Source organism: Dyella silvae (assembly GCF_026421305.1).
GTDB lineage: Bacteria > Pseudomonadota > Gammaproteobacteria > Xanthomonadales > Rhodanobacteraceae > Dyella > Dyella silvae.
This window is the reverse complement of sequence record NZ_JAPJBQ010000009.1, coordinates 1-114,638: the sequence shown is the minus strand read 5'-3', so window position 1 is coordinate 114,638 and position 114,638 is coordinate 1. Positions and strand designations below refer to the sequence as shown.

At 63.7% G+C, this 114,638-nt stretch carries 98 protein-coding genes (1 of these 98 running past the window's edge); 64 read left to right on the top strand and 34 right to left on the bottom strand.

Translation table 11 applies throughout. The annotated features are described in order from the left end of the window. Positions 1–790: the 3' portion of an alpha/beta hydrolase gene (locus OQE56_RS18075; RefSeq protein ID WP_267226171.1), read on the top strand. The gene continues 62 nt to the left of window position 1, outside the view; the window shows 790 of its 852 coding nt (coding positions 63–852); the start codon falls outside the window, past its left edge; its stop codon occupies positions 788–790. Positions 791–814: 24 nt separating this feature from the next. Here OQE56_RS18075 and OQE56_RS18070 read toward each other — a convergent pair whose 3' ends face one another. Next, positions 815–1,717, bottom strand: a complete 903-nt coding sequence (locus OQE56_RS18070) for a cation diffusion facilitator family transporter (protein ID WP_267226168.1) — start codon at positions 1,715–1,717, stop codon at positions 815–817. A gap of 196 nt (positions 1,718–1,913) precedes the next feature. On the opposite strand from OQE56_RS18070, the gene OQE56_RS18065 reads away from it, so the two are divergent. The 4 genes from OQE56_RS18065 to glk (OQE56_RS18050) all read left to right on the top strand — a co-directional run bounded on the left by OQE56_RS18065 (position 1,914) and on the right by glk (OQE56_RS18050) (position 6,942). Continuing rightward, the gene (locus OQE56_RS18065; RefSeq protein WP_267226166.1) at positions 1,914–2,624 is read left to right on the top strand and encodes a gluconate 2-dehydrogenase subunit 3 family protein; all 711 of its coding nucleotides are present in this window, start codon (positions 1,914–1,916) and stop codon (positions 2,622–2,624) included. Beyond that, the gene (locus tag OQE56_RS18060) at positions 2,621–4,399 is read left to right on the top strand and encodes a GMC family oxidoreductase (protein ID WP_267226163.1); all 1,779 of its coding nucleotides are present in this window, start codon (positions 2,621–2,623) and stop codon (positions 4,397–4,399) included. Before OQE56_RS18065 ends, OQE56_RS18060 begins: the two co-directional genes overlap by 4 nt. Beyond that, entirely contained in the window at positions 4,396–5,772 is a 1,377-nt protein-coding gene (locus OQE56_RS18055; protein ID WP_267226161.1) for a c-type cytochrome, read from the top strand. The genes OQE56_RS18060 and OQE56_RS18055 overlap by 4 nt, the downstream gene beginning before the upstream one ends. A gap of 150 nt (positions 5,773–5,922) precedes the next feature. Next, positions 5,923–6,942 (top strand): glucokinase, encoded by a 1,020-nt coding sequence (glk, locus tag OQE56_RS18050; RefSeq protein ID WP_267226158.1) that lies wholly within the window; start codon positions 5,923–5,925, stop codon positions 6,940–6,942. A gap of 26 nt (positions 6,943–6,968) precedes the next feature. On the opposite strand, the gene OQE56_RS18045 is transcribed toward glk (OQE56_RS18050), so the two are convergent. Beyond that, positions 6,969–7,280 carry a hypothetical protein gene (locus OQE56_RS18045; RefSeq protein ID WP_267226156.1) on the bottom strand — a complete coding sequence of 104 codons (312 nt, stop codon included), beginning with the start codon at positions 7,278–7,280 and terminating at the stop codon, positions 6,969–6,971. A gap of 192 nt (positions 7,281–7,472) precedes the next feature. On the opposite strand from OQE56_RS18045, the gene OQE56_RS18040 reads away from it, so the two are divergent. Together OQE56_RS18040 and OQE56_RS18035 are read left to right on the top strand one after the other, a co-directional pair. Next, positions 7,473–8,156, top strand: coding sequence for an HAD family hydrolase (locus OQE56_RS18040; RefSeq protein WP_267226155.1), 684 nt, complete (start codon positions 7,473–7,475; stop codon positions 8,154–8,156). A 171-nt stretch (positions 8,157–8,327) separates the two neighbouring features. Next, positions 8,328–8,651, top strand: a complete 324-nt coding sequence (locus OQE56_RS18035) for a hypothetical protein (protein ID WP_267226154.1) — start codon at positions 8,328–8,330, stop codon at positions 8,649–8,651. A gap of 450 nt (positions 8,652–9,101) precedes the next feature. On the opposite strand, the gene OQE56_RS18030 is transcribed toward OQE56_RS18035, so the two are convergent. The 3 genes from OQE56_RS18030 to secB all read right to left on the bottom strand — a co-directional run bounded on the left by OQE56_RS18030 (position 9,102) and on the right by secB (position 13,778). After that, a complete protein-coding gene (locus OQE56_RS18030; RefSeq protein WP_267226152.1) occupies positions 9,102–12,128 on the bottom strand; it encodes a DEAD/DEAH box helicase in 3,027 nt (1,008 codons plus the stop codon). Positions 12,129–12,242: 114 nt separating this feature from the next. Further along, a complete protein-coding gene (locus tag OQE56_RS18025) occupies positions 12,243–13,268 on the bottom strand; it encodes an NAD(P)H-dependent glycerol-3-phosphate dehydrogenase (RefSeq protein WP_267226150.1) in 1,026 nt (341 codons plus the stop codon). Between the two features lie 18 nt (positions 13,269–13,286). Further along, positions 13,287–13,778, bottom strand: a complete 492-nt coding sequence (secB, locus tag OQE56_RS18020) for a protein-export chaperone SecB (RefSeq protein ID WP_267226148.1) — start codon at positions 13,776–13,778, stop codon at positions 13,287–13,289. A gap of 318 nt (positions 13,779–14,096) precedes the next feature. On the opposite strand from secB, the gene rpmB reads away from it, so the two are divergent. Continuing rightward, positions 14,097–14,333 (top strand): 50S ribosomal protein L28, encoded by a 237-nt coding sequence (gene rpmB / locus OQE56_RS18015; protein WP_102301867.1) that lies wholly within the window; start codon positions 14,097–14,099, stop codon positions 14,331–14,333. 10 nt (positions 14,334–14,343) lie between these two features. Beyond that, positions 14,344–14,511, top strand: a complete 168-nt coding sequence (gene rpmG / locus OQE56_RS18010; RefSeq protein WP_008211962.1) for a 50S ribosomal protein L33 — start codon at positions 14,344–14,346, stop codon at positions 14,509–14,511. Positions 14,512–15,348: 837 nt separating this feature from the next. On the opposite strand, the gene OQE56_RS18005 is transcribed toward rpmG, so the two are convergent. Further along, positions 15,349–16,542: a DesA family fatty acid desaturase gene (locus OQE56_RS18005; RefSeq protein WP_267226139.1), complete on the bottom strand. Its 1,194-nt coding sequence runs from the start codon at positions 16,540–16,542 to the stop codon at positions 15,349–15,351. Between the two features lie 177 nt (positions 16,543–16,719). Between OQE56_RS18005 and OQE56_RS18000 the strand changes: the two genes are divergently transcribed. The 6 genes from OQE56_RS18000 (at position 16,720) to mutM (ending at position 22,514) form a co-directional block, all read left to right on the top strand. Next, the gene (locus OQE56_RS18000) at positions 16,720–17,475 is read left to right on the top strand and encodes an ABC transporter ATP-binding protein (protein ID WP_267226137.1); all 756 of its coding nucleotides are present in this window, start codon (positions 16,720–16,722) and stop codon (positions 17,473–17,475) included. Continuing rightward, on the top strand, positions 17,472–18,266 hold the full coding sequence (locus tag OQE56_RS17995; protein WP_267226135.1) for an ABC transporter permease: 795 nt from the start codon (positions 17,472–17,474) through the stop codon (positions 18,264–18,266). The genes OQE56_RS18000 and OQE56_RS17995 overlap by 4 nt, the downstream gene beginning before the upstream one ends. After that, a complete protein-coding gene (locus OQE56_RS17990; RefSeq protein WP_267226134.1) occupies positions 18,266–19,624 on the top strand; it encodes a GldG family protein in 1,359 nt (452 codons plus the stop codon). Before OQE56_RS17995 ends, OQE56_RS17990 begins: the two co-directional genes overlap by 1 nt. Next, complete coding sequence (locus OQE56_RS17985) at positions 19,621–20,112, top strand: hypothetical protein (RefSeq protein ID WP_267226132.1); 492 nt, start codon at positions 19,621–19,623, stop codon at positions 20,110–20,112. The genes OQE56_RS17990 and OQE56_RS17985 overlap by 4 nt, the downstream gene beginning before the upstream one ends. Positions 20,113–20,186: 74 nt before the next feature. Then, positions 20,187–21,596, top strand: a complete 1,410-nt coding sequence (gene gndA / locus OQE56_RS17980; RefSeq protein ID WP_267226130.1) for an NADP-dependent phosphogluconate dehydrogenase — start codon at positions 20,187–20,189, stop codon at positions 21,594–21,596. Positions 21,597–21,686: 90 nt separating this feature from the next. Then, positions 21,687–22,514: a bifunctional DNA-formamidopyrimidine glycosylase/DNA-(apurinic or apyrimidinic site) lyase gene (gene mutM, locus OQE56_RS17975; RefSeq protein ID WP_267226129.1), complete on the top strand. Its 828-nt coding sequence runs from the start codon at positions 21,687–21,689 to the stop codon at positions 22,512–22,514. 507 nt (positions 22,515–23,021) lie between these two features. On the opposite strand, the gene OQE56_RS17970 is transcribed toward mutM, so the two are convergent. The 3 genes from OQE56_RS17970 to OQE56_RS17960 form a co-directional block, all read right to left on the bottom strand. Continuing rightward, the gene (locus OQE56_RS17970; protein ID WP_267226127.1) at positions 23,022–23,780 is read right to left on the bottom strand and encodes a hypothetical protein; all 759 of its coding nucleotides are present in this window, start codon (positions 23,778–23,780) and stop codon (positions 23,022–23,024) included. 28 nt (positions 23,781–23,808) lie between these two features. Further along, complete coding sequence (locus OQE56_RS17965; protein ID WP_267226125.1) at positions 23,809–24,441, bottom strand: thymidine kinase; 633 nt, start codon at positions 24,439–24,441, stop codon at positions 23,809–23,811. A 73-nt stretch (positions 24,442–24,514) separates the two neighbouring features. Next, positions 24,515–25,354, bottom strand: coding sequence for an SEL1-like repeat protein (locus OQE56_RS17960; RefSeq protein ID WP_267226124.1), 840 nt, complete (start codon positions 25,352–25,354; stop codon positions 24,515–24,517). A gap of 164 nt (positions 25,355–25,518) precedes the next feature. Between OQE56_RS17960 and OQE56_RS17955 the strand changes: the two genes are divergently transcribed. Further along, entirely contained in the window at positions 25,519–27,501 is a 1,983-nt protein-coding gene (locus tag OQE56_RS17955; protein WP_267226122.1) for a UvrD-helicase domain-containing protein, read from the top strand. Between the two features lie 73 nt (positions 27,502–27,574). Here OQE56_RS17955 and OQE56_RS17950 read toward each other — a convergent pair whose 3' ends face one another. After that, positions 27,575–30,424 (bottom strand): TonB-dependent receptor domain-containing protein, encoded by a 2,850-nt coding sequence (locus OQE56_RS17950; protein ID WP_267226121.1) that lies wholly within the window; start codon positions 30,422–30,424, stop codon positions 27,575–27,577. A gap of 395 nt (positions 30,425–30,819) precedes the next feature. After that, complete coding sequence (locus OQE56_RS17945) at positions 30,820–31,848, bottom strand: AI-2E family transporter (RefSeq protein WP_267226119.1); 1,029 nt, start codon at positions 31,846–31,848, stop codon at positions 30,820–30,822. Positions 31,849–32,005: 157 nt separating this feature from the next. On the opposite strand from OQE56_RS17945, the gene OQE56_RS17940 reads away from it, so the two are divergent. The 6 genes from OQE56_RS17940 (at position 32,006) to OQE56_RS17915 (ending at position 40,645) form a co-directional block, all read left to right on the top strand. Then, complete coding sequence (locus tag OQE56_RS17940; RefSeq protein ID WP_267226118.1) at positions 32,006–32,896, top strand: 5'-nucleotidase, lipoprotein e(P4) family; 891 nt, start codon at positions 32,006–32,008, stop codon at positions 32,894–32,896. Between the two features lie 317 nt (positions 32,897–33,213). Continuing rightward, a complete protein-coding gene (locus tag OQE56_RS17935; protein WP_267226116.1) occupies positions 33,214–34,227 on the top strand; it encodes a hypothetical protein in 1,014 nt (337 codons plus the stop codon). 43 nt (positions 34,228–34,270) lie between these two features. After that, positions 34,271–36,895 (top strand): glycerol-3-phosphate 1-O-acyltransferase PlsB, encoded by a 2,625-nt coding sequence (gene plsB / locus OQE56_RS17930; RefSeq protein WP_425601643.1) that lies wholly within the window; start codon positions 34,271–34,273, stop codon positions 36,893–36,895. 99 nt (positions 36,896–36,994) lie between these two features. Then, positions 36,995–38,353 (top strand): metal-dependent hydrolase family protein, encoded by a 1,359-nt coding sequence (locus tag OQE56_RS17925; protein WP_267226112.1) that lies wholly within the window; start codon positions 36,995–36,997, stop codon positions 38,351–38,353. Between the two features lie 801 nt (positions 38,354–39,154). Continuing rightward, positions 39,155–39,913: a bifunctional demethylmenaquinone methyltransferase/2-methoxy-6-polyprenyl-1,4-benzoquinol methylase UbiE gene (ubiE, locus tag OQE56_RS17920; protein WP_267226111.1), complete on the top strand. Its 759-nt coding sequence runs from the start codon at positions 39,155–39,157 to the stop codon at positions 39,911–39,913. 69 nt (positions 39,914–39,982) lie between these two features. Further along, the gene (locus OQE56_RS17915; RefSeq protein WP_267226109.1) at positions 39,983–40,645 is read left to right on the top strand and encodes a Pr6Pr family membrane protein; all 663 of its coding nucleotides are present in this window, start codon (positions 39,983–39,985) and stop codon (positions 40,643–40,645) included. Between the two features lie 42 nt (positions 40,646–40,687). Here OQE56_RS17915 and OQE56_RS17910 read toward each other — a convergent pair whose 3' ends face one another. The 5 genes from OQE56_RS17910 to OQE56_RS17890 all read right to left on the bottom strand — a co-directional run bounded on the left by OQE56_RS17910 (position 40,688) and on the right by OQE56_RS17890 (position 45,494). After that, on the bottom strand, positions 40,688–41,995 hold the full coding sequence (locus OQE56_RS17910) for a M60 family metallopeptidase (protein ID WP_267226107.1): 1,308 nt from the start codon (positions 41,993–41,995) through the stop codon (positions 40,688–40,690). A gap of 158 nt (positions 41,996–42,153) precedes the next feature. Continuing rightward, positions 42,154–43,056: a DUF481 domain-containing protein gene (locus OQE56_RS17905; RefSeq protein ID WP_267226106.1), complete on the bottom strand. Its 903-nt coding sequence runs from the start codon at positions 43,054–43,056 to the stop codon at positions 42,154–42,156. A 508-nt stretch (positions 43,057–43,564) separates the two neighbouring features. Next, positions 43,565–44,245 carry a glutathione S-transferase family protein gene (locus tag OQE56_RS17900; protein ID WP_267226104.1) on the bottom strand — a complete coding sequence of 227 codons (681 nt, stop codon included), beginning with the start codon at positions 44,243–44,245 and terminating at the stop codon, positions 43,565–43,567. 24 nt (positions 44,246–44,269) lie between these two features. Next, positions 44,270–44,566 carry a cupin domain-containing protein gene (locus OQE56_RS17895; RefSeq protein WP_267226103.1) on the bottom strand — a complete coding sequence of 99 codons (297 nt, stop codon included), beginning with the start codon at positions 44,564–44,566 and terminating at the stop codon, positions 44,270–44,272. A 4-nt stretch (positions 44,567–44,570) separates the two neighbouring features. Then, positions 44,571–45,494, bottom strand: coding sequence for a DMT family transporter (locus OQE56_RS17890; protein WP_267226101.1), 924 nt, complete (start codon positions 45,492–45,494; stop codon positions 44,571–44,573). A 110-nt stretch (positions 45,495–45,604) separates the two neighbouring features. Here OQE56_RS17890 and OQE56_RS17885 point away from each other — a divergent pair, with 110 nt between their 5' ends. Then, positions 45,605–46,114 (top strand): Lrp/AsnC family transcriptional regulator, encoded by a 510-nt coding sequence (locus tag OQE56_RS17885; RefSeq protein WP_267226099.1) that lies wholly within the window; start codon positions 45,605–45,607, stop codon positions 46,112–46,114. A gap of 341 nt (positions 46,115–46,455) precedes the next feature. Continuing rightward, positions 46,456–47,853 carry a sensor domain-containing protein gene (locus OQE56_RS17880; protein ID WP_267226097.1) on the top strand — a complete coding sequence of 466 codons (1,398 nt, stop codon included), beginning with the start codon at positions 46,456–46,458 and terminating at the stop codon, positions 47,851–47,853. A 97-nt stretch (positions 47,854–47,950) separates the two neighbouring features. On the opposite strand, the gene OQE56_RS17875 is transcribed toward OQE56_RS17880, so the two are convergent. The 4 genes from OQE56_RS17875 to glk (OQE56_RS17860) form a co-directional block, all read right to left on the bottom strand. Further along, entirely contained in the window at positions 47,951–50,248 is a 2,298-nt protein-coding gene (locus OQE56_RS17875; protein WP_267226095.1) for a family 20 glycosylhydrolase, read from the bottom strand. 21 nt (positions 50,249–50,269) lie between these two features. After that, positions 50,270–52,105: a glycoside hydrolase family 9 protein gene (locus OQE56_RS17870; RefSeq protein WP_267226093.1), complete on the bottom strand. Its 1,836-nt coding sequence runs from the start codon at positions 52,103–52,105 to the stop codon at positions 50,270–50,272. A 188-nt stretch (positions 52,106–52,293) separates the two neighbouring features. Next, a complete protein-coding gene (locus tag OQE56_RS17865; protein ID WP_267226092.1) occupies positions 52,294–55,107 on the bottom strand; it encodes a TonB-dependent receptor in 2,814 nt (937 codons plus the stop codon). 239 nt (positions 55,108–55,346) lie between these two features. Continuing rightward, the gene (gene glk / locus OQE56_RS17860; RefSeq protein ID WP_267226090.1) at positions 55,347–56,384 is read right to left on the bottom strand and encodes a glucokinase; all 1,038 of its coding nucleotides are present in this window, start codon (positions 56,382–56,384) and stop codon (positions 55,347–55,349) included. 667 nt (positions 56,385–57,051) lie between these two features. On the opposite strand from glk (OQE56_RS17860), the gene pxpB reads away from it, so the two are divergent. The 6 genes from pxpB (at position 57,052) to pcp (ending at position 61,942) form a co-directional block, all read left to right on the top strand. After that, positions 57,052–57,756: a 5-oxoprolinase subunit PxpB gene (gene pxpB, locus OQE56_RS17855; protein ID WP_267226088.1), complete on the top strand. Its 705-nt coding sequence runs from the start codon at positions 57,052–57,054 to the stop codon at positions 57,754–57,756. Continuing rightward, positions 57,753–58,736, top strand: a complete 984-nt coding sequence (locus OQE56_RS17850; RefSeq protein ID WP_267226086.1) for a 5-oxoprolinase subunit C family protein — start codon at positions 57,753–57,755, stop codon at positions 58,734–58,736. The genes pxpB and OQE56_RS17850 overlap by 4 nt, the downstream gene beginning before the upstream one ends. An 84-nt stretch (positions 58,737–58,820) precedes the next feature. Beyond that, positions 58,821–59,597, top strand: coding sequence for a LamB/YcsF family protein (locus tag OQE56_RS17845; protein WP_267226085.1), 777 nt, complete (start codon positions 58,821–58,823; stop codon positions 59,595–59,597). Then, positions 59,594–60,289: a DUF969 domain-containing protein gene (locus OQE56_RS17840; RefSeq protein WP_267226083.1), complete on the top strand. Its 696-nt coding sequence runs from the start codon at positions 59,594–59,596 to the stop codon at positions 60,287–60,289. Before OQE56_RS17845 ends, OQE56_RS17840 begins: the two co-directional genes overlap by 4 nt. Positions 60,290–60,291: 2 nt before the next feature. After that, positions 60,292–61,260, top strand: coding sequence for a 5-oxoproline transporter, DUF979 family subunit (locus OQE56_RS17835; protein WP_267226081.1), 969 nt, complete (start codon positions 60,292–60,294; stop codon positions 61,258–61,260). A 28-nt stretch (positions 61,261–61,288) separates the two neighbouring features. After that, a complete protein-coding gene (gene pcp, locus OQE56_RS17830; protein ID WP_267226079.1) occupies positions 61,289–61,942 on the top strand; it encodes a pyroglutamyl-peptidase I in 654 nt (217 codons plus the stop codon). A gap of 88 nt (positions 61,943–62,030) precedes the next feature. On the opposite strand, the gene OQE56_RS17825 is transcribed toward pcp, so the two are convergent. Continuing rightward, positions 62,031–64,805, bottom strand: a complete 2,775-nt coding sequence (locus OQE56_RS17825) for a TonB-dependent receptor (protein WP_267226077.1) — start codon at positions 64,803–64,805, stop codon at positions 62,031–62,033. Positions 64,806–64,902: 97 nt separating this feature from the next. Next, positions 64,903–65,967 carry a glucokinase gene (glk, locus tag OQE56_RS17820; RefSeq protein ID WP_267226075.1) on the bottom strand — a complete coding sequence of 355 codons (1,065 nt, stop codon included), beginning with the start codon at positions 65,965–65,967 and terminating at the stop codon, positions 64,903–64,905. Between the two features lie 419 nt (positions 65,968–66,386). Between glk (OQE56_RS17820) and OQE56_RS17815 the strand changes: the two genes are divergently transcribed. The 4 genes from OQE56_RS17815 to nagA all read left to right on the top strand — a co-directional run bounded on the left by OQE56_RS17815 (position 66,387) and on the right by nagA (position 71,045). Beyond that, positions 66,387–67,673, top strand: coding sequence for a sugar MFS transporter (locus OQE56_RS17815; RefSeq protein WP_267226073.1), 1,287 nt, complete (start codon positions 66,387–66,389; stop codon positions 67,671–67,673). 70 nt (positions 67,674–67,743) lie between these two features. Next, on the top strand, positions 67,744–68,796 hold the full coding sequence (locus OQE56_RS17810; RefSeq protein WP_267226072.1) for a LacI family DNA-binding transcriptional regulator: 1,053 nt from the start codon (positions 67,744–67,746) through the stop codon (positions 68,794–68,796). Positions 68,797–68,856: 60 nt separating this feature from the next. After that, on the top strand, positions 68,857–69,891 hold the full coding sequence (locus OQE56_RS17805) for an SIS domain-containing protein (RefSeq protein ID WP_267226070.1): 1,035 nt from the start codon (positions 68,857–68,859) through the stop codon (positions 69,889–69,891). After that, complete coding sequence (nagA, locus tag OQE56_RS17800; RefSeq protein WP_267226068.1) at positions 69,891–71,045, top strand: N-acetylglucosamine-6-phosphate deacetylase; 1,155 nt, start codon at positions 69,891–69,893, stop codon at positions 71,043–71,045. Before OQE56_RS17805 ends, nagA begins: the two co-directional genes overlap by 1 nt. Before the next feature lie 57 nt (positions 71,046–71,102). On the opposite strand, the gene OQE56_RS17795 is transcribed toward nagA, so the two are convergent. Continuing rightward, positions 71,103–72,746: an LTA synthase family protein gene (locus tag OQE56_RS17795; protein ID WP_267226067.1), complete on the bottom strand. Its 1,644-nt coding sequence runs from the start codon at positions 72,744–72,746 to the stop codon at positions 71,103–71,105. 256 nt (positions 72,747–73,002) lie between these two features. On the opposite strand from OQE56_RS17795, the gene OQE56_RS17790 reads away from it, so the two are divergent. The 6 genes from OQE56_RS17790 (at position 73,003) to thrC (ending at position 79,069) form a co-directional block, all read left to right on the top strand. Next, the gene (locus tag OQE56_RS17790; RefSeq protein ID WP_267226066.1) at positions 73,003–74,988 is read left to right on the top strand and encodes a bifunctional 2',3'-cyclic-nucleotide 2'-phosphodiesterase/3'-nucleotidase; all 1,986 of its coding nucleotides are present in this window, start codon (positions 73,003–73,005) and stop codon (positions 74,986–74,988) included. A 74-nt stretch (positions 74,989–75,062) separates the two neighbouring features. Next, positions 75,063–75,314, top strand: a complete 252-nt coding sequence (locus tag OQE56_RS17785) for a hypothetical protein (protein WP_267226064.1) — start codon at positions 75,063–75,065, stop codon at positions 75,312–75,314. Positions 75,315–75,392: 78 nt separating this feature from the next. Further along, on the top strand, positions 75,393–75,545 hold the full coding sequence (locus OQE56_RS17780) for a hypothetical protein (RefSeq protein WP_267226063.1): 153 nt from the start codon (positions 75,393–75,395) through the stop codon (positions 75,543–75,545). Between the two features lie 148 nt (positions 75,546–75,693). Then, on the top strand, positions 75,694–76,791 hold the full coding sequence (locus OQE56_RS17775) for a homoserine dehydrogenase family protein (RefSeq protein ID WP_267226260.1): 1,098 nt from the start codon (positions 75,694–75,696) through the stop codon (positions 76,789–76,791). Continuing rightward, positions 76,788–77,762, top strand: coding sequence for a homoserine kinase (locus tag OQE56_RS17770; RefSeq protein WP_267226062.1), 975 nt, complete (start codon positions 76,788–76,790; stop codon positions 77,760–77,762). The genes OQE56_RS17775 and OQE56_RS17770 overlap by 4 nt, the downstream gene beginning before the upstream one ends. Then, positions 77,759–79,069, top strand: coding sequence for a threonine synthase (gene thrC, locus OQE56_RS17765; RefSeq protein WP_267226061.1), 1,311 nt, complete (start codon positions 77,759–77,761; stop codon positions 79,067–79,069). The genes OQE56_RS17770 and thrC overlap by 4 nt, the downstream gene beginning before the upstream one ends. 88 nt (positions 79,070–79,157) lie before the next feature. Here the strand turns inward: thrC and OQE56_RS17760 are convergent, their stop codons facing one another. Further along, positions 79,158–79,730 (bottom strand): hydrolase, encoded by a 573-nt coding sequence (locus OQE56_RS17760; RefSeq protein ID WP_267226060.1) that lies wholly within the window; start codon positions 79,728–79,730, stop codon positions 79,158–79,160. A 165-nt stretch (positions 79,731–79,895) separates the two neighbouring features. On the opposite strand from OQE56_RS17760, the gene OQE56_RS17755 reads away from it, so the two are divergent. The 11 genes from OQE56_RS17755 to ilvA all read left to right on the top strand — a co-directional run bounded on the left by OQE56_RS17755 (position 79,896) and on the right by ilvA (position 93,694). Continuing rightward, positions 79,896–80,513, top strand: a complete 618-nt coding sequence (locus tag OQE56_RS17755) for a TetR/AcrR family transcriptional regulator (RefSeq protein WP_267226058.1) — start codon at positions 79,896–79,898, stop codon at positions 80,511–80,513. A gap of 387 nt (positions 80,514–80,900) precedes the next feature. Beyond that, on the top strand, positions 80,901–82,493 hold the full coding sequence (locus tag OQE56_RS17750) for a 2-isopropylmalate synthase (protein WP_267226056.1): 1,593 nt from the start codon (positions 80,901–80,903) through the stop codon (positions 82,491–82,493). Positions 82,494–82,511: 18 nt separating this feature from the next. After that, a complete protein-coding gene (locus tag OQE56_RS17745; protein WP_267226055.1) occupies positions 82,512–83,450 on the top strand; it encodes a branched-chain amino acid transaminase in 939 nt (312 codons plus the stop codon). Beyond that, positions 83,450–84,859, top strand: coding sequence for a 3-isopropylmalate dehydratase large subunit (gene leuC, locus OQE56_RS17740; RefSeq protein WP_267226053.1), 1,410 nt, complete (start codon positions 83,450–83,452; stop codon positions 84,857–84,859). The genes OQE56_RS17745 and leuC overlap by 1 nt, the downstream gene beginning before the upstream one ends. A gap of 199 nt (positions 84,860–85,058) precedes the next feature. Then, the gene (leuD, locus tag OQE56_RS17735) at positions 85,059–85,643 is read left to right on the top strand and encodes a 3-isopropylmalate dehydratase small subunit (RefSeq protein ID WP_267226051.1); all 585 of its coding nucleotides are present in this window, start codon (positions 85,059–85,061) and stop codon (positions 85,641–85,643) included. Continuing rightward, entirely contained in the window at positions 85,640–86,737 is a 1,098-nt protein-coding gene (leuB, locus tag OQE56_RS17730; protein ID WP_267226049.1) for a 3-isopropylmalate dehydrogenase, read from the top strand. Before leuD ends, leuB begins: the two co-directional genes overlap by 4 nt. A gap of 192 nt (positions 86,738–86,929) precedes the next feature. Next, entirely contained in the window at positions 86,930–88,651 is a 1,722-nt protein-coding gene (ilvD, locus tag OQE56_RS17725; protein WP_267226048.1) for a dihydroxy-acid dehydratase, read from the top strand. Continuing rightward, the gene (gene ilvC / locus OQE56_RS17720) at positions 88,648–89,667 is read left to right on the top strand and encodes a ketol-acid reductoisomerase (protein WP_267226047.1); all 1,020 of its coding nucleotides are present in this window, start codon (positions 88,648–88,650) and stop codon (positions 89,665–89,667) included. Before ilvD ends, ilvC begins: the two co-directional genes overlap by 4 nt. A gap of 248 nt (positions 89,668–89,915) precedes the next feature. Continuing rightward, on the top strand, positions 89,916–91,781 hold the full coding sequence (gene ilvB, locus OQE56_RS17715; RefSeq protein ID WP_267226258.1) for a biosynthetic-type acetolactate synthase large subunit: 1,866 nt from the start codon (positions 89,916–89,918) through the stop codon (positions 91,779–91,781). 105 nt (positions 91,782–91,886) lie between these two features. Then, the gene (ilvN, locus tag OQE56_RS17710; RefSeq protein WP_267226046.1) at positions 91,887–92,132 is read left to right on the top strand and encodes an acetolactate synthase small subunit; all 246 of its coding nucleotides are present in this window, start codon (positions 91,887–91,889) and stop codon (positions 92,130–92,132) included. Beyond that, positions 92,129–93,694: a threonine ammonia-lyase, biosynthetic gene (gene ilvA / locus OQE56_RS17705; protein WP_267226044.1), complete on the top strand. Its 1,566-nt coding sequence runs from the start codon at positions 92,129–92,131 to the stop codon at positions 93,692–93,694. The genes ilvN and ilvA overlap by 4 nt, the downstream gene beginning before the upstream one ends. Positions 93,695–93,723: 29 nt before the next feature. Here ilvA and OQE56_RS17700 read toward each other — a convergent pair whose 3' ends face one another. After that, the gene (locus tag OQE56_RS17700; RefSeq protein ID WP_267226043.1) at positions 93,724–94,080 is read right to left on the bottom strand and encodes a VOC family protein; all 357 of its coding nucleotides are present in this window, start codon (positions 94,078–94,080) and stop codon (positions 93,724–93,726) included. 336 nt (positions 94,081–94,416) lie between these two features. On the opposite strand from OQE56_RS17700, the gene ubiA reads away from it, so the two are divergent. The 4 genes from ubiA (at position 94,417) to OQE56_RS17680 (ending at position 97,836) form a co-directional block, all read left to right on the top strand. Beyond that, positions 94,417–95,436: a 4-hydroxybenzoate octaprenyltransferase gene (gene ubiA, locus OQE56_RS17695; RefSeq protein WP_267226038.1), complete on the top strand. Its 1,020-nt coding sequence runs from the start codon at positions 94,417–94,419 to the stop codon at positions 95,434–95,436. Positions 95,437–95,642: 206 nt separating this feature from the next. Continuing rightward, a complete protein-coding gene (locus OQE56_RS17690) occupies positions 95,643–96,071 on the top strand; it encodes a YciI family protein (RefSeq protein ID WP_267226037.1) in 429 nt (142 codons plus the stop codon). 18 nt (positions 96,072–96,089) lie between these two features. Next, a complete protein-coding gene (locus OQE56_RS17685; RefSeq protein WP_267226036.1) occupies positions 96,090–96,512 on the top strand; it encodes a VOC family protein in 423 nt (140 codons plus the stop codon). Between the two features lie 55 nt (positions 96,513–96,567). After that, positions 96,568–97,836 carry an RNA polymerase sigma factor gene (locus OQE56_RS17680; protein WP_267226035.1) on the top strand — a complete coding sequence of 423 codons (1,269 nt, stop codon included), beginning with the start codon at positions 96,568–96,570 and terminating at the stop codon, positions 97,834–97,836. A 209-nt stretch (positions 97,837–98,045) separates the two neighbouring features. Here OQE56_RS17680 and OQE56_RS17675 read toward each other — a convergent pair whose 3' ends face one another. After that, positions 98,046–98,465: a hypothetical protein gene (locus OQE56_RS17675; RefSeq protein ID WP_267226033.1), complete on the bottom strand. Its 420-nt coding sequence runs from the start codon at positions 98,463–98,465 to the stop codon at positions 98,046–98,048. 209 nt (positions 98,466–98,674) lie between these two features. On the opposite strand from OQE56_RS17675, the gene OQE56_RS17670 reads away from it, so the two are divergent. After that, positions 98,675–99,541, top strand: coding sequence for a DoxX family protein (locus OQE56_RS17670; RefSeq protein ID WP_267226032.1), 867 nt, complete (start codon positions 98,675–98,677; stop codon positions 99,539–99,541). Here the strand turns inward: OQE56_RS17670 and OQE56_RS17665 are convergent. From OQE56_RS17665 to OQE56_RS17655, 3 genes are all read right to left on the bottom strand, one after another. Continuing rightward, on the bottom strand, positions 99,514–99,867 hold the full coding sequence (locus OQE56_RS17665; protein WP_267226030.1) for a carboxymuconolactone decarboxylase family protein: 354 nt from the start codon (positions 99,865–99,867) through the stop codon (positions 99,514–99,516). The two genes, OQE56_RS17670 and OQE56_RS17665, sit on opposite strands and share 28 nt — an antisense overlap. Positions 99,868–99,980: 113 nt before the next feature. Continuing rightward, positions 99,981–100,703: a ComF family protein gene (locus tag OQE56_RS17660; RefSeq protein ID WP_267226028.1), complete on the bottom strand. Its 723-nt coding sequence runs from the start codon at positions 100,701–100,703 to the stop codon at positions 99,981–99,983. A 15-nt stretch (positions 100,704–100,718) separates the two neighbouring features. After that, a complete protein-coding gene (locus tag OQE56_RS17655) occupies positions 100,719–100,925 on the bottom strand; it encodes a hypothetical protein (protein WP_267226026.1) in 207 nt (68 codons plus the stop codon). A 143-nt stretch (positions 100,926–101,068) separates the two neighbouring features. On the opposite strand from OQE56_RS17655, the gene bioB reads away from it, so the two are divergent. From bioB to bioC, 5 genes are read left to right on the top strand one after another with little or no spacing between them, the layout of a single operon-like run. Then, positions 101,069–102,109: a biotin synthase BioB gene (gene bioB / locus OQE56_RS17650; protein ID WP_267226024.1), complete on the top strand. Its 1,041-nt coding sequence runs from the start codon at positions 101,069–101,071 to the stop codon at positions 102,107–102,109. A 14-nt stretch (positions 102,110–102,123) separates the two neighbouring features. Next, positions 102,124–103,305: an 8-amino-7-oxononanoate synthase gene (gene bioF / locus OQE56_RS17645; RefSeq protein WP_267226022.1), complete on the top strand. Its 1,182-nt coding sequence runs from the start codon at positions 102,124–102,126 to the stop codon at positions 103,303–103,305. An 8-nt stretch (positions 103,306–103,313) separates the two neighbouring features. Next, a complete protein-coding gene (locus tag OQE56_RS17640) occupies positions 103,314–104,204 on the top strand; it encodes a sulfurtransferase (RefSeq protein ID WP_345781168.1) in 891 nt (296 codons plus the stop codon). Continuing rightward, complete coding sequence (gene bioH / locus OQE56_RS17635) at positions 104,201–104,971, top strand: pimeloyl-ACP methyl ester esterase BioH (protein ID WP_267226018.1); 771 nt, start codon at positions 104,201–104,203, stop codon at positions 104,969–104,971. The genes OQE56_RS17640 and bioH overlap by 4 nt, the downstream gene beginning before the upstream one ends. Further along, positions 104,968–105,849, top strand: coding sequence for a malonyl-ACP O-methyltransferase BioC (gene bioC, locus OQE56_RS17630; RefSeq protein ID WP_267226017.1), 882 nt, complete (start codon positions 104,968–104,970; stop codon positions 105,847–105,849). Before bioH ends, bioC begins: the two co-directional genes overlap by 4 nt. 15 nt (positions 105,850–105,864) lie before the next feature. Here the strand turns inward: bioC and OQE56_RS17625 are convergent, their stop codons facing one another. Next, a complete protein-coding gene (locus OQE56_RS17625) occupies positions 105,865–106,068 on the bottom strand; it encodes a hypothetical protein (RefSeq protein WP_267226015.1) in 204 nt (67 codons plus the stop codon). 109 nt (positions 106,069–106,177) lie between these two features. Between OQE56_RS17625 and OQE56_RS17620 the strand changes: the two genes are divergently transcribed. Then, the gene (locus OQE56_RS17620) at positions 106,178–107,098 is read left to right on the top strand and encodes a LysR substrate-binding domain-containing protein (protein ID WP_267226014.1); all 921 of its coding nucleotides are present in this window, start codon (positions 106,178–106,180) and stop codon (positions 107,096–107,098) included. Here the strand turns inward: OQE56_RS17620 and OQE56_RS17615 are convergent, their stop codons facing one another. After that, positions 107,099–107,671, bottom strand: a complete 573-nt coding sequence (locus OQE56_RS17615; RefSeq protein ID WP_267226012.1) for a DNA-3-methyladenine glycosylase I — start codon at positions 107,669–107,671, stop codon at positions 107,099–107,101. A gap of 189 nt (positions 107,672–107,860) precedes the next feature. On the opposite strand from OQE56_RS17615, the gene OQE56_RS17610 reads away from it, so the two are divergent. Beyond that, complete coding sequence (locus tag OQE56_RS17610) at positions 107,861–108,742, top strand: DMT family transporter (protein WP_267226010.1); 882 nt, start codon at positions 107,861–107,863, stop codon at positions 108,740–108,742. Between the two features lie 47 nt (positions 108,743–108,789). On the opposite strand, the gene OQE56_RS17605 is transcribed toward OQE56_RS17610, so the two are convergent. Both OQE56_RS17605 and OQE56_RS17600 read right to left on the bottom strand, forming a co-directional pair. Then, complete coding sequence (locus OQE56_RS17605) at positions 108,790–109,755, bottom strand: pyridoxal-phosphate dependent enzyme (protein ID WP_267226008.1); 966 nt, start codon at positions 109,753–109,755, stop codon at positions 108,790–108,792. Further along, positions 109,752–110,756 (bottom strand): aldose 1-epimerase, encoded by a 1,005-nt coding sequence (locus OQE56_RS17600; RefSeq protein ID WP_267226006.1) that lies wholly within the window; start codon positions 110,754–110,756, stop codon positions 109,752–109,754. The genes OQE56_RS17605 and OQE56_RS17600 overlap by 4 nt, the downstream gene beginning before the upstream one ends. A 66-nt stretch (positions 110,757–110,822) precedes the next feature. On the opposite strand from OQE56_RS17600, the gene pepN reads away from it, so the two are divergent. After that, entirely contained in the window at positions 110,823–113,480 is a 2,658-nt protein-coding gene (pepN, locus tag OQE56_RS17595; protein WP_267226004.1) for an aminopeptidase N, read from the top strand. Positions 113,481–113,637: 157 nt separating this feature from the next. Here pepN and OQE56_RS17590 read toward each other — a convergent pair whose 3' ends face one another. Then, entirely contained in the window at positions 113,638–113,901 is a 264-nt protein-coding gene (locus OQE56_RS17590; RefSeq protein ID WP_267226002.1) for a hypothetical protein, read from the bottom strand. Positions 113,902–114,638 lie beyond the last annotated feature (737 nt).

The window sequence follows — 114,638 nt, the reverse complement described above, 5'->3', positions numbered from 1 at the left end:
GCCTTTGTTCGTGCGCGACTGGCCCAGTGCTCGCGCGCACGACGCGGTGCTGATCGTGCATGGCCTGGGCGAACACAGCGGCCGCTACCAGCGACTGGCCACGTGGTTCCATACGCGCGGCTACGCCGTGCGCAGCTATGACCAGCGCGGGCACGGCAAGACCCCGGGCACGCGCGGTGGCATGTCCCATCCCGACGACCTGCTGGAAGACCTCGCCACGGTCTACAACGACTACGCCGACGCCCTGCCCCGGCGGCCGCTGCTGCTCGGCCACAGCATGGGCGGCCTGGTGGCGGCCCGCTGCGTGCTCGACCGCCGCATCCAGCCGCCCGCGATGGTGCTTTCCTCGCCGGCGCTGCGTACCTGGGAGCCCGCGTGGCGGCAAAAGCTGGCTGCCACGGTGGCGAAGCTGTTGCCGAATGTGCCGCTGCCCAACAGACTGGCGTTCGACAAGCTTTCGCACGATCCGCAGGTGGAGACGGCTTACCGCGCCGATCCGTTGCGACATGGCTGGGTAACGCCGCGCATGGCGGAATTCATTTTCCGCGCAGGCGATGCCTGTGTCCGCGACGCCTCCAAGCTGAAGATTCCCACGCTGCTATTGGTGGCGGGCGCGGACAAGTTGGTGAATCCGGCGGGCAGCCGCGAGTTTGCCGAAGGCAGCTGGGCAGGCAAGTACCTCACGACGCGCTATTTCGATTCGCTTTACCACGAGCTTTTCAACGAAGCCGAGCCTTCGCGCAGTCAGGTGCTGAAGCAGCTCGCGGATTGGTTGCAGAAGCTGGGGTGAGCAGGCGGCCACCCTGCGATCGATTTACATCCACTCGCGTTTGCTGGTGAACACGATGGTGAGCCACTCGGCGCGAATATCGCTACCGATGCGCCGTGCAATCTCACTGCGCACCTCATCCACCTCATGCATGCTACCGAGTGGCTGGCTGGGCACGACGAGGATGTGGATGTCGATGAAGCGCATGCGGCCGATCTTGGCGACGTAGCTGGCGAACTCCAGATATCCGCATTCTTGAACCAGCTCGCGCATCACCTCGCGTACGCGTTGATCGAGCGCGTCGGGTGCGAGTTGCAGCACTTCGCGCAACGCGCCCCACAAGCTGCTCAGCGGCAACGGCAATAGCGCCAGAATCAGCAACAGCAGTACGGAAGAGTCGACGTAACGGGTCCAGTGGTCCAGCGGCCCGCCTTCGATGACGGCCGCCAGCGCGAATCCCGCCAGTACGGCAATGCTGATGCAGCCACCGATGATCCAGCCCCGTGCATCGAGTTGCAGCAATACGGAATTCAATGCCTTTGACTCGCGCAGCATGTATCGCGCCATGAGCAAGCTCACCACACCCATGATGGCTGCCCACGCCGCACCAAAGCCAAAGGCAAGTTCATGGCCGCCGGTCAGCAGATCGTGCAACGCGGTGACGCCGCCGTAGCTGCAGATAGCGGTGAGCACGGTGGCGTTGAATACCACCATCAAAGGCTCGAGGTGCCAGTAGCCGAACTGAAAGCGGCGGCTGCCTTCGCTGGTCACCAGATGCGACACCAGGAGCGAGCCGGCGGTGAGCACGACATCCACCAGTGAATAGAAACCATCGAAGGCGATCGCCTGCGAGCGCATCAACAAACCCACAGCAACACACGCAGCGCCCACCAGAAAGGTCGCGACGATGGAGAGGCGCAACTGGCGTTGTTCGCGGGAGTTGTCCATGCCTGAGCCCCGATGGCAAGTCGGGGGCATTATGCCTGTGGGAGATCACCCTGTGGGCGGCAAGACCATCGCGTAGCGCGGGCCGTTTCGGGCGGCGTTTTCAACATGACAGTGGCGCCCCGACGCCTTCACGCTTTGCATCCACCACCCGCGCCAGCATGCGGTAGCGCACGACACTTTGGCCGTGGGGAACGCCATGTCCAACAAGCCTTCGTCGCCATCACGGCGCGACTTTTTGCGGCAGTCCCTGGTTGCCGTTCCCGCAGTGAGCCTGCTCGGGACCTCTGCCATTGCGCAGACGCAGAACGTCCCGGCAACCGCGAACGCCATCTATGCGCCACGCTATTTCACAGCACCGGAGTGGGCGTTTCTGCAGGCGGCGGTCGATCGGCTGATTCCTTCCAACGAAGACGGACCGGGCGCGCTGGAAGCAGGTGTGCCCGAGTTCATCGATCGCGAAATGGAAGCGGCTTACGGCCACGGCGGGTACTGGTATATGCAGGGGCCGTTCGTACCGGACACCCCTCCCACACTCGGCTACCAGCTGCGCTTTACGCCACGCGAGCTTTACCGCACCGCCATTGCTGCGGTGGACGACTGGTGCCAGAAACAACACCAGAAGAAGTTCGCCGCGCTATCGCCGGAAGAACGCGACGGCGTGCTGCACCAGTTGGAGAAGGGCGAAATCCAGCTTGAGCAGTTGCCCGCCGCGGCATTCTTCAACCAGCTGTGGACCAATACCAAGGAAGGCTACCTGGCCGACCCGATGTATGGCGGCAACAAGCACATGGGCAGCTGGAAAATGATCGGCTTTCCGGGGGCGCGTGCCGACTACGCGGATTGGATCGAGCAGCCCGGCAAGGCTTATCCGTTCGGCCCGGTGTCGATCCGGGGAGACAAGGCATGACGACCACCAAGAAGCCGGTCGATGTGGTGATCGTCGGGTTTGGCTGGACAGGCGCCATCATGGCGATGGAGCTTTCGCAGACGGGTCTGAACATTCTGGCGCTGGAACGTGGCGCTTATCAGGACACGTCACCCGACTGGTCTTACCCCAACATCGCCGACGAGCTGGCTTATGGCATTCGCGGCAAGCTGTTTCAGCCGCTGGCGCGCGAAACAGTAACGGTACGTCATGCGATCAACGACACCGCCGTGCCTTACCGTCAGTACGGCTCATTTCTGTTTGGCAACAACGTGGGCGGCGCGGGCACGCACTGGAATGGCCAGCATTACCGTCCGTCGCCGGAAGACCTGGAGTTTCACACGCATATCAGCAAGCGCTACGGCGAGCAGTTCATGCCGCAGGATATGCAGATTCAGGATTACGGTGTCGCGTACGACGAGCTGGAGCCGTTTCTCGAGCAGTTTGAATACACCTGTGGCACCTCCGGCCGCGCCGGCAACCTCAGCGGCGAGATCAGGCAAGGCGGCAACCCGTTCGAGGGCCCGCGCAAGAAGGATTACCCGAACCCACCGCTGAGCGACACGTACGGCGCCCAGTTGTTTGCAGACGCCGCGCGCGCGGTGGGCTATCACCCGTTTCCGCAGCCGTCATCGAATGCTTCGCGGCCCTACACCAATCCCTACGGCGCGCGATTGGGCCCGTGCAACTTCTGCGGGTATTGCGAACGCTTCGGCTGCTTCATGTATGCCAAGGCGTCGCCACAAACCACGATTCTTCCGGTGCTGATGCGCAAGTCCAACTTTGCGCTGCGCACCAACAGTCACGTCATCAAGATCAATCTCGACTCCTCAGGCAAGCGCGCCACGGGCGTGACATATATCGATGCCCAAGGCCAGCAGATCGAACAGCCGGCGGATCTGGTGATTGTTTCCGCGTTCCAGATGCACAACGTGCGGCTGATGTTGCTGTCGGGTATCGGCAAACCGTACGACCCGGCCACCGGCAAGGGCGTTATCGGCAAGAACTACGCCTATCAGATGATGAGCAGCATCGGTGTCTTCTTCGATCAGGACGTCACCATCAACCCGTTCATCGGTGCGGGCGCGGGTGGCTTTCAGATTGTCGACGATTTCAACTCCGATCACTTTGATCACACCACGCACGGCTTTGTCGGTGGCGCTTACATTTACGCCGGGCAGACGGGTGGCAGGCCATTGCAGCAGCTGATCGTGCCGCCGGGAACGCCGAGCTGGGGCGCGGGCTGGAAGAAAGCCGCCAAAGAAAGCTATCTGCACGCCACCTCGGTATCCACGCACGGCTCGGTGATGGCGTATCGCGATCGCTATCTCGATCTTGATCCCACCTACAAGGATGCCTTCGGCCTGCCGCTGTTGCGCATCACCTTCGACTGGCACGACAACGAATACAAGATGTCGCAATTCGTCACCGAACGCGCGCAGGAGATCGTCAAACAGATGAAGCCGAAGGCGACATCGGTGACGCTGCGCAAGCCTGGCGATCATTACGACATTCGGCAGTACCAGACCACGCACACCACGGGCGGAGTGATTCAAGGGACCTCGCCTGAAACGAGCGCGCTCAATCGCTTTCAGCAGAACTGGGATGTGCACAACGTGTTCGTCACGGGCGCATCGGCTTTTCCGCAGAACTTAGGCTACAACCCCACCGGGACCATCGGTGGCCTCACGTATTGGTCGGTCAAAGCCATTCGCGATACCTATCTCAAGCACCCCGGCCCGCTGGTGCAGGCATGAATACGCAGGCCACTCGCCGTCGCGGCGGCTTGCTGCGATTCCTCATCGGATTGGTCGTGCTGGTGGTGCTCGCGTGGCTTCTCACGCTGGTGTATCGCGGCGGCGGTGGTGACCCTTCGGCCACGGCGCCCGCACCTTCGCCCGATCTGATCAAGCAGGGCGAGTACCTTGCGCAACTGGGCGACTGCGCCGCCTGTCATACGGCGCCGGGCGGCAAGCCATTTGCCGGCGGGCTCGCGATCGCCTCGCCGGTGGGCACGATCTACAGCACCAACATCACGCCTGATCCGGACACCGGTATCGGCCATTACACCTACGGCGAGTTTGAGCGTGCAGTGCGGCGCGGCATCAATGCGTCGGGGCATACGTTGTATCCGGCGATGCCCTACCCGTCTTTCGCCAAGGTCAGCGACCAGGATATCCAGGCGCTGTACGCGTATGTCATGCACGGGGTGACGCCGGTTCAGCAGAAAAATCACGCCGAAGGCATCGTGTGGCCACTATCGATGCGCTGGCCGCTTACCTACTGGCGCTGGCTGTTTGCACCCAAAGTGACACCGGTGCAGACCCCGGCCACGGGCGATGCCGCCCTGGCACGCGGGCAGTATCTGGTGGAAGGGCTGGGCCACTGCGGCGCCTGCCATACACCCCGCGCGTTCACGCTGCAGGAGAAGGCGTTGGGGCCGAACGATGGCAGCGCTTATCTCAGCGGTGGCGAAAGCGATAACTGGGTGGCGCCGAGCCTGCGCGGCGAACTGGCCAGCGGGCTGGGCAACGTCGCCGAAGAGGAACTCGCAGCGTTGCTGCGGGCCGGCCGCACGGATCGCAGCGCAGTGTTCGGCGGCATGACGGACGTGGTCGAGCACAGCACGCAGTACATGAGCGATGAAGACCTTGCCGCCATCGCGCACTTCCTCAAGTCGCTGCCGCCAGCGCGGGAGGAAACGGCACTGACCTATGACGCCGCCACTTACACCGCGCTTAAGGGTGGCGACGTTGCCAAGACCGGCGCACAGCTTTACGTCGACAACTGCGCCACCTGCCATCGCACGGATGGCCATGGCTACAACCAGGTCTACCCCGCCCTGGCCGGCAACCCGGTGCTCAATGGCGACAACCCCGCTTCGGTCATCCGGCTGGTACTGCACGGCGGCACCATGCCCACCGGCCGCGGCGCACCCACCCAGTTCAGCATGCCCGCCTTCCGCGACCGGCTGAGTGACGAACAGATAGCCGAGCTGCTGACTTTTGTGCGCTCCAGCTGGGGCAATAAAGGCAGCACGGTCAGCGCCCAACAGGTCAACCCGCTGCGCGAGCTGCCGCCCGCGGGCCAACCCACCATGACGAGTTACGACCCGCGCGCGCAGCAGTAACTCCCCCGCGCAACCTTCCGGGCCCTGGACGCCCGGACGGCCAACCATGCGCCACAGAATGGCGTCCGCCATGGTTTTCGTTGCACTGCACTACTGGACGAACTGACCCGACGGCGTCACGCTTACTGTCTCCCCAAGCCAGGACAGTCCATGAGAACGCCATCCCGTGCCGCCCCGACGTTGCTTGCTGATCTCGGCGGCACCAACGTGCGCTTTGCGCTGGCTGACACCAGCAGCACCGCACCGTTGCTGGGGGACAGCGTTCGGCGTTACCGGGTGAAGGATCATGCTTCGCTGGCTGAGGCCATTCGCCAGTACTTCACCGACACCGGCCATACGGCGCTGCGCGCTGTCATTGCCGCCGCCGGCCGCGTCAGCGAAGGGGAAACGGTCAAGGTCACCAACAATCCCTGGCTGGTGGCGGCGCACACGCTGCAGGCCGAGCTGGGCATGGAAGCGGTGCATCTGGTCAATGACTTTGCCGCGCAGGCCATGGCTGTGCCGCTGCTCATGCACGAACAGCTCTCGGCGGTAGGCCCGCAGGCCTTGCCGACCCTCGGCCAGCGCGAGCCGCAGACCTTTGTCGTGATGGGCCCGGGCACGGGTCTTGGCGTGGCGGGCCTGCTGCGCCGCGAAGGCCACTGGATTGTGCTGGAAACCGAAGGTGGTCACGCCGGCTTCGCCGCCCACACCGCCGAAGACGTGGAGATTCTGCATCGCCTCAACGAGCGCTTCGGTCGCGTGTCCAACGAACGCATGATCTGCGGCAACGGCCTGGTGAACCTCTATCTCGCCCTTGCCGATATCGCTGGCCAGCCGGCGGAGGAATACACCCCCGAAGACATCACCGCCCGCGCCGAAGCCGGCACCGACCCGCTGTGCGTGCGTACGGTGGAAACGCTTGCCGGCATCTTCGGCAGCGTGGCTGGTGACCTGGTGCTCAGCCTCGGCGGATGGGATGGCGTGTACCTCACCGGCGGCGTGCTGCCGATTCTGCTGCCGTGGATCAAGCGCGGCGGTTTCCGCGAACGTTTCGAGGCCAAGGGCCGCTTCCGCGAAACGATGGAACAGGTGCCGACCGTCGCGATGACACATCCGGAGCCCGGCCTGCTCGGCGCTGCCGCACTGGCGGTGCTCGACGCCGGCAAGCCGCTGCTGGCGAACGGCTGACCTTTTCGCCGAGCACCCTGCTCCATTCAGAGGTACTGGCGCGTCACCAGGTACTTGGTGCCGCCATCGGGACGCCCGGCAAAGTAATCGAGCATGGCCATACCCGTTTCGGATGTCGCCCGAGCCGTGTGCTCGACATATTCGGCACGAGCCGCAGGACTGGTACCGCAACTGCGCACACCGCCCTGCGCACCCCATAGCGGCACATCTGCGTTGCAGCCGTCCTGCACCACGCTGCCCTCGAACACGAGTCGCCCGGCGGCGCCCTGCGCGTTGGCAAATCCCACCAGCAAAGACATCGCCAGCCCCAAGGCAGCCCATCGACTATTGCGTGTCATAACGTCCCCCCGGACTGAATGATCGTTGCGCGGCAAGCGCTTGTTAGACGCCGCACACGTTAGCGATGACGGAGCACGCTTTCTGTCATCCCGTGCGGCACCTTACAAAGCGGCGTGCGTTGCATCACAGCTCTCGGGACCCACAAGCACGGTGCTACGCTGTAACGCCCTCCCTCGATCAAGCCCATAGCCATGCGTCGCGCCGACACTGCATTCCTGTTCGACCTCGATGGCACACTCGTCGACAGCGTCTACCAGCACGTGCTTGCCTGGAAGGAAGCGCTGGACCGCGAAGGCGTGGATCTTTCGGTGTGGCGCATCCACCGCAAGATCGGCATGAGCGGCGGCTTGTTCGCCAACATTCTGCTGCGCGAAACCGGCCTGGAAATTACTGAAGAGCGGCTGGCGCGCCTGCGCGCCTGGCACGCGGAGGCCTACAACCGGCAGGCCACGCAGGGTTCGGTGCGTCCGTTGCCCGGCGCACGCGAACTGCTCGCCTTTCTGACCGACGCCGAGATTCCGTGGGCCATCGCCACCAGCGGCCGCATGCAAACGGCCGCCCATAATCTTGAAGCGCTGGGCGTCGATCCGTCGAAAGTGCCGGTCGTGACGCGCGATCAGGTGCGCCATGCCAAACCGGATCCTGATCTGTTCATTACTGCAGCGGAACGCCTGGGCGTGGACATTCACTACAGCCTGGTGATCGGCGACAGCATCTGGGACATGCTCGCCGCACAACGCGCCCGCTCTCTGGGCATCGGTCTGCTTTCCGGCGGCTACGGCCAGGAAGAATTGGAAGACGCCGGCGCATTCCGTGTTTACGAAGATCCGGCAGATTTGCTCAAACACATCGATGAAGTGGTTGCTCGGAGCTGAAGAGCGAGGAGTGAGTTCAGAGGAGTGAGAAGTGAGAGAAGAGCTGGTCTTTGCCACTCTCACTTCTCACTCCTCTTAACTCACTTCTGCTATTTGCCGTCAGGCGTTATTCACCGCAACGCACGTGTTTGCGATTAGTCTCGAAGACTGATTCCTCCACCGGAGGCAACCATGCGCCGCATGCTCGCTTTGCTCACCGTTGCCCTGCTCGTTGGCTGCTCGCCTTCGTCGCCACCGCCTGAGCAGAAACCACCCAAGCCCCAGGCCGCACAAGTCGCACCCGATAACGCAGCGCTCGGTTCGCCCGGGTGGTACGACTGGGTAGATCAACGCCTGCACATCAGCGTCGACGGCCACGGCCCCGATCACGGTTCCGACGAATGGAATCACGCTGTGCAGCACAAGCTCGGCCAGGAGGCACCGCAATCGCCCGTGGGGTCGCCGCAATGGCAGCAGGCGGTGGATGCGTTGTTGCGCGCGCGGCCTGCGCTTTAACTCCCACTCCCCTTTGGGGGGAGGGAGAAGTGAAGCACTTCGGCAACACCGCTTTAAGTCCTCTTCGCAATGGCGCGTTGCGATTTAGCCGTACCGCGTGTCGGATGGATCGATAGGTGCCGATTAACTTAAGCCCCAAGGCTTGTATTAAACACGACGCTACGAGCCTTTCAGGCCATTTTCTTTGGGTTACCTTTCTTTTGGGCCAGCAAAAGAAAAGTGACTCGAGCGTCGGCAGACGATCGAAACGCCCGCCGCGTAGGCGGCACGCCGGCGGGAAGGTCCGAGGCGATGACTGGCCACTCCCGAAACTGGATGACCAGCCTTCGGCTGTTGTGAAGCGCTTCCGGCCTGCGCCGGGATGACGGTGAGGGACGACCAGCTCGATCGCGAGCACCCGCCCCTCACCCCAACCCTCTCCCCGAAGGGGAGAGGGAGTCAGGAAAAGCATTAACCCGGCGCCAGCAACGCGTCCAAATCCGCCTGATCGAAGCTGAGCTTCTCGCGCGTACCACCACCTTCGAGCACGGCTTCGGCAAGCTCAGCCTTGCGTGCCTTCATTTCTTCGATGCGCTCTTCGACGGTGCCGCCCGTGATCAGGCGGAACACGAACACCGGCTTGTCCTGACCGATGCGATGCGCACGATCGGACGCCTGTGCTTCCGCCGCCGGATTCCACCACGGATCGTAGTGAATCACCGTATCCGCCGCCGTGAGGTTGAGGCCGACGCCACCGGCTTTCAGCGACAGCAGGAACAACGGCACTTCGCCTTCCTGGAACTGGCGCACCGGCTCGGCGCGGTCGCGCGTTTCGCCCGTGAGCGTGACGTACGGAATGCGATGGCGATCGAGCTCGTGCGAAATCAGCTTGAGCATTTCAGTGAACTGCGAGAACAACAGCACTTTGCGGCCTTCGGCGAGCAAGGCAGGCAGCATGTCCATCAGCAATTCGAACTTGGCGGAGTCGCGCACGCCACGTGCGGCTTCCAGTTTTACGAGGCGCGGATCGCAGCAGACCTGACGCAACTTGAGCAGCGCATCGAGCACGACGATGCCGCTGTGCGAGATGCCGCGTTGGGCGATCACCTCGCGCAACTCTTCCGCCAATGACAGGCGCAGGCTTTCGTACAACTCGCGCTGCCGGCCTTCGAGCACCACGCGACGGGTGATTTCCGTCTTCGGCGGCAACTCCGACGCTACCTGCGATTTGGTTCGGCGCAGGATGAAAGGCGCGAGGCGGCGATTGAGCCGGTCCTGGCATTCGTTGTCGCGATGGCGCTCGATCGGCACGCGATAGTGCCGGCGGAACGCGCCTTCATCGCCGAGCAGACCCGGCACGCCCAGATCGACCTGCGACCACAGTTCGCCCAGATGATTTTCCAGCGGCGTGCCGGTGAGACAGATGCAACGCGGAGCGCGCAAGCTCAACACGGCGCGGCGCGCCTGCGTGCGCGGGTTCTTCACCTGCTGCGCTTCGTCGAGCACGATCAGCGAGAACGGCTGTTTGCGCAGCGTCACCACGTCGCGCGGCAGCAGGGCGTAGCTGGTCAGTACGATGTCTTGCGAACCCAGCTGCGAGAAATCACCGCCACGCTGCGGGCCATGCAGGGCGAGCACGCGCAGAGCGGGCGCAAAACGGGCGACTTCCGCCTGCCAGTTCGGAATGAGGCTGGTAGGCACCACCACCAGCGCGGGCTGGGTGAGTGCACCGCGCTCTTTCAGCGCCAACAGATGCGTGATGAGCTGCAGCGTCTTGCCAAGACCCATGTCGTCAGCGAGCACGCCGCCTACGCCTGCCTCGGCGAGTGCGTTGAGCCAGCGCAGACCTTCGCGCTGATACGGGCGCAACTCGACGGTGAGCCCGTCCGGCACCGCGTCGCTGGCGCGCTCGGCGGCGTCGCGCAGACGTGCGGTGAAGCCGCGCAGCGCTTCGGGGGCTTCGAGTTCGCCGCCGGTGGGCAGCGCTTCGACCAGTTCTTCCAGACGGCCGGCCTGCACGCGCGGCAGATGAAGTGTCTTGCGCGGGCGCTCGAGGTATTCAGCCAACGGCGCCAGCAGGCCGCGCAGTTCTTTCAGGCGCACGGGCACGCGGCGGCGTTCGTCGACCGGCGCGTACCACACGGCGTCTTCCGGTTCGTTCGGTACCGGGCTCAGATTCAGCTGATGATCGGCCAGCGCCTGCGCCACTGCGGGCAGCAGGTTGTGGCGCTTGCCTTCAACTTCGATGCCGATTTCCAGATCAAAGGCATGGTCGTCGGTGTCTTCCACCGCGTTGCCGTACCAGCGCACGGGACCTTCCAGCACTTCGAACGGGAAGCTGGGCGCGTAGTCGAGCACGAAGCCTTCGACTTCGAGCTTGGGTCGCAGCGCCAGCCAGCGGGCGGGTGTGTTGACTTCCAGTGCGCCCGCGTAGCCCTTGCCGGGGAACAGCCAGGCGTCGTCGGGCAGCGTGTCGGCCAGATCCCAGGGCAGGCCTTCGGTATCCACGCCGGGCGTGAGGCCGGCGCGTTCGAGCTGTTCCATGGCGGAAAGTTCTTCCGCGCGGCGGCGGGCGATTTCCACCAGTTGGCCGTTGCGCACGCGCCGCACCAGCGGCTCACCACCGCGGCCCGGCAGGCGTTCGCCGGCGTAATCGAAAGCCAGACGCGCGTACGCCAACGGCGGCGTGCCGGCGGCGAGACGGGCGTGACGGGTCAAGGCGTGCAGCGTGAGCACCGGCTTGGGCGCCAGCTCCGCTCGGCGCAGCTCACCCAGCACCTGTGGCAGCGGCAAGCGATGTGACAAGCGGCTGTGTGGCAGCGCGTGCCGCAGGGTCTGGGCGTATTCGTGCTTGAGCGGCGGCAGGTCCAGCCACTGGGATTCTTCCAGCGGGGCTTCCAGATGGCCCAGCTCAGCGCGTTCAACGTCGAGATACCACAAGGCGTCGATGCGCAGCAGGCGGTGATTGGCCGGCAGACAAGGCAGCAGGCGCTGACTGCCGTCCTGCTCGAGATGCCACTGCCAGTTGAGCTGGTGCGACTTGGCGCGCGACAGGCGCAGGCCGGCGAGACCGCCCAAAAAGGTCGGGCAGGTGTCCAGGATCTCCGCCAGCAGCGCGTCGCCGACATGGCCGGTCAGGCGCGCGTAGCTGCGGCTCTTGCGCAGGCTTTGTGGCAAACCGAGCACGGTGGCGGCCAGCCGCTGCTCCAGCGGCTGCAGCGGTTGCTGGGAGAGATGTTTGCTGTCCAGCGGCGAGGGGCGCACGTAGCGGCCCTGCTCGGCCACGGTCAGCAGCACGGGAGCGACGTCCACGTGCGCATAGGGCACGCCTTCCTCGGGCATCACTTCGATGAAGAAGCCGAGCACGGCGGGCTCATGCGGCGCACCCGCTACCGGCGGCGCCAGCAGCTTGCGCCAGATGCCAGGCAAAGGCTCGCCGCCGCTCTCGTCGCGTTGCGAGGTCAGACGGTCGTGCCGTTTATCGTCCGGTGACTGCATGCGCATTCGGTCCGCAGGGGCGACCAAAAGATCCAGCTTAGCAAGGGTCTTGCACGAGTGCGCGTCTCATCGTCCGGTTTTTCCACCGAACGATGAGGTATGTGACGTCGAGGTTCAGGCTTGGCCGAATAAGCCCTTTGGGTATTCCGGTTTTTGCTCGCGGCTCATCAGCCGCTTAAGCCCTTCGGCCGGCGTCACTTCGCCGTGCAGCACAGCGCGTACGCCGCTGCTGATGGGCAGATCCAGACCGTGTTTGGTAGCCAGACGCGCCACTTCGTCGGCGGTGAGCACGCTTTCCACCACCTGGCCGATCTCGCGCACTGCGTCGTCGATCGCCTGGCCGCGACCGAGGGCAAGACCCAGGCGGCGGTTGCGCGACAGGTCGCCGGTACAGGTGAGCACCAGATCTCCCAGACCGGCGAGGCCCATCAGGGTTTCCGGACGGGCACCCAGCGCCACACCAAGTCGCAGCATTTCGTTCATGCCACGGGTGATCAGGCCGGCACGGGCGTTCAGGCCCAGATTCATGCCATCGGCGACGCCAGTGGCGACCGCCAGCACGTTCTTCATGGCACCGCCCAACTCCGCGCCCAACACGTCGCTGCCGGAGTACGCACGGAAGTTCGGCGCGTGCAGCAGCAAGGCGAGGTCGTGCGCGAACACGTCGTCATCCGAATGAACGGTGACGGCGCTGGGCAGGCCAGCGGCCACTTCCTTCGCGAACGACGGGCCGGTGACGACCGCGGCAGCCCGACCCGGGAAGCGCTCGTCCACCAGCTCGTGAAGGAAACGGCCGGTGCCCGGCTCGAAACCCTTGGTGGCCCAGGCAATACGGGCGTCAGACGCCAGATACGGCGAGATCTCCTCCAGGATGGAGGCGAACGCGTGGCTGGGCACGACGATGAGCACGACCGTCGCGCCGCGCAGGGCGGCAGCGAGGTCAGGTTCGTACACCAGCTCGGACGGCAGCTCGACATCCGGCAGGTAGCGCTGATTGCGATGGGTTTCCGCCATCGCCTTCAGCGCGGAGGCATCGCGCCCCCACAGCCGGGTCGGCACGTGATTGCGGGCAGCCAGCGCCGCCAGCGCGGTGCCCCACGAGCCGGCACCGAGGACGGCCAGGGTCGGACGCTCAACCATGAGCCAGGCCCTTATGAATCAGCTATTGAGCGTCGGGACGGCGCTGCCGCTGAGAATGCGGCGCTGCTGTTCGGCGTACAGCGCGTCGAAATTGATCGGCTGCAGCAGGAACGGCGGGAAGCCACCCTCGAGCACCAGCGAGGACAGCAGCTGGCGTGCGTACGGGAACAGCAGATTCGGGCAGTAGCTGTTGAGGATGCCGGCGAGGTCATCTTCGCTGAAGCCTGCAATGCCGAACACGCCGGCCTGGTGCACTTCGGCCAGGTAAGCAGTGCGCTCGCCCAGGGTGCAGGTCAGGGTGAGGCTGAGCACCACTTCATACAGGTCGTTGCCCATGTCCGTGGACTTCTGGCCCAGATTCAGCTGCACCTGCGGCTGCATCTCGGTCTCACCGACTTCCTGGAAGATCTGCGGGGCGTTCGGCGCCTCGTAAGAGACATCCTTCACGTAGATCTTCTGCAGCACCAGCTGCGGTTGGCCAGCCTGGCCGTTGGCGGAGACGTCTGCCATGGGGGTATACCTCGGTCAATAAAGTGTTCGGTGCGTGAAAACGCAAAGGCTTCGATTGTTCCATACATCCCAGCGGGCCGCCATGCGGCAACGGCCCCGGCTGATCAAATATTGCGCACAGCCCTGTTTTTCTGGGAGAATAGCCGGCTCGACCATGCCGACCCGATCTTTCGGGCACGTCCGCTACGCGATACGGACCTCACGGCAGACCCGAAAGCTGTACTCACCAGCATCGCGTGGCGCCTGCCGCCGCTGGGCCGATGCCGCCCTGGCTAACGGGTGGCAAACGCGCTGAAAGGCGCTCTAGAGGAGGTCATCATGGCCCGTATTTGCCAAGTCACCGGAAAGGGTGTGCAGACCGGTAACAACGTCTCGCATGCCAACAACAAAACCCGCCGCCGCTGGTTGCCGAACCTGCACGAGCGCCGCTTCTGGGTCCCGAGCGAAAACCGCTGGGTGAAGCTGCGCGTTTCCAACCACGCCCTGCGCACCATCGACAAGAACGGCATCGAAGCCGTGCTTGCCGATCTGCGCGCCCGCGGCGAAAAGATCTGAGGATTGAGCCATGGCTAACAGCAAGCAAGACAAGATCCGCCTGATCTCTTCGGCCGGCACCGGCCACTTCTACACCACGCAGAAGAACAAGAAGAACACCCCGGAAAAGTTCGAGTTCAAGAAGTACGATCCGGTGGTTCGCAAGCATGTGATCTACAAGGAAGGCAAGATCAAGTAAGCCCTCAGGGTTTGCTTAACTTCCACGAAAAACCCGCCGCAAGGCGGGTTTTTTGTTGCCTGCCCGCCAACGTGCCGCCCATGACGCGAAGCTAGTCCCTGTGGGACACAGCAGGTACTTCCAGGCGCTTCGCTACGCGCCATCGCGGAGAGGACTCAAGACCAAGCACGAGACGTCGCGCCGCCCCTGGTGGGAGCGCACCCTGTGCGCGATCGAAGCACGACACAATTCCCGCTCCGTCAGGTGATCGCGCACAGGGTGCGCTCCTACACACGAGCAAGCTCCTCATGAACCCCATCGAGACCCGTGATTCGATGTGCAGCTGTGCTGCACGAGCCTTGCGCTCTGAGCTTTTGACCTTCGGGCCCCCTGTGCGGCGGTGAGGGGTGGCCGATCAGGCCCCGCAGGGGTGCCTGGCAGGACGCCAGGCACTTTTCGTCGGGGCAGGAGCCCCGTCGAAAAGCCCGGCCGCCCCTCACGGACTGGCCGGCTTCACCGGCCAGCGCCAAGCGGGGGTGCCCTTCTCTTTGGTTACTTTCTCTTGGGCAAGCAAGAGAAAGTGACCCGGCCTCCGGCAGGAGGTCGGAAGCCCGCGGCAGGCGAGCCAGATCGCCGTATCGCGACAACCAAGTGCAAAGTCACTGGACCCCGGCCTGCGCCGGGGTGACGGCAAAGATGAAGCGGTGAGGCGAGCACCCGCCCCTCACCCCAACCATCTCCCCGGAGGGGAGAGGGAGTAAGAGCGCAGCGCCTCGCACGCATGCCAGCCCCGACCAGCCACCCACAACAAAAAAGCCCGCCTTGCGGCGGGCTTTTCGTTTCAGCTCATTGCGCCAATCAGGCGCTGGCGACCGAGTAACTCTTCAGGCGACCAGCAAACTCCTGCAGCGCACGAATGCCACTCTGCTCGGCTTCAGCGATCCACTGCTGCAAACCCTTCAGCGCCTGATCGGCACCGCGCTGCTCCATCAGGGCAGCAAGGCGATTGCGGAAATCGCACACGGTGTTGAGGGTCGGACGCTTGGCCAGTACAGCCTGCATGCGGTCACGGCCTTCGTTGTCCAGCCAACGGCCACCATCAGCCAATGCGCGGCGCATGCGGCGCGGTACCGACTTGATGTTCTCGCCGGCGTGCTGCGCTTCGTCGCGCAGGGTCGGCATGATCACGTTGCGGTAGTAGTCAGTCATCGCGGCAAAACGATGGGTGAGCACACCCTTCAGCGTTTCGGCATCGGGCAGGTGCACGTTCGGGCGAACGTCCAGCGTCGGCGCCACGCGCAGCACCTTGGCCAGGCCGACTGCGCGCAGGACGCAGATGGCAGCCCAGCCGATATCGAACTCCCACTTGCGCAGGGCGAACTTGGCCGAGCTCGGGAAAGCGTGGTGGTTGTTGTGCAGCTCTTCGCCGCCGATCCAGAAACCCCACGGGATCAGGTTGGTCGCGGTGTCGGCGCTTTCAAAGTTGCGGTAGCCCCACCAGTGGCCGATGCCGTTGACGAAGCCAGCCGCCCAGAACGGGATCCAGATCATCTGCAAGGCCCACAGGGCTGCACCGATCACACCGAACAGAGCGAGGTTGATGATGAGCATCAACGCCGGGCCCCAGTACGGATGCGCGGAGTAAAGCTTGCGCTCGATGAAGTCGTCCGGCGTACCGCGGCCGTACTTCTCGAGGTCTTCCTTCACTTCGCTGGCGTCGCGGTACAGCGACACGCCATCCCAGAACACCTTCTTGATGCCGTAGATCTGCGGGCTGTGCGGATCTTCCTCGGTCTCGACCTTGGCGTGGTGCTTACGATGCACCGCGACCCACTCCTTGGTGACCATGCCGGTGGTGAGCCAGCCCCAGAAGCGGAAGAAATGCGAGATGGACCAATGCAGATCCACGCCACGGTGGGTCTGGCAGCGGTGCAGGTACAGCGTCACCGTGAAGATGGTGAGCTGGGTCATCACCAGCATATAAATGACCATGCTCAGCCAACTGGCGTGCGTGAGGCCGTTGGACAAGAAGTTGAGGACTGCATCAAGCATCGGGGAAACACCCAGGTATATGAAAATTCAGTCTAAACGAGGGGTTTCCGTACCCGCCAGCATGGACCGCAACAAAGATTGTCGCACCTCTTCAGCGTGACAAAGTTAATGTGCTGTGCCCCGCACAAGCGCCCTCACCCAGTTGTGTGAACGTGGGGGCACCGTGACAATCATGCAATGACTGCGCCTACGCCCGTATTGCAACTGGATCACATCACCCGACATCGGGCCGGCCGCCCTGCCGTGGCCGATCTCAGCCTACAGCTGGACGCGGGACAGGTACTGGGTTTGCTGGGGGTCAACGGCGCTGGCAAGTCCACTACGCTGGCCATGATCGCAGGCGCCCTGATCCCCGATAGCGGCGCTATCACGCTGAACGGCAAGGACTTCATCGAGCACCCGGAGCTGGCCCAGCGCGCTATCGGCTGGCTGCCGGAACGTGCCCCGCTGTGGCAAGAACTGACGGTAAGCGAGCATCTGGACGCCCATGGCCGTCTGCGCGGCTTGCGCGGCACGGCGCTGGCGCAGGCGCGTGAAGCCATCATCGAGCGCCTGGAACTTGGTCCGCTGCTGCGCCGGCTGGCCGCCGTGCTGTCGCAAGGCCAACGGCAGCGCCTGGGCCTGGCCTGCGCGCTGCTGCACCGGCCTTCGCTGCTGGTGCTGGATGAGCCGGCCAACGCACTCGATCCGGTGCAGGTGGCGTCTTTGCGCGCCGTGATTCGCGAGGAAGCCGCCGCTGGGACCACGGTCATCCTTTCCACGCACTTGCTGGCCGAAGTCACGGCGGCGTGCGATCGCGTGGCGATCCTGCACGAGGGGCAGTTGCGGTACGACGCGCCTATCACCGACGACGATCACAAGATGCTGGAACAAACCTTCTTCGACATTGCCATGCGCGGCAACGGGAGCAATCACAGGATGCAGGCTGCATGAGCGTGCTTGCCGTGACGCGGCTGGAGCTGCGCCGATTGTTGGTCCGCCCGCTCGCATGGGTGCTTGCCGCGTTGACCCTGGCACAGCTGGCCGGGCGCTTCATGTTGCTGCTGCAAACCTTTCTGAGCCATCAGATTGCCTGGGCCGCCAAACCCGCCGGCCCGGGTTACACCGATGTGGTGGGCGTACCGATGCTCAGCAGCATCCTCACCAGCGGCATTCTGCCCATGCTGCCGTTCGGCCTGGCGGAACTGGCGCTGATCGTGGTGCCCCTGTTGACCATGTCCACGCTGGCCGGTGAACGCAGCAACGGCACGCTGCCGTTGTGGTTCGGCATGGGGCAGCCGGCGTCGCGCATTGTGCTCGGCAAGTTTTTCGCGCTGCTGGTCTGGCTGGTGCTATGGCTGGCGCTGACACTGGCCATGCCGCTGAGTCTGGCGCATGGCATCTCCCTCGACTGGGGCAAGCTCGCCAGCGCGTCGCTGGGCTTACTGCTGATGCTGGCGGCGCTGGCCGCGATCGGCGTGGCTTGTTCGGCTTACGCATCCCACCCGGCGATTGCCGCTGCAGCCAGTCTGATGCTGGGCCTGGCCCTGGTCAGCCTCAACGTGGGCGCCCTCATGGCTGGCGTCAACAATGGCTTTATCAACTGGCTGTCGATGAACACGCACCTGGATACCTTCGTGCGCGGACTGGTCTCCAGCGCTGACGTCGTGTGGTTTCTGCTGGTCATCGTGGCTTCGCTGGCATTGGCCACACAGCGCCTCGGCGCCGAACGGGAGCGTGGCTGATGACGCGCTTGTTCCGACGACTCAACGGCTGGCTGTTTGCGCTGCTGCTGCTGGCGTGTGCCGGCGCCATCGGCTATCTCACGGCACGTTTTGATCTTGTAGCCGACTGGACTTACGGCGGCCGCGCCACGCTTTCGACCGAGAGCCGGGCCGTGCTGAAGACGCTCAATGGCCCGGTGGACATCGTCAGCTACGCCAATCCGCAGGACGACATACGCAGCAACATCGCCAGCTTCATGCAGCGCTATCAGCGCGTGAAGCCGGATATCAGCCTGCGTTTCGTGGATCCGCAGCAGGATCCGGCGGCGATGCGCGAACTGGGCATCACCACCAACGGCATGCTGATCCTGCATTACCGGGGACATGAGCAGCGCCTGGATACGCTGACCGAGCGCAGTCTTACCAATGCACTCAAGCGTCTCATGCGCGGCAACGATCGCATCGTCGCTTTTGTGTCCGGCGACGGTGAGCGCAGCCCGGCCGACAGCGGCAATGCGGATCTCGGCACGTTCGTGGAACAGATGCAGGAGAGCGGCATTCGCGCCGTGCCTCTGAACTTTACGCAGGTCGCCGCCGTGCCGCTGCACACGGATCTGGTGGTGTTGGCGAGTCCGCAGCAAGCCCTGCCCTACGGCGCGGTGAAAGCGTTGACCGACTACGTGGCCAACGGCGGCAACCTGCTGTGGCTGACGGAACCGGCCAATGATGATCTGCATCTTGGTGCGCTCGCCGATACGCTGGGCCTGCATGTGTTGCCGGGCGTGCTGGTCGATGGACAGGGCAGCGCCGTCGGCCTCAACGATCCGCGGCTGCTCGCACTGGGCGACTACCCGCCGCATGCGATCACCCACGGCTTCAAACTCGCCACGCAGTTTCCGCAGGTGTCTGCGCTGGCTCTGGCCACCCAGACAGCTTGGCATGCGTCACCGTTCTTGCGTTCGGGCGTACAGAGCTGGACCGAGTTCAAGCCCATCGACAACGCGCATGCGTCCACCATCCGTTATGACGCCAGCGCGGGTGAACTGAAGGGTCCGCTGGATTTCGGTTTCGCACTGTCCCGGTTGTCGCCCAGCCCCGACAAGGCAGAGCAGCGCGTGGTGGTGATCGGTGATGGCGATTTTCTCTCCAACGCCTATCTCGGTGAGGGTGGCAATCGCGAGCTCGGCCGCCGCATCGTCGACTGGCTGCTTGGCGATGATGTGCTGGTCAATATGCCCGTTTCGCAAGGTGCGCCCGATCGCGTGCTGCGCATCTCGCAAGCGCAGCTGAGTACGGCATCGCTCGGCTTTTTGGTGGCGCTGCCCCTGTTGTTGCTCGTGGCGTGCGGCTGGATGGCATGGCGGCGACGCCGCGCATGAAGCGCCCGGCCCGCCAGCTCGTTTGGCTGACCGCAGGCGCGGTGGCGCTGATCGCGGCCGCTGCCTGGCAGTGGCGCCGTGATGCCGAGGCGGAACCCGGTACGCTGCTGTCGCTGGCGCCCGGCTCGATCACCCATATCGAACTGGGCATCGGCACCGGCGCCATCGAGCACTACGCCAAACGCGACGACCACTGGTGGCGCACCGACGGCACGCCGTCGCGCGCCGATGATGGCCGCCTGGGCGAACTGGCCGATACGGCCGCGGCCGACGTCCTGAGCTGGCGCCCCGCCAGCGATTTCGACCCCGCGAAGATCGGCTTGGAGCCTCCGGTGGCTCTGCTGACGCTGAATGGTCAGGCCCTCGCATTTGGCGAAACGTCCGTCACCGGACCGCAGCGCTATGTGCGGGTGGGCGATCGCGTGGCGCTGATTTCGGTGCGTTACACGCCCCGCCCCGCCACCGGCGCTGTAACGCAAGCCCGCTAGCCGCGCCCAAGCGCGCACTTGTGCCCGGCAAGCCTTTCCCCATATCTGAGCTATTCCCAGTGCGGAGCGACGAGATGACGAAGCAGGCGATCGGCGTAGTAGGCATGGCAGTGATGGGCAGCAACCTGGCCCTGAACATCGAGAGTCGCGGCCACGCCGTGTCTATCTACAACCGGCATCGCGAACGCACCGACGAGGTCATCGCTGAGAATCCCGGCAAGCGTCTGGTACCCACCTACACGCTGCAGGAGTTTGTCGATTCGCTGGAAAAGCCGCGCCGCATCCTGCTGATGGTAAAGGCGGGCGAGCCCACCGACGCCACACTGGCGCAACTCAAGCCGCTGCTCGACAAGGGCGACATCGTCATCGATGGCGGTAACACCTTCTTCAAAGACACCATGCGCCGCGAAAGCGAAATGAGCGCGGCGGGACTGCACTTCATCGGCACCGGCGTGTCGGGCGGCGAAGAGGGTGCGCTGCATGGCCCGTCGATCATGCCAGGTGGACCGCGCGAGGCTTATGACCTGGTCGCGCCCATCCTCACCGAAATTGCGGCGCGCGCGCCTGATGGTGAGCCTTGCGTGGCGTATATGGGCCCTAACGGTGCGGGCCATTACGTGAAGATGGTCCACAACGGCATCGAGTACGGCGACATGCAGTTGATCGCCGAAAGTTATTCGGTACTTCACCAGGTGCTTGGCCTAACCAACGATGAGCTGGCCGAGGTTTACGCGGATTGGAACAAGGGTGAGCTGGACAGTTACCTGATCAGCATCACCGCCGACATCTTCACCAAGAAAGACCCTGAAACGCGCAAAGCCATGGTCGATATCATCCTCGACCGCGCGGCGCAGAAAGGCACCGGCAAATGGACCAGTCAGAGCGCACTGGATCTCGGCGTACCGCTGCCGTTGATCACCGAGTCGGTGTTTGCGCGACTGCTTTCCGCGCTGAAAGACGAGCGTGTGGCCGCCAGCAAGGTACTCCCCGGCCCGGGTCCTGCCCACTTCAGCGGTGATCGCAAGAGCTTCATTGAAGCCGTGCGCCGCGCGTTGTACTTCAGCAAGATCGTGTCGTATGCCCAGGGATTCGCGCAATTGCGCGCCGCTTCCGATGAATATCAGTGGGACCTTCCCTACGGCACCATCGCACGCATCTTCCGCGCTGGTTGCATCATCCGCGCCCGGTTCCTGCAAAAGATCACCGATGCCTATGCGCGCGATCAGCAATTGAAGAACCTGCTGCTTGATCCGTATTTCCGCGATATCGCTACGCAGTATCAGAGTGCGCTGCGCGAAGTGGTTAGCGCTGCAGTAAACGCTGGCGTACCGGTACCGTGCTTCTCGTCTGCCATTGCCTACTACGATGGCTATCGCGCGGAGCATCTTCCGGCGAACCTGCTGCAGGCGCAGCGCGATTATTTTGGTGCGCACACATTCGAGCGCGTGGACAAGCCGGGCAGTTTTCACAATGACTGGAGCTAAAGTGATCGTTGCGACAACGGCCGATCGAGGCATTGGCGTTGCGTTGCAGTCGCGCCGATACTTCTCCGTGCTTTTCAACCGAGACCTGCAGTGCCTGAACTTCCCGAAGTCGAAACCACTCGCCGTGGCATCGCCCCACACCTGATCGGCCGGCGCGTCACCGGCGTGGTGCTGCGTCGCCCCGATCTGCGCTGGCCGATTCCGCCGGAGATCAGCGAGCTGTTGCCCGGTCAGCGCATCGAAGCAGTGGAGCGCCGCGCGAAGTATCTGTTGCTGCATACACCGGTGGGCAGCCCACTGCTGCACCTGGGCATGACTGGCGTGCTGCGTGTACTGCCACCCGATGCGCTGGTGGGCAAGCACGATCACGTGGATATCGCGCTGGAAGCCACGGCCACCGAAGGCCCGCGCATACTTCGCTTCACTGACGCCCGACGTTTCGGCTGCCTGCTATGGCAGCCGCCCGGTGAAACGCACGAGCTGTTGGCTGCGCTGGGTCCGGAACCGCTTACCGATGATTTTGACGGCGACCTGTTGTGGCGCATGTCGCGTGGACGCACGGCAGCCGTGAAGTTATTCCTGATGGACAACGCCGTGGTGGTGGGCGTGGGCAACATCTACGCCAGTGAAGCATTGTTTGCGGCGGGCATTGATCCTCGCCGACCCGCAGGCGAGGTATCACGGGCGCGTTATGCACGCCTGGCGGGTGAAGTTAAGCGCATTCTCGCGTGGGCGATTGAACGCGGCGGCACCACGTTGCGCGACTTCATCAAGCCAGATGGTGCGCCTGGTTACTTCTTTCGCGAATTGCAGGTGTACGGGCGCGAGGGTGAGCCGTGTCGTGTCTGTGGCGCACCCATTCGCCAAGTGGTGCTTGGGCAGCGGTCGACGTTCTGGTGCGCGAGGTGTCAGAAGTAGTTGGGGTCGCGCACAGGGTGCGCTCCTACAGACGAGCAGGCTCCTTATGAACCCCATCGAGACCCGTGATGCGATGTGCAGCTCTGCTGCACGAGCCGTGCGCTCTGAGCTTTTGACCTTCGGGCCCCCTGTGCGGCGGTGAGGGGTGGACGATCAGGCCCGCAGGGGGATCGGCATGAATGCCGATCCCTTTTCGTCAGGGCAGGATGCCCTGTCGAAAAGCCCGGCCGCCCCTCACGGACTGGCCGGCTTCACCGGCCAGCGCCAAGCGGGGGTGCCCTTCTCTTTGGTTACTTTCTCTTGGGCAAGCAAGAGAAAGTGACCCGGCCTCCGGCAGGAGGTCGGAATCCCGCGGCAGGCGAGCCAGATCGCCGTATCGCCAAAACCAAACACCGAGGCTCTGGACCCCGGCCTGCGCCGGGGTGACGGCAAAGATGAAAGCGTGAGGCGAGCACCCGCCCCTCACCCCAACCCTCTCCCCGGAGGGGAGAGGGAGTGAAGAGCGTGTCACTCCGGCCAGCGGAACTCCACAAACGTATTGTTGAAATCCGGATCTTCCAGCCCGCCACCCAACGTGGCCACAAACGTCATGCCATCGGCATCCAGCGCCTGCCCTTCCTCGAAGCGCGCGCCGAGCGCCTCCAGCTCCACCAGTCGCTCGCACAACGCACCAGCCCGATTGCTGTCGGCCTCAGGCACGTTGCGGATGCTGATGTCAGGACGCCCAAACTTGCGCATGCCGCGCGTGTGGATCCAGTAATGGCCATCCTCATTCTCCGCGTCACGCAGAATCAGCAGATGGTTGCGGATGGGCGCACCGTCGCGCACCAGGAACTGGCGGCGCCAGGTATCGGCGTCATAAAGATTGAGCGTCTGCGGATCGAGAACGGCCACGCCACCCACGTCGAGCAGCGCGGCGATCACGCCCAGCGTGTCGCGCAAGTAGCCCGTATCCGCGCTATCGGGAATGCGGCCACGAATAACCAGCACCTCCGGCGCATCCAGGGCCTGCCGGTAAGCCTCCGGAGCGTCTTCCTTGAACATGCGCCCGACGCTGCCCTTGAGCGGATAGCCTTCCCACTGACGCAACTGCGTATGGTTGTGGCTGCTCAGTTCCACACCATCAGGCAGGCCTTCGCTGCCGTAATCGATGGAGGGCGCGCGTCCCGGCTGGAACTTGCCGAACACGTAGAACTGCAGCAGCACTTCCTCGTTGCTTGCCTGCCAGTGCGGGCGTTGCCAGGCGGGAAACTGGATCTTCGACATACCTTTCCTCTGGTGAATGGGAGGGGCCTCAGTGCCCTTCGCCAAGCGGCAGCACCGGCTGCTGCAGTTCAATCCTGCCGTGTCCTTCCGTAATGTTCTTGAACTCGGCGCGACTCACGGAGACATAGCGGTCGTTGCCACCAATCTCAACCTGGGGACCTTCGGTCACCGCACGGCCCTGTTCATCCACACGCACCACCATAGTGGCCTTGCGGCCGGTGTGGCAGATGGTCTTGATCTCTTCCAGATTGTCGGCCCAGGCCAGCAGGTAGCGGCTGCCCTCGAACAGTTCGCCACGGAAGTCGGTACGCAGACCATAGGCCAACACCGGGATGTTGAGCTTGTCGACCACGTCGCTGAGCTGCCACACCTGCGCCTTGCTGAGGAACTGCGCCTCGTCCGCGAACACGCAATGCAGCGGGCCGCGCTCGGCCATATCGGCCTGCACGAGGGCGAACAGATCTTCTTCCGTGCCGAAGCGGCGAGCGTTGGCTTTCAAGCCGATACGCGAAGCCACCACGCCCTCGCCAAACCGGTTGTCCAGCGCAGGCGTCAGGATGAGCGTGCGCATGCCACGCTCGTGATAGTTGTAGGCGCTCTGCAGGAGCGTGGTGGTCTTGCCGGCATTCATTGCCGAGTAATAGAAATAGAGCTTGGCCATGATCGTTCCTGCGGCGGGGCGCTGATGTTACCCGGTTGCCACCCTATGGCGCCCCGACACGAGCAGCGTTGACCTATACCGGAGGCTGGGTGTCGTCAGGCGACCGAACGGTTTGCGGATCGCCGACGTCCACGTGTCCCTGCAACGGCCGGCTGAGCTGCCATTGCACGTCTTTCAGCTGCATATACGGGCCTGCATGCCACAGCATGGGGTCATACACCAGCTTGAAGTCCATCGAATGGCCATCGACTTGCCCCAGTAGGCGGGCCACGGAGTTAGCGGGCAACGCGTCATTGGAGTAGCCACGAATACCCGACGAGAAAATCGTGTTGCCACTGCCAATGAACCCGGCATGGCTGCCGGTTCCCTTGTTTCTCACAAGGCTGAGACTGCGTTCCAGCCTGAGTTTGCCGGCATCGTCGGAGTATTGGTCATAGATCTCCTTGCCAAGGTCGAGCGCGGTGCGACGCTCGGCTTCGGTGAGCGAATGCCAGAACAATTCGCGTTGAACCAACAGGTCGCGATAACCGCGGTCCGCCGCGAGATCCATCCAGGCATACGCACGGGGGCGATCGACCGCAGTGCCTTCGCCATGCCAGTACATCGCCGCCACCATGGCTTGCGAGGGCTTGTCTGCGTACCGCGAAGCCTCAATCAGCAATCGCAGCGCCCGCTCCTTGCTGCCGTTGCGATACGCATCGAGACCCAACTGGCGATAACGCAGATCAGGGTGCTGCCAAGCCACGGAAGGCTCGTCCAGCACTTCTTGCAGATCCCTGGCCGCTTCCAGCGCTTTTGCGCTCGGGCCATCGGTCGTCGTCGGCGACGACGGTAGCTCTTGCGCCAGAGCCGTACCGAGGAAACTGCCCGCCAGCAGGACACCCATAAGCATGAAACGAGTCGCCTTCGCCATATCACACTCTCCCTGGTGATGATGCGGACGCCATACTGCCCCCCATAAGACCGCCGCCGGGGCCTTGGTTCGGGAGCATACATCAGGCGTATGGTCAGCCCCGCCGCCAACCGGAGCGGCCACCTCTGCTACCATCGCCCGTCGCTCAGGCCTCCGCGCACATCATGCTCAACCCCCAACAATTGGCCGCCGTCGAACACTGCGACGGCCCGCTGCTGGTATTGGCCGGCGCAGGGTCGGGCAAGACCAGCGTGATTACGCAGAAGATCGCGTATCTCATCGCCCGCAAGAAACTCGCCCCGTCACGCATCGCCGCCATCACCTTTACCAACAAGGCGGCGAAGGAAATGCGCGAGCGCGTGGCGAAGCTGATCAGCACCGAGGACGCGGCCGCACTCACCGTGTGTACGTTTCACGCACTCGGCCTGAAGTTTCTGCAGATGGAGCATGAGCGCGCTGGCTTGCGCAAAGGCTTCTCCGTGCTTGATGCGGACGACAGTGAAGGCATCTTCAAGGAGCTGGCTCCCAAGGGGGCCAAGCCCGACGTGCTGTTTGGCCTGCGCAATCTGATCAGCCGTGCGAAGAACGCCGGCTTGTCACCGGAAGAGGCACTGGCCGCTGCGCGCAGCCCGCGCGAGTTGGATGCGGCGACCATCTACGACCTGTATCAACAACGACTCTCCGCATTCAACGCGGTGGATTTCGATGACCTGATTCGCTTGCCGCTGCGCATCCTCGAAACCGATGAAGCGTGCCGCGCCGTATGGCGCGAACGCCTGCGCTACCTGCTGGTCGACGAATACCAGGACACCAATGATGCGCAGTACCGTCTGCTGAAGGCTCTGGCGGGCGAGCGCGGCAGCTTTACCTGCGTGGGCGACGATGACCAGTCGATCTACGCCTGGCGTGGCGCCAATCCCGAGAATATTGACCAGCTCGGCAAGGACTGGCCATCGCTGCGCGTGATCAAGCTCGAGCAGAACTATCGCTGCGGCAAGCGCATCCTGCGTGCGGCAAACAAGCTGATCGCGAACAACCCTCACCTGCACGAAAAGAAGCTGTGGAGCGAGCATCCGGAAGGGGCGCAGATCCGCGTACTGGAGTGCAAGGAGAACGAGCACGAAGCCGAGCGCGTGGCCGCCATTGCCGCCACGCTCGCCGAGAAACACAAGGCGCGCTGGCACGATATCGCCATTCTGTATCGCGGCAACTTCCAGGCGCGACCGCTGGAGAAGGCGCTTCGCCTGGCGCGCGTGCCATACCACCTCTCCGGTGCGCTGAGCTTTCTTGACCGCGGCGAAGTGAAAGACCTGCTTTGCTATCTGCGCCTGCTGACCAACCCAAGCGACGATGCAGCGTTCCTGCGCGTGGTGAATGTACCCAAGCGCGAGATTGGTTCGACCACGCTAGAGAAGCTTGGCCAGATTGCGCAGACGCGTCACGCGCCGCTGCTGGATGCCGCGCGCAGCGATAGCGTTCTGCGCCAGCTCACGCCGCGCCCCGCCGCTGCGCTCGCATCGTTCACCCAGCTGATGGACGAACTGCGCAGCGCTTCGCTGCACCAGAGCGCCGCCGACCTGGTGGAGACCGTGCTCGAGCGCACCGGTTATGCGGCGCAAATTGCGGCCAGCACCGCGGACGCCACGCTGCGCGAACGCCGGCTGGGCAATCTGCGCGAACTCGCCGACTGGTTCCGCGCCATGCAGCGCAACGATCACACCACGGGCGATCTTGCCGCGCAGTTGGCCTTGCTCACGCACGCCGATCGCGACGAACCAGGCAATGCGGTGCGCATGATGACGCTGCATGCCGCGAAAGGCCTCGAGTTCCGCTTCGTCTTCATCGTCGGCTGCGAAGAAGGCACGCTGCCGCATGATGGCGCCATCGACGAAGGACGCATCGACGAAGAACGCCGCCTGATGTACGTCGGCATCACCCGCGCCAAGGAAATGCTCACGCTGTCGTGGTCTGCCAAAACCAAGCGCTACGGCGAAGTCCACAGCAATCAGCCGAGCCGCTTCCTGCATGAATTGCCGCAGGATGACCTGCACTGGCAAGGCAAGGATCCGGAAGCGGACAAGGAAGTGGTGCGCGAAACGGCCGAGTCACACATGGCCAAGATCGCGGCGATGCTGGCCGGCAACTGAGCTTTCAGCGAATCACCGGAAAACAAAAACCCCGCCAGTGGCGGGGTTCTTGTTTTCATCCAACCAACGGTACTTAGTGCGATGTACCGAACTTGTACGTTGCCTCGATATACATCTGGCGGCCGTACACGTCGTAGTTGGTGCTGTTGTACGGCCCGCCTCCGAGGCTACCCGGATAACTGCCATCTTTCGGCGGCATCGAGTTGAACAGGTTGTTCACCAGGAAGGACAAGGTCAGGTTCGCGATCGGCGTGTACTGTACGCTGGCGTTGTAGATCATCCAGGGCGACAGTTTGCCGGTTCCCGGGTCGGTGTAGTTGTTGACCACCGTTGCCTGATAGTTGGGCGACGAACCGTAGCGGTTGACGAAGGCCGTAGCACTCCAGTCACCCTTGCTCCAGGTCAGCGACGCGTTGAACTTGGTCTTGAAGTCCGTATTCCAGTACGGGCTGCGCAGATAGTCGATAACTGGATCGCCGGCGTATTGCTGATAGGTATGCTTCAACTCATCGCTGTAGGCACTCTGCAAGAACAGCTTGCCGTAGGAGCCGATTTCCACCGTGTAGCTGAAATTGGCAGTGAGCGCATTCACCTGCTCCCTGGCCACGTTCACCTTGGGCGTGTTGATGGTCTGGATGGTGCCGAACGCATCGCGTGTGACCTGGTTGATGTTGGCCTGGCACGACGGTGAATTGATGTCCATCTGCCCAAGCAGGCACAACGAATTGAGCTGCGAGATCTTGTCTGCGCTTTGCGTCGCCACTTCGTTGCTGATATCGAAGTGCAGGTAGTCGATGCTCAACGACATCTGCTGGAGCGGCGCCCATACCACACCCGCATTCCATACCTTGGCGGTGATGGGCTTGAGCGCGGGATTGCCCTGGGTTTGGGAGAAGTAATTGGCCTGTTGGTAGTTGCCCGGGCAGTTGCCAAGGTTATTGCCCGTGAAGCCCAACTTCGCGCAGTTGTAGTAGTCAACCACCTGGCTGTAGGAGCCGCTCGGGCCGGAGAACTCGTCGGCAAGGGTCGGCACCTTGAACGCGGTGCCGTATTTGGCGCGCACCAGCAGGGTTTCAAAGGGACGGTATTCCAGTCCAAGGTTGTAGGTGCCGTGCGAGACCGTATTGCCCGCTACCTTGTAACTGTCATAGCGGCCCGAAACATCGGCGGTCAGCTGGGTCAACAACGGAAAGTTCATTTCCGTGGTCGCCGCATAACGGTAGCGATGACCTGAGCCTTGCGAGGCGGTGATGTCGTAGATGCCGCCGTTGAAATAGCGCGCGTCCGGCTCATAAGCCCAGCCCTGGTTGCCGCCCTCGAGCACGACCGCCAGGCCCGCGTCGCCACCCGGCAGGGTGAACAGCGAGGCATCGGTGACCTGGCCGCGCAACATGTTGTCCCAGGTCTTGCCATAGGTAGCGACATAGCCACCGAAGCTGTGGAAATCCGCTGGCGTGATTGGTGTGTAGAACGCCGCATAGTTCGGCGCATAGGTGGATACACCAAAACCGTTGGGATCGGGACCCAGGTTCGGTCCGAGCACGCGATTGGTAAAGAAGGTGTTGATGGGGCCAGCGAACGAGAGGAAATCGCGCGTGTTGGTCTGGTCATCGGAATGGGTGAAGCCCAGATCGTAATCCCAGTTCGACTGCCCGAACGTGCCTTTGCCGCCCAGGGTGAACATGTAGGAATTCTCGATCTGCTTGGTCATGGTGTTCTGGTAACCACCAACCTCTTCCGGCGAGAAGATGTGCTGCAGGTCTACATAGTCACCGATGTTCGGCTCATAGAAGCTGCCCACGGAGGTGATCTGCGTCGACCAGATGTTGTTGAGCCCACCCTGCCATTTCTGCTCCTGGTAGTTGTAGAGCAAGTCGCTGTAAAGCTGCAGGTTCTCGTTGACGTCGAAGGTGGCGTGCGTATACAGGTTGGCCGTCTTTTCCGCATTGGCCAACGTGACGAAGCCCGGTTCGTATATCGAACCGCAGTAATTACCGCTGTTGACGCGGAAGCTGTATTTGGTCGTGCCACCGTACCCGGGGGCAGCGTTCGCGCAGTTGTTCGGATCCTCGAAGTAGTAGCCGTTGCTCTGCGCGGTCGCGCTGACGACCAGATAATTGCGCCCCGCTGCTTGCGGCGTCGCCCCCTCGGTGGGGTATTCCTTGGTCAGATCACGGCTGTAGGCCCAGGTGGGGTTGGTGTTCTGGAACTGCACGCCTGCGACGACATTCAACTTGCCGACATTGAAACTGTCCGCCAGATACACACGGCGCGTCGCGCCGCCGCCGTTGCTGTTCCAGCCGTAGCGCACGTCCAGCACCGGTGCATCGAGCTTCTTCTTGAGCACGATGTTGATCACGCCGGCAATCGCATCGGAGCCATACAGGGACGACTGGCCGCCCGGGAGAATGTCGATGTGATCGACCATCTCCACCGGGATGCTGCTGAGATTGTTGAAGACATCGCTGCCGTTGTAGAGCGCCGGGAAGTTGCCCATCGGGCGCCCGTCGATAAGGTACTTCACGAAGCCGGTGGGCAGGCCGAACATGCTGAGCGTCTGCGCGCCCTGCGTGAAGCCGCCACTGAACTGGGCACCTTGCACGCTACCCGTCGAGGTTGAAGCGTTCTGCAAGGCCTGCGCGACCGTGGCAAAGCCGCGAGCCTTGATGTCCTGCGCGGTAATGGTGATGACCGGCGTGGCCGTTTCGACCTGCGACTGCGGAATCAGCGAGCCGGTGACCGAGACGGCTTCGAGCTTCTTGGCTTTCTTGGCTGCATCCGCGTCAGCGGAGGCATCGCTGCCGGTGGTCGTATCTGACGCCGACGGGGTTGTCACAGGAACATTGGCGGTTGCGAACGAAACGGACGCATAGCTGAGCGCCAACGCTGCCGTCACGGCAGCGCTGAGTTTGTACTTCGACATCATTGTCTCCCCAATTATTTTTTGTCTGCGTTGCGCAGGGCGCCGAATCCCGGCGCACTACCTCTCCCTGCGAAAACCCCCGAAAGAGGAGCACCCCCCGGAGACACCCTCTTACGGTTTGTTTGGTTCTCGCGGGCGGTTGTGTATCACATGAAAGTTTGTTTACACAGGGGTGTATTCGCAGGTCGCAAATTCATGCACCGCGTTGAAAAAATAGGAAACTTCTAACGTAAATCGGCACATGCAGGAGTGCACAAAGGATGAGACGGCATGATGATCACTCATCGCCACGTCTCGCCCGAGGCTCAAGGCGCAAGAACTTTCTTTCGTCGAGAACGGATTGGCCACCGTTCGCCATCAGGAATCGCGCCCATCGCCCGACTCCCGGAACAGGTTCAGATCAGCCGTTCGGCTTCCAGCTCGCTCTTGAGATAGGCGTAATAAATCGGCGCGGCGATCAGACCCGCCAGACCGAACGCGGCCTCCATCACCAGCATCGCCACGAGCAACTCCCATGCACGCGCGCGAATCTGCCCACCGACGATGCGCGCATTGAGAAAGTATTCGAGCTTGTGGATGAGTATCAGGAAGCCAAGCGCGGCCACGCCAACACCCAGCGATATCGACAGGCCCGCGATGGTGATGGCGGTATTGGAGATGAGATTGCCGATCACCGGCAGCAAGCCCACGATGAAGGTCAGCACCACCAGCGTCTTGGCCAGCGGCAGATGGATGCCCAACATCGGCAGCACGCCGAGCAGAAAGATTGCGGTGAACACGGTGTTGATCGCGGAAATCTTGATCTGCGCAAACACGATGTTGTGGAACGCCTCCGCCAGACGCTGGCAGCGCTGGCCAAGTGCGGCAGCGAGCGGCCCCACCTGATGCGCGGGACGCGCGCGGCTCAGCGCCACGATGGCGCCCAGCACCATGCCAATCAGGATGTGCACGAACACACGCGCCGCTTCCTTGCCGAGCGTTTGCAGACTCACTGAGTGCTTGCGCGTGAGCTCCATGGCCATCATGCGCAAATCATCCACCGTATCTGGCAGCCAACCCACCACGGACGCGGGCAGCTGCTGGCGCGCTTTTTCCACCAGCGGCATCAGCTGTTGCTCCCACAGCACTTCGGGATTGCCGATCTCGTTGCGCAGAAAGCTCACCGCACTGAGGATCAGCAGCACCAGCAGGCCGACCACGATGGTGCCCAGCAGGGCAACCACCAGCACGCGGGCACGATCGCTCGGCACGCGCTTGCCCAGGAGCGGCGCGGTGGTCTGCACCAGCGCGTACACGAGCAGGCCAGCAAACAGCGCTGGCAACAGATGCAAGACGAGCATCAGCATCAAAGCGGCCGCGGCCAGCAGATAGCTAGTCAGGCGGATGGCGAACGACGGCTGGCGAGCGGGTGCGGGGGAGTCCATGCAAGTTCATGCGAAATGGAGGGGGACGCGCTGAGTCTGTCAGCAGGCGATGAATGCCGCCAGACCCGCAGTGCCACACCCAGTCCATCTGGGGTCAGACACACCGTTGTCGTAAAATTGTTCGATGGTGCGTCATCGGTTTTCACGGGAATCCTTCATGTCTGTTCGTTTGCCGGCGGCTCTTGCCGCCCTGGTCCTGCTTGCCGGCTGTTCTGCCGCCCCTGCCAAGGCGCCCGTCGCCAGCGCGCCCGCCGCGCCAGCGCCCAGCACCGCCACGCCGGCGGACGACAACCTCAACGCGGTGGCCTGGAGCCAGACCGCGATCGAGCACGACCTGATCTATCTGCAGACCTATCGGGACGCCCAGTCGCGCCTGCTGGCCGCCCTCGCCGACAAGCAGTGGGACGCGCTGCCCAAGGACGATCGCCTGGCCCCCGCCGCTGGCCTCAAACCGGCCGTAGTACTGGATATCGACGAAACCGTGCTGGACAACTCGCCCTACCAGGCGCGCCTGGTGAAGAGCGGCGGCGAGTACAACGAGGCTGACTGGGCCGCCTGGTGCAACGAGCAGCGGGCCCGCGCCCTGCCGGGCGTGGTCGAATTCACCCAGTTCGCCGCCAGCCATGGCATCGCGGTGATCTACATCTCCAACCGCGCCAAGGATCTGGACCAGGCCACCCTGGCCAACCTGCGCAAGGAAGGCCTGCCGGTTTCGGGCCCCGAGGCCTTTCTTGGCCTGGGCACCTTTGTGGAAGATTGCGAGCAGATCGGCACCGAGAAGAGCTGCCGCCGCCAGCTGATCAGTCACAAATACCGCGTATTGATGCAATTTGGCGACCAGATCGGCGATTTTGTCACTGTTCTGGCCAATAACGAGGCGGGCCGCCAGAAGGCCATGGCGTCGTACGTGAACTGGATCGGCACGCGCTGGTTCGTGCTCCCCAACCCGACCTATGGCGCATGGGAGCCTGCTTTGTTTAATAATGATTGGGCAGCCCCGCGCGATGAGCGCCGGCGCCAGAAGATCCAGTCGCTGCGTTTTGATTGACTATCGATCAATAAAAATCAGCAACTTACGCAGCACAAGCTAACGTATTGCTTTAAGTTTAACGGGGAAGTAAGATCTTCCCTGCCAACACCTGCTGACCTTGAAAATTCCGCAGGCAAGGCCATTTCCCTTCCGGCTCTGCCGGATTACCCCGTGAGGCCCAACGCCCGCGGGGTTTTCTTTTTGGGCGCATCCTTAATAGAGCCTATGACCGGGCTCTCACCCTCGCGCCGCGACTCTTGTTCACGTGGAGTCGACACCCTTACGCTCCGCCGACGGCCCGAATTGCGTTAAGCGGGCGCCAAACCTGAGATTCCATGCGTCGCTCATCTGTCTTCTACGCCGTTGGTGCGTTCATCGCCCTGCTCGTGCTGGCCACGATCGGCGCCCTGTTCATGACCTCGCACAAGAACGCGCTGCCGGCCCCGGTGGTTGCCGGTGGCGAGACGCCTGAAGCGTCGGTGCAGCAAACCGTGGCGCTGATCAAGGCCGCCGACTTCGCCGGCTTCTGGAAGCATGCGCTGCCCCCCGCGGACTACGACACGCTGCGCCGCGACTGGACCCGCCCACGCCCTGACGAACAGCCGGTCACGCCCGAGCAACGCGCCGATTTCATCAAAGACATGCAGCAGCTCACCGAGCCGGATGCGGAGACCAAGCTCTACGCCATCGCCAGGCCCAAGCTCAACCAGCTGCAGCAGCAGTACCACGACCAGGTGCCCATCATGATCGGCATCGTGCAGAACATCGCGATCACCGGCGTCGCCCAGAGCAAAGACCTCACCAATCCGCAGAAACAGCAAGCCGCCGAGGTCATCAATGTGCTGGCCCCCTGGGCGCAGAAGGTGCCGTGGTTCGACCAGGCCAAGGCCAAGCAGGCCATCGCCGTGGTGGTGGCGGCGGCGCGCAAGCTGGATCTGAAGACCCCCGAAGACCTGCGCGCCATGGACTTCGACACCGCCATGCAGAAGTACGACACCGGCTTTCTGGCCATCAAGCAGGTGTTGAACATCTACGGCCTGCCGCTGGACGAAACGCTGGACTCGGTGAAGGTGACCCTGCTGGAGAACCGCAACGACCATGCCCGCGTGCGCCTCGATTACATCTTGCTCGGCAAGCCGCTTTCCACCGAATCGGAACTGATCAAGCAGGACGGCCGTTGGTACAGCGCCGACGTACTGCAGAACGTACGCGAAGCCCATGACCGCCTGTCGGCACCGCCGGCACCGGCCAGCAGTGCGGCCGCGCCAGCGACACCGGCCAGCGCAGCTCCGCCACCGCAGACCGCGCCAGTGAAGCCCGCCACCCACAGCTCCGTCACAAAGCACTAAACACCTGAACCGGTTTCTTAGGCTCACCGGTTACAATCTGGGGATGCTGAATATGTCGACCACGGACACTCCCGCCCGTAGCCGCGCGCCCTGGTGGTTCAACCTGGCCGGGCAGTTGCTCGAACCCTGGGTGCGCATCCGCCGCGATCCTGCTGAACCCGCCACCCTGCTTCAGGCGGGTGTGCGCGTGTGCTACGTGATTGAACGCGATGGCTTTTCCGATGCCCTGATCCTGGAACGGGCCTGCCGCGAGGCTGGCCTGCCCAGCCCGATGCAGCCGCTGCAGGGCACCCGCCGCAAGCGCTCGGTATTTGCCCTGGCCCGCCGCGACGGCTGGCTGTTCGGGCGCAACCGCAAGCGCCCGCCGAACGAACCGCTGGGCCAGCTGGTGCGCTCGCTGGAAGGCGACCCCGAGCGCGACATCCAGATCGTGCCGGTCTCCATCTATGTCGGCCGCGCGCCCACCCGCGAGTCGGGCTGGTTCAGTGTGCTGTTCTCCGAAAACTGGGTGATGGTCGGCCGGTTCCGCCGCATGCTGGCGCTGCTGCTCAACGGCCGTGACACAGTGGTGCACTTCTCCACGCCGGTGTCGTTGCGCACCGTGGTGAACGAAGCCGCCGAGATCCGTCCCGAGCGCCTTACCCGCAAGATTGCCCGCGTGCTGCGCACGCACTTCCGCCGTATTCGCGCAGCGGTGATTGGCCCCGACCTGTCGCACCGCCGTACCGTGGTGGATTCGGTGCTGAACGCCGAACCCGTGCGTGCCGCGATCGCCGCCACGGCCGCAAAGGAAAACATCAGCCCGGCCAAGGCGTGGCGCCGCGCGCACGACATGGTGATGGAGATTGCCGCCGACTATTCGCACCCGGTGGTGCGTTCGGCGTCGTTCCTGCTCTCCAATTTCTGGAACAAGCTGTACGACGGCATCGCCATGCACCACTTCGAAAAGGCCCGCGCTGCCGCGCCCGGCCATGAAGTGGTGTACGTGCCCTGCCATCGCAGCCACGCGGACTATCTCTTGCTGTCGTACCAGCTGCATATGTCCGGTGTGGTGGTGCCGCACATTGCCGCCGGCGTGAACCTCAACCTGCCGGTGATCGGCCCCATCCTGCGCCGCGGCGGTGCGTTCTTCCTGCGCCGCAGCTTCAAGGGCAATGCGCTGTATTCAGTGGTGTTCAACGAATACGTGGCGCAGCTGATCGACCGCGGCGTGCCGATGGAGTACTTCATCGAAGGCGGACGCTCGCGTACCGGCCGCCTGTTGGCGCCGCGCGCCGGCATGCTGGCGATGACGGTGCGCGCCTTCCTGCGTGCGCCGCGCCGTCCGGTGCTGTTCCAGCCCGTGTACATCGGCTACGAGAAGCTGATGGAGGGCAAGAGCTATATCGGCGAACTCTCCGGCAAGCCCAAGGAGAAGGAATCGCTGATCGGCTTGTTGCGCGGCCTCAAGGTGCTGCGCCAGCGCTACGGCCATGTGGCGCTCAACTTCGGCGAGCCGATCGAACTCAATCCGCTGCTCGACGCCGCCAGCCCCGATTGGCGCACTGACGATCCCGATGCCAAGCCCGAATGGCTGGGCCGCGTGGTGGACGGCCTCGCCGACAAGATTCAGATCAACATCAACCGCGCCGCAGACGTGAACCCCATCAACCTGCTCGGGTTGGCGCTGCTCGCCACGCCGAAGCACGCGATGGCGGAGAACGATCTGCTGGTGCAGCTTGAGCTGATGAAGGCCTTGCTGGAGGAGTTGCCCTACTCCGACCGCATGACCCTCACGTCGATGGACCCGGCCGGCATCATCGCCTATGGCGAGCAGATGGGCTGGATCCGCCGCGTGCGCCACCCGCTCGGCGACGTGCTGGTCACCGAAGACGAGCAGGCCGTACTGCTCAGCTACTTCCGCAACAACGTGCTGCACCTCACGGCGACCGCCGCATGGGTGGCGTGCTGCTTCCTCAACAATCGCCGCATGTCGCGCGCCTCGGTGCTGCGCCTGGGCCGCATCATTTATCCGTTCATCCAGGGCGAGCTGTTCCTGCCGTGGGATGCGGATGGCTTCTGCGCCCAGCTGCAATCCACGATCGACTTCTTCGTGCGTCGCGGTCTGCTCGAGTCCACCGGCGAAGGCCGCGTGCTGGAGCGTGGCCCCGGGCAGGACGACGCAGCGTTCCAGCTCAAAATCATCGCGCGCAGCCTCATCCAGGCGTTCGAGCGCTACTACATCACTATCGCCGCACTGGTGAAGAACGGCCCGCATACCCTGACAGGAGCGGAGCTGGAGAATGCCTGCACACTCACCGCCCAGCGCCTGAGCCTGCTCAACGAGCTGTCTGCGCCGGAGTTCTTCGACAAAGCGTTGTTCCGCGGCTTCATCCAGAAGCTGCGCGAAAGCCGCATCGTGTGGACCGACGAAGCGGGCAAGCTGGACTACGACCGCGGCCTGGAAGACATGGTGCGCGACGCCCGCGTCATTCTTGCCCGTGAAGTACGCCACTCCATTCTAAAGATCACCCCGGGTGGCGATGGCGAGAAAGAGCCTGCCGAAAAACCGCTGCCGGCCGATGCCACCAGCGAGGCATTGCACGAGCGGCATGTGGCGGCGGAACAGCACGAGCATGCGCCCGCCGAAATCGTTACGGTGACCGAAGAGACAACGCGCAAGGATTGACCCTTCCGCTTTGTGCCGCCTGCCGAGGGGTGACGAAAGTCACCCCTCTTTGCGTGGATCACTCCCCTAAGATGGCTGCTTCACTCCGGGGAGTTCGCCATGATCACACGCGTTGCCTTCGCCATCGCCGCAGCCCTCGCGCTGCCTGCCGCCATCGCGGCCGAACCCGCCACCCAGGCGAATCACGATGTCACCGTGTTGCACTGCGCCCGTCTGGTCGACCCCGTCGCCGGCAAATTGCTGGGTGAAACCACACTGGTGATCGAAGGCAACCGGGTGAAGGAGATCAAGGCTGGCGCGGTCGATCCCAAGCCCTATCAGGATGCCGCCACCGCCGCGGGCGGCAGGTTCAACTTCCAGAATCTGGCCGACGCCACCTGCATGCCTGGCCTGATCGACTCGCACACGCACCTTTCCCTCGAAACCAGCCCCACCGAATACTCCGACCAGTTTCGCTGGAACGTAGCCGACTACGCCGTGCGCTCCACCGTGTACGCGCATCGCACACTTTTGGCCGGCTTTACGGCCGTGCGCAACGTCGGTGACGGCAGCAACGAAACCATTGCGCTACGCAATGCCATCAACGCCGGCATCGTGCCGGGTCCGCGCATCTTCACTGCCGGCAAGCCCATCGGCACCACCGGTGGCCACGCGGATGCCTCCAATGGTTACCGCTCGGATCTGGCAGGCGATCCCGGCCCCAAGGACGGCATCATCAATAGCGTCGATGATGCTCACAAGGCCGTGCGCCAGCACTACAAGGACGGCGTAGACCTCATCAAAATCATGCCTTCGGGCGGCGTGCTGGACGAAGGCAGCAGCGCTGACAACGCGCAAATGACCTTGGAAGAGATCAAGGCCGTGGTCACCGCCGCGCATGACTACGGTTTCACCGTAGCGGCGCACGCCCATGGCGCCGAAGGCATTCGCCGCGCCGTGCTGGCCGGCGTCGATTCGATCGAACACGGCACCTTCATGAACGACGAAGACATGAAGCTGATGAAGGAACATGGCACCTGGTACGTGCCGACCATCATCGCCGGCAAGTACGTGCAGGAAATGGCTGCCAAGCCCGGCTATTACCCGCCGCAAGTCGCTTCGAAAGCCATGCAGGTGGGGCCGATCATCCAGGCCACTGCGGGCAAGGCGTACAAGGCTGGAGTCAAGATCGCCTTCGGTACCGATGCGGCGGTCTATCCTCACGGCCAGAACGCCAAGGAATTTGAGTACATGGTGCAAGCCGGCATGCCGCCTATGTTCGTGCTGCAGGCTGCCACCACGCACGCCGCCGAACTGCTGCACAAGCAGAACGAGCTCGGCCAGATTGCCGTAGGCCGCTACGCTGACGTCATCGCCGTGCCGGGCAACCCGCTGGACGACATCACGCTGATGCAGAAGGTCAGCTTCGTGATGAAGAACGGCGTGGTGTACAAGCTGGACGGCAAGGCTGTGCTGTAAGCCCTGTTCTTGGCTTTTACCTCCCTCTCCCCTGCGGGAAGGGGTTGGGGTGAAGGGCGGGTGCTCGCGACAAGGATTGCTCCCCCTCACCGTCATCGAGGCGAAGGCAGGAAACGCTTCACAACAGCCGAATGACGGGTCATCCAGTGACGTTGCTTGGCTCTGAACCTGGCGCTGCCACCAGAGTGCCGCCTACGACGCGAAGCCAGTCCCTGTGGGACACAACACAGTTACTTCCAAGCGTTTCGCAACGCGCCATAGCCAAGAGGACTTAAAGCGGCGCTTCGCTTTAGCTTTGGCGCTGCTCTGGCTCTTCGCTCTGGCTCTTCGCTCTTGCTCGTCGCTTTGGCTTTTGACCTTCCGGGTCCCCGTATGAGGCGGCGGGCGGGTGGAGAGAAGGCCCCGCAGGGGTGGCTGGCATGGATGCCAGCCACTTTTCGTCGGGGCAGGAGCCCCGTCGAAAAGCCCGCAACCCGCACGCGGACCTGGAGGGCCGAAGGCCCGGAAGGCGCCTCATCCGGGGGGCCCTTCTCTTTGGTTACTTTCTCTTGGGCAAGCAAGAGAAAGTGACCCGGCCTCCGGCAGGAGGTCGGAAGCCCGCGGCAGGCGAGCCAGGTCGCCGTATCGCGACGACCAAGTGCAAAGTCACTGGACCCCGGCCTTCGCCGGGGTGACGGCAAAGATGAAGCGGTGAGGCGAGCACCCGCCCCTCACCCCAACCCTCTCCCCGGAGGGGAGAGGGAGACAAGACAAGCACCCCCAAAGAAGAAGCCCCACCCCCCAATCCGCTACCATTAGCAAATGAGCGACCAGCCCAACCCCCAAACCACCCACTTCGGATTCCGCGACGTCCCAGTCGCCGACAAGCAAAAGCTCGTCGGCCAGGTGTTCACCTCCGTCGCGCACAATTACGACCTGATGAACGACCTGATGTCGTTCGGCATCCATCGCCTGTGGAAACGCCATTTCGTGGCCATCAGCGGCGTACGGCGTGGTGATCGCGTACTCGATCTGGCGGGCGGCACCGGCGATATCGCCGCGCTGCTCAAGCCCGTGGTGGGCACCGAAGGCGAGATCGTGGTGGGCGACATCAACGCCGCCATGCTTGGCGTGGGCCGCGACCGCATGACCGATCGCGGCATGGTCTCGGGCCTGCGCTGGGCGCAACTCAATGCCGAAAGCCTGCCGTTCCCCGACAACAGTTTCGATGCAGTGACCATGGCCTTCGGCCTGCGCAACGTCACTGATAAGGACAAGGCACTCGCCGACATCTGCCGTGTGCTCAAGCCCGGTGGTCGCGCGCTGGTGCTGGAGTTCTCGCGCGTGCAGAGCGACTTCTTCAGCAAACTCTACGATTTCCACTCGTTCAAGGTGCTGCCCAAACTCGGCCAGCTGTTCGCCGGCGACGCCGACAGCTATCAGTACCTGGCCGAATCGATCCGCAAGCATCCGGATCAGGAGACGCTGAAGAGCATGATGGAGCGTGCCGGTTTCGGTCGCGTCGATGTGCGCAACCTCAGCAACGGCATTGTGGCCATCCATCGCGGGTACAAGTTCTGACGCATGGCGGTTTCATAGGGCGAAAGCGCAGCGCGCCGGCCCCGCACAAACCAGACTCCTGAGCTCCTGATGACTCAGCCCTACCGCCCACTCGCTGCCTTTGGCTCCCTGCTCGGCTGGTTCGGTCTGGCGCTGCAGTTATGGCAGTCGATCCTGCTCGCCGAAACGAAAGGCGACGGCGCGGCAGCCGGTGTATGGATCTACCTGGGTTTCTACACCATTCTCACCAACATGCTGGTGGCCAAGGCACTGTCCGCAGCGGCACTTGGCCCGGGGCACGGCCCGGTGGTGCGCTTCTTTCTGCGGCCGGGCGTACAGACGGCGATCGCCATGAGCATTGCCATCGTCAGCCTTATCTACAACCTGATGTTGCGCCAGCTGTGGCACCCCACCGGCTGGCTATTGGTGGCCGACGTGATCGTGCACGACATCATGCCGCCGCTGTATTTGCTGTATTGGTGGCTTGCAGTGCCCAAGGGTGGCCTGCGCTGGTCGCAAGTGCTGGTGTGGCAAAGCTACCCGGCGGGCTATTTCGCGTACGTATTGCTGCGAGGCGCGGTGACGGGTTGGTATCCGTATCCATTTCTCGATGTGAACACGCTGGGTTATGCGCAGGTGGTCACCAACGCCCTCGCGGTGCTGGTGGCTTTTATCGCGGTGGCGTCGCTGCTGATTATGTTGGGACGATGGCAAGTGCGGCGCCGTGCGGGGTTGCAGCCCGCACAGCGATGATGCTCTGAGCGCATCGCCGGTTTCGACCATGCGCAAGCGAGACTAGATATCGCGAGCCGTCAGGTGCATGTTGTCGATCGCGCGCATGGCCTGCGGTCCAAGGTGAAACCCCCACCGCTCAAGGAACGGACGCAGGTCGGCCGAGGTCAGTTTGCACAACACCACCGCGAATTGGTCAGCCTTCTCTTGGTTCGTCGCGTCGTCGGAAAGCGGATGCTCGCGGTAGTACTTGAATACATCCTTATACAGATCCCAGCCGTAAGCCTGCCTCAACTCGTCGAACATCACGAGCTTTATGAACGGGTCGTTCCACTCGGCGCTTTCATCCTCTTCGCCCGCCAGATAGTTGCGTGAAGGCTGGGCCAGGTAGTCTTTCGCTCTATCGCGGGGAGACCTGCCGTCCTCCTCCGGAACATCCAGTCGACTCGGCAATCCCATCTTTTCTTGCACGTAGAGGGAAAAAATGTTGGTGGACACTTCGGTCACGCTGTCCCACGTCCAGGATTCCTGCTGATGGGCATGCCCCAGCTCGTGCCAGATGCCCCATGCATGCCGCAGCGTGGCCGGGTCGGTAAGGTCCTCGGTGTTGTCCGGCCGCATCGCGATGAACTGGTCCGTGCAGTACATGTAGTAGGGGGCATCGTCCGGCGCGAGGAAATCAACCAGGAAATGTTGCCGTAGCGATGAGCGCGCGTCGCGCCCCGTAGCACCATCGAATCCCGCAAGCTCGTCCTCCATGGCAAGCACCTGTTCGATCACGGCGAATGTGGCGGATGGATTGGCAACCGGATGCTCGCGATGAACCTTGACCGGCAAAGTGATCATGCTGTGGCGGCCCATGAATTGCACAAAGGGAGCGTCGCCATAGTTGGCCAACTGCGCCTCCCACTCATCCCGCGTAGTCTGGCCGTCCATATAGAGTGGCAGCGGCTTGCTACCGCTGATCGAGAGAGAAAGCTCACTCGTCGCGTTCGGCTTGTCACTCGGTGCCACGAATCGGATGAACAGAGGACCATCCCGCTCTGCCATGAAACGATTGTCGCCGTCGTGCAGCGGCACCTCTTGCTGGTCATTTTTCTCATGCCACAAGGATCGAAAACCCAGCATGATGCTTGCCTCGTAACGCGCCGGCAGATGCTTCACTTCCACATTGACCACGTCGCCAACGTGCACGTAGCGGCCCAGAGGCTGCTGGTCCGACATATAGAAGGTATTCGTGCGCGCGTGCTCGACATCGGTCGAAGGGAGCGAGGAAAACGTGTAGCTTCCTGCTGCGTTGTCAACGCGTGTTGCGTGCGCGGCGACGCATGACGACGCCAGAGTAAAAACAACGAAAAGCCTTGCCCACATGGCATTGTGTCCTGTTGAAGATGGAACGATGGATCTCGCCGAAGGAATAGCGGGCGGATCCGACCATAAGTCCGATGAAGAGCGAATCCGCTGTCTTGCGTTTCCGTCGGCGGCAAGAACCTCCGCGCCTGATGCGCGAAGGTAGTTCCGCCGGAAAGTCAGAAGGTGTAACGCAGATTGGTGGTTAGCAGCGAGTCGACGGACTTTGTGCCACCTTGAGCATCACTGTTGTAACGCAACTCGTAACCGGCCGTGAGCGCCAGCTTCTTGGTCATGGCGACGACAAGACTGAGGTTGTTCTTGTAGTAACTGAACCCGGTGCCTGCCTCGATCAGCAACGTGTCCGACAGCGACACAGTGCTATTGAAGAGATACGTGTAGCCGATCAGGCCGCGGCCAATTAAGGTGCTGCGGCTGGCTTGGCGGACCATGATGGTTGTCGAATTATCGCCGCCTCCATCACTCTGGGCCGTACCTTCATCGGAACTCGCAGCCGGCAGCTCACTACTGGACGGAACCGTTTGCTCGACATCGGCGGGTCGATATTTTCTGTAGCCTGGACCGGCCTCGAAATACAGGTAGCTGCGCTCCGTGTTCAACGCGATGTAGCCGTAACCCGCGGATACAACAGCATCCCACAAGTTGGCGGCGAATCTGTCGTGGCCGTAGCGTGTCGATTGGTAGATGTAGCTGCGTTGATTGAGCTTGTAACCCAGGGTAAGGCCGACGTCGTAGCGCTTTGCTGTCGTTTCCATGCGCTGTGTAGGATTGCCTTGTGCATCCTCGGTGTCGTATTGGGCGCGAGAGTACTCACCTTCCAGATAGAAGGAATGCTTCCATTGGTCTGTGTTCAGGCCAACCGCGAACTTGCCGTCGGCTGCTGCCGATGTGGAATTGCCACTCGCGATGGAAGCGCCGAGTTGGGCCGAACCCGACCAGCCGTAGGGGACGATGGGCTTGGCACCAGTGTCGGCTGGTGATACCTCATCGGCCTGAGCACCAAAACTCACCAGCGCCATAAGCAAAGCGCGACCTATCCATTTCCTTGTCATATCGTTCATTCCATTATTCAGATTGTTGGCACCATCCTTCGGACAAGGACGAACAGCATGGAGAGCAATGGGCCATGGCCTCGTTCGTCGCGATGATTGATGCGCGACTCTCCAGCGTGAAGTAGTTCGCCTTGAGCGGCGAAAGTGTGCCCTATCTAGCCATCACGAAATATCGCGCCGATACGAAGCGCGCCGCGCATGGCGAATGATGGGAGCACATGGCTGCCCATACGGGTTACCGAAAGCACCCGCTATTTTCAGGTCTCATGACCAGCGAGAACTCTTTCTGGATCGAAGGTTTAGACCATGCGGCCGGTTGCCATTCGATGTCCGATCAAGCCTGAATTTCGTTATCGACGACAGTAACGAACTCCAAGAAGCCGTGACCATATGCCACGCATGCGCCCATGCGAGAGTGGCGAAGCCATGAAGGTGAATTGCCATTACGCCGGTAAGGGTTCAACCGCCGTCTTGTAGGAAGCGAACGAAAGCACTCCACGCCGGAGGCAGCGGCGCGTCAGGCGCGCAGGTCGTCGACGACATCGCCAAAGTGACGCACTTCGCGCTCGTGAGCGTCATCCCGCCATCTTTCGGCCAACGCCGCTACATACCATTTGCGCATCGACGGCAGCGCCAGCATGCGCTCCACATAGTGCGAGGCGGCGGCACTCATGGACAGGTTGTAAGTCTGGATACGAAACACCACGGGCGCATAGAACGCATCGACGGCCGTGAAAGCGCCGCCACCAAGAAAGGGGCCGCCGAAGCGAGACAGGCCTTCGTTCCATAATTCGTCGATGCGGGCGATGTCCGCCTTCAGTGCCGGCCCTATGACATTCAGTCGTACACGGGTACCGCAACTCATGCCGCATTCGTTACGCAACACCGCGAAACCCGAGTGCATCTCCGCCGCTGCACAACGCGCCCAAGTTCGCGCATCGCGATCGGACGGCCAAACACCCGGATGGTGCTCGGCGAGGTACTCCATGATCGCCAACGAATCCCACACGACCGACTCGCCGTCATGCAGGCATGGCACACGGCCGTTGGGCGAGAATTTGCGAAATGTCTGCCAGTTGGAGCCCTGCCCGAACGGCACAACGATTTCCTCAAATGGAATCGCCAGCTCGCTCATGAGTACCCAGGGGCGCAACGACCACGACGAGTAATTTTTGTTGGCGATGTAGAGCGTGGTCATTGGCAAGCTCCGGGGTGGCCGATGTCAGGAGTCGAGAATCAGCAGCGTACTGCGACTGCCGGGCGCCACACTGTGCGGCACGCCCGCCGGCACGATGCAAAGTTCACCGGCGCCCACGCGCATGATGGTGCCTTGCATGCTCAGCACCATCTCGCCATCGAGCACGAGCAGGCCCTCGGCGTAGTCGTGGCACTCTTCCGGATAGGCCGCCTCATCCATGCGAAGCAGTTTCAGACATGCATCGCCGATGGCGGCGAGCACGCACGACGACCACGCCTCCGGCAGCTCGCTCGCTGCGTTGATCAAACGTATCGGCGTCATCGGTTCAGTGTTGCTTGGCAGGCGTTCCCGCCACGGCAGCAGCCGAGGCCGGTGTCCGGCGCCGTGCGTTGGCCAGCACGACGCCACCCACGGTGATCACACCACCCACCAGCGTCAGCAAGGTGGGACGCTCACCCAGCCACACCCAACCAATCAGCACGGCGATCGGCGGCGAGAAGTAAATGAAGCTGCTTACCTGCGACGCCGATGCGCGATGAAGCGCAGCGTTCCAAGCGATGTATCCAATGAAGGTGGGCGCAATCCCCAGCCATACCAGTGCGCCGATGTGCGAGGCCGGTGCATTGGCCAGCGCCTGCGGCAGACCCAGTCCAAACGGCAGCGTGCCCAGGGTGCCGGCGAAGAACGTGAATGCCGTAACGCTCAGCATGCCGTTGCGCGCAAAGAAGGGCTTCTGCGCCACGAAGAAGATCGCACATGCGATCACGCTGACCAGCACCAGTGCCGCCATGGGCTCGATCTTCACATCCTTGCCACTGGTAAGCACCACCACCACCACGCCGAGTAAGGCCACCGCCAGACCCGTCAGCGTGCGGCTCGACAGCCGCTCGCGCAGCCAGATGGCCGACAGTGCCGCCGTGGTGGCAGGGACCAGCGAGATCAGGATGGCCGCCGTGCCGCTGGCCACGCGGGTTTCGGCGGTGTTGAGGCACAGGTGGTAAACGCTGAGGCCGATCACGCCCAGTACCGCCAGCTGCGGCCAGTCCCGCCGCGCCGGCAGGGGCACCCGCTTCACCAACAGCAACACCGCAAAGCACAGTGAGCCGATGGCCAGGCGCGCAAGCGCGACTTCGCCGGGCGTGAATGAGGCCAGCGCGTAGGCAATCGCGGCATAAGCCGACGACCAGGTAAGCAGGGCGATGCCGATATAGCTGAGGGCACGCCCGTCCAGGCGTTCCGGGGTCTGCATGGGGAGGGTTCCGGTGAGAGGGAAACGTGCGCATCGTAAGGCGGGCCGGTGTGCGCTTGAATGATGAATCAGCGTAGGATGCCAATGTTTCGCCAACGATCGAAATGTCTATGAACGCCGTTACCTTTGAATCGAAACCGATTTGGGACGCTACCGATTGGCAGCTGCTGGAAGCCCTGCAGCACGATGCCCGACAGGGCTACGCCGAGCTGGGGCGCAGGGTGAAGCTGTCCGCCCCGGCCGTGGCCGAGCGTGTGAAGCGGCTGGAGGAAGCCGGTGTCATCGCTGGCTACAGGGCGGTGGTGAACCCGCGCAAGCTGGGCTACGAAATCGACGCCATGATCCGGTTGCGTTGCGATGGCGGCATTTGCGCCCGCGTCGGCGCGCTGGTGGCGGACATTCCCGAAGTGCTCGACTGCCGCCGACTGGCTGGCGAGGACTCGGCGCTGCTACGGGTCGTGGCCATGTCCATTCCCCATTTGGAAACCGTGCTCGACCGCCTGCTGAAGATCCACGCCAGCATCAGCACGACCACCCTGATAGTGCTGCAGACGCCGCACGAGAACAGACCACTGACGCGTGCCACGTGGAACGCCGGGCGCTCGCTTCTGGAGGACTAATTCCCGCGGCCACCCTATGGCCGCTAGCGTCCGCCCACTGTGCCAAAGCTGCCGCAATGGGCACATAAGTGACACGGCCTTCGGGCACGGCACGTGGCTACTGCATCGCCGACCGACCCGTGTCGCATCGCTCGAGCGCGCCACCAGTCCGCAGAACGCCTATATTGGGAACCGTCGTCCCTGTCGCCAGCCTCCGCGCATGACTGCCTGCCGCGCCGCAACGACGTACCACTGCCACGACCCTGTGGGCCGTACTTTCGCGCGCTTCCAGCTGCGGCACGCATCTTGCGTGCAGTGCAGGACCCGCCCGCACCGTGCCGGACGTCTCACGTAGATCGCGCATGATGGAAAGACAGGCCATTACCCAGCTCGGCAAGATCATGGATCTCCTGTGGGATGCCATTTGCGTGGTCGATGCCGAGGGCCGGTATGTGTTTGTCAGCGCCTCTTACGAGCGCATCTTTGGCTACAAGCCCGAGGAAGTGATGGGGCGGCGGATGATCGAACTGGTGCATCCGGACGATCGCGACGCCACCCTGCAGACCGCCGCCGCGATCATGGCGGGCCACCCTCAGGCGCACTTCCAGAACCGCTATATCCGTAAAGACGGCCAGATCGTCCACATCATGTGGTCCGCCCGCTGGTCGGAAGCCGATCAGGTACGCATCGCGGTCGCTCGCGATATCACCGCACTCAAGCGCGCCGAATCGATGACTGCCGCGCTGCACGCCATCTCCGAAGCCGCACACGCCGCGGACAACCTGCCAGCGCTGTATGAGCAGATCCACAGAATCGTGGGCGGATTGTTGCCCGCCAAAAACTTCTTTGTAGCGCTGTACGACGCGCGCCGCGACGAAGTGAGCTTCCCCTACTTTGTCGACGAGCGTGATGAGCCGCCGCCACCGCAGCAGCTGGATTCGGGCACGTTGACGGCAGAACTGATCCGCTGCGGACAAGCGTTGCTGTTGTCGCCCGATTCGTCCACCGCACTTTCATTGCCCGTGCATGGCACGGACGCGGCGCAGTGGCTCGGTGTTCCGCTCACCTGCCAGGGCAGTACGGTGGGCGCCCTGGTCGTGCAAAGTTACTCCAGCGCCACGCGCTACTCCGAAGCAGATAAGGAGCTGCTGCAATTCGTTTCCGCTCAGGTGGCTTCCGCCATCGAACGCAAACGCGCCGAAGCACGGCTGCATCACATTGCACGTCATGACCCGTTGACGGATCTCGCCAACCGCGACTTGTTCAACCAACAGCTTGAGGCCGCACTGGACAACGTCGTGCGCTTCGGCGGCAACCTGGCGCTGCTCTATTTCGATCTCGACCAGTTCAAACAGGTGAATGACCGCTTCGGCCACCATGTCGGCGACCTGTTGCTGTGCGAAGTCGCGCAGCGAATCAAGAGTCATCTTCGCGAAGGCGACGTCGTCGGCCGTATGGGCGGCGACGAGTTTGTGGTGCTGCTAAGCCATCTACAGTCGACCGCCGACAGTGTCGCCGTGGCGGAGAAACTACGCGCCGTGCTCAACGAGCCTTTTCAGCTGGCGGAGCGGAGGCTGCAGATATCCACCAGCATCGGCATCGCCACGTATCCGCTGCACGGCGACGACCCGCGCGAGCTCACGCGCGCCGCGGACTACGCGATGTATCAAGTCAAGAAGAACGGCGGCAATCACGTGCGCGTTGCCGCCGCGCAGGATATTCACATCCTCGGCATGCCGGATCTGGGACAGATGTCGTAAGCGTTCCGGCCTGGGCTTCGGATGCCGGAACGCTCCGCATGATGAGCGTTTGATATCGCGATACGCCGCTGCGTGACCTCGCAGCGGCGCACGACGCTCAGGGCGACACCTGGCCAGCCGGCAACAGCGTGACGGCACCCACACCGTAGATCGGCCCGGTGATTGGCGAGGTAAACACCAGGCACAGGTCGTGCGTGCCCGTCTGCTTCGTCATGTTGCCTTGCAGGGTGAAGGTGGCCGGCTGGTCGGCGGGCAACGGCAGCGAGGCTAGTTGCTTGCCCTTGCAGCCGTCCAGGCGCACCACCAGTTCGCCCTGCTGCGTGCTGGCCTTATGGGCCACCACCAGCTTGGCGTCGTGCGCCAACTGGTAGTTGCGCGGCAGCGTGGCAGCTTCCACGCGAATAGCGGCAATGCCATCCAGCCTTGCGGCGCGATACACACGGCAGGCGTCAAAGACGTTGATCAGATACGTCGGCGCCATGCTGGTGGCATCGGCCGAGGGCTGCACACGCAGTCGAAAATCGCTGCCCAGGCAGTTCTCGAGTTCGCCGGTGCTGCGCGTACGCAGCGACGGCAGGTCGAGCACGCGCGTACGGGTCGCGGCCAACGGCGTGCCATCGTCCGCCAGTGCCACGGCCTTGATCGTGGCCGGCACATTCACCGTGAACGGACGAACGTACAGCGGCGACGACGCACCAGGCTCGCTGCCGTCGGTGGTGTAGTGCACGTTGCCATACTTGGCCTGGTTGGCAACCGCGACGGTGGCGTGCCCGCTGGCAATGGCGGCGTTGCGGTCCAACTCGATGAACGGTGCGAACGCGCTGTCGGCATAGGCGATGTCCTGCGCGCGATAGCGCGCCAGCTGGGCCGGCATACGCTCGAGGAACTGATGCCAATTGCGCTGCTTCACCGGTGTCCACGCGGCTTCGGCCAGGGCATCCATGCGCGGGAACACCGCATGCTCAATGTGGCGCAAGGTGGGCATGTGTTCGGTCCACATGTTGGCCTGCATACCGAGCACGTGCTTTGCCTGCGCCTCGCTCAGCGCCTTGGGTACCGCCTCGAACTCGTAATAGCTTTCAAGCGACATCGATGGCAGGCGACCGGTGGTTTCGTCCACGCGATCGCTCTGCATCTGATCCAGATACAACTGCGGTGCCGGCGACAGCACCACGTCATGGCCCTGCTTTGCCGCATCAATAGCGCCCTGGGTGCCGCGCCACGACATCACTGTAGCGCTCGGCGGCAGGCCGCCTTCGAGAATTTCGTCCCAACCGATCAGGCGACGGCCATGCGCGCCGAGGTACTGCCCCATCTGCTCGATGAGCCAGCTTTGCAGGGTGTTTTCCTTCTTGATACCCAATGCGTGCATGCGCGCCTGCACCGCGGGCGAGGCCTGCCACTGGTCCTTCACCGCCTCGTCGCCACCCAGGTGGATAAAGGTGGACGGAAACAGCGCCATCACTTCGTCCAGTACGTTGTGCAGAAACTCGATGGTGTGGTCATCGACGTTGTAGAGATACGGGTGAACACCCCAGTCAGGCGATACCGGCGGACGCTTGCCGGTCACGCCGAGCTCCGGGTAGGACGCGACCGCCGCTTGCGCGTGTCCCGGTATATCGATCTCCGGCACCACGGTGATATGCCGTTCGGCAGCATAAGCGACGATGGCGCGGATATCGTCTTGCGTATAGAAGCCGCCATACGGCTTCGGCACGACCTGTTTGCCGATGGTGGGCGGCGTGCGCCACGCACCGATGCGGGTGAGCTCGGGATAGCGCTTGATCTCGATGCGCCAGCCCTGGTCGTCCGTGAGATGCCAATGCAGCACGTTGAGCTTGTGCTGCGCCATCTGGTCGATAAGGGTGCGCACTTCGTCCGTCGTCTGGAAATGCCGTACGGAATCCAGCATGAAGCCGCGCCAGGCGAAGCGGGGCTCGTCGCGGATATGCACCGGGTCCACGCGCACATCACCCGTGCCCTGTGACGGCGTGAGCAACTGCCATGCCGTGACGGCGCCGTAGAACAGGCCCGCCTCGTCGCGGGCGACGATGCGGATGCCTTGTGGCGTAACGTCAAGTGCATAGCCTTCCGCGCTGGCAACCGGCGCTTGCGGATCGCGCTTGAACACGATGGCGCCGTTCTCCGATACACCCGTCTTCACCTGCAGCTGCAGATGGCGCGTACGCGCGGTGATCGAGGCGAGGTATTCAGCCGTGCGGCGTGCATCCGCATCGTCACCGTCAACCACGATGGGCGTCTGCGTCGAGACGGTGAATCCTTCGCCGGACGCCATCAGCTGCGCCGGCATGGGGATCAGATTCGGTGTCGCCGCATGAGCGACGACGGCAAGGCCGCAGAGAGCAAGAGCCAGCACGTAGCGTGTCGTTTTCATCATCGTTCTCGCGAGGCAGCGTCAGTCGTGGGGAAGGCTGATGGCGAACAGGTACCACGCATCATGCGGCAGCCATTGCTCGGTCCAGCGCCAGTCATCGTCCTTGCCGGTCTGGGCATAACCTAGATCAAAAGCGATGCCCTCGTCGTCGGTCAAGCCGGAGGTGATGCCGTTGATGATGGCTCCCGGCGCATTGGTATACGCGTAGGAGTCGAAGAACATGTATGGCGCGTTGTGGTGGCCGCTGCCCATCAGCATGCTGCTGTCATAGGGATTGCGGCCGAGTATCCAGTGCAGCTGGTTCCATGCATAGGCTTGCAGCTGCTTCTGGAACGCATCGTCGCCGCCATACAGCGGCGAAGCCAATCGTGCCGCCGCGGCGAGCGACGCGATGCGCGCATTCTCGCCCTGCCACCACGGGGCGGCTTCCGTGTCATGGGGGAAGAAGAAGGCCGGCCGCACCTCACCGTCGCCGCCGCGCACCAACTGTCGCGCGTAGCCGAAAGGATTGGCGACGTTGACCGTCATCGCAAGCTCGGACGCAAGCGATCGCTTCACGCTATCACGCACCTTTGCCTGGCGATGCGCATCGGCGATCGAGGCGTACTCCACCAGCGCGATCACCGGCATACCGGCATCGGACGGATGGAAGAACGGTCGCGTGCCGTCATCGGCACGCCAGTAGTCACGGTGGCCGCCGTGACTGATCAAGCGCCCCATCAGGTGATCCGCACGCTGATCCGCTGCCTTGCGCCACACCTCGTCATGCGTGGCGCGGTACAGCTCCACCGCCGCGAGCAAGGCGCAGTAGTCGTCGACGATATTGTCCTTACCGTCGTTGGTCAGCTCGCGATTGTGCACATCCAGAAAGCGGTACGCCTCCACGGCGGCTTTCAGATAATCCTTTGACGTAAAGTCACCATCGACGCCGGTGCTCGCGGCCAGGGCCAACGCGGCGATAGCCATGCCACCGCCAGCGCGGAAACTCGCCTCGAAGGCGTGCGGCCCACGCGCCGGCTGCTCGATCTTGCCGGTTTCATCGCTGGGCTTGCGCTTGATCTGCGTGCGCCAGTTGGGATCGCCAATGATGCGATCATTCGGCAACTTGCCAGGCCCGGGCCCCTCGATGGACTGGTAGAACGATCCGTCAGGCCGTTTGTCGCGTACGAGAAAATCCGCACCGAACAGACCTTCGTCGAGCAGGCGGCGCTGGTATTCATTGAAGTTCTTGTCGTGGCGCGCGTCCAATAACTGCCAGGTGCGCAGCAGGCTCCACGCAGCCAGAGGCACCTGCTGCGGGTTGAAATAACTCGTGAGGTTCTGGTGCGACAGGTGGATACCGTAGTCACCGGTGGCGTCATACCAGCCACCATGAAGGTCAAGCGTGCCGGGCTGGCCATCCGGCCGCGCGAGATGCATGTCGGCCTTGTCGAGCAAACCGCTGGAACGCTGGCCCTTGAAGTAATAGATGACGTTGGACAGCGTGTGGCGTTCCAGCACGTTGTCCTGGACGTCGAAGGTCCATGACTGCGCGTTGTGATCGCCTTCCCGCAGCGTGACGTAGTAGTGCCCGGGCTTGGTCAGTCCGCTGAAGTCGGCCACGGCGTACTGTTGCTCGCCCCAGCGTTCCACTCTGCCCACCGCAGTGAGGCTGCCCTGCCAGGCCTGCTCGCCCGTGTCGGCGTTTATCACCTGGAACGACGATGGCGGCGATCCCGATGGCACCATCACCACGGCCTGTTTGTTGGCCCTGGTGTCATAACCCACCTGGTCGACCAACACCTTCCACTCCGATGCAACGGCGGAATGGGCCATGACCAGCAGCAGCGCAACCGCAACACGGCGACATCGCTTCACGTCATCGACTCCGGCAGATTCAGGCAAAAGCGTGTTCAAAATCTCTGTGCTACGAGATCGCGCACCCGCACGAGTCCCTCAACGTCACGACGTCGTACAGAGATTTTGAACAGGCTCCAGCGTGTACCCCAACGAAAAATCGGGCCCGGCAAGTGTGCCGGGCCCGTTCGCGGGGAGAAAGCGTTAAATCAGTACTTGAAGTTCGCGGTCAGGTAGTACTGACGGCCGTTCACGTAATACGAGTTCAGCTGATTGCCGTAGGCCGGGTTGACCGTGTAATAGCGGTACTTCGGGTTGTTGAGGTTCATCGCGTCGAAGCGCAGCGACATCCAGCTGGTCACGTTGTAGCCAGCCGAGAACGCGAGGTTGCCCACGCCTGCCTGGTAGTACGTGTCCGAACGGCTCACGCCGTCGAAGAACGACGAGCGATAGGTGTAGCTGAGGCGGGCGTTGAACAGCTCGTTTTCGAAGTAAGCCGACGCGTTGTAGGTGTGCTTCGAGGTGCCCTGCAACGGCTGGCCATTGTCCGCGCGACCCTGTGCGTAGGTGTAGTTGACCTGCACACCCCAGTTGTCGGCGATGGGCTGGATGTAATTCAGCTCCACACCCTTGACGTTGCCGTCAACATTGGTCGGCACGCTGACCTGGTAGGTTGCCAGCACGTCATGACCGGCAGCCTTGCTGGCCTGCTGATCCTTGAACACCATGTTCTGGTTGCCGAAGTTGACGTAGTTGCTCAACGCCATGTTGTAGACAGCGGCCGACACCAGGCCACGCGGCGCGAAGTACCACTCCAGCGCGGCGTCGAAGTTGGTCGAGGTCAACGCCTTGAGCTGCGGGTTGCCACCGGTACCGGTGTGGGTCAGGTCATCCAGCGAGTACGAACCGGCCAGTGCGGAGTAATCCGGACGGGTCATGGTCTGCGAAGCGGCGAAGCGCGCAATCACGTCGTCGGTGAGGCTGAAGCGCAGGTTCGCACTCGGCAGCACCTTGTCGTAACTGTGGTTATAGGTGTTGGAGTAGTAGTCGCCGAACGCCGAACCGGTGATCGGGCCCACCGTCGTGTACGGCGTTGCCTGCGGCGAGTTATAGGTGATGGCTTCCTTGGTGTAGACGTAGCGGAGACCGACGTTGCCGCTCCAGCGATCACCCGTGAAGTTTGCCTGCAGATAGGCCGCCGTGTCCTTTTCGTTGACCTTGTAGACGTTCTGCCAGTTGAAGCGCGTCACCGGGTCGCGATTGGCAAAGCGGGCGTCGAATGCAGCCAGGGAACCCGGGCTGTAGTACCACACCGGGCCCGGACCGTTCACACCAAGATCGCTGTTGAAGCTGCTGGGGTAGTTCGACCAGTTGGTCGGATAGTTCGCGAGGTTCTGCCAGTCGCCGGTCGGGCCCTGGCCGATGTCGGTCTTGTTCTCGCGGGTGTGATCGGAGTAACGCAGGCCGAAGTCCAGCGTGCTGAGGTAGATCGGCGAGCTGTCGAAGGCCCACTCGCCGTCGACCTGGCCGAAGTTCTCCTTGTCCTTCACGTGGATGTCCTGGTCGCCGAAGATCCAGCCGGCCGACGGCAGGATGCCAGACGGGGTGCTGTTGTCGCCGCCGACGGACCAGTTGGTCGGCTTGCCCGTGCCATTCATGTTCCACGAAGCGCCGCCGCCGGCGCCGTAGCCCAGCTCGAGCACATCCTGCTGATCGCTGTTGCCCTTGCCCTGCGTGGTGCCGAGCTGGCCGGTGAAGGTGAGATGGTCATTCGCGCGCCACTCGGCATCCAGCGTGGTGTACGAGGTGGACGAGGATGCGCCCGGACGCGAGATCATGTCGTACACGCCGTACGGCGTGTTGGCGCAGGTGGTCGCCGGCGTGGTGGTCGCATCGCAGATACCCGCCGCACCCGGGGGTGCGAAGGTGGCGTTCTTGAGCATGTTGCCCGACACGGTGTAGCCCGGCTGCAGGCCGACGCCGCTGGGGACAAACTTGCTCGACCACAACATGTAGTTGCGGTTGTAGTTGTCGGCCTTGAGGTCGGAATAGAAGCTGTTGAGGTTCAGCGTCAGGTTGTCGAGCGGCTTCCACTCGATATCGATCGTGCCGCCCTTGCGCGTACGCGTCTGCGTAAACAAGGTCTGGCCGATCAGGTTCGGGTAGTACACGCCGGCGAGATCGGGGTGTGCCACGGCGATGGGATCGGTCGCGCCGATCTTGTTGTAACCGCCCACGATTTCCTGACCGTCGCGCTGCAGGCTGCGCTTCTCATAGAACGCCTGCGCCATCACGCCGAAGGTGCTGTCGCTGTTCTTCCAGTTGAACAAGCCATTGAACTGCGGCTTGACGTCACCCGGCAGGTCGGAATACACGCCACCAATGGAGCCCTGCATGGTGATCGGCTTGGCGAACTCGAGCGGCTTGCGCGTGATGATGTCGACGGTGCCGGCGCTGCCGCCTTCCTGCAGCTTGGCTTCGGACGTCTTGTGCACCACCACTTCACTCACCGTTTCGGCCGGCAGCAGCGAATAGCTGACGCTGCGGCCCACGGTCTGCACCTGGTTCAGCACGAACCAGTCGCCGGTGCCGACGGTATGACCGTTGACCAGGGTCTGGGTCATGCTGGGGTTGGTGCCGCGCAGGCTCACGCGGTCGTTCTCGTCGAAGCCGCCTTCGTTGGCGCTGGACGAGCTGATGTTGATGCCGGGCAGACGCTGCAGCGTGTCGGCCACGTTCTTGGCCGGCAGCTTGCCGATGTCTTCGGCAGTGATCACTTCAATGTGCGTGTCGGCAGCCTTCTTGAGGTTCAGCGACTCAGCTTCCGAATCGCGGATACCGACGACGGTGACGGTGCCAAGTTCCTTGGCCTTGGACTTGTCAGCCCCGGGCTGTGCGGTGTCCTGGGTGGTGGCGGCCGAGCCGGGCTGCGCTGCCGGTGCGTTGTCAGCGGCATACACGGAGCCGGACAAACACAGGCCTGCGACGATACTGGCGGCTAACAGAGTTTTGCGGTGTGACATGGTTTCCTCCCCTCAAAAGGCATAACGGCAGCGGATGTCGTGGGTCGTCCGGCTGCAACGTGGCGGTCTGTTGGGCTCGCGCCCGGTTCAGTGCAACGGCGGTGATGCTTCGGTACTGCGTTCTTCCCTTGCAGGCGTCCTTGACGGCACCGCCTGTTATTCGCGTTTTTGGTAACGCCCCCTCGTGCTTCCTCCCACTCGCGTGTCCCCCCAAAAGCGAACGCGAGCCCGAGGGAGCGTCAGGACGGACTCACGCCCTGCTGTCCGTCCAGATACAAACCCGCCGCACCAATCACGCCGTGCTGGCCGTGTTCCATCAGTCGTACGGGAACCTGTTGCAGAAAGGCGCGCATGACGCCTTTGTTGAAGAAGCGCTGGCGGAAACTGCTGGTGAGCAGCACGTCGCGGATGTGCGGCAGGATGCCGCCGGCGAGAAACACGCCGCCGCGCGCGCCGTACAGCAACACCAGATCGCCGACGAAACTGCCGAGCAAACCGCAGAACACCTCGAGCGCTTCGGCCGCGGCAGCGTCGCTGCGCTCCAGCGCGGCTTGCGTCACCTGACTGGGGGCGCTGAGCGCGGGCGACTGGTCGCGCAGCGAACAAATGGCGCGATAAAGGTTGAGCAAGCCCGGGCCGGACAAGGCGTGCTCGAACGACACGTAGGCGCGGTCGCGCGCCAGATAACGCAGGATCTCGATCTCGCGTTCGTTGCCCGGCGCCAGGGCGATCTGGCCCGCCTCGGTGGCCAGCACGGTGGCGTGCGGCTTGCCGGGCAGCAGCACGGCCGAGCCCAGCCCGGTACCGGGCCCCATCACCAGCACGGGACCGGCCGCGCGCGGCGCGGTGGTTTCGATCACCGGCGTGGTGTCGGCCTGGCTGAGGAACTGGGTGGCGTAGGCCACCGCTTCGAAGTCATTGACCACCGCCAGCTGGTCGATGCCGAGGCTGTCGCGGATGTCGCGGATGGAGACCGGCCACGGCAGGTTGTCGTTGACGATGGCGTCGCCCAGCACATAACCGGCGCTGGCCACGGCGCAACGGTCCACGTGCACCGAACGATCCAACTGGCCCACGAAGTCCTTGAGCACGGCCGTGAGGCTGGGCCAGTCGGCGCAGGCATAGCGGTGGTACTGCAGCACCGTCACCGGGCGCGCGCCGTCCGGCTGCCGGCTCACCAGTCCGATGCGTGCGTGTGTACCTCCGACGTCAGCCGCGAGAAACATGGCTTCTTGCGCCAAGAACTCACGCGCGCTGCGGCTCACCCCTTCGCCCACTGCGATCCCCTCGTCATCGTGGTGTCACGTTTCTGTAAACGTGGCTTTGTGTTTGGCCGGAGTCTGGTAACGACTGACAACGTTGTCAATATTCGAGTGTCATACGCGGCCTGGCACCCGTGCGGCGGGACAGCATCAGGCCCGGGCGTGCTCGGCCAAGCCGTGGGCATCACCACCATAATTGATTGTTTTCATTGGTTATAAATCCACAAAACAAGACAAGCTTCGCCTTTGCGCGTCGCGCCAAATCGGAATGTCCTGAGCGGCCAATCAGGCTCCTCATACACGCCTGAATGGGGGGATTCACGGCCACGAACGAAGCAAGTCGCAGCGTGAAAGGGCGAATATATGACAACGTTGCTAGATCGCAGAGACACGCGACATGTCAACGCAATTTCACGTCATACCTGCGTCGTTCCAGGGAAAAATCGCTTGCCCGATGCACGCAAGATCGTGCAGACCAGACACGCAGCCGCTGTGGAGGGATACGAAACGTGGAGACCATCGCGGCGGCCATGGCGCAGGCTTTTCGTGCGATGACTGCGCGCCTACAGTGTTGGCCGGTGCGCCACGCGCGGATGACGTCGACACACAATGATTCGAAAAACCAACCACATCCTGCCGACGAAACGCGAGCACCTGTTTACCTGCGGCGCGGCCTGAGTTCATGCCGTCCACGATCGACATAGAACCGCTGGCGGAAGATGCATGGCTGGTGCGCTTCGGCGACACCATCGATCCCGATATCAATGCGCGCGTGCATGCCGCCGCACAGCAACTGCGCGAGCGCATGCCAGAGATTGAATGTGTGCCTGCGTACGCCAGCCTGCTCGTGCGTTTCGACGCAACGCGATGGCGTGGCGACGAAGACGCGCTTTCACCGCAGCATCAGTACGACACCTTGCGCTCGATGCTGGCAAACATCGTCACCACCACCGACGCGTCGCGTGAAGTGGTCATTCCCGTGTGGTACGGCGGCGAAGCAGGGCCGGATCTATCCGTTGTCGCCGGCCACACGCGGCTTACACCCGATGAAGTCATTTCGCGGCACTGCGCCGTGACCTATCGCGTCGCCATGCTGGGCTTTGCACCCGGCTTTCCTTATCTGCTTGGCCTCGATCCGGCGCTCGCCATGCCGCGCCGCGCCGATCCACGCCTCAGCGTGCCTGCAGGCAGCGTCGCCATTGGCGGCAACCAGACCGGCATCTATCCGCAGGCGTTGCCCGGCGGCTGGCAGTTGATCGGCCGCACGCCGTCTAAGTTGTTCGACCTGCACGCTGTATCGCCATCGCTGCTGCTGCCCGGCGATCGGGTGCGCTTTCACGCCATCGGACAGGATGCGTATGAAAAGCTGATGGAGGAGCGTGGATGAGCGTCCTGGTCATCAAACCGGGCCTGCTCACCAGCGTGCAGGACGGCGGCCGCGCCGGCTATGCGGGGCTCGGTGTCGGACGTGCTGGCGCGATGGACTGGCCCGCCTGGCGGCTCGCCAATGCACTGGTCGGCAACGCTGGCGACGAAGCGGCGCTGGAGTTCACGCTGCTGGGCCCGACGTTGCGCTTTGAGCAAAACGCGGTGATTGCGCTGACCGGCGCTGACATCGATGCACACGTGGATCACCACCGGATACCCACCTGGACCTGTTGTGCGCTACCCGCGGGCAGCGTGCTGCGTCTCGGCGGCATGCGGCATGGTTGCCGGGGATATCTCGCCGTGCGCGGGGGATGGGCAACACCCGTGGTGCTGGGCAGCCGCAGCACCGACCTGCACGCGCGCATAGGGCCTTTCGACGGACGCAGCCTGCAGGCGAACGATCAGCTTGCCATCGGCGCCAGCGATGCCTGTGCATGGCTTCGCCCGGCCGACGCTACACACGTGCTGCCCTGGGGCCTCGATCCGCAACCGTGGCTGGACTATCACAACGGGCCGCTCGCCCTCATGCGCGGCCATCACTTCGATGCGCTGGACGCCGCCTCGCAGCACGCAGTGTTCAACACCACTTACACCATCAGCAAAGACAGCAACCGCACGGCGAGCCGCCTCGATCACGCATCGCTGAGCTTGCAGCAACCACTGGAACTGATTTCCGAAGCCACCCTGCCCGGCACCCTGCAATTGCCACCTTCGGGACAGCCGATCCTGCTGCAGTCGGAGGCGCCGGTCACCGGTGGCTATCCCCGTATCGGCCAGCTGGCCGCCGTGGATCTGGCGAGGCTGGCGCAGCGGCGTCCGGGCGATACCGTATGCTTCAGGGAAACCACGCTGGACGAGTCACTGCAACGGCTGGCCCAACGCCAGGAACGGCTGCAACGGCTACTCCGCCACATCGCACAACGACAGAGCGAGGAGTGAGTAGAGAGGAGTGAGAATGGAGAGAGAAGCCGGCACGCTGGCGGTGCCCTCTCTCACTACTCACTTCTCTTCACTGTTTTCACTATGAAAGCCATCGACATCAACAGCGACCTGGGCGAATCCTTTGGCGCCTGGCGCATGGGCAACGACGACGCCCTGCTTGCCGTCGTCAGCTCGGCCAACATTGCCTGCGGGTTTCATGCAGGTGACCCGGACATCATGCGCCATACCGTGGCGCTGGCCGTGCAGCACGGCGTCGCCATTGGTGCCCATGTATCGCTGCCTGATCTGCAGGGCTTCGGCCGCCGCGAACTGGCGGTGACACCCAACGAAGCCTATGCCATGACGCTTTATCAGATCGGTGCGCTCCATGGCTTCGCACAAGCCGCGGGCACCCTGCTGCGCCACGTGAAGCCGCATGGCGCGCTGTACAACATGGCAGCACGGGACATCCGCCTCGCCGAAGCCATTGCCAGCGCCACGCGCGACTTTGATCCGAACCTGCGTCTGTTCGGCCTGGCCGGCTCGGCACTGGTCGATGCGGGGCTGGCGGCAGGTCTTCCGGTGGCCGCAGAGGCCTTCGCCGATCGTCGCTATCGCGACGACGGTTCGCTGCAACCGCGGCGCGAACCCGATGCTGTCATCACCGAAGGGGATGAAGCGATTGCGCAAGCCATGGCGATGGTTCGCGAAGGCCAGGTGCGCGCCGTGGATGGCTCCATCGTCTCCCTGCAGGCAGACACGCTGTGCGTGCATGGCGACGGCGCACATGCCGTGGCCTTTGCCCGCCAGTTGCGCGCAGCGCTCGAGGCCGCCGATATCGTCATTGCTGCACCTCACATCACAGGGCATACCACGTGAACTACTGGCCACTGCTGGGCGTGGCGGTGATCGTGATTGGCTTCGCCCTGCGCTTCAACGCCGTGCCCGTCGTGGTCTGCGCCGCACTGGTCAGTGGCTTGCTGGCGCACCTCCCGGTACCGGACCTGCTGGCGCTACTTGGCAGGAGTTTTGTTTCCGCACGCATGCTGCTGTTGTTCGTGCTCACGCTCCCCGCCATTGGCCTGCTCGAACACGCCGGTTTGCGCGAACATGCTCAACAGTGGATGGGGAGGCTACGCGGACTCACGCTCGCGCGTTTGCTCATCGGCTATCTGATGGTGCGCGAGGTGCTCGCCATGCTCGGCCTGACTGGCGTCGCTGGCGCAGCGCAAACCGTGCGTCCGCTATTGGCGCCGATGAGCGAGGCCGCTGCCGAGAAGATTCTGCCGACCCTGACGGACGACGATCGCGACGAGCTGCGCGCCGTCGCCGCCGCCACTGACAATGTCGGCCGATTCTTCGGCGAAGACGTCTTTATCGCGCTGGGTGCGGTGCTGCTGATTCAGGGCTTTTACGCGCAGCACGGCATCGACCTCACGCCGCTGTCGATTGCCCTGTGGGCACTGCCGACGGCGATTGCTGCCTTCGTGATTCAGTCCGTGCGCATCTGGCTCTACCAGCGCCGGCTGGAGCGCCGCGCCGCGCTACTGCGTGACGGCAAGGCAAGCTGAGCATGCTGCGCATCGAGTACGCGTACTGGCTGATCGCGGCGTTTCTTCTCTACACCGCGTGGCTCAACGTGCGCCAGGGACACGGCTACCGCGCTGCCTTCTGGCTGCTTCTCGGCCTGCTGTTTGGCGGCGGCGACTACGTACTGGCGCAACAGAAAGCCGGCAACGCATGGCCCGCGCAGATCGCTGGCGGCATGGTCATAGCGCTGGCCGCGCTTGCGCCGACAATGCGCCGTCACGCTCACCCCGAAGACTCGCGTGCCGCGGAGCGCGCCGCTTCGGCCAGAAAGCTGGGTCACAAGCTGTTCGTACCCGCCTTGCTGATTCCTCTGGTGACGTTGTTCGTCGCGCTGTTCGGCACGCATCTCTCCATCGCAGGCCATGCGGTGTTTGCTCCTGCACAGATGACCCTCACCGGGCTGGCGCTGGCCTGTGTCGTGGCCTGGCTGGCTGCCGCACGGGTCGCACGCGCACCGCTGCATCAGGGCCTCGCGGAGGGCCGCCGCCTGCTCGACGCCATCGGCTGGGCTGCCCTGCTGCCACTGCTACTGGCGGCGCTCGGCGAAGTGTTCACGCATAGCGGCGTCGGCACGGCGGTGGCCGCGCTCGCCAACGCGGCATTGCCAGAGGGCAGCGCGTTTGCATGCCTGCTGGTGTTCGCACTTGGCATGGTGTTGTTCACCGTGATCATGGGCAATGCGTTTGCGGCCTTCCCGGTAATGATGGCGGGTATTGGCTTGCCACTGCTGGTGAAACAGTACGGCGCCAACCCCGCGATTCTCGGCTCCATGGGCATGCTGTGCGGCTATTGCGGCACGCTGCTTACGCCGATGGCGGCGGACTACAACCTGGTTCCCGCTGCCTTGCTGGAACTACGCAACCCATATGGCGTCATACGTGCACAGTTCTGGAGCGCAGTCGCCATCTTCATCGCCACCTTTGTCATGATGTGGCTGCTGGTGTTCCGTTGATAACGCTTCAGACCCCGAGATGGCTGTCATGAGCAAGCTGCCAAGCATCCTGTTGACCGGCTTCACGCCTTTCGGCAACGAGAGCATCAATCCGTCATGGGAAGCCGTGCGTGAACTGGACGGCCAGACGGTCGGCGGTCATCGCGTGATGTCGCGCCTGCTGCCGACCGCCTTTGCGGATTCACAGCGCGAACTGGCGCTCGCTATCGATGAAGTGAGGCCCGCCCTACTGCTTGGCGTGGGACAGGCTGGCGGACGCAGCCGCCTCTCGATCGAGCGCGTGGCGATCAACGTGCAGGATGCCCGCATCGCGGACAACGCCGGCGCGCAGCCCATCGACGAGGTCATTGCCGCCGACGGCCCCTCCGCCTACTTCAGCACACTGCCCATCAAGGCGATGCTCAAGGCGCTGCTTGCCGAGGGCCTGCCGGCCGAGATATCGAACACGGCGGGCACCTTCGTGTGCAATCACGTCGCCTATCTCATGCTGCATCTGGCAGCGAAGCAACACGGTGTGCGCGCAGGCTTTATCCACATTCCCTACCTGCCCTTGCAGGCAGCTCACTTTCCCAATACACCGAGCATGTCGAAAGAGGATGTAGTGCGCGGCCTTTCCATCGCCCTGCGCGTCGCTGCTACCCGGCATACCGACGAGCGGCTCGGCGCTGGCGCGCTCGACTGATCCCGGCCACACCATCGATCACACCTCGCGGACAAAAAAAGGGCCTGGCAAGCCGCCAGGCCCATAGCGGGGAGGTGTTGCAAGGTAATCAGAGCTTGAAATGGGCCTGAAGCAGATACTCGCGGCCGCTGCTGTACTCGTTGGCAAGCTGGGTCATGCTTGAACCGTAGAACTGCTTGTAGGTCGAGTTGAGCAGGTTGAGCATGTCGAAGGTCAGCGAGAAGTGATCGTTGAACTTGTAGCCTGCGGATGCGTCGAGTTCTTTGTAGCTGTCGGTGTAAGCGTTCGGCGCACCGGCCACGTAGCCGCCGGCGAGGTACTTGCTGCGGTAGTTGTACGAGATGCTCGCGGTGTACGGACCCTTTTCGAAGTACGGCGCGAGGGTGTACGAGTTCTTGGAGTTGTACGGCAGCGGGCCGCCCGAGTGCGTACTGGAGTCGGAGTAGGTGTAGTTGGCACGCAGACCGAAGCCGCTATCACCGAAGGCCTGCTGATAGCTGATGGCGGCGCCCTTCACTTTGGCGCGGCCGCCGTTGATCGGTGCCGACACGCTGTACTGGCAGAAGCCCGTGAGCGTGCAGGAGCCGTTGCTGACCAGCATCTGGCCTGTCGGCCCCTGAATCAGCTGCGCCCACGAACCGTTCTGGCGGCCTTGCGTGGTGGCTGCATTGACGACGTAGTTGAGCACGTTCTTGTAGAAGCCGGAGATCGCGACCACCGACTCGGAGTTGAAGTACCACTCGGCCGACAGATCGCCATTCACTGAGCGATACGGCTTGAGGTTCGGGTTGCCGGCGGTGGCCGTGAGCACGGTGTCGTTGGCTTCGAAGTACGGCGCGTACTGGTTGTACGGCGCATAGGCCACTGTTTCCGAGCCGGCAGCGCGCAGGATCAGGTCCGGCATGACGTTCCAGGCCACGTTAAGCGCAGGCAGCCAGTTGTCGTTGGTGCTGCTGGAACCTACGTAACCAAAGCCCGGCGGGAATACGCAGTTCCAGGTGGTACACGTGCTGGGCACGTTGTAGCCCCATGAGCTGATCTTGGTCTGCACCCAACGGACGCCAAGATTGCCGTGCACGGTGTCATTGCCGAAATTCAACTGACCGTAAGCAGCGGTGTTCTCCTGCTTCACGTTGAAGGTGTTGTCCCAATAGTCGACCGGATCGTTGGCGATCAGAACGTTGCCATTGAGCACCGCGTTATAGATGGCGTCGAAGCCCTGCGTTTGCACATGGCGGACCGAACTGCCGCTCAAGCCGACATCGGAAGCGCCTTTCAGGTTGGTGAGGCCGCCATAACCGATCTGGTTGAGTGTCATGTTCGGCACACCCTCGTTGAAGATCATCAGCGACTGGCTCTCCCAGTGCGCTGCCCAGCGCGCGCCCACCTGCACGTTGTTGAGGAAGCCGTCGAAATCTTTGGTGAAGTCGAACTGGCCATACTGGTCACGCGCCTTGTAGGGCTTGTAGCCAATGTTGCCGCCGAAGTTGTTGTCGGCCCAGTACTGCGGGTTGTTGGCAGTGGCCAGGTCGGTGTAGTTGAAGCCGTTATGGATGTTCCAGTTGAAACCGCCGCCGTAGAACAGTTCCTTGAACGCCTGACTGATGTCGTTGTACGAGGTACTGACACCCAACTGACCGAACACGCGCCAGCCGTCGCCCTTGTAGGTTCCGCGCCAGTCGGCGCCTCGGGTGCGGATGAACGACTTGCGCGCATCGTTATCCATGAAGCTCTGCGCCGTGCTTGTGCAACTGGTCGTGTTGAAGCACGGCGTACCCACCTGCGTGCCCGACGTCACGATGTTGTTGCCGCCCGAGGCGAGCCGGGAGATGCCGGCGAAATCGAAGGCCGGGATCGGATACAGCGACACGTTGAGGTTGTCGAGCCGGTCGACCATGTACAGCAGGCTAAGCGTCGAGTCGAAATGGTCGTTAGGCCGGTACTGCAGGTTCACCAGTACGCTGCTGCGCTTTTCAGTCTGCTCGAAGTTGGCAACGTTGAGCTCGTTCGGCATCTGGTCATAGGGATGGAGCTGTCCCGCCGCCACCTGCGCGGCGATGGCAGGGTTTACCGCCGCGATGTTGGCCACCGGCGTGTAGCCGAAGATTTCCTGGCCCTGGCGGTCCGTCTTCTGCTCGTAGTGCTGCAATGAAACGTCAACGCCAAAGGTTTTGTCCGCGGTGTGCCAGGCGTAAAACACCGAGGCGTTAGGCCGGTTCTTGTCGACCATGTCGTTGTAGTTCACGCCGGACGTGCCACTCAGCGTATTGGACGGCACATCGAGCGGCTGGATGGTGTGCATGATCACCGTGCCGCCGAGGCTGCCTTCGGGCAGTCGTGCCTCAGGGCTCTTGTAGACCTCCAGCGAGCCGAGGATTTCCGGCGGCAACAGCGAGTAGTTGAAGCCGCGGTTCGGGCTGTCGCCGTACAGCCACATCGCCTGCGCTACGGGGTGGCCGTCGAGAAAGGCGAGGTTGAGGCTGGGATCGATACCATCGATGCTCACGCGCTGGGTCGCGCCAAACAGGCGATCCAGCGTGACGCCAGGAATCTGCGCCAGCGCTTCGGCCACGTTGGTGGCAGGAAATTTGCCGATGTCTTCCGCCGTAATGGCGTCGACGATGGCGTCGGCGTTGCGCTTGGTTTCCAGTGACTGCTGCAAGCTGGCGCGAATGCCGACCACCGTCACGGCTTCCAGCTGTTTAGCCTGTGACGGATTCGCCTGCTGCTGCGGATTGGCCGACTGCGTGTTGCTGTTGCTACTGGCGCTGTTGGTCTGCGTGGCATCCTGCGCTTGCAGCGACATGGAAAGACACAAGCCGGCAATGATGCTGGCGGCTAGCAGAGTTTTGCGGTGTGACATGGCATCCTCCCCTCGAAGGCATAACGGCAACGGAAAGTGGTGCGTCATCCGCTGCTGCGTGGCTGTCTGGGCTTGCGCCCGGTTCAGTGCAACGATGCTACGTAGGTGCTGCGATATCCCCTGTGTTTGTGCTTTGGCCATCCAGATACAAACTGGCCGCGCCAATCACGCCGTGCTGGCCGTGTTCCATCAGTCGTACGGGAACCTGTTGCAGAAAGGCGCGCATGACGCCTTTGTTGAAGAAGCGCTGGCGGAAGCTGCTGGTGAGCAGCACATCGCGGATGTGCGGCAGGATGCCGCCGGCGAGAAACACGCCGCCGCGCGCGCCGTACAGCAACACCAGATCGCCGACGAAACTGCCGAGCAACCCGCAGAACACCTCGAGCGCTTCGGCCGCGGCAGCGTCGCTGCGCTCCAGCGCGGCTTGCGTCACCTGACTGGGGGCGCTGAGTGCGGGCGACTGGTCGCGCAGCGAACAAATGGCGCGATAAAGGTTGAGCAAGCCCGGGCCGGACAAGGCGTGCTCGAACGACACGTAGGCGCGGTCGCGCGCCAGATAGCGCAGGATCTCGATCTCGCGTTCGTTGCCCGGCGCCAGGGCGATCTGGCCCGCCTCGGTGGCCAGCACGGTGGCGTGCGGCTTGCCGGGCAGCAGCACGGCCGAGCCCAGCCCGGTACCGGGCCCCATCACCAGCACGGGACCGGCCGCGCGCGGCGCAGTGGTTTCGATCACCGGCGTGGTGTCGGCCTGGCTGAGGAACTGGGTGGCATAGGCCACCGCTTCGAAGTCATTGACCACCGCCAGCTGGTCGATGCCGAGGCTGTCGCGGATATCGCGGATGGAGACCGGCCACGGCAGGTTGTCGTTGACGATGGCGTCGCCCAGCACGTAACCGGCGCTGGCCACGGCGCAACGGTCCACATGCACCGAGCGGTCCAACTGGCCGACGAAGTCTTTGAGCACGGCCGTGAGGCTGGGCCAGTCGGCGCAGGCATAGCGGTGGTACTGCAGCACCGTCACCGGGCGCGCACCGTCCGCCTGCCGGCTCACCAGCCCGATGCGTGCGTGAGTGCCACCGATATCCGCAGCGAGGAACACCGCGGACTGCAGTGACCATTGACGCGCCCCCTGACTGTGGTTGCCTTGCTGCGCCACCGTCATCCCCTCGCCATGTCTGCGTCACGCCACCCCCATGGCATGACCGATTTTTGACCGGAGTCTGGTAACGATTGACAACGTTGTCAATAAACCGTTTTTTCATGCGAAACAACGCTTTGGCGCGTGACAGCAATCGCATCAATTCGCATCGCCGGCGCAGAAACATGACGCATTGCAACACATTGTTGTCAATGCTTTTTTTACCATTTGGCACGCGCCATGCTGGCGCAAAATTCAGCCTGCCGCGGCGCAGCAGAGTGCCTCGCAAAAGGCAATTTCATGCCCCGCTTTTGACCGCGCCCGGATGGCCTGATACTGCCAAAATTTGACAACGTTGCTCTTAGCGTCGATAAAAGGTCATTCGGGGAATCGGGCCGCAGCGGCCCATCTGTGTCCGGCCATCCGGGGGAGCTTCCATTTCCATGTCTGCCACTTCGCTAGCCGCCGGAGAGCCGCGCTCTTCCAGTGTGGTGCCGATGCTGATCATCGGCGTCCTGTTTTTTATCTTCGGCTTCGTCACCTGGCTCAACGGCCCGCTGATCACCTTTGTAAAACTCGCCTTCAACGTGGATGACGTTTCCGCGTTCCTGGTGCCGCTGGTGTTCTACTTTTCCTACTTTTTCCTGGCCATTCCGTCGTCGAGCGTGCTGCGCCGCACGGGCATGAAGAAGGGCATGGGCCTCGGCCTCTTCGTGATGGCGATAGGCGCGGTGCTGTTCGGCCAGTTCGTTAGCATGCGCATTTTTTACCCCGCACTGGTCGGCCTGTTTGTCATTGGCGCCGGCCTGGCGCTGCTGCAAACGGCGTCCAACCCGTACATCAGCATTCTCGGCCCCATCGACAGCGCCGCGCAGCGCATCGCCTTCATGGGCATCTGCAACAAAGTGGCCGGTGCGCTGGCGCCGTTCGTGTTTGGCGCGCTGGTGTTGTCCGGCATCGACACGTTCGATCAGCAGGTGAAGGCCGCGCCGACGGCTGAGGCACGCGAAGCGCTGCTCAATGCGTTCGCTGCCAAGATCCACATGCCTTACATGATCATGGCCGGCCTGCTGGTGCTATTGGCGATCTGGGTCGTCCGCTCGCCGCTCCCGGAAATCAAACCGGCCGGCGCCAATGCCGAAACCGATATCGGCCACGCCAAGGGCGGCATCTTCAGCTTCCCGCATCTGTGGCTGGGCGTGCTGTGTCTGTTCCTCTATGTGGGCGCCGAAGTGATGGCCGGCGATGCCATCGGCACCTACGGCCAGGGCTTCGGGCTGCCGCTGGAGGAAACCAAGCATTTCACCTCCTACACCCTGATCGCGATGCTGGCCGGTTACCTGGCGGGCCTGGTGTTCATTCCGCGCTTCATTTCGCAGCAGAGCTATCTGGCGGTGTCGGCGGTGCTGGGCGTGCTGTTTACGGTGGGCGCTTATGTCACCCAGGGCCACACCTCGGTGGGCTTTGTGGCGGCACTGGGTTTTGCCAACGCCATGATGTGGCCGGCCATTTTCCCGCTCGCTATCCACGGCCTGGGCCGTCTGACCGAGCGCGGGTCGGCGCTGCTGATCATGGCCATCGCAGGCGGTGCGCTGATTCCCCAGTTGTTCGTGCACCTGAAACAGCATTTCAATTTCCAGCTGGTATTCATGGCGCTGATGGTGCCCTGCTACCTGTACATCCTCTATTACGGGCTGAGAGGGCACCGCGTGGGCCAGCACGCGCCCTGACCGCCGGGCGCCGCCGAACCGAGTTCCACTGGGCTACGATGCCCATCCCTGTTCCCCCGGAGTCCTCACGTTGCGCAACCCCACCATCAAGGACGTCGCCAAGCGTTCGGGCGTTTCGCTCAAAACCGTGTCACGCGTGATCAACCGGGAGGCTTCGGTACGCGCCGACACACGCGAAAAGGTCGAGCGCGCCATCGAGGCCCTCGGCTATCAACCCAATCCGTCAGCGCGCGGGCTACGCAGCACGCATGCCTATGCCATCGGGCTGGTGTATGACAACCCGAACGCGCATTACGTCATCAGCATGCAGGACGGCGTGCTGTCGGCCTGCCGCGAACGCGGCTTCGGCCTGCTGATTCACCCGTGCGACTCGACATCGCCCGACCTCGCCAACGAACTGTGCTCGCTGGTCGAGCGCAACCGGCTGGCCGGTCTGGTGCTGGCCCCGCCGATGTCTGAGCAGGCCGAGCTGATTGCCACGCTGACGGCCAATGACGTCAGCTTCGTGCGCATCATTTCCTCGCGCGAAGATCCTCATGATGGTGCGCCCTGCGTCTACATCGATGACCGCAGCGCGGCGTATGCCATCACCGAACACCTGATTCAGATGGGCCACAAGCGCATCGGCTTCCTGTGGGGCGAACCGCACCATCGCTCCAGCCCGGAGCGTTACCAGGGCTATGCCGATGCGCTGAAGGATTACGGCTTGCCGCTCGACAAGAAGCTGGTGCTGCCCGGCCGCTATGCGTTTGACGACGGTTTCCGTGGCGCACGCAAACTGTTGGCGCTGAAGGATCCGCCGACGGCGATCTTCGGCAGCAACGACGAAATCGCTGCCGGTGTGCTGGCGGCGGCGCGTTCCAGCGGGCTGGATGTGCCGTGGAATCTCTCCATTGCCGGTTTCGAGGACAGCCCGTTCTCCAAGCAGGCATGGCCCGCGCTGACCACCGCACGTCAGTCCACCAGCGATATCGGCCGCCATGCGGCGCTTCAGCTGATGGCCGAGCTGCAGCGCAAGGCCGGCGCGTCGGTAGACATGCCGCATAGCGAATGTTTTGTCCCCGAACTGGTCGTGCGCGGCTCCACCGCGCCACCCCAAACCCCGGCGCCCCGCAAGGGCTGAAGACGCTACGCGCCTTCAGCCCCGCGGCATGCGCCCCGAGCATGTCACTGAGATAGGACGATGAAAGAAGCCAGCTCCACCCTGATGTACCGCGAGGCCCACGAAACGGCCGCCGTGGTCGAGCGCCAGCTGCGCGAGAACGCGCCGATCCTGAAGGCGCTCGGCGAGCAGCTGCGGGCCAACCCGCCCCGCTTCATCGTTACCTGCGCGCGTGGCAGCTCCGACCACGCCGCCGCCTATGCCAAGTACGTGTTCGAAACGCGCCTGGGCCTGATTACGGCCTCGGCGTCGCCGTCGATCTCGTCCATCTACGATGCGGATCTGAACCTCGACGGCGCGCTGTTTGTCGCCATCTCGCAATCGGGCAAGAGCCCGGACCTGCTGCGCAGCGCGCAGGCCGCCAAGGATGCCGGTGCCCACGTGGTGGCGCTGGTGAATGTGGAAGATTCGCCGCTTGCCGCCATGGCCGATACCTTCGTGCCACTGCGCGCCGGTCCGGAGCTGAGCGTCGCTGCCACCAAAAGCTACCTCGCCACGCTGGCCGCCGTGCTGCAGCTCACCGCGCACTGGAGCGACGACGAAACCCTGCACGCCATCGTCAACCGCCTGCCGGACGACCTGCGCCGTGGCTGGGATTGCGATTGGAGCGCGCTCATCGAAGGCCTGACCAACGCCAGCAATCTGTTTGTGGTCGGCCGCGGCTTCGGCTTCGGCGGCGCACTGGAAGCGGCTCTCAAGCTCAAGGAAACCTGTGGCCTGCACGCCGAAGCGTTCAGCGCTGCCGAAGTGAAGCACGGCCCGATGGCGCTGGTTGGTGCGGGTTTCCCCGTGCTGTTCTTCGCGCAGGACGACGGCACGATGGACAACACCATGGCGGTAGCGAACGAATTTCGCGCGCGTGGCGCCCGCGTGTTCATTGCCGCGCCGGGCAACCATGATCCGGACAAGCTGCCGCTGCCGGAAGGCATTGCGCCCATCGTGGCGCCGCTGCTGGCCGTGCAGAGTTTCTATCGTGCCGCCAGCGCTTTGTCGCTGGCGCGCGGATTCGACCCGGATGTGCCGCCGCATCTGCGCAAAGTGACGGAGACCATGTGATGACTGCGCCGCTCACCGCACTCGTCAACGGCCGCGTGCTGCTGGACCACGGCCCGCAGAGCGGGCTGGCGGTGCTTGTTCGCGGCCAATCCATTGAAGCGATAGCGCGCGCCGACGATCCGCGAGTGACCGGCGCTCGAGTGCATGACCTCAAGGGGCATCTGCTGGCCCCCGGCTTTATCGACGTGCAGGTCAACGGTGGCGGCGGCGTTCTGTTCAACGCCGAACCGACCGTGGAAGCGCTGGCCACCATCAGCGCCGCTCACCGCAAGTTCGGCACCACCGGTTTTCTGCCGACGCTGATCACCGATACTGCGGAAGTGATGCACAAGGCGTTGGACGCCGTCGATGCCGCCATCGAACAAGGCGTGCCGGGTGTGCTCGGCATTCATCTGGAAGGTCCCTTCCTCGCCACCGCGCGCAAGGGCATCCACGACGCCAGCCTGTTCCGCCTGCCAGATGCCGACGATCTCGCCGCGATCACGCGCAAGCGCCGCGGCGTGGTGATGCTGACGCTGGCAGTGGAAGAAGTGCCACTGGATACCATCCGCCAGCTCAGCGAAGCCGGCGTGCTGGTGGTCGCGGGTCATACCGCCGCCAACTACGCCACCACCCGCGCGGCGCTCGATGCCGGTGTGTGCGGTTTCACCCATCTCTACAACGCGATGACGCCGCTGGGCAGCCGCGAACCCGGCGTGGTCGGCGCGGCGCTGGATGATCCGCACAGCTGGTGCGGCCTGATCGTCGACGGCCATCACGTGCATCCCGTGGCTCTGCGCGTGGCCATCGCGGCCAAGGCGCACGGCAAGAGCGTGCTGGTCACCGACGCCATGCCGCCGGTAGGTGCCGACAACCCCGAATACGTGCTCAACGGACAGACCATCATTGCCCGCGACGGCATCTGCCAGAGCGACGCCGGCGTGCTCGCCGGTTCTGCGCTGGATATGGCCACCGGCGTGCGCAATCTGGTGAACATGGTGGGCCTGCCGCTCGCCGAGGCCTCGCGCATGGCGAGCGCCTATCCCGCAGCATGGCTGGGCCTGGATCGCACGCAAGGCCGGCTGGTGGCTGGCCAGCGAGCCGACTTCGCCGTGCTGGATGACGACCTGGTGGTAAAGGAAACCTGGGTTAACGGCGTGCGCTACGGTAGCTGACAAAAACCTCAAAGAACCGTCATCCCAGCTTTCGCCGGGATGACGAGCAGGAGCGTGTTACTCGTACACGTGCAGCCGATCGAAAATCCACGTGTGATACGACTTCACCAGCTCCGGCTGCGCGCAATCGGTGTACAGACCATTGCAGCGCGTACGCAGCGCGATGGCGGCAGAGAAGTACGGGTCCGTCGGCACGTCCGCCGCCTGCAACACCATGCTCGGCAGCAACGCGATATCGAGCATCGGATAGCGCGGCAGGGCCGTGCTCTCGAAGTTGCTCTTGATCATGTAATAGGTGAGGTAGTCCTTGTGCGCCGCCATCTCTGTCGGCCAGGTACGCGGCATGTCACGGATCAAGCCGCTGAATGACGGCTGGTGGTCACCGAAATGCACGATCACCGTGTGTTGCGTGCGATCAAGGAAATCGTGCTCCAGGCCGCGCATGGCCACGTCGGAGTTGTGCAGGTTCGACAGGTAGGTGTTGAAGTTAAGCGACTCGCGCTCCGGCAAGCCCTTCAGCGGCGCCTTGTTGAACGGTGCCGGCAAGGTCGACAGCGGATCGGAGTCATGCGGGCCATGCTGGGCCAGCGTGAGGATCATTACGAAAACCGGCTGGCCCGGCTTCTTCACCTTGTCGTAGACACGCTTGGCCGCGTCGAACATCTGCTTGTCGGTTTCCTCCCACTCCTTCAGACCCAGCTGACCGGCATCGTAGAACTCGTCGAAGCCATACGCCTTGTACGCATTGCGGCCGTTGAGGAAGCTGCCATTGGTGGGATAGATCGCCACGGTGAGATACCCCAGCCGCTGCAGCTGCAACGGCAGGCTGTCGCGCACGTGCGGCGCCAGCACATACGGGGCATACATGCCGCCCGGGCCGAAGATGTCCTGCGGCATGCCGGTGAGCGTGGCGAACTCGCTGACCCAGGTGCCGCCGCCGAACGTGTGCACGCGCATCGGACCGGTGGCGCGGGTGCGCGCGTCGGGCTTGAACATGCCGACGCGGCATTCGGGGATATTGCACTGAGTGAAGTTGGACGGGTTGAAGGTGCTCTCTTCCAGCACCTGCACAATGTCCGGGTAGCTTTCCGGTGAACGGGGCAAGGCCGCCGGATCACGCGCGGCCGTCGGGCCCCACTCCTGCTCAGCCGCCGTATCGTCGCCCGTTTCGGGCATGCGGACGTCCGAATCGCTGAAGTTGACGAAGAAGTTGGTGATCTGCGCGTCGTCGGAGAGCTTCTCCCACACGTTTCTCGCGTGCACCTCGGCAAAGGGCCCGTTGGGCCACAGGCACACCCAGAACGCCATCGCCCAAAGCGCTACGCCACCCGCACGCAGCGCCCACGCACGACGGGGGGTCACATGCGCGAGCAAGCGGCGATCCCAGCGCCACACCGCCCACAAGGCCAGTGGCGTCACCACGCCAATCACCAGGCACAGGCCCCACAGGTGCGGGTAGTGCCCCAGCGTTTCCAGCAGGCTGCTACGCGCGTAGTAAATGAAGTCCGCCGGCATCAGCGGCGAATCGAGATAGCGCAGCTTGAGCACTGAGAGAAAGTTGAGGCCGAGGAACAGGCCGCCACTCACCACCAGCGCCATGGCCGGACGGCCAAAAGCGAACAGGCACACACCGAACGCGCACACCATGAGCGCGATCACAAACGTCTGCTGCAAATGGTCCGGTTCGGGCAGGGCTGTCATGCTTACGCAAAACAGAAAGAACCCTGCGGCCACCAACCATAATCCAGTCTTCCGCACAAAACGCGGCATAGCGGATGGGCCCCCTGTCCGGCCTCAGTGTCATCGAGACGCAATTCTACGGACTTGCGAATGTCACATGCACAACGGCCGGCAACGGCGAGGGGATGCCGCGAAACGGTTCAGCGGCCGTTGCCGCCGGCGAGCTGTCACGCCGATCTGTTAGGGTCTCGCCCTTTGCCACCATGGACTGTGCCGCATGACCCCTCGCCTGCTCCCCCTCGCCGTCCTGGCCGCCGCCGCGCTGGCCGGTTGCGCGAGCCAGACGACCCGGCCCGAGAACCTGCCGGAAGGTAGCCGGGCCCAGGTGGCCATCCTGGAAACCACCGATGTCCACGCCAACGTGCTCAGCTATGACTATTACAAGCAGCGCGAGGACCGCTCCCTGGGTTACGAGCGCACCGCCACGCTGATCCGTCAGGCGCGCACGCAGTTTCCGGACAGCTTCCTGTTCGACAGCGGCGACACCATTCAGGGCAGCGTGCTGGCCGACTACCAGGCTCAGGTGAAGCCGATCGGTTGCAACGAGGAGCTGGGCATTTACCGCGCCATGGACGTCATGGGTTACGACGGCGGCACCGCGGGCAACCACGAGTTCAACTACGGCCTGGGCTTCCTCTCCCAGGTCAGCGGCACCCCGATGAACGTCGAGGGCGGCCGCGCGGATCGCTGTGCCGGCCCGCACTTTCCGCTGGTGCTGTCCAATGTGTTCAGTGCCCGCGACGGTGCGCCGATCTTCAAACCCTGGACGGTGGTGCAGAAGGACATCAGCGTCACGGCCCCGGACGGCACCCGCCGCCGTGTGTCGCTCAAGGTGGGCATCATTGGCTTTACGCCGCCGCCGATCCTGGAGTGGGACAAACAGAACCTCGCCGGCAAGGTCACCGTGACCGGCGTGGTTGAGGCGGCGCAGAAGTACCTGCCGGAACTGGAAGCGCAGCACCCTGACCTGGTGGTCGCCATTCTGCATGGCGGGCTCAACACCGCGCCGTACACGTCCGACATGGAAAACGGCGGCTGGTATCTCGCCGGCCTCCCCGGCATCGACGTGCTGCTGCTGGGCCACTCCCACACCGAATTCCCCGGCCCTCATTACAAAGGCATGGCCGAGGTGGATGCGGAACGCGGTTTCGTACGCGGCAAGCCGGCGGTGATGGGCGGCTTCTTCGGCAAGGACCTGGGCGTGATCGACCTCGCCCTGCAGCGCAAGGACGGCCGCTGGGTGATCGACGCCGGCCAGACGCACAGTGAGGTGCGGCCCATCTGTCCGGCCAAGAACGACTGCGTGCCGGCCGACCCGGCCATCGCGCCGGTGGTGGCACAGGCCCATGAGGCCGCCATGGCCTACGTCAACACGCCGATCGGCACCACCCGCGTGCGCATGAGCAGCTATTTCGCCGACGTCGGCAACATGACCGCACTGGCGCCCATCAATGCTGCCATGCGCGATTACGTGCAGCGTGAACTGCCCAGGCAGCATCCGGAGCTGGCCTCGTTGCCGGTGCTCTCGGCGGCCGCTGCGTTCCGTACCGGCTTCGGCGGCCCCGATGACTACACCGATGTGGCCGCTGGCCCGCTGACCCTGCGCAGCGCTGCTGACCTGTACTTCTACCCCAACACGCTGGCCGCCGTGCAGGTGGATGGCACCGGCCTTAAAGCCTGGCTGGAGAAGTCCGCCGAGCGCTTCAACCGTATCGACCCGGCGAAGGACGGCGAACAATCGCTGATCAATGATCACTACCCCGGCTTCAATTTCGACCAGATCCAGGGTGAGCTGAGCTATGAGATCGATGTGTCGAAGCCGGCGGGTCAGCGCATCGTCAAACTTCGCTACAAAGGCAAGCCGGTGTCGCCGCAACAGCGGTTCATCGTGGCCACCAACAACTACCGCGCCAGCGGTGGCGGCAACTTCCCTGGCCTGGATGGCAGCAACATTGTGCTGTCCGCGCCAGACGGCGCACGCGAGATCCTGGCCAGGTGGCTGCAGCATCAGCAGACGATCGACGCGAAGGATCTCCCGTCATCCTCCTGGCGCTTCGCTCCGCTGAAGACGCGCGGCGACGTGGTGTTCAAGGGCGCGAGCGGCAAGCAGGATGTGGCGCACGATGCGGGTCTGAAGGGCATTCGCCAGCTCAGCGACAGCGGCGATGGCTCCGCCGTCTACGCCATCGATCTCTCACACTGAGGCAAGCACTGGTGCGGAGCGCGCGGTGGCGTAGACTCCGCCGCGTTCCCACCCAACGCCGCAGGGGGCGTTCGATGCAAGGCGAGCAGAAATACTGGTTTCCGGCCAAACGCTATGGATGGGGCTGGGGCTTTCCCACCACCTGGCAGGGCCTGGTGGTGATGCTGATCTACGCCGGCCTGTTGGGAGCGTGCATGTCGTGGCTGATGCCTCACCATGAACACGGCCTGCTGTTGCTCTGCGTCGGCGTGCTGACCTCCGCACTGCTCCTGGTGTGCTGGATCAAGGGCGAACCGCCCCGTTGGCATTGGGGTAATCGCGACTGAGGCTTCGGAAGGCCAGACGGCTAAAGTTTCACTTGTACCTGTTGACTGCAGTGCAGCAATCGACCTAAGGTCGGTGCCATGTCGCCGTCATTCATGCCAGCACGCATGCCTTCGTACCCGGTTTCCACCGGGCGCATGCAACTGTGCGCAGGCGCCATGACCATCGCCGCTACGACCACCACCACGACCACTATTACCACCGGGTCGGGGTGGGTTGCCGTGCGCGAGTAAGTTTCCCTAACGCAAACGGCCCCGCCCTCGATGAGGCGGGCCGGTGCACTCTCCGTACCCCGCCAGCGAGCACGGGCCCCTATTGGAGGCCATCGTGAACGTTGCTGCATCACCATCGCTCGAACAACCGTCGCTACCGCCGCATGCCATGGCGCTGCCGACGGTCACCGCACGCCAGCGCGTGCTTGCCGTGGGCCTGATCGGCCCCGGCCGTGTCGGCAGCGCCCTGCTTGACCAGCTACGCGCAGCGCAGCCGCGGCTGGCGCGTGCCGGACTGGACCTTAAGCTCTGCGGCGTCGCCGCCAGCCGCCGCATGTGGCTGGATGCCGACGACCCGGAACTCAATGGCCGCCATGGCACCGCGCAAACCTGGCGCCCCAGCGACCTCCGCGAATTTGCTGCCCATGTGCGCGGTGAGGACGGCCGCCATGCGCTGCTGATCGATTGCAGTGCGAACGAAGCGGTGGCCTCGCGTTATGCGGAGTGGCTGGCTGATGGCATCCACGTCGTCACGCCAAACAAGCTTGCCGGCAGCGGACCGCTATGGCGTCTGCAGGCCATTCGCGCCGCCTGCAGTCAGGGTGCGCGTTTTCGCTACGAAGCCACGGTATGCGCCGGCCTTCCCGTCGTGCAGACCTTGCGCGATCTGCTGGATACCGGCGATGAGCTGCTCGCTGTCGAGGGCATGTTCTCCGGCACGCTGGCGTGGCTCTGCCATCGCCACGACGGCAGCCGCCCGTTCTCCGCACTGGTACGCGAAGCCCACGCGCTGGGTTATACGGAGCCTGATCCGCGCGACGATCTTTCGGGTCTCGATGTGGCGCGCAAGCTGGTGATCCTCGCTCGCGAAGCGGGCTGGTCGCTGTCGTTGGACGATGTGGAGGTGCAAAGCCTGGTGCCCCCCGAGCTTGCCGCGCTTTCCGTTGAGGACGCCCTGGAGCATCTGCATCTGCTCGACGCCTCCATGGCTCGCAACGTTGCGTCCGCTCAGACACAAGGCGGCGTACTGCGCCATGTCGCCAGCCTCGACGCGAACGGGCACGCCAGCGTACGCCTGGCCGTGCTGCCCGCTTTGCATCCGTTCGCGCACACGCGACTCACGGACAACATCGTACAGTTCACCACGCACCGCTATCGCGAGAACCCGATGCTGGTGCAAGGACCCGGTGCCGGCCCAGAAGTAACGGCAGCTGGTATCTTCGCTGACCTGTTACGCATTGCCGAATCACTGGAGGTGCGCCCATGAGTGCGCAGTTGGCCGATCCCATGACGAACCCGCAACGCGCGTTGAGCGCTCAGGCCATGGCGTATGCCAGCGTCGGCAATGTCGCGGTGGGCTTCGACATTCTGGGCCATACCGTGGCCGGTGCGGGTGATCGCGCGGTGGTGCGGCGTATCGATGAGCCCACCGTGCGCATCGCCGCCGTGCACGGCTGCGTGACCGACTTGCCGCTCGATGCCGCCGCCAATACCGCGGGCGCTGCGCTGCTCTCGCTGCGTCGCGCGCTGGGCTTGCGTCACGGCTTCGAAGTGGAGCTGTACAAAGGCATTGCGCTCGGCTCCGGGATGGGCGGCTCCGCGGCCTCATGCGTTGCTGCGCTGGTGGCGGCCAATGCCTTGCTCGAGCGAGAGCTGCCGCGCGAGGCGCTATACGGGTTTGCGATGGATGGGGAATCCGTGGCGAGTGGCAGCCGCCATGGCGACAACATCGGTCCCATGCTGCTGGGTGGCCTGGTACTGGCCACACGCGATCGCATCTTGCGCCTGCCGGTGCCTGACAGCTGGCATTGCGCGCTGGTGCATCCCCATGTGGTGCTGGAAACACGGCGCTCCCGCACCGTGCTGGCCGATGGCTTTGCGTTGCACGACGTAGTGACGCAGCACGCGAATCTCGCGCTGGTGCTGACGGGTTGTCATCGCGGTGATGCCACGCTGGTGCGTGAAGGTCTGAAGGATGTGCTGGTGGAACCCCGCCGCGCGCCGCTGATTCCTGGCTTTGCACGCGTGAAGCAGGCCGCGCTCGATCACAACGCGCTGGGCGCCAGCATTTCCGGTGGCGGCCCCAGCGTGTTCGGCTGGTATGAGCGGCGCGACGACGCCGAGCGTGCCGCCGCAGCGATGGTGGCCGCGTTTGCCGAAGAGGGTCTGGCCAGCGACGCACTGGTGTCGCCCATCAACGGACCAGCCGCCACGGTGTTGAGCGAGGCCGCGGCATGAGTGAGCCGTTGCACTACCGCAGCACCCGTGGCGCGCGACATGCGGCGGGCATCGAACAGGTGATTGCTGCCGGGCTTGCGCCGGATGGCGGCTTGTACGTGCCTGAGGCTCTGCCGTCGCTGGATCCGTCCTTGTTTGATCCCAACGGTTCGCTGGCCGATACCGCCTCTACGTTGCTGGAGCCGTTTTTTCGCGGCTCGCCGATGGCTGGCGAGTTGCCGGCCATTTGCCGTGAGGCGTTCGATTTTGACGTGCCGCTGCGCCCCCTATCCTTTCGCAACGACGCCTCCGTACTGGAGCTTTTCCACGGCCCGAGTGCTGCGTTCAAGGACATTGGCGCACGCTTTCTGGCTGCCTGTTTCCGGCGATTGCGCCGGGATGCGGCGGCGCCGCTGACCATCGTCGTCGCCACCTCCGGTGACACCGGAGCCGCCGTCGCGGCTGCCTTCCATCGGCAGCCCGGCATTCGCGTCGTTGTTCTCTATCCGGATGGCCGCGTGTCGCCCCGACAGGCGCACCAGCTGGGCTGCTTTGGCGACAACGTGCAAGCGCTGCGCGTCGCCGGCACGTTCGATGACTGCCAGCGCATGGCGAAAGCCGTACTCAACGACACCGAGCTGCAATCCCATGTGCCGTTGTCGTCTGCCAACAGCATCAGCCTGGGTCGTCTGCTGCCGCAGATGAGTTACTACGCGCATGCTGCCCTGGGTTGGTGGCATCGCCACCACAGGCCGCTCAACTTCATTGTGCCTACCGGCAATCTCGGCAACGCGCTGGCCTGCGTATGGGTTCGCGAGATGGGCTTGCCGGTGGGTGAAATCCACCTGGCCTGCAACGCCAATGCGACCTTGAGCGACTACTTCGATGGTGCGCCCTACTCGCCCCGTCCCGCCGTAGCTACGCTGGCCAATGCCATGGATGTGGGCGCGCCAAGCAACTTCGAACGCCTGCGCTGGACCTTTCCGCGTGATCACGAACTACGCCTGCAGCTGCACGCCAGCAGCGTGGACGATGACGTCATTGGAGACACCATCGCCAGGCATGCGCGTGATCACGGCGAGCTGTTCTGTCCGCACACGGCCACGGCCATGCATGTGCTCGATGGCATGAGCGATACCGATCTTGCGTGGGCCGTGGTGGCCACTGCCCACCCGTCGAAATTCGACAGCGTGGTCGAGCCACTGATTGGCCGCACCATCCTCGTGCCACCCGCACTGCAAGCCATGCTGCAACGCCCGGCCCACGCAGAGCCCATGCCTGCCAGTGACGAAGCACTGAAGCACTGGCTGGCTTACCAGACCGCGTGAAGCTCGGTCCGAGAATCTGGCACTTCCCGCAAAGTGCCAGACCCTTCCCGGCATGTCATTCCGGGCAGGGGAAAAGGGCGACGATGCCTCAGGCCAGCGCTGCCAGCACGGCTTCCGTGGAACGCACGCGCCCCAGCCGGGGGAAGATGTTCTCCACCGCGAAACGATGATGCACCGCGTCGGCAGAGCTCATGGCGTCCTCCACCAATACCTGCTGGAAGCCAAGCTCAAACGCGTTGCGTGCTGTCGACTCCACGCCGATGTTGGTGGAAATCCCTCCCAGCACGATCTGGGTGATGCCACGGCGGCGCAACTGCAGTTCAAGCTCGGTGCCATAGAAGGCGCCCCATTGGCGCTTGATGATGTGGATGTCGCCCTCGCCAGCATTGAGCTGATCGGCATACTCCAGCCAGTTGGCAGGCAGGCCATCCCTGCCTGGCGACGGCTTGTCGGCCAGTGGGCGCAACATGTCGCTGCCATCCGCCGAGAAATTCACCCGCACCAGCACGACGGGCGCACCGATTTCGCGGAAGCGTGCGGCCAGGCGGCCAGCGCGTTCGAACACGTCGTCCGCGGCATGCGGGCCACCGGCATAGCCGGCAATGCCTTTCTGAAGGTCGATCAGCACCAGCGCGGTGGTGCGGGGGTCCAGCTTTTCCATGGGAAATACTCCGCCATTGGTGGCGCCAGCCATGCCAGGGCGAGGCTTGCCCGAACGCCGGTGGAAAGTGACAACATCGCGGTTGCACCGCCTCTGGCCTTACCATGGCGGCTACCGGACAAGGATCAGATATGTGAGGCTACCCTCACATTGGAGTTTATGAGGATGCCCTCACAAAATTCAAGCCAGAGCGGCCGCTCGCCACAGCGTCAGCGTGGGCGCGAGCGCGTAGCGGCGCTGCTTTCAGCCGCATCCGCGTGTTTCGTCGAAAGAGGCTACGACGCCACCACCATGACCGAAATCGCCGCCCGGGCGGGGGCGTCGATTGGTTCGCTCTACCAATTCTTCCCCACCAAGGAGTCGGTGGCCGAGGCGCTGATGCTTGACCATGCCGAGGCGCTTTACGCGCGCATGGAGCGCCTGCTGGAACACGTGCCGGGCTGGGATACCAACGAACTGGCGGGCCGGCTCATCCGCACCTTCGCTGATTACCGCAAGCAGCACCCTTCGTTCGTGGCGCTGCAGGAAGCCACCGGCTCACAGCCCTCTTTGCTGGGCCGCACCATACGCCAACGCATGCGCGATTATCTCTGCCAGATTCTCGCCATCCATGCGCCAAAGCTCGCCGCCGGTGATCTTCGCCCCGCCGCGATGGTGGTGCAGCAACTGATGAAGGCCGCTACGGCGCTCCAGAACGAGCAGCCGGCAACCCTCCGTCAGTCCGCGCAAACCCAGCTGCAGCGCGCCCTGGCGCTGTACCTGCAGGAGCTCGCCAGCGAGTGAGGTTTCATCAGCGTCGCGGGCATCGGAAGGCGTCTAGCCATCTGGACGTCCAAATGTGCGCGGCGGCACGCGATCTCAAAAATTTCAAAAGAAACTGTTGACAACCCGTTACGGCCCCCATTAGGGTCGATCACATGACGCAGCGCAACAGCCACGATCGCATTGCCGAACCGATTGGTCCTCCGACCATCGGCGGCGCGCCGCGCCTTCGCAACAACCTCCTTCTTGCCCTTGTACTCGTACTCCTTATTACCAACGGAGGTGCGGGCTGAGGGCGTGTGTCCAGGTAACTAGAAAGATCACCTGAATACCACCGAAGAACCCCGCACCCGGTAACGGATGCGGGGTTTTTTGTTGCCCAACGGCGCGTGCCAGCGGAGCTAAGCAATGACCCCCGATAACACATCCCAAGAGAGCAGCGACGTGGGCGACGTAGCCCCCGAGCGCTTGCGCATCTTCGATACCACCCTGCGAGATGGCGAGCAGGCGCCCGGCTTTTCCATGGACCGCCGCGCGAAACTCCGCATGGCGCATGCGCTGGAAGCGCTGGGCGTGGACGTGATCGAGGCCGGCTTTCCCAGCGCCTCGCCGGATGATTTCGGCTCCGTGGCGGACATCGCCCGCGTGCTGCGCGGCCCTACCGTGTGCGGTCTGGCACGCTGCCACGACAACGACATCGACAGCTGCGCCCGCGCACTGGAGCCCGCGCGCCACTCGCGCATTCACCTGTTTCTCTCCACCAGCCCGCTGCATCGCGAACACAAGCTCAACATGAGCAAGCAGCAGGTGATCGACACCGCCTGCGCTGCCATCGAGCGCGCGAAGACGCTGTGCCACGAGGTGGAGTTCTCCGCCGAAGACGCCATGCGCACCGAGCCGGAGTACCTGGTCGAGGTGTTCAGCGCCGCCATCGCAGCCGGCGCCACCACCGTCAACGTGCCCGACACGGTGGGCTACACCACGCCGGTGGAAATGGCCGAACGCATCGCCTACCTGCGCAAACACGTGCGCGGCGCCGATCGGGTGGTGTTCTCCACGCACTGCCACGACGACCTGGGGATGGCGGTCGCCAACAGCCTCGCCGGTGTGTCCGCTGGTGCCCGCCAGGTGGAATGCACCATCAACGGCATCGGCGAGCGCGCCGGCAACGCCTCGATGGAAGAAGTCGTGATGGCTTTGCGCGTGCGTGGCGCCTATTTCGGCGTCGAGACGGGCATCGACACGCGCAAGCTCTATCCAACCTCGCGCTTGCTGACGCAGCTGACGGGACAAGCCGTCGCGCGCAACAAGGCCGTGGTCGGCGACAACGCCTTCGCGCACGAGTCGGGCATTCACCAGCACGGCATGCTCAAGCACCGCGGCACCTACGAAATCATGCGCCCGCAGGACGTGGGCATGGGCGAAACGCGCCTGGTCCTGGGCAAGCACTCGGGCCGCCACGCGCTGCGCCAGCGCCTGCAGAGCATGGGCCACGACATCGACGAAGCCCTGATGGACAGCATCTTCGTTCGCTTCAAGGCGCTGGCCGACAAAAAGCGTGAAGTGCACGACGAGGATCTGGAAGCCCTTGCTCTGGGCATGGACCCGGAAGCCACGGGTCCGTGGCGCATCGTGCAGCTCAACACGAACTCTCATCTCGGCGGCAGCGCCTCGGCCTCGGTAAAGCTGGCGCACGACAACGGCACGGAAGTGGGCGAGGCCGCCATCGGCGACGGTCCGGTGGATGCGGTGCTGCGTGCGATCGAGCGCGCCACCGGCACCACGCTCGACGTCACCCACTTCCAGGTGCGCGCCGTGAGCGAAGGCGGCGATGCCCAGGGGCAGGCCCAGCTCACCGCGCGGCATGCCGAGCGCGACTGGCGTGGCGCCGGCGTCAGCACAGACATCATCGAAGCGACTGCCCACGCGGCGCTCACCATCGTCAACCGCATCGAACGACAGCAACCCGTGCCGCAACGGGCGGCTGTCGCCGGTCTGTAACTCCGAGGAGATCTCACAATGACCACGCCATTCCTCTGGCACAACGGCCAGATCAAACCCTGGACCGAGGCCACCGTTCACGTCAGCACTCACGCACTGCACTACGGCTCTTCGGTGTTCGAAGGCGAACGCGTTTATGCGACGCCGCAAGGGCCGGCCTACTTCCGCCTCGCCGACCACACGCGCCGCCTGTTCGAGTCGGCCAAAATTTACGAGATCGAGATCGGTTACTCCGAAGACGAGATCAACGCGGCCTGTCACGAGGTGATCCGCGCCAACCGCATGAAGGCAGCCTATGTGCGTCCGATCGTGTTCCGCGGCGCAGGCGGCCTTGGCGTGTTACCCAAGGGCGACTCGCCGGTCGACGTGGCGATCATGGCGCTGGAATGGGGTGCGTATCTCGGCGACGCCATCGAACATGGCGCCGACGTGTGCGTGTCGTCATGGCATCGTCCCGCCCCAAACACCTTTCCCAGCTGGGCCAAGGCGGGCGGCAATTACCTCAGCAGCCAGCTGATTGCCCTTGAGGCACGCCGCGGCGGCTACGCCGAAGGCATCGCGCTGGGCCACAACGGCCTGCTGAGCGAAGGTGCGGGTGAAAACCTGTTCCTGGTGAAGAACGGCAAGCTGCTCACGCCGCCGACCAGTGCAGGCATTCTGGCTGGCATTACGCGCGAATCGGTGATCACGCTCGCGGGCGAACTCGGCATCGCGGTGGAAGAACGCGACCTGCCGCGTGAAGCGCTGTACACCGCCGATGAAATCTTCATGACCGGCACTGCTGCCGAGATCACGCCGGTGCGTTCGGTGGATCGCAAGCAAGTCGGTGCCGGGCGGCCGGGTGATGTGACTCGCGCGCTGCAAAAGGCCTTCTTCGGGCTGTTCGACGGCACCACGGAAGACCAGTGGAATTGGCTCACCCCAGTTCAAGTCGAAGCCGCGCAGGAGGCTGCGTAATGGCTAAGACGCTTTTCGAAAAAATCTGGGACGCGCACGTCGTTGCACCCGAGTCCACCGACACGCCGGCCGTCCTCTACGTCGACCTGCACCTGGTGCACGAAGTCACTTCACCGCAGGCGTTCAGCGAACTGCGCGAGCGCGGCCTGAAGCTGCGTCGCCCTGATCGCATGCTGGCGACGCTGGACCACTCCACACCCACCCTGCCCGCCGGTGCGGATGGCGAACGCCCTTACGCGAACGCGGAAGCAAAGGCGCAGGTCGCGCAGCTCGAAACGAATTGCCGCGAGTTCGGCGTTGAGCTGCACGGCTGGGATAGCAACGACCGCGGCATCGTGCACGTGATCGGCCCTGAGCTCGGCGCAACACAGCCGGGCATGACCATCGTGTGCGGCGACAGCCACACCTCCACGCACGGCGCGTTCGGCGCGTTGTCGTTCGGCATCGGCACCACCGAAGTCGGCCATGTGATGGCGACCCAATGCCTGTTGCAGCGCAAGCCGAAAACCCTGGCGATCCATGTGGATGGCAAGCTGCCGGCCGGCGTGGGTGCCAAGGATCTGATCCTGCACATCATCGGCGAGATCGGCGTGGATGGCGGCACCGGCTACGTCATCGAGTATCGCGGCGAAGCCATCGCGCAGATGTCGATGGAAGAGCGCATGACGGTGTGCAACATGTCCATCGAAGCAGGCGCGCGCGCCGGCCTGATCGCACCGGACGACACCACCTTCGCCTGGCTGAAGGGCCGCCCGCGCGCACCGCAGGGCGCCGCGTGGGATGCCGCCGTCGCGCGCTGGACCTCGCTGCGTACCGACGACGGCGCCGCGTACGACCGCGAAGTACACATCGACGCGACCAAAGTGCGCCCCACGGTCACCTACGGCACGCACCCAGGCATGGCCATCGCCATGGACAAGCCGGTGCCAGCCGCCCGCAACGCGCAGGAGAAACGCGCGCTCGACTACATGAAGAGCGAGCCGGGCAAGCCCATGCAGGGCACGCCGGTGGACGTGGTGTTCGTCGGCAGCTGCACCAACTCGCGTTTGTCCGACCTGCGCGAAGCCGCTCACGTGCTGCGTGGCCGGCGCGTGGCGGAAGGTGTGCGCATGCTGGTGGTGCCGGGCTCCGAAGCGGTGCGCCGCGATGCGGAGAACGAAGGCCTGCATCACGTGTTTACCTCGGCCGGTGCCGAGTGGCGCGTGCCGGGTTGTTCGATGTGCATCGCCATGAATGGCGACCTGGCGCAGCCGGGTCAGTTGGTGGTGAGTACCTCCAATCGCAACTTCGAAGGTCGTCAGGGCAAGGGCGCGCGCACGGTGCTGGCGAGTCCGGCGACGGCTGCTGCTTCGGCTGTGGCCGGCCGCATTGCTGATCCGCGTGAGTACATGACGGAGGTGGCAGCATGAAGCGCGTGAGCTTTTCGCTCCCTCTCCCCTGCGGGGAGAGGGCTGGGGTGAGGGGTCAATCTGGCCTCATCGCCTCTTCGAGCGTCGCTTCGATGAATGCCATCGCAAGCACCCGCCCCTCACCCCCACCCTCTCCCCGCAGGGGAGAGGGAGCTAGTGCGCGCACCTTTGCAGCGTGCTGTTGTCCGGAGATCTGTTAATGCGTCCCATCACCCGCCTCCACTCCCGCACGGCCGTACTGCCGGACGAGAACATCGACACCGACCGCATCATCCCGGCGCGCTTTCTCACCACCACCGAACGCGCCGGCCTGGGCAAGCTGTGTTTCAACGACTGGCGCTATCAGACCGATGGCAGCGATAACCCGGCCTTCCCGCTGAACCAGCCGCAAGCGAAGGGTTGCGCCATCCTCGTTGCCGGCCGCAACTTCGGTTGCGGTTCCTCGCGCGAACACGCGCCGTGGGCCTTGCTCGACTACGGCATCCAGGCCGTGTTGTGCAGCGAGATCGCTGACATCTTCCGCAACAACGCACTGAAGAATGGCCTGCTTGCCATCGTGCTGGACGATGCCGAGCACCGCTGGCTGCTCGACCATCCCGGTATCGAACTCAGCATCGACGTGCGCGAGCAGGTCATCGCCCTGCCGGACGGCGGCCACATCCGCTTCCAGCTCGAACCCTTTGCACGTCACTGCCTGCTCAACGGCGTAGACCAGCTGGGCTATCTCCAGCAACACCAGGACGCCATCACCGCCTACGAACAACGCATGGAGAAAGCTGCATGAGAGCGCATATCGTCACCCTGCCCGGCGACGGCGTCGGTCCCGAGGTCACTGCAGCGGCGGTTGCCGTACTCGATGCCGTTGCCGCGCACTACGACCATCACTTCCATTTCGAAGAACAGCTGATCGGTGGCTGCGCCATCGATGCCACCGGCGAACCGCTGCCGGCCGCATCACTGGAAGCCTGCAAGGCCGCTGATGCCGTGCTCCTCGGCGCGGTTGGTGGCCCGAAGTGGTCCGACCCGAATGCACCGGTTCGTCCGGAACAGGGTTTGCTCGCTCTGCGCGCTGCCCTTGGCGTCTATGCCAACCTGCGTCCGCTGCAGGTCCATCCGGCGTTGGCCGCGCTGTCGCCGCTGAAGAACGAAAAACTGAAGAACGTCGACGTGCTGTTCGTGCGCGAACTCACCGGCGGTGCTTACTTCGGTGCCAAGACGCGCACCTTCGACACCGCCACCGATGAGTGCAAGTACACGGTGGCCGAAGTCGAACGCGTGACGCGCCGTGCCTTTGAGCTGGCACGCGAACGCCGCAAGCACGTGACCTCGGTGGACAAAGCCAACGTGCTGGAAACCTCGCGTCTGTGGCGCACCACGGTGCAGCGCATCGCTAACGAATTTCCGGACGTGAAGCTGGAACACCAGCTGGTCGACTCCATGGCGATGCTGCTGCTGACGCAGCCGGGCAAGTACGACGTCGTAGTCACCGAGAATCTGTTCGGCGACATCCTGACCGACGAAGCCGCTGCACTGGCCGGCTCCCTGGGCCTGCTGCCATCCGCATCACTGGGCGAAAGCAAGGGCGGTCTGTACGAGCCGATCCACGGCTCTGCGCCAGACATCGCCGGCCAGGGCGTGGCCAATCCCATCGGCGCCATTCTCTCCGCCGCCATGCTGTTGCGTCACTCGCTGGGCATGGAACAGGAAGCGGGCACGGTGGAGGCCGCCGTCGCCGATGTGCTGGAGCAAGGGCCGCACACGCGCGATATCGGCGGCACCGCCGGTACGCAGGAGGTGCTGGAGGCCGTGCTCGCCGCCATTGACGAACACGCCTGCAACGCGGCGGCTTTTCTCCGCTGGGGGCGCGCATGCGGCTGATCTTTGCCATTCCCTTGGTTAGTTCCACATCGTCATTCCAGCGAAAGCTGGAGGCGCTCTTTCAACAGCCGAAGGGCTGGTCATCCAGCGCCTTTACGGCACGCAAAAGTCACTGGATCCCAGCTTTCGCTGGGATGACGGCAACTTTGTCGGCAGCTGCAAGCCTTGATCTCCATTCTTCGGAAACCACGCATGCGTAGTGACCTGATCAAAACCGGACCCGACCGCGCCCCCGCACGCGCCATGCTGCGCGCCACGGGACTCGACGACGACGCCATCACCAAACCGCTGGTCGCGGTGGTGCATACGTGGTCCAACGTGAGTCCGTGCAATCTCAATCTGCGCGAACTCGCCGAACACGTCGCCGAAGGCATCCGCGCCGCCGGCGGCACGCCGATCGAGTTCAACACCATTGCCGTCACCGATGGCATCGCCATGGGCACGCCGGGCATGCGCGCGTCGTTGATCAGCCGCGAGGTGATTACCGATTCGATCGAGCTGGCTGTCGACGGCCACTGCCTTGATGCGATGGTGGTGCTGTGCGGTTGCGACAAGACCATTCCCGCTGCTGCGATGGCAATGGCTCGCCTCAACATCCCCAGCGTCGCGCTGTACGGCGGCACCATTGCGCACGGCACGCACGACAATCACCCCATCACCATCCAGCAGGTGTTTGAGGCGGTCGGCGCGCATGGCGCCGGCAAGATCGACGACGCCAAACTCACCGCAGTCGAGCGCGACGCCTGCCCGGGCGCCGGCGCCTGCGGCGGCCAGTTCACAGCCAACACCATGGCGATGGTGCTGTCCACGCTGGGCCTGTCGCCGATGGGCTTCAACGATATTCCCGCCACTCATCCGGCCAAGGCAGCCGCCGCGCGCCGCTGCGGCGAGCTGGTGATGACGTGCCTGAAGGAGAACCGCACGCCACGCGAACTGCTCACGCAGACAGCATTCCGCAATGCCGCTCGCATGGTCGCGGCCACCGCCGGTTCCACCAATGCGGTGTTGCATCTGCTGGCCATTGCGCGCGAAGCGGGCACGCCGTGGACGCTGGAGGACTTCGAGCCGGCATCCAGGCAGACACCCGTGATCGCCGATCTGCTGCCAGGTGGCCGCTATACCGCCGTGGAGATGTTCGGTGCAGGCGGCAGCGCACGCGTCGCGCAGGAACTCATCGCGGCGGGCATGCTGGACGATGCGCCCACCATCACTGGCCGCAGCCTTTTTGAGGAAGCCGCCGCCGCGCCACGCGCAGAAAAGCAGGACGTGGTGCATCCGGTCACGCAACCGCTGAAGCCGCGAGGCGGCTACTCGATCCTCTACGGCAACCTCGCGCCAGAGGGCTGCATCCTCAAGCTAGCCGGCAAGGGCGCGAACCACTTTGAAGGCCGCGCTCGCGTCTTCGAAAGCGAGGAACAGGCTTTCGCCGCCGTGCAGGGCGGCCTGATCGAGAAAGGCGATGTCATCGTCATTCGCAATGAAGGCCCCGCCGGCGGCCCGGGCATGCGCGAAATGCTGGGCGTCACTGCCGCCTTGGTCGGACGTGGTCTCGGTGACGACGTCGCGCTGATCACCGACGGCCGCTTCTCCGGCGCCACGCACGGCTACATGGTCGGACACATCGCCCCTGAAGCCGCACGCGGCGGCCCCATTGCGCTGCTGCGCGAAGGCGATCGCATCCGCATCGACGCCGACACCCGCGAGATCAGCACCACCGCCGACCTCGCCCCACGCCGCGCCGGCTGGCAGCCACCGGCGCCCAAGGTCACCCGCGGCGCGCTGGCCAAGTACGCACAACTGGTCGGCTCCGCCTCCGACGGCGCCACCACGCATCCATCCGCAGTACGCACCACCCATACAGCTACTTCTTCCTACCACGCACACGAAGACACGACTGCAGGAGTCACCGCATGAGCAACCAAGCTTCCAACGACACTCTCGCCAAAGCCCGCATCGCCGTACTGGGCTATGGCAGCCAGGGCCGCGCCCACGCCCTCAACCTGCGCGACTCCGGTCTCGATGTCGTGGTCGGCCTGCGCAAGGGCGGCCCTTCGTGGGAGAAGGCCCGCGCCGAAGGCTTCAACGTGGCCGAACCAGGCGAAGCAGTGAAAGGTGCCGATCTCGTCGCCGTGCTGACGCCGGACATGGTGCAGCCCGCGCTGTACAAAGAGCACATCGAGCCGAACATCAAGCCCGGCGCCGCGCTGCTGTTCGCGCACGGCTTCAATGTGCACTTCAAGCAGATCGAACCGCGCAGCGACATCGACGTGATTCTGGTGGCACCGAAGGGACCGGGCGCACTGGTGCGCCGCGAGTATGAGATCGGCCGTGGCGTGCCCAGCATCTGGGCCATCCATCAGGATGTCAGCGGCCAGGCTGAAGCAAGGGCCAAGGCCTATGCCGACGGTATCGGCGGCGGCCGCGCGCTGCTGATCAAGACCGACTTCAAGGAAGAGACCGAAACCGATCTGTTCGGCGAACAGGCGGTGCTGTGCGGCGGCGCCAGCTCGCTGGTGCAGGCCGGTTTCGAAACGCTGGTGGAAGCGGGCTACCAGCCCGAGATCGCTTACTACGAAGTGCTGCATGAGCTGAAGTTGATCGTGGACCTGTTCTACGAAGGCGGCATCGCACGCATGCTGGAGTTTGTCTCCGAAACGGCACAGTACGGCGACTACGTCAGCGGCCCGCGCGTGATCGATGCCGGCACCAAGGCGCGTATGAAAGACGTGCTGAAGGACATTCAGGACGGCACCTTCGCGCGCAACTGGATCGCTGAGCACAAGGCGGGTTTGCCCAACTACAAGAAGTTCAAGCAGGCGGACCTTGAGCATCCGATCGAACAGGTCGGCGCGAAGCTGCGCGCGCGCATGCCGTGGCTGCAGGCGAATGCGCCGAAGGCTGCGGCGGAGCCTTTGAAGAAGGTGGGTTGATGCCATTGCTCGTCATCCCTGCGAAGGCAGGAATCCAGTGACTTTTGACGCGCCGCAAGACTTCAAAGGCACTGGATCCCTGCTTTCGCAGGGATGACGGCGATGGGAGTGTTCGTTTCGCATGAGAGGGACCACCACCCCGCACGTGCCCCTCGCCACCCCTCCTTGCAAACAAGGGAGGGAGCTTTCAAACCGCTACTCACCGCCATTGCCACGGCGGCTCCTTGGGAAACCCGATCACCGTGAACATGCCACTTCAGAAGGACCTACCCTCACACGCTTCCACCCATCCGCTCGCCGGCCAGTCCATGAGCGGCGCGGAAGTGGTCGTGCAGGTATTGGCCGATGAAGGCGTCGGCGTGCTGTTCGGTTACTCGGGCGGCGCCATTCTGCCGGTGTATGACGCCGTGTTTCGTTACAACGCCACGCACCTCTCGCCACTGGGCGGCGAGCCGATGCCGCTGATCGTGCCCGCCAACGAGCAGGGCGCGGGGTTCATGGCCGCAGGCTATGCGCGCGCGTCGGGCAAGGTAGGCGTGGCCATTGTCACTTCCGGCCCAGGCGCCACCAACATGGTGACACCGGTACGCGATGCGATGTCCGACTCGGTGCCGATGGTGGTGATCTGTGGCCAGGTGCCCACCGGTGCGCTGGGCAGCGATGCGTTTCAGGAGGCTCCGGTCAGCAACATCATGAGCCCGTGCGCCAAACACGTGTTCCTGCTCACGGATCCAGAGCGGCTGGAAGCAACTTTGCGCACGGCCTTCGAAATCGCGCGCAGCGGACGTCCCGGCCCGGTGGTGGTCGACATTCCGAAAGACGTGCAGAACACCACGCTCACCTTCGCCGGTGAAGGCACGTTACCCATTCCCGGCTACCGCGCGCGCCAGCATGCGATTCAAACCGCCCGCGTGGACGATGCACAGTGCGACGCCTTTTTTGACGCGCTGGCCAAGGCCAGGCGCCCGCTGATCTATGCAGGCGGCGGTGTGATTGCCGGCGAGGCATCGGCCACGTTGCGCGCTTTCGTCGCGCAGTTCGGCTTGCCCGTGACGACGACCCTGATGGGCCTCGGCGCCATCGACACGACCGAACCGCTCGCCTTGCACATGCTTGGCATGCACGGCACCGCGTATGCCAACTATGCGGTGGAAGACTGCGACTTTTTGCTGGCGCTTGGCGCGCGTTTCGACGACCGCGTCGCGAGCGTGCCGGATCGCTTCGCCCCCCATGCGCGTTTCATCGCACAGATCGATATCGATCCGGCCGAGATCGGCAAGGTGAAGTCCGTACACTGGCATCATCACGGCGACCTGGATCGCACGCTGTCTCGTCTCCATCAATTTGGCGTGCGGCACGGCTTCAATTTTGGCGCCGAAGGCCGCTATGCCCACTGGCACGATCACATCGGCGCACTGAAGCAAACGCATGCGTTGAACTACGATCGCGAAAGCCCGTTGATTCAGCCGCAGGCCGTGATCGAGGCGATCAATCGCCACACGCAGGGCCGAGCCGTGATCAGCACCGGCGTCGGGCAACACCAGATGTGGGCGGCGCAGTACTTCGATTTCCGCGAGCCGCGGCATTGGCTCACCTCCGGCTCCATGGGCACCATGGGCTTCGGCCTGCCAGCCGCGATTGGCGCGCAGTTCGCGCGCCGCGATGCGGTGGTGATCGATATCGACGGTGACGCCAGCATTCGCATGAACCTGGGCGAGCTTGAGACCGTCACCACCTACGGCCTGCCGGTGAAGGTGGTGGTGCTCAACAACATCGGCGACGGCATGGTGCGGCAATGGCAGAAGCTGTTCTTCCGTGGCCGCTTTGCTTCGTCCGACAAGAGCCTGCACAAGAAGGACTTCATCAAGGCAGCACAGGCCGATGGCTTTGAGTGGGCGAAGCGGCTCGAAGACAAGGCGGAGCTAGCCGCCACCATTGCCGATTTCATTGCGTTTGAAGGTCCGGCCTTTCTGGAAGTGATGATCGACCCAGATGCCGGCGTGTACCCGATGGTGGGGCCGGGCGCGACGTATGCGCAGATGATCACCGGTGATTTCATTCCGTCGCGCGTGGCGCCAGCAGAGGTTGGAGATTCGAAGAGCGACATGTTCTAGCAGCGTCGTTCCAGCGAAAGCTGGAACCCAGTGACTTTTCCGACCTACAAGGCACTGGATTCCAGCTTCCGCTGGAATGACGAGTAGGAGGCGTAAGGGGTTGCCATGAAACACACGCTATCCATCCTTCTGCAAAACGAATCCGGCGCACTAATGCGCGTCGCCGGCCTGTTCGCCGCGCGCCACTGCAATATCGACTCGCTCACCGTTGCCGCCACGCGCGATCCCGCCGTATCGCAACTGACGTTGGTGATGCACGGCGCCGACGACACCGTGGAACAGATCATCAAGCAAACCCGCAAACTGGTGGATGTCATCGAAGTCACCCACCCGGCCGCCAGCACGCCATGAATGTGGCGGCTGAACGCGTAACAGCCACTAGCAGTCTCAGCGAACACGAATTGCTGCGGCAAACGGTGGGCGCACGCGTCTACGACGTGGCGCGCGAGACCGCGCTGGAAGCGGCGCCGCTGCTGTCGGCCCGCCTGGGCCAGCGTGTCTTACTCAAGCGCGAAGATCAGCAGCCCGTGTTTTCCTTCAAGTTGCGCGGCGCTTACAACCGCATGGCGGGGCTTGGCGCCGCCGAGCGTGCGCGCGGTGTCATTGCGGCGTCGGCAGGTAATCACGCGCAGGGTGTTGCGCTGGCGGCCGCGCGGCTTGGCATTCGCGCCATCATTGTGATGCCGGTGACGGCTCCGCAGGTAAAGGTGGACGCGGTACGCCGCTTCGGTGGATCGCTGGTGGAGGTGATGCTGGCTGGCGATTCTTACAGCGACGCGCAGGCTGCGGCCGCGCGGTTGCAGGCAGAGCACGGCTATACCTTTGTGCACCCCTTCGATGACCCGGCGGTGATCGCGGGTCAGGCCACGGTAGGCATGGAAATTCTGCGCCAGCATCCAGGGGCGCTGCACGCGATCTTCGTACCGGTGGGTGGTGGCGGTTTGCTGGCAGGTATCGCGGGGTATGTGAAGGCGCTGCGGCCCGAGGTCAAAGTGATCGGCGTGCAGACCTGTGATTCCGATGCGATGACGCAATCGCTGCAAGCCGGCTCGCCGGTGACGCTGGCGGAAGTCGGATTGTTTGCGGATGGCACTGCGGTCAAGCGCGTGGGTGACCTTACGTATGCGTTGTGCGACCGCTACGTGGACGACATGGTGCGCGTGGATACCGACGCGATCTGTGCCGCCATCCGTGACGTATTTCAGGACACGCGCAGCGTCCCGGAGCCCGCAGGCGCGCTTGCGCTGGCTGGGCTCAAGCACTACGTCGCCACGCACGGCGCGATGGAGCACCCGATGGTGGCCATTGTCTCCGGCGCGAACCTCAATTTTGACCGGCTGCGCTTCGTCGCCGAGCGCGCCGAGGTGGGTGAGCAACGGGAGGCTGTGTTTGCCGTCACCATTCCCGAGGAACGCGGCAGCTTCCGGCGCTTTTGTGCGGCGCTGGATCAGCGCAGCATCACGGAGTTCAACTATCGCATTGGCAACACGTCCGAAGCCCATATCTTCGTGGGCGTGCAGACCACGCGCCGCGATGAACGCGACACCCTGATCGACGCCTTCCGCACGCATGGTTTCGGCGTGCTCGATCTCACCGACGACGAACTGGCAAAGCTGCACTTGCGCCACATGATTGGCGGCAGCTCACCACTCGCCCGCGACGAGCTGCTCTATCGCTTTGAGTTTCCGGAGCGGCCCGGCGCGCTCACGCGCTTTCTCGGCCATATGCATCCGGACTGGAATATCAGCCTGTTCCATTACCGCAATCAAGGCGCGGATTACGGGCGCATTCTGGTCGGCATTCAGGTGCCGCAGCACGAGCGGGCGTTGTTCCAGGCGTTTCTCGATACGTTGGGGTATCCGTTTCGGGATGAGAGTGAGAACCCGGCGTATCGGTTGTTGTTGAGGGAGTGAGGATGGGCTAGTCGCGCACAGGGTTCCCCTCAGCCTTCGACAACCTCCAGCTCAAACACATGGTTGTCGTAATCGCTGAAGTAGAGCGCCGTGTCCCCGCGCGCCATCTGGTAATCCAGCGCCAGTTCGTCCAGACGCCTCGCGCACGCCAGCTGTTCTTCCTTGCTGACGGCGAACGCGATGTGGTCGCCATTGCGTGCGGCAGGGCCGCTACCACGGATCAGGGCGAACTCCAGGCCGGCCAGCGCCACGATGACTTCCGGATGGGCGTCATCGGGGTTCTCTTCCTGAACGATGCGCGCGTCATCGAACACGCCGGTAAGCAAATGGGCGGTGCGCGTGGGATGCGCGACGATCAAGGCGATGTGGCTCAGGGCTTTGGGCATGGTGCGGTGCATCCGATCTTTCGTGCGGCAGGGAAGCTCTGATCGATTCCACGTACCCGGCATGACGTCCAGAAGGCCCACCGGCGGTGTCGCGTGGCGCAGGGCAGACTGGCCGTCTGTTCAAGCCGCGTGACACAGCCGGTGGGCCTTCTGGACGTCACCCCGTCTTTTCAATTCAGAATGTTGGGGCCGCACGGTATGCGTGCATACCGTGCGGTGACGGGTGCGTGGAATCGATCAGAGCTTCCCTAGTGTAGGCAGCTTTGTGACGGCGTTGCGACAACCCGGGCAACAGGTCACGCCACGCGTGAGGGTGGTGCAGGCTAAACTGGGCGAATGGCTCCGACATCCCGCAAGCGCCAGCGGCGCAACCTGTCTTCGTCCACCACGCCCCGGGTGCGCCCGGCGGTGAGATCGGTTGGCATCGCACAGCCGGCCGACAGCTCCACCCGCGCCACGCGCGTGCTGGACTGGCTATTGCAACGGCTGCCTGCGCGCTATCGCACCAAGGCGCGCGACTATCTCGTGCTTACCCGCATGGATCGTCCCATCGGGGCCTTGCTGCTGTTGTGGCCGACGTGGTGGGCGCTGTGGCTGGCGGCGGCGGATTTCCCGCCCATGAAGCTGCTGGTGATCTTTACGCTGGGCGTGTTCTCCATGCGCGCGGCGGGCTGTGCCATCAACGACTTCGCGGATCGCAAGCTCGACCCCCAGGTGGCCCGCACCGCCGGGCGCCCTATCGCGACGGGCCGCGTGACGCCTCGCGAGGCGCTGCTGGTGTTCGCCTGCCTGCTGGCGTTCTCGTTTGTGCTGGTGTTGTTCACCAATAAGCTCACGGTATGGCTGTCGCTCGGCGGCGCCGCGCTGGCGGCGATCTACCCGTTCACCAAACGCTATACGCAGATGCCGCAGGTCGTGCTGGGCGCGGCTTTTGGCTGGTCGATTCCGATGGCCTTCGCCGCGGTGTCCAACACCGTGCCGGCGGTGGGCTGGCTGCTGTTTATCGCCAACATCCTGTGGTCGGTGATCTACGACACGCAGTACGCCATGGTGGATCGCGACGACGACATCAAGGCGGGCGCCAAGTCCACCGCCATTTTGTTTGGCGATGCGGATCTGCCGATCCTGGGCATCCTGATGGGTACGTTCCTGCTGGCGATGCTGTTTGTGGGTCAGCGCAGCGCTCTCGGCTGGCCGTACTGGCTGGGGCTGCTGGCTGCCGCCGGGTTGTTTGGCTGGCAGATGTGGCGCATCCGCGACCGCAACCGCGACGCCTGCCTGTGGGCGTTCCGCAACAACAACTGGCTGGGCATGGCGCTGTGGATCGGCATCGTGCTGGCGCTGGCCGTCCGCTAAAAGCCGCAGGCCCTAGTGGGAGCGCACCCAGTGCGCGACTTCTCGCCCACGGTGCCACAGTCGCGCACAGGGGGTGCTCCCGCCTGTCTTTCGCGCTGCGTGGAAAATCATTCGCCTGTCCTGTCGATTCCGGCGGATACCGTTCGTCGTCTGCATGAAAGCCGCCTTCTGGCGGTCCGTTCACACTGTCCAAAGGAGTGATCCTCATGCGAGTCATGGCTATGGTCCGCGCCACGCGCGCGTCCGAATCCGGCGAGATGCCAAGCGAGAAACTGCTGGCCGAGATGGGCCAGTTCAACGAGGAACTGGTCAAGGCCGGCGTCATGCTGGCCGGCGAAGGCCTGCACCCCAGCTCGCGCGGCGCACGCATCCGTTATGACGGCGACAAGCGCACGGTCATCGACGGGCCGTTCACGGAAACCAAGGAGCTGATCGCCGGTTTCTGGTTGCTGCAGGTCGGCTCGCTGGAAGAAGCCGTCGAATGGCTCAAACGCTGTCCCAACCCGTTTGAGGAGGGTACGTCGGAGATCGAAATCCGCCGCGTGTACGAAGCAGAAGATTTCGGCGAAGCCTTTACGCCCGAACTGCGCGAACAGGAAGAACAGCTACGCGCAAAGATGTGCGACCGCCGCTGACCCAACGGAGACACCGTCATGCAGATCCAGCCTTATCTGTTTTTCGATGGTCGTTGCGACGAGGCGCTCGCCTTCTATGGCAAGGCCGTGGGCGCCCAGGTGCAGCATCTGATTCGCTTCAAGGACGCCCCGGCGCAGCCCGGCGATCAGGCCAACTGCCCTACTCCGGCCGATGGCGAGAAAGTCATGCATGCCTCCTTCACGATAGGCGATTCGCTGGTCAACGCGTCCGATGGCGAGTGCGGCGGCACGCCGGATTTCCGCGGTTTCTCGCTCGTGCTCAACGTCAAGGACGGAGCCGAAGCCAAACACCGGTTCGACGCGCTGCTTGAAGGTGGCGGGCAGGCCACCATGCCGCTCTCGCCCACCTTCTTTGCCTCCAGCTTCGGCATGCTGAGCGACCGCTTCGGTGTGCAGTGGATGGTGATGTCGCCGCCCTGAAACCCGGGCGCGATGAACTTGCGCCGCATCGGAGGTGGTGCTGTGATCGGGGGCTATGGCAGCCAACGACATCCACCGCACCATCGACGCCGTCTGGCGCATCGAATCGCCCCGGCTGATTGCCGGCCTCGCCCGCATCGTGCGCGATGTGGGCATGGCCGAAGAACTGGCGCAGGACGCGCTGGTGACGGCGCTGGAGCAGTGGCCGTCGACCGGTGTGCCCCGCAACCCCGGCGCATGGCTGATGACCACGGCCAAGCATCGTGCGATCGACCAGCTGCGCCGCCATGCCCTGCACCGGCGCAAGGAACACGAGCTCACGCGCGAGATCGAGGATCAGCTCGAACAATCCGTGGGGGATCCAGATGCCATGCTCGACAACCCGGTGGGTGATGATCTGCTGAGCCTGATATTCACAGCCTGTCATCCGGTGCTGTCTACGGAGGCGCGGGTGGCGCTTACGCTGCGCCTGCTCGGCGGCCTCACGACGCCGGAGATCGCCCGCGCATTTCTGGTGCCCGAGCCCACGGTGGCGCAGCGCATTGTGCGCGCCAAGCGCTCCCTCAGCGAGGCGCAGGTGCCGTTTGAGGTGCCGCGCGGCGAGGAGCTGGCTGTGCGGCTGGCCTCGGTGCTCGAAGTGGTCTATCTCATCTTCAACGAAGGGTACGCCGCTACGTCGGGCGGTGACTGGATGCGCCCGGCGCTGTGCGACGAAGCCTTGAGGCTGGGCCGCGTGCTCGCCGGGCTGGCACCCAACGAACCGGAAGTGCATGGACTAGTGGCGCTGATGGAGATCCAGGCATCGCGCACGGCGGCGCGCACGCGTCCCGATGGCGAACCGATCCTGCTGGCAGAACAAAATCGCGCACGCTGGGATCAGCTGTTGATCCGGCGTGGGTTGGCGGCGTTGCAACGTGTCGACGCGTTGGGTGGCAGTGGCGGGCCGTATGCGCTGCAGGCAGCTATCGCCGCCTGTCATGCCAGGGCGCGATCCGTGGAGGACACCGATTGGTCGCGCATCGCCTCGCTTTACGACGCGCTGGCACAACGCATGCCGTCGCCGGTGGTGGCGCTCAACCGCGCGGTGGCGCACGCGCAGGCCTTTGGTCCGGATGTCGGACTATCGCTCGTCGACGCCTTGCGTGATGAACCGCTGATGCGCCAGTACCACCTGCTGCCGAGCGTGCGCGGCGAACTGCTCAGCCGGCTCGGCCGTCATCGTGAGGCGCGCGACGAATTCGAGCGTGCCGCATCACTTACCCGCAATACGCGAGAGCAAGAGCTGTTGTTGCGTCGTGCTTCGGCCAGTGCTGCGGCGATCTAATTCGATGCCCGGAGGCTGCGAGTCCTCGCCTTTGTTCGTCATTCCGGCGCAGGCCGGAATCCAGTGACCGCTACGTGCGATTTTCGCGATGAAACAAGCGCCCTGGCTCTTGTCGCGAAAATCGAGATACCTCGTAACTGGATTCCGGCCTGCGCCGGAATGACGAGCACAATGGTGACGCTCAGAAAGGCACCACGCCTTGATCGCAACTACAACACATGGGTGAACCGATTCGCCCGGTACGCCTCGAGGCTGGGCGTTGCGCCGTACATCTCCACCACAAACGCGTTGCGTTCGTGCCACATCACTTCCATGTCCCACAGGCAGAACGAGTAGCGGGACATATCTTCGACCCAGCCGGAACCATCATCTGCGGCAACGGCCACGAACATTTCGTTGTCGTTACCCCACCATCCCAGCACGAGGTAGCGTGCGCTCGCGCCGTCATGACAGATGGCGAACGCCGGTGTCTGCGCCCAGCGCACGGGTCGCGCATCCTTCATCGTTTGCAGCTGTGGCGAGTAGCGGGCGAAGTCCACCGCTTGCCCGCTCGACGAAATGCCGTACAGCTTGAGACCGTCCGGGTCCGCGTCGGCGGGCAGGCGATCGATGCGGCGATGCTGGAACACGGGGCCTCCTTTCGTTCTCGGCAAGCGAAACGGCACGGTACAGACTGAGATCATCGCATCGATTGCACGAAGGCGGGCTTACCTATCTAATGGCCCCCGCGTGTCCCTCCGCAGCAATACCCCGTTTGTTCAACACGGCCCATTGTGTGCCGGCCGTGTCGTGGTTCGTACTGATGGTTCCGTGTCCTTCCGCTATACAGGAGCGAGGTATGGAGAGTTCGTATCGACCAACGTCAGCCGACGTGGCTGTCAGCAATGCTTCGGTTCAAACGGCCAGCTGGCCGCGCACCAAGCGACGTCCTTCGCAGTTTTTCTTTGCCAGCACCATGATCGGCCTGGGCGTGCTTGGCCTGATCTATGGCGATGTCGCCATGGTGTGGCAACACATTCCCATAGATCACTTACCCGGTCAGACGCTGGTGGCGTACGCCATCGCGCTGATTGAGCTGGCGTGTGGGGTTGGTTTGCTGTTCGAGTCCACCGCAAGCACGTCGGCAGTCGTATTAACGGTGTTTTTGTTGTTGTGGGTGGTGCTGTTGAAGCTGCCAGCGCTGCTGGTAGCGCCAGCCGTGGAGCTGAGCTGGCTGGGTTTCGGCGAGATTGCCGTGATGCTTGCCGGCGCCTGGGTGTTGCTGGCCACGCAACGAGGCAACACGAGTGATGGTTGGCTGAAGTACATCGCGGGCGAACGCGGCATGCGCCATGCCCGGGTGCTGTTTGCGCTGTCGCTGCCGATGATCGGGCTTTCGCACTTTGTCTACAGCGAACAGACGGCTGCGTTTGTGCCGGCGTGGCTGCCTTACCGGCTCGGCTGGGCGTATCTCACCGGTGCCGGCAGCATCGCCGCGTGCCTTGGCGTGCTGTTTGGCGTGCTGCCACGTCTCGCCGCCACATTGGAAGCGGCGATGCTGTGGATCATCACGTCGCTGGTGTGGGTACCCGCCATCGTCGCCACGCCAACCGACCGCACCACGTGGACGGCTTTCGTCATCTCCGCCGCTATTGCCTGCGGTGCCTGGGTGGTGGCCGACTCCTACCGCACAGCGCCTTACGCCGGGCGCGCTGCCGACTCGTAGGCGCTGACGGCATCCATGACGCGGGCCGAATACACCAGTGCCGCGCCCGCGTTCATGGCCACCGCCACGCCCAGTGCTTCGGCAATTTCCTCATGGCTGGCGCCGTGCTTGAGCGCTTCGGCGGTATGCACGGTGATGCAACCGTCACAGCGTGTCGTGACGGCGACCGCCAGCGAAATCAGCTCGCGCGTCTTGGCATCCAGGTGGCCATTCTTGCTGTTGGCCTTGGTGAGCGTCTGGTAGCCGCCCACCGTGTCCGGGCTCAGCTTGCTGATTTCGCCGATGCGGCCGAGGAGTTCCTTGCGATAGTCGGGCCAGTTCAACATGGGGCATCTCCTGAGAGAGTGAGTCGTCTCCGGGCGGTTCGCCCGGCCGATCTGCCACATGCTGCGCCGGCCCATGGCGGGCCGGCGTGAAGACTGGCCTCACGCCACCGTGACTAACCGCGCGATATCGGCGCGCGTGCCAATGCCCACACATCGACACGCTGCACGCCGGCGCGGCGCAACGCTTTGGCGCATTCGACGAGGGTGGCGCCGGTGGTCATCACGTCGTCGAGCAAGGCAACGTGCGCGGGCAAGGCCATGCCCGATCTGGTCGTGAAGACACCACGCACGTTGCGTCGGCGGGCCAATGCGGAGAGATCGGTCTGGGCTGTGGTGGGGCGCGCGCGCTGCAGCACGTCATGGCGCAGTGGCACATCGAAATGGCGCGCCAATGGCCGGGCCAGTTCCAGCGCCTGGTTGTAGCCGCGCTGACGAAGGCGTGTGCGATGCAGCGGCACCGGCACGATCCACAGCGGGCGGCTATCCGGTGGTAACTCGCGCAACCACAGCGCGGACAACACCCGCCCGGCCGCCAGGTCGGCACCGAATTTGAAGCGCGATTCCAGCCGATCCAGCGGCCACGCATAGCGGAAAGGCACCCACGCCGCTTCCCACGGCGGCGGGCGCTTGATGCACTGGCCACACAGCAAGGTCGGCTGCGCCAGTGGCAACGCGCAACGGAGGCAACAAATACGGTTACGCGGCAGCTCGGCGGCGCAGTCGCGGCAGAGATCCAGGCCGTCGTTGCCCGCTGCGCCGCACAGCAGGCAATGAAACGGCAGAACGAATCGTTGCAGCGCCTTCGCTGCGGGGCGAACCCATGAAAGCGCATTCATGCGCTCGACTCCCTTTCATTGCTTGGGCTTGAACATCGCGGCGTCGAGGATGGACCACAGATGGATGATCCATCCCAGCCACACGATCCACAGGATGGCGGCCAGCACGAACATCACCAGCGCAATCCAGAAACGGCCCTGAACCAGCTGGCCCAGACCCGGGATGAAGAAACTGCAGATGGCCGCGAGCACGTTGCCCGCACTGCCTTGTCCTGCACTCATACCAACGACTCCCACGGAGTAATGGGCCCGATGGTAGCCGCTGCCATACGTCCGCGCATCGTCAACCGGTTATGACTTTTGAAAGTTGACAACAAAAAACGCCCTGCCACACTTTCCGCCAATCCCCACCCAGAGCTGTCGCCATGGCCCAACCGATCCGCCACGACTGGACGCGCGCTGAAGTCGCCGACCTGTTCGCCCTGCCGTTCAACGAGCTGCTGCACCGTGCGCACTCGGTGCATCGCGAACACCACGACCCCAACGCCGTGCAGGTGTCGACCCTGTTGTCGATCAAGACCGGCGGCTGCCCCGAGGATTGCGCCTACTGTCCGCAGGCCGCGCGTTACGACACCGGCGTGGAAGCACAGAAGCTGATGAGCGTGGAAGCCGTGGTGGCCCGCGCGCAGGCGGCAAAGAATGCGGGTGCCAGCCGCTTCTGCATGGGCGCCGCATGGCGCAGCCCTAAAGACCGCGACGTCGTGAAGGTGGCGGAGATCGTGCGCGCCGTGAAGGGCCTTGGCCTGGAAACCTGCGCCACGCTCGGCATGCTCAACGGCGAGCAGGCCACCGCGCTGAAGCAGGCGGGCCTGGACTACTACAACCACAACCTGGATACGGCGCCGGAGTTCTACGGCGAAATCATCCACACCCGCCAGTATCAGGATCGCCTGGATACGCTGGAACACGTGCGCCAAGCAGGCCTTAAGACCTGCTGCGGCGGCATCGTGGGCATGGGCGAGACGCGCGATCAGCGCGCCGGCTTGCTGCAGACACTGGCCACGCTGCCCGAGCACCCGCATTCGGTGCCGATCAACCAGCTGGTGCAGGTGGAAGGCACGCCGCTCAACGGTACCGACGCCATCGACCCGTTCGATTTCGTGCGCACGATTGCCGTGGCACGCATTCTGATGCCGGCCTCGATGGTGCGACTCTCCGCCGGCCGCCAGCAGATGGACGATGCCGTGCAGGCACTGTGTTTCTTCGCCGGCGCCAACTCGATTTTCTACGGCGAAAAGCTGCTCACCACGGGCAACCCCGACGTGGAACACGATCGCCAGCTGTTCAAGCGCCTCAACCTGCATCCACTGGAAGTGGTGGAAGAAGCCGGCACCGTGCATGCAGACATTCTTGAAGCGGATAGCGGCAGCTGTGGTAACGGTTGCGGTTGCAGCGCCGCCGCCTGAATGGCGGTAGCGCCATGACGCGTCCAACGCTCACCGAGCGACTCGCCCAGCGCAGCGCCGAACGCGCGCAAGCTGGCCTGCTGCGTCGCCTGCGCACCATCGAGCATGCCGATGGTGCGTGGGTGCAAAGCCAAGGGCGCCGCCTGCTTTCGTTCTGCAGCAACGACTACCTTGGCCTCGCCCAGCATCCGGCTCTGATCGACGCGCTCAAGCGCGCTGCCGATGACAACGGCGTAGGCAGCGGTTCGGCCCATCTCATCTGCGGCCACCGCACCGCGCACGCCGAGCTGGAAGAAGCCCTGGCGGCGTGGACCGGACGCGAACGCGCGCTGCTGTTTTCCACCGGCTACATGGCCAACCTCGGCGTGATGCAGGCGCTGCTGCAACGCGACGACTTGTGCGTGCAGGACAAACTCAATCACGCCTGCCTGCTCGATGGCGCGCAGCTCGCGGGCGCCGAACTGAAGCGCTATCCGCATGCCGATGTCGAAGCGGCCGCGCGGCAACTTGCCAGCCACACCGACACAGCGGCACTGCTCGCCACCGACGGCGTGTTCAGCATGGATGGCGATATCGCACCGCTAGGCGATCTTGCCGCCCTGTGCCGGCAGGAGAACGCCACCTTCATGGTGGATGACGCACACGGTCTCGGCGTGCTCGGCGCGCAGGGCGAAGGCAGTGTGACTGCCGCCGGGCTCGGTCAGAACGAGGTGCCGGTGCTGATGGCCACGCTGGGCAAAGCGCTGGGCTGCAGCGGCGCGTTCGTGGCGGGATCGGCGGCGTTGATCGATGGCCTGGTCCAGTCCGCGCGCACCTATATCTATACGACCGCCATGCCGCCTGCCCTCGCCGCCGCAACCCTGGCTGCGGTGACGCTGGCCCAGACGGAAAGCTGGCGGCGCAACAAACTGCATACGCTTATCGCCCGTTTCCGTCAGGGTGCTGCCCAGCTCGGCCTGCCCCTGATGCCTTCGCCCACCGCCATCCAGCCGCTGCTGCTGGGCGACGCCCGGATGGCGCTGGATGCTTCGGAAGCCTTGGAGCGACAGGGTTTTCTGGTCACCGCGATCCGCCCGCCCACGGTGCCGCAGGGCAAGGCCAGGCTGCGTATCACGCTGTCTGCGGCACACGAGGAAGCCGATGTGGACCGCCTGCTGGAGGCGCTGTCCGGGCTGCCTGTGAAGCGGCCCGTATAATGGCGGCCTTGCCGTACCCCTCCCCCGCCATGACGATCATCAATCTTTCCGCCTACCGCTTCGTCAGTCTGGACGATCTGCCCGAGCTGCGCGAGCGCATTCGCGAGCGCTGTGAGGCGCTGTCACTCAAGGGCACCATTCTCTTGGCGCCCGAGGGCATCAATCTGTTCCTGGCCGGCCCGAGCGAACCTATCGATACGTTCATGGACTGGCTGCGCACCGATCCGCGTTTTGCGGGTCTGGAGCCGAAGGTGTCGATCTCCGACGAAGTGCCGTTCGGTCGCATGCGTGTGCGCCTGAAGAAAGAAATCATCACCATGCGCATGCCGACCATTCGACCAGAAGGTGGCCGCGCCCCGTCCGTGGCACCGGTGAAGCTGCAGCGCTGGCTGGCGCAGGGACATGACGACGACGGACGCGAAGTGGTGCTGCTGGATACGCGCAACGACTACGAAACGGACGTGGGCCTGTTCAACAACGCGGTGGATTACCGCATTGCCAGCTTCACGGAATTTCCCGCGGCGATCGCTGCTGATCGCGCACGCTTCGAGAACAAGACGGTGGTGTCGTACTGCACGGGTGGCATCCGTTGCGAGAAAGCCGTGCTGCATATGCAGGACATCGGCATCGGCAACGTCTATCAGCTCGAAGGCGGCATTCTGAAGTACTTCGAGGAAACCGACGGGACGCATTGGCAAGGGGACTGCTTCGTGTTTGATGAGCGTGGCGCTGTAGACAAAGATCTCGCACCCGCCGCACTTCTCCCTCTCCCCTTCGGGGAGAGGGCCGGGGTGAGGGGTCAATCTTGCGAAGAACTCGCCTTGAGCAACTCCACCGCAAGCACCCACCCCTCACCCCAACCCTCTCCCCAGATGGGAGAGGGAGCCAAGAGCGCATGAGCCTCCACATCGAAACCCGCGGCCACGGCGACATCCCCGTGGTGATTCTCCACGGCTGGGCCATGCACGGCGGCATGATGGAGCCGCTGTGCGAGGTGCTGGCCGATCGCTGCACCATGCACGTGGTCGATCTTCCCGGCCACGGCTACTCGCGCGACAGCACGTTGCCGCTGGAACCGTCCGTGTGCGCCGAAGCGATCGCGCGCATGACGCCGGCCGCCATCTGGATCGGCTGGTCGCTTGGCGGCCTCATCGCGATGACTGCGGCGCTGGAGCATCCGCACCATGTGCGCGGGCTTGGCATTATCGACGGCACACCGAAGTTCTCGCGCGGCGACGACTGGCCGCACGGCAGCGACCCCAAACTGGTACGCCAGCTCGCCACCGATCTGGAAACCGACTATCACGGCACGCTGGAGCGCTTCATCGCGCTGGAGGCCATGGGCAGCCGCGATCCCATGGCCGAAGTGCGTCACCTGCGCAACCTGATCTTCCAGCGCGGCGAACCCGATCTGCGCGTGCTGCAGGAAGGCATCCGCATTCTCGAAGTCACCGATCGCCGCGCCGATCTCGCCAATCTCGACGTACCCAATGCATGGATCGTGGGCCATCGCGACCGCATCGTGCCGCCGCCTGCCATGGCGTGGTCGGCCGGGCAGGCGCGTGGCAGCTACGTTGAAATCGCGCATGCCGGCCATGCGCCGTTCTTTGGCTATGCCGATGACGTCGCGAACGCGCTGACGCCGGTGCTGGACAGCTTCCGATGACCGACTCGCATTTCGACCGCCAGCAAGTGCGCCGCAATTTCGGCCGCGCGGCGAACACCTATGAACAGCATGATGCCTTGCAACGCGAGGTGCAGACGCTGCTGCTCGACCGCCTGGGCTTCTATCTGGACACGCCCGAGCGCGTGATCGACGTGGGCGCAGGCACCGGTCGCGGCACAGCGCTGTTGCGCAAGCGCTATCCCAAGGCGCAAGTGGTCGCGATGGATCTTGCGCTGCCCATGTTGCGCGCGGCCAAGAAGCACAACAGCTGGCTCAAGCCGTTCCAGCGCGTATGCGCCGAAGCCACCGCGTTGCCCTTGCCCGATCACAGCGTCGATGTGCTGCACTCCAACCTGTGCTTCCAGTGGATCGACGATCTGCCCGCACTGTTCGGCGAATGCGTGCGCGTGCTCAAGCCGGGCGGCCTGCTGGTGTTTTCCACCTTCGGACCGGATACGTTGAAAGAGCTTCGCGCCGCCTGGGCCGAAGCCGACCAGCAACCTCATGTCAGCCGCTTCCTCGACATGCACGACCTGGGCGATGCGATGATCAACGCGGGCCTGCGCGACCCCGTGCTGGATGTGGATCGCTACACGCTGACCTATAGCGAGCCCCGCATGTTGCTGAAGGAGTTGCAGGGGCTTGGCGCCACCAACGCCGATCGCGAACGCGAGCGTCATCTGCTCGGCAAGGCGCATTACCAGCGCATGCTGGCCGCCTACGAAACCATGCGTGTCGATGGGCGTATTCCGGCGACCTGGGAAGTGGTGACCGCGCATGCCTGGGGCCCACCGCCGGGTCAGTCCCGCCGCTTGGCGGGCGGCGGCGAAATCGCGAGCTTTTCCATCGATAGCCTGCGCGGTTCGCGCCGCCGTTGAGCCGCTGGCGAGCGATCAATCAATGCGAAATCGCCCCTCGCCGAGACGACTGTCGATGTAATGGCCCAGGCCATCGACGACGTTCTGGTCGCAATGACGTTCCGTATATGAAGCCGGCGCTACAGTGACCGGTGTGGCGGCAAGGTCGGTCAGAACGGTCTGGTCGGGTTTTGAAGTCGCCGCCGGCACCTTGGGAAATGAGAAGCCGAAGAACAGCATGATGGCAATCCTCGTGTGGTGCCCGTCAGGTGGGCAGCACCGACACTAGGCCAACTGGACGCACGCAAAAAGCGAGACTTTTGCAATCCAGAATTGAGGCTATTTCAACATGAGCCGACCGCCACTCACCGCGCTGCAAGGCTTTGTGCTTGCTGCTCGCACCGGCAATCTTTCGCTGGCGGCCCGGCATATGCATCTCACCACCAGCGCCTTGAGTCACCAGATCCGCGGACTGGAGGATCGCCTTGGTCAACGCGTTTTCGTCCGCGGTCCGCGCGGTGTCGACCTCACGCCGGAGGGCGCGCGGCTGCTTGAGCTGGTGGGGCCGCAATTTGAATCCATTGAGCGCGCGCTGCACGAATTCATTGCGCCACCGTCCGACGAACTCACCATCAGCGTTATGCCTTCCGTGGCATCGAGCTGGCTGGTGCCAAGATTGTCGCGATTCGTCTCCGCGCATCCTCAGCTGCATCTGAACCTGCAATCGACGGCGGCGCTGGTGGATTTCTCGCGCGAGTCGGTCGATGCGGCCTTGCGCTTTGGTCCCGGCGAGTGGCCGGATCTTCGCGCCGATCATCTGTTTGACGACTGGCTGACGCCGATTGCCAGTCCGGACCTGATCAAACGATTGGGCCGCCCCACGCAAAAGAATCTGTCGGAATGGCCGCTGCTACGCGATCCTGAAAACGTGTGGGCGAAATGGTTTCGCACGTTTGGCGGTGTGCCGCCAAACCGGTATCTTGCGCATTTCGACGATACCGAAACACTGCATCACGCCGCCGTCGAAGGCATGGGCATTGCGCTCGGGCGACTCACCATGGCGCGACCGCTGGTGGAATCGGGGCAACTGATACTGCTTAGCCGGCGCCGCTTACGCGCGGACTTTGCGCACTATCTGGTGTATCCGGCGCGTTCTTCGCAACATCCGGCGCTGCTCGCCTTCCGCGCATGGCTACTCGAAGAGGCCCGGCGTTATGCGCAAGAGCCGCAGCGCCTGCCACGGGCACTGATCCGCCATCGGCATCATTGATCAGGACGCTTTGTGGCGGAAGCAGCTCACCACGTGATCGTTGACCATGCCGGTGGCCTGCATGAAGGCGTAGCAGATGGTGGTACCGACGAAGCGGAAGCCGCGCTTTTTCAGATCCTTGCTCATGCGATCTGACAGCGGCGTGCTGGCGGGCACATCGCCCTGTCCGGTCCAGCGGTTACGAATGGGCTTTCCGTCGACGAAGGACCACAGGTAACGATCCAGGCTGCCGTGTTCGTCGATGACCTGAAGCGACGCCACGGCATTGTCGCGCGCGGCATAGACCTTGAGGCGATTACGCACGATGCCGGGGTCGAGCAGCGCCTTCTCCAGTTCGCGATCCTTCATCGCCGCCACGCGCGCGATATCGAAGTCATGGAAAACGCGCCGATAGTGGTCGCGCTTGAGCAGGATGGTGCGCCACGACAACCCCGCTTGCGCACCTTCAAGGCACAGAAACTCAAACAGTGCCTGATCGTCATGCAACGGCGTGCCCCACTCGGTGTCGTGGTAGTCGTGCATGTCCGCGCTGTCGCCCCAGGCGCAACGTTGCTTCGATGTCTTAGGTGCCATGACGGATATCCTTCTCGGGTCGACGGGTGACACATACGCAACGCACGCGACAGCTCCGGAACGACCGGGTGCGCAATGGAATGACACGTCATCCACTTGCAAGCTGTCTGGCAAGCCACGACGCTATCCCACCCATGCGCGCCGGACAAGGGCAGCATCGGCGCACTCATCCATCCCAGATTCTCCTCCATGACATCGCCATCCTCATCCCGCGGCGCCGTACTGGCGCTACTCGTCACCATCCTCATCTGGGCCTACAGCTGGGTCGTGATGAAGCAGGTGCTCTCCCACGCGGGTCCTTTCGACTTTGCGGCGATTCGCTACGTACTGGGCGCGCTGGTGCTGCTGGGTGCATTGGTAGTGTTTCGCCAACCGCTCCGTCCGCCGCCGCTGCTGCCCACGATAGCCATCGGCCTGTGCCAGACCACCGCCTTTCAAGGGTTGGGTCAATGGGCTCTGGTGAACGGCGGCGCCGGACACGTCGCACTACTGGCCTACACCATGCCGTTCTGGGCCGTACTGCTTGCGTGGTTCATCCTGCAGGAGCGACTGACGCCGCAACGATGGTTTGGCCTCGGCCTCGCTGCCGTCGGCCTTACCTGCATCATCGAACCATGGCATGGCCTGGGAAACACCGGCAGTACCGTGCTGGCGATCGGCGCAGGCGCCGCATGGGCGATGGGCACCGTGCTCAGCAAGCGGGTGTTTCTGCGTTACGGGCCCACACCCCTCAACCTCACGGCGTGGCAGATGCTGTTCGGCGCGCTCGCGCTGGTGGTGATCGCGCTTTGCGTGCCGCAACGCTCCATCGACTGGAGCTGGGGATTTATCGGCGGACTGGCCTATAGCGTAGTGATGGCATCCAGCATCGCCTGGGGCCTGTGGCTGCTTGTGCTGCATCGGCTGCCGACCGCCGTGGCAAGCCTGGCGAGTCTTGGCGTGCCTATCGTCAGCGTGCTGCTGGCCTGGGCCATCCTGCACGAGCGCCCGAGCGTGATGGAAGCCGTCGGCATCGTGTTTATCTTGCTAGGTCTGGTGGCTGTGAGTGGCCTTCGCCTGCGGCGCAGCTGAAGCGCGCGCTCTTTCCCTCTCCCCAGAAGGGAGAGGAAAAAGACAGGTCACCAGGGAAGCGCGTCGATATCGACATTGCCACCCGTGAGAATCAACCCCACGCGCTGCCCCTTGAAGCGCTCCGGCCGCTTCAACACGGCCGCCAGCACCGTGGCGCTTGAGGTCTCCACCACGATCTTCAGCTCGTTCCAGAGCAGCCTCATCGCGGCAATGACTTCGTCGTCACTGACCGTGGTCACCTCGACGCGATGCATGCGCAATGCGTCGAAATTGGTCTCCCCAATCAAGGTACGCAAGCCATCGCAGATGGTGTCGGGCGCAAAGGGCCCCACGCGCTGACCCGCCGCGAGCGAACGGGCCGCATCATCCGCGCCCATCGGTTCGGCACCGTGAATGGCCAACTGCGGCGCGACACCGTGAGCCGCAATGGCGGTGCCCGCATTCAGGCCACCACCACCCACCGGCGTCATCACGGCATCCAGACCGCTCACCTGTTGCAGCAGCTCCAGCACGGCCGTGCCCTGACCAGCCATCACACGCGTATCGGCGAACGGATGCACCAGCTCCGCACCTGTGGCGGCACGTACTTCTTCAGCCTTGGCTTCACGCGCTGCCTGTGTCGGCTCACAGCGATGCAGGATGGCCCCGGCCCGCTCGATCGCTTCGACCTTGGTGCGCACCGCGCCAACCGGAACGATCACGTGCGCCGGAATGCCACGTGTGGCGGCCGCCAGCGCCAGTGCATTGCCGTGGTTGCCGGAGGAATGAGTGACCACGCCACGTGCGGCCTGCTCATCGTCCATCGACCACACGGCATTGCAGGCGCCACGGAACTTGAAGGCACCGCCACGCTGAAGGTTCTCGCACTTGAAGTAGAGGTCGGCGCCGCTCAGCGCGTTGAGCACGGTGCTGCGCAGCACCGGCGTCAACACCGCGTAGGGCGCAATGCGCGCGGCGGCTTCCAGTATCTGCGCGTAGCTGGGCAGTGCAGCGGGATTCGTGGCGTGACTCATGCGCTTTCGATCTCCACGCCGCAGAGGAACCGCCGCTCGGCGCCGGGCTCGAGCCGAATGGTTGCGGCGCAATCCGGGCGATTGAAGGCATCTGCCCAGCTTTCCATCGGCTCCAGCGCCACCGACCGCCGGACATCGCGTGTCACGGTATCGGCGGTAAAGGCCAGCATCACACCCGACGACTGCCACATGGCAATGGCCAGTCCGCTTTCCGGATCGCGCAACCGGGTACGCGCGCGGCCATCCGCATCACAACGAAGATCGGTGAACGCGTGATTGAGCTCGCGTGCGCCGATCGGCTGCCGTTGGCGGAAATCCAGCCCGGGCTCGCTATCGAGCGACACGCGCGCTTCATCACCGGGTATCGGAATGAAACCGGCATCGGTGCGTACCACCGTATCGGCGGGGATCTGCAACTCCCAGCCATCGATCGGCCCGTCGGAAAGCCGGAAGTACGGATGCCAGCCGAAGAAGCATGGCGCTGCCTCGTCCCCCACATTACGCATGACGGTCTCCAGCGTGAGTCCGTTGGCGCCGAGCGTATAAGTCACTGCAAGATCGATCGCGAACGGATAACCCGGATGCGCGCCGGGATGAATGGCATGCGTGGAGAACGTGACGCGTGCGCCCTGCGCATCGGCGGAAAGGTCGGCCACGGTGAAGTCCACGCCACGCACAAACCCGTGCCGCGCAGCACGCGACGCACCCTCGACGCCCGGCTGCAGGTCATAGGGTTCACCATCGAACAGATAGCGTGCATCGTCGATGCGGTTGGCGAACGGCACCATGATCGCGAAGCGGGAGCTGGGCCGCGTGTCGAGTTCGCCGGCATCGCGGTAACCGTCGGCGATGTCGTAGACGCCATGCTTCGTAGGCAGTTCGAAGCTCAGCAGGGTGGCGCCGCGCCGTGCGATGCGCACCCGCCGCCCCCGGCTGGGATCGCTGAGCACGACGATCTCGTGATGGCCCACGTGCCCGCGTTCCGCAAGATAGTCCGCCATTGCCTTGTCCTGCCTGGAAAGGCCCGCATGTTAGCCTGACTAGCCTCTATCCCCCCAGCCGTACCCATGAGCAACCGCAACGACGCCTCCACCACGCCGATCCGACTCAGCGACTATCGCGCCCCCGCCTGGCGCGTGTCGGCCATCGAACTGGCTTTTGACCTCGGCATCGACACCACGGAAGTGACGTCGAAGCTGCATCTGCGACGCGATCCTGACCAGCAAGCGCCGTTGCGACTGGATGGCGAAGGCCTGGAATTGCTGTCGATTGCACTGGATGGCCAGCCCTTGCCAGAGAGCGCCTGGCGCTACGCCAACCAGGTTCTGGAGGTGGATGGCGCGCGCGACGGCAGCTTGCTGGAAACGCGCGTGCGTGTGCAGCCGGCCGCCAATACCGCACTGGAAGGCCTGTACCTGTCGGGCTCGCGTGAAGCAGGCTTTCTGCTCACCCAGTGCGAGGCCGAAGGGTTTCGCCACATCACCTTTTTCCCGGACCGTCCCGACGTACTGGCCAGCTATACGGTGACACTGCGCGCCGACCGCGACCGGTTCCCGGTGTTGCTGGCCGGCGGCAATCCGGATGGGCATGGCGAACTGGGCGACGGTCGCCATTGGGCCCGTTTCGTCGACCCGCACCCGAAGCCGAGCTATTTGTTCGCCCTGGTGGCCGGGCGCCTGCAGCACATCGAGCGCAACTACATCACCGGGAGCGGCCGCAAGGTGCAGCTGGTGATCTGGGCCGAGCCGGATGCCATTGGCCGCTGTGGCTACGCCATGGATGCGCTGGAGCGCTCGATGCGCTGGGACGAAGAAGCCTACGGCCGCGAGTATGACCTCGACGTGTTCCATGTCGTGGCGACGCACGACTTCAACATGGGTGCGATGGAGAACAAGGGCCTCAATATCTTCAACGCGAAGTATCTGCTGGCCGATCCCGATTCGAGCACCGACGATGAATACCGCGCAGTGGAAGCAGTGGTCGCGCACGAATACTTCCATAACTGGAGTGGCAACCGTGTCACCTGCCGCGACTGGTTTCAGCTGTCGCTGAAGGAAGGCCTCACCGTATTCCGCGAACAACAGTTTTCGGCGGACATGAATTCCGCGCCGCTCAAGCGCATCGAAGACGTCGCGCTGCTGCGCCGCGCACAGTTTCCCGAAGATGCCGGCCCGCTCGCGCATCCGGTGCGCCCCGCCCAGTACAGCGAGATCAACAATTTCTATACCGCCACCGTCTACGAGAAAGGCTCTGAGCTGGTGCGCATGGTGGCTGGCCGACTGGGCCGTGAAGGCTTCCGTCGCGGGATGGATCTGTACTTCTCGCGCAACGATGGCCATGCGGCCACGCTGGAAGATTTCCTCGGCGCACTCGGCGACGCCAATCAGATGGACCTGATGCCTTATCTGGCGTGGTATGCGCAGGCGGGCACGCCGCGCGTCAGCGCACGCGGTCATTACGATGCCGCGCACCGCACCTATACGCTGACGCTGTCGCAACATACGCCGGCAACGCCAAGCCAGCCACACAAGCAGCCAGTTCCCATTCCGGTGAAACTGGCGCTGTTTGATCGCGACGGGCGCATGTTGCCGTTGCACCTGGCTGGCGATAACGCAACGGCATCCGGTGACTCCGAACGTGTGGTGGTGCTGGATCGGACGGAACAGGCGTTTGTGTTCCAGCACGTGCATGCGGCCCCGGTGCCTTCGCTGCTTCGTGGCTTTTCCGCGCCGGTTATTCTCGAGTGCGATTACGCACCCGGTGAACTGGCACTGCTGCTGCGCCACGACGTCGACGGCTTCAATCGCTGGGAGGCTGGCCAGCAACTGGCGGCTCGCGCCTTCGACAACCTCCGTGATGGCAAGACCACCGACTCGCTCGACGCGTGGTGCGACGCGCTGGCGGCACTCTTTGGCGACAGCACGCTGGACGATGCCCTGCTCGCCGATCTGCTGACCCCGCCGGGTGAGATTGAGTTGGCCGAGCGCGAGCGCGTGGTCGACCCGTCGCACGTCCACGTGCTGCGCCAGCAGCTGCAGGAACAGCTGGCGTTGCGCATCGGTCGTGAAGCGCTGCAACAACGCTATGACGCGCTGCTGGCACACACGACGCTGGAACTGGATGCGATCAGCCAGGGGCGTCGCCGCCTCAAGCGCCGCGTGCTTGAGTTGATCGCGCGTATCGATCCATGGACTGCGCACACACTGGCCACACTGCAGTACGACAACGCGCCCAGCATGACTGATCGACTGGCAGCACTGTCCGTACTCGTTCGGGGCAATGCGCCTCAGGCGCGTGCGGCGCTGCTGCATTTCCGCGAGCGCTATGCGGACAACCCGCTGGCGATGGACAAATGGTTCTCCGTACAGACACAGCTCCCCGGCGAGACGGTGGTTGAGCGCGTGCTCGCGCTGGAGAGCGACGGTGCGTTTACCCTGAAGAATCCCAACCGCGTGAATGCGCTGTTCGGCAGCTGGGCGCGCAGCAACCCGGATGGCTTCCATCGCGCTGACGGCAGCGGCTACCAGCTACTCGCCCAACGGCTGCAGCAGCTTGACGCGATCAACCCGCAAGTGGCCGCACGGCTGGCCACGGCGTTCAACGGATGGCAACGCCTTGAGCCAGGCCGCCATGCCGCTGCGCGTGCCGCCATCGACACGCTCGCTTCGCGGCCGGGCCTGTCGCGCAACCTCAGGGAAATCGTGCAAGGCATGCAGCACGGCTGACACCGGCGGCACGTTCAAAGGAGCGCCCGAGTGCTTCCCGCCAGCAGCGGGGCACCCGGGCGTAAGAGGGTGTTACGGGAAACCTGCAGGCGGGAGGGCCTGCGCTGATGCGGGCGAGCGTTCAGACGTCCAAACGCCCACCGTGCCGGTCGCAAAACTAGACGGCGAGACGTTCCAGCTCATCACGAAGACGGCTCATACGCGACACCAGACGCGGGCGAAGCGCCTGACGTTCGTTCTCGCTGCGCTCTTCCAGATATTCCATGGCCATTTCGACACGGCCAAGTTCGATCAGTAGATCGTGGTGCTGATAAACGGGTTGGAAATCCATGCTGAGTTCCATCACCTGACCCTCCACAACGGCAGTCCTCGACTGGCAAATGGAAGGAAGCAACAGCCGTGCCATCAGCGTGATGGACATCACGTTTATCTTGGCGGTGGATCACGAAATGACGCTGCGCGTCAGCAGGTGCCGAGAGTTGACACAAACGGGCGTTTTAGTCACTTCACGTTCACGCTGCAGGGGTAAATATCCAACCCCAGACGGGCGGCAAATCACCGCTGCCAGCAAACTGTTTTTCGGTTTCTGGCGCCCGGCAACACGGTCATCCTGGATTCCCCCTGTTCCTGAGACCGCCGGGCGCCAGATCTTATATAGGCCCGTAAGCGCATGTTTTTCGCGCAAGGCCTGAAAAAAACGACGGCGCCCCAAGGGGCGCCGTCTTGCTTCCTCTCCCGGCACGCAACCGAGCCCCTGTCGCTCGATCTCAGCACGCGTTATCGCGCCGCTTCTGCCCGTGGAAAGTGCACTTAAGTCAAAGCAGGAAGCGTGCCAGCGGCCGGAAGGCCTGGCAGGCGGTACCATTAGCGACCAGAAAGGTCCAAACCTGCGCGTTCGGGGCAGTTGTAGAGCCTGCTCTGTCTCTATTCGTGGCCTGCGCCGGGAGCTGTTTGCCCGCCAGACCAGGAAGAGCGAGGAAGTGTATGTCGATACACGACCGAGTGATGACGCAGGCTGGTGGGCAAACAGACCCGGCCCGGAGGGTTGGTCACATGCGGCCGCCAGGGAGTGGGTCGCGGCTTGACCTGACGGCCAGTCAGGTGCTGCGCCACGCCCCACTCCCTGGCGGCCGCATGTGACCAACGCAGGCTACGAAT

What these genes read in the sequence shown, in the direction of transcription:
- OQE56_RS18045 (WP_267226156.1), bottom strand. Translation starts at nt 7,280, where the DNA reads ATGACACGCAATAGTCGATGGGCTGCCTTGGGGCTGGCGATGTCTTTG.
- rpmG (WP_008211962.1), top strand. Translation starts at nt 14,344, where the DNA reads ATGGCTAACAGCAAGCAAGACAAGATCCGCCTGATCTCTTCGGCCGGC.
- OQE56_RS17790 (WP_267226066.1), top strand. Translation starts at nt 73,003, where the DNA reads ATGACCCCTCGCCTGCTCCCCCTCGCCGTCCTGGCCGCCGCCGCGCTG.
- leuD (WP_267226051.1), top strand. Translation starts at nt 85,059, where the DNA reads ATGCGTCCCATCACCCGCCTCCACTCCCGCACGGCCGTACTGCCGGAC.
- pcp (WP_267226079.1), top strand. Translation starts at nt 61,289, where the DNA reads ATGAGCAAGCTGCCAAGCATCCTGTTGACCGGCTTCACGCCTTTCGGC.
- OQE56_RS18055 (WP_267226161.1), top strand. Translation starts at nt 4,396, where the DNA reads ATGAATACGCAGGCCACTCGCCGTCGCGGCGGCTTGCTGCGATTCCTC.
- OQE56_RS17890 (WP_267226101.1), bottom strand. Translation starts at nt 45,494, where the DNA reads ATGCAGACCCCGGAACGCCTGGACGGGCGTGCCCTCAGCTATATCGGC.
- OQE56_RS17880 (WP_267226097.1), top strand. Translation starts at nt 46,456, where the DNA reads ATGATGGAAAGACAGGCCATTACCCAGCTCGGCAAGATCATGGATCTC.
- OQE56_RS17915 (WP_267226109.1), top strand. Translation starts at nt 39,983, where the DNA reads ATGACTCAGCCCTACCGCCCACTCGCTGCCTTTGGCTCCCTGCTCGGC.
- OQE56_RS17615 (WP_267226012.1), bottom strand. Translation starts at nt 107,671, where the DNA reads ATGGCACCTAAGACATCGAAGCAACGTTGCGCCTGGGGCGACAGCGCG.
- OQE56_RS18040 (WP_267226155.1), top strand. Translation starts at nt 7,473, where the DNA reads ATGCGTCGCGCCGACACTGCATTCCTGTTCGACCTCGATGGCACACTC.
- OQE56_RS17785 (WP_267226064.1), top strand. Translation starts at nt 75,063, where the DNA reads ATGCAAGGCGAGCAGAAATACTGGTTTCCGGCCAAACGCTATGGATGG.
- ilvN (WP_267226046.1), top strand. Translation starts at nt 91,887, where the DNA reads ATGAAACACACGCTATCCATCCTTCTGCAAAACGAATCCGGCGCACTA.
- ilvB (WP_267226258.1), top strand. Translation starts at nt 89,916, where the DNA reads ATGCCACTTCAGAAGGACCTACCCTCACACGCTTCCACCCATCCGCTC.
- OQE56_RS17770 (WP_267226062.1), top strand. Translation starts at nt 76,788, where the DNA reads ATGAGTGCGCAGTTGGCCGATCCCATGACGAACCCGCAACGCGCGTTG.
- OQE56_RS17605 (WP_267226008.1), bottom strand. Translation starts at nt 109,755, where the DNA reads ATGAGTCACGCCACGAATCCCGCTGCACTGCCCAGCTACGCGCAGATA.
- OQE56_RS17600 (WP_267226006.1), bottom strand. Translation starts at nt 110,756, where the DNA reads ATGGCGGACTATCTTGCGGAACGCGGGCACGTGGGCCATCACGAGATC.
- nagA (WP_267226068.1), top strand. Translation starts at nt 69,891, where the DNA reads ATGACTGCGCCGCTCACCGCACTCGTCAACGGCCGCGTGCTGCTGGAC.
- ilvA (WP_267226044.1), top strand. Translation starts at nt 92,129, where the DNA reads ATGAATGTGGCGGCTGAACGCGTAACAGCCACTAGCAGTCTCAGCGAA.
- OQE56_RS17760 (WP_267226060.1), bottom strand. Translation starts at nt 79,730, where the DNA reads ATGGAAAAGCTGGACCCCCGCACCACCGCGCTGGTGCTGATCGACCTT.
- OQE56_RS17990 (WP_267226134.1), top strand. Translation starts at nt 18,266, where the DNA reads ATGACGCGCTTGTTCCGACGACTCAACGGCTGGCTGTTTGCGCTGCTG.
- OQE56_RS18060 (WP_267226163.1), top strand. Translation starts at nt 2,621, where the DNA reads ATGACGACCACCAAGAAGCCGGTCGATGTGGTGATCGTCGGGTTTGGC.
- OQE56_RS17775 (WP_267226260.1), top strand. Translation starts at nt 75,694, where the DNA reads ATGGCGCTGCCGACGGTCACCGCACGCCAGCGCGTGCTTGCCGTGGGC.
- gndA (WP_267226130.1), top strand. Translation starts at nt 20,187, where the DNA reads ATGACGAAGCAGGCGATCGGCGTAGTAGGCATGGCAGTGATGGGCAGC.
- OQE56_RS18025 (WP_267226150.1), bottom strand. Translation starts at nt 13,268, where the DNA reads ATGGTTGAGCGTCCGACCCTGGCCGTCCTCGGTGCCGGCTCGTGGGGC.
- ubiE (WP_267226111.1), top strand. Translation starts at nt 39,155, where the DNA reads ATGAGCGACCAGCCCAACCCCCAAACCACCCACTTCGGATTCCGCGAC.
- OQE56_RS17875 (WP_267226095.1), bottom strand. Translation starts at nt 50,248, where the DNA reads ATGAAAACGACACGCTACGTGCTGGCTCTTGCTCTCTGCGGCCTTGCC.
- OQE56_RS17590 (WP_267226002.1), bottom strand. Translation starts at nt 113,901, where the DNA reads ATGTCCATCACGCTGATGGCACGGCTGTTGCTTCCTTCCATTTGCCAG.
- OQE56_RS17960 (WP_267226124.1), bottom strand. Translation starts at nt 25,354, where the DNA reads ATGGCGAAGGCGACTCGTTTCATGCTTATGGGTGTCCTGCTGGCGGGC.
- OQE56_RS17850 (WP_267226086.1), top strand. Translation starts at nt 57,753, where the DNA reads ATGAGCGTCCTGGTCATCAAACCGGGCCTGCTCACCAGCGTGCAGGAC.
- OQE56_RS17935 (WP_267226116.1), top strand. Translation starts at nt 33,214, where the DNA reads ATGCGTCGCTCATCTGTCTTCTACGCCGTTGGTGCGTTCATCGCCCTG.
- OQE56_RS17910 (WP_267226107.1), bottom strand. Translation starts at nt 41,995, where the DNA reads ATGTGGGCAAGGCTTTTCGTTGTTTTTACTCTGGCGTCGTCATGCGTC.
- OQE56_RS17670 (WP_267226032.1), top strand. Translation starts at nt 98,675, where the DNA reads ATGGAGAGTTCGTATCGACCAACGTCAGCCGACGTGGCTGTCAGCAAT.
- OQE56_RS17885 (WP_267226099.1), top strand. Translation starts at nt 45,605, where the DNA reads ATGAACGCCGTTACCTTTGAATCGAAACCGATTTGGGACGCTACCGAT.
- pxpB (WP_267226088.1), top strand. Translation starts at nt 57,052, where the DNA reads ATGCCGTCCACGATCGACATAGAACCGCTGGCGGAAGATGCATGGCTG.
- OQE56_RS17685 (WP_267226036.1), top strand. Translation starts at nt 96,090, where the DNA reads ATGCAGATCCAGCCTTATCTGTTTTTCGATGGTCGTTGCGACGAGGCG.
- OQE56_RS17995 (WP_267226135.1), top strand. Translation starts at nt 17,472, where the DNA reads ATGAGCGTGCTTGCCGTGACGCGGCTGGAGCTGCGCCGATTGTTGGTC.
- ilvC (WP_267226047.1), top strand. Translation starts at nt 88,648, where the DNA reads ATGAGCAACCAAGCTTCCAACGACACTCTCGCCAAAGCCCGCATCGCC.
- OQE56_RS18065 (WP_267226166.1), top strand. Translation starts at nt 1,914, where the DNA reads ATGTCCAACAAGCCTTCGTCGCCATCACGGCGCGACTTTTTGCGGCAG.
- OQE56_RS18030 (WP_267226152.1), bottom strand. Translation starts at nt 12,128, where the DNA reads ATGCAGTCACCGGACGATAAACGGCACGACCGTCTGACCTCGCAACGC.
- leuC (WP_267226053.1), top strand. Translation starts at nt 83,450, where the DNA reads ATGGCTAAGACGCTTTTCGAAAAAATCTGGGACGCGCACGTCGTTGCA.
- OQE56_RS17895 (WP_267226103.1), bottom strand. Translation starts at nt 44,566, where the DNA reads ATGACGCCGATACGTTTGATCAACGCAGCGAGCGAGCTGCCGGAGGCG.
- bioH (WP_267226018.1), top strand. Translation starts at nt 104,201, where the DNA reads ATGAGCCTCCACATCGAAACCCGCGGCCACGGCGACATCCCCGTGGTG.
- plsB (WP_425601643.1), top strand. Translation starts at nt 34,271, where the DNA reads ATGCTGAATATGTCGACCACGGACACTCCCGCCCGTAGCCGCGCGCCC.
- OQE56_RS17680 (WP_267226035.1), top strand. Translation starts at nt 96,568, where the DNA reads ATGGCAGCCAACGACATCCACCGCACCATCGACGCCGTCTGGCGCATC.
- OQE56_RS18005 (WP_267226139.1), bottom strand. Translation starts at nt 16,542, where the DNA reads ATGCTTGATGCAGTCCTCAACTTCTTGTCCAACGGCCTCACGCACGCC.
- OQE56_RS17795 (WP_267226067.1), bottom strand. Translation starts at nt 72,746, where the DNA reads ATGACAGCCCTGCCCGAACCGGACCATTTGCAGCAGACGTTTGTGATC.
- OQE56_RS17665 (WP_267226030.1), bottom strand. Translation starts at nt 99,867, where the DNA reads ATGTTGAACTGGCCCGACTATCGCAAGGAACTCCTCGGCCGCATCGGC.
- OQE56_RS17955 (WP_267226122.1), top strand. Translation starts at nt 25,519, where the DNA reads ATGCTCAACCCCCAACAATTGGCCGCCGTCGAACACTGCGACGGCCCG.
- pepN (WP_267226004.1), top strand. Translation starts at nt 110,823, where the DNA reads ATGAGCAACCGCAACGACGCCTCCACCACGCCGATCCGACTCAGCGAC.
- OQE56_RS17750 (WP_267226056.1), top strand. Translation starts at nt 80,901, where the DNA reads ATGACCCCCGATAACACATCCCAAGAGAGCAGCGACGTGGGCGACGTA.
- OQE56_RS17900 (WP_267226104.1), bottom strand. Translation starts at nt 44,245, where the DNA reads ATGACCACGCTCTACATCGCCAACAAAAATTACTCGTCGTGGTCGTTG.
- OQE56_RS17625 (WP_267226015.1), bottom strand. Translation starts at nt 106,068, where the DNA reads ATGCTGTTCTTCGGCTTCTCATTTCCCAAGGTGCCGGCGGCGACTTCA.
- OQE56_RS17985 (WP_267226132.1), top strand. Translation starts at nt 19,621, where the DNA reads ATGAAGCGCCCGGCCCGCCAGCTCGTTTGGCTGACCGCAGGCGCGGTG.
- glk (WP_267226075.1), bottom strand. Translation starts at nt 65,967, where the DNA reads ATGACGGTGGCGCAGCAAGGCAACCACAGTCAGGGGGCGCGTCAATGG.
- OQE56_RS17950 (WP_267226121.1), bottom strand. Translation starts at nt 30,424, where the DNA reads ATGTCGAAGTACAAACTCAGCGCTGCCGTGACGGCAGCGTTGGCGCTC.
- rpmB (WP_102301867.1), top strand. Translation starts at nt 14,097, where the DNA reads ATGGCCCGTATTTGCCAAGTCACCGGAAAGGGTGTGCAGACCGGTAAC.
- bioB (WP_267226024.1), top strand. Translation starts at nt 101,069, where the DNA reads ATGGCCCAACCGATCCGCCACGACTGGACGCGCGCTGAAGTCGCCGAC.
- OQE56_RS17965 (WP_267226125.1), bottom strand. Translation starts at nt 24,441, where the DNA reads ATGGCCAAGCTCTATTTCTATTACTCGGCAATGAATGCCGGCAAGACC.
- thrC (WP_267226061.1), top strand. Translation starts at nt 77,759, where the DNA reads ATGAGTGAGCCGTTGCACTACCGCAGCACCCGTGGCGCGCGACATGCG.
- OQE56_RS17865 (WP_267226092.1), bottom strand. Translation starts at nt 55,107, where the DNA reads ATGTCACACCGCAAAACTCTGTTAGCCGCCAGTATCGTCGCAGGCCTG.
- OQE56_RS17805 (WP_267226070.1), top strand. Translation starts at nt 68,857, where the DNA reads ATGAAAGAAGCCAGCTCCACCCTGATGTACCGCGAGGCCCACGAAACG.
- glk (WP_267226158.1), top strand. Translation starts at nt 5,923, where the DNA reads ATGAGAACGCCATCCCGTGCCGCCCCGACGTTGCTTGCTGATCTCGGC.
- OQE56_RS17970 (WP_267226127.1), bottom strand. Translation starts at nt 23,780, where the DNA reads ATGTCGAAGATCCAGTTTCCCGCCTGGCAACGCCCGCACTGGCAGGCA.
- ilvD (WP_267226048.1), top strand. Translation starts at nt 86,930, where the DNA reads ATGCGTAGTGACCTGATCAAAACCGGACCCGACCGCGCCCCCGCACGC.
- OQE56_RS17945 (WP_267226119.1), bottom strand. Translation starts at nt 31,848, where the DNA reads ATGGACTCCCCCGCACCCGCTCGCCAGCCGTCGTTCGCCATCCGCCTG.
- OQE56_RS17655 (WP_267226026.1), bottom strand. Translation starts at nt 100,925, where the DNA reads ATGAGTGCAGGACAAGGCAGTGCGGGCAACGTGCTCGCGGCCATCTGC.
- OQE56_RS18000 (WP_267226137.1), top strand. Translation starts at nt 16,720, where the DNA reads ATGACTGCGCCTACGCCCGTATTGCAACTGGATCACATCACCCGACAT.
- OQE56_RS18070 (WP_267226168.1), bottom strand. Translation starts at nt 1,717, where the DNA reads ATGGACAACTCCCGCGAACAACGCCAGTTGCGCCTCTCCATCGTCGCG.
- OQE56_RS17940 (WP_267226118.1), top strand. Translation starts at nt 32,006, where the DNA reads ATGTCTGTTCGTTTGCCGGCGGCTCTTGCCGCCCTGGTCCTGCTTGCC.
- OQE56_RS17835 (WP_267226081.1), top strand. Translation starts at nt 60,292, where the DNA reads ATGCTGCGCATCGAGTACGCGTACTGGCTGATCGCGGCGTTTCTTCTC.
- OQE56_RS18035 (WP_267226154.1), top strand. Translation starts at nt 8,328, where the DNA reads ATGCGCCGCATGCTCGCTTTGCTCACCGTTGCCCTGCTCGTTGGCTGC.
- leuB (WP_267226049.1), top strand. Translation starts at nt 85,640, where the DNA reads ATGAGAGCGCATATCGTCACCCTGCCCGGCGACGGCGTCGGTCCCGAG.
- OQE56_RS17745 (WP_267226055.1), top strand. Translation starts at nt 82,512, where the DNA reads ATGACCACGCCATTCCTCTGGCACAACGGCCAGATCAAACCCTGGACC.
- OQE56_RS17780 (WP_267226063.1), top strand. Translation starts at nt 75,393, where the DNA reads ATGTCGCCGTCATTCATGCCAGCACGCATGCCTTCGTACCCGGTTTCC.
- bioF (WP_267226022.1), top strand. Translation starts at nt 102,124, where the DNA reads ATGACGCGTCCAACGCTCACCGAGCGACTCGCCCAGCGCAGCGCCGAA.
- OQE56_RS17660 (WP_267226028.1), bottom strand. Translation starts at nt 100,703, where the DNA reads ATGAATGCGCTTTCATGGGTTCGCCCCGCAGCGAAGGCGCTGCAACGA.
- OQE56_RS17755 (WP_267226058.1), top strand. Translation starts at nt 79,896, where the DNA reads ATGCCCTCACAAAATTCAAGCCAGAGCGGCCGCTCGCCACAGCGTCAG.
- OQE56_RS17690 (WP_267226037.1), top strand. Translation starts at nt 95,643, where the DNA reads ATGCGAGTCATGGCTATGGTCCGCGCCACGCGCGCGTCCGAATCCGGC.
- OQE56_RS17905 (WP_267226106.1), bottom strand. Translation starts at nt 43,056, where the DNA reads ATGAACGATATGACAAGGAAATGGATAGGTCGCGCTTTGCTTATGGCG.
- OQE56_RS17815 (WP_267226073.1), top strand. Translation starts at nt 66,387, where the DNA reads ATGTCTGCCACTTCGCTAGCCGCCGGAGAGCCGCGCTCTTCCAGTGTG.
- ubiA (WP_267226038.1), top strand. Translation starts at nt 94,417, where the DNA reads ATGGCTCCGACATCCCGCAAGCGCCAGCGGCGCAACCTGTCTTCGTCC.
- OQE56_RS17610 (WP_267226010.1), top strand. Translation starts at nt 107,861, where the DNA reads ATGACATCGCCATCCTCATCCCGCGGCGCCGTACTGGCGCTACTCGTC.
- OQE56_RS17620 (WP_267226014.1), top strand. Translation starts at nt 106,178, where the DNA reads ATGAGCCGACCGCCACTCACCGCGCTGCAAGGCTTTGTGCTTGCTGCT.
- OQE56_RS17845 (WP_267226085.1), top strand. Translation starts at nt 58,821, where the DNA reads ATGAAAGCCATCGACATCAACAGCGACCTGGGCGAATCCTTTGGCGCC.
- secB (WP_267226148.1), bottom strand. Translation starts at nt 13,778, where the DNA reads ATGGCAGACGTCTCCGCCAACGGCCAGGCTGGCCAACCGCAGCTGGTG.
- OQE56_RS17825 (WP_267226077.1), bottom strand. Translation starts at nt 64,805, where the DNA reads ATGTCACACCGCAAAACTCTGCTAGCCGCCAGCATCATTGCCGGCTTG.
- OQE56_RS17700 (WP_267226043.1), bottom strand. Translation starts at nt 94,080, where the DNA reads ATGCCCAAAGCCCTGAGCCACATCGCCTTGATCGTCGCGCATCCCACG.
- OQE56_RS17925 (WP_267226112.1), top strand. Translation starts at nt 36,995, where the DNA reads ATGATCACACGCGTTGCCTTCGCCATCGCCGCAGCCCTCGCGCTGCCT.
- bioC (WP_267226017.1), top strand. Translation starts at nt 104,968, where the DNA reads ATGACCGACTCGCATTTCGACCGCCAGCAAGTGCGCCGCAATTTCGGC.